This window comes from Bacillus sp. JH7, assembly GCF_001563515.1.
GTDB classification, from domain to species: Bacteria; Bacillota; Bacilli; order Bacillales; family Bacillaceae_G; genus Bacillus_A; species Bacillus_A cereus.
The window spans coordinates 230,685-346,027 of sequence record NZ_LPUS01000001.1 but is presented as its reverse complement, the minus strand read 5'-3'; the positions used below and the strand labels follow the sequence as shown (position 1 = coordinate 346,027).

The following is a 115,343-nucleotide window of genomic DNA, read 5'->3' as shown; positions in this document are numbered from 1 at the left end:
AAAAGCACAATTTGGTGAGAAATTCATTATTTTCCCGAATCCAATGTATGGCGATTGGGAAGGCGCTTTATATGATTATGATTTCAAAAAATCAGATGCAGAAAAAGATAAAATCCGTCGCGACAACTTAAAATCATTTGAAGTAAAATAAAAGAGGATGGCATTCGCCATCCTCTTTTATTTTACTTTCTCTGTTAAAGGCAAGATAAATACTTCCACACGTCTATTCTTTGCCTTTCCTTCTTGTGTATCGTTTGGAGCAATTGAACGGTATTCTCCGTATCCAATCGCACTAAATTTTTCTGGTTGTAATTCTTTATTTTGCAGTAATACTTGCATAAAATTAACTGCCCGCTGCGTACTTAATTCCCAATTCGACGCAAACTGCGCATTGGCAATAGGGACATTATCCGTATGACCCGATACTGTAATTTCACGAGGTGACGCTGAAACAAGTAAGCTAGACATCTCTTTTGCAATCCCTAAAGATTCTAATTTCACATCTGCTTTCCCCGAATCAAACAGTATATTTTCTAATATTGTCACCATTAATCCCTTTTCAGTTAATTTAGTTTGAAAAGAAGAGGATAATTGTTTTTCATTAATATATTGATCAATCTTTTTTTGTAATGCTTTCAATTCATCCATCTCTTTTTTTTCTTTAGCTCTAGCTTCTTCTTGTTTTTTTGTTTGTTCTGCCTCAAGGCTACTTGCTGATAATTCTTTTTCATCATTTGGCTTTTGATCACTTAAAAATTCTTTGTTACCTGTTCCCCCAGCTAATTCACTTCGAAAAGCAACTGCCATCTGTTTAAACTTCGCAGCATCTATACTACTCATTGCGAATAAAACGATAAACAATGCAAATAACAACGTTAACATATCAGAATATGGGATTAACCATGTTTCATCGATATGCTCATCATGTTTTTTCTTTTTGCCTCTTCTATTTTTCTTACTCCGCATTTTTTTCTGCTCCTTTTTCTAGCTTTTTACGCTCAGTTGCAGAAAGTGCACCTAAAATGCGGTTCTTCATAATAAACGGATATGTACCTTCTTGTAACATTAATAAACAATCAATGATTAAACGTTTTTTCTCAATTTCAGCTGAAGATTTTTGCTTTAACTTATTTGCAAATGGATGCCATAATACATAACCTGAAAAAATACCAAAAATCGTTGCAATAAACGCACCCGAAATAGCATGACCTAACTTTTCAATATCAGTTAAGTTACCAAGCGCAGCTACAAGACCGATAACAGCACCTAAAACTCCTAATGTCGGTGCATACGTACCAGCTTGTGAAAAAATAGCAGCTCCCTTTGCATGTCTTTCTTCAATTGCCTCTAATTCAGATTCCAAAATCTGCTCCAAATCTTCTGCGGATACGCCATCAATCACAAATTTCATACCGCGCAAAAGAAATTCATCTTGAATTTTGTCTAATTGTTGCTCTAAAGACAAAATACCGTATTTTCTACTTTCAGATGTCCAATGAACAAATAATTCTAGCAACTGTTCATAACTTAAATCCTTTTTATTTGAACCAAAAAGAACTTTAAATAGTTTTGGAACCCTTTTTAGTTGATTCATCGGAAATGCAATACATACTGCAGCAAATGTACCAATAAAAATAATTAATGCTGCGGCAGGATTTAATAAGGCTGTTATGTCAGCGCCCTTGACGACCATCCCTACTACCACTGCTACAAATCCTAAAATAAGTCCAATAATTGTTGCAAAATCCATTCCCATTCACTCCCAGTCTATACAAGAAGTTCTCTATTCTCGATAATCGCTACATCTTCTTATGTATATATATTACATAAAAAATGCATTTCATGAAAGATAAGAAATGAATTATATAAAAAAATACTACAAATTCACACATTTTCTGACATTTTCTTTGCATTTCTATTACGTTATGACTCTTATATTCCTTTTCCAACAAACTAGATTTATAATAAAAAAAACATTACACATTTTATTAAGAAGGGACTGTGATTACAAGGCATCATGAAAAAGATAATAATTATTTCTGCCACTACTATTGTAATCGGGATCACATCTTTCGCTTACTTTGGTTCTAAAACACCACTACATAATGAAGCAAAAGCTGTCGAAAGTCAAAAGCATAATAACCATAAAAAAGAAGAGATTCCTGCTTTTCCAAAAGCTGATCATAATGCAAAGAAAATAGACAATGACTTTTCAGTGGTAACAAATCCCAAATCTAATCTTGTCTTAATTAATAAACATCGAAAACTACCAGATGGATACATTCCTGAAGACTTAACGAGACCAAATGTACCATTTATTAGTCCAAAAGATAAAGAAAAAACATTGCTGCGAAAAGATGCTGCAGAGGCACTTGAAAACATGTTTAAAGCTGCGAAAAAAGAAGGACTTGATCTTACAGCTGTATCTGGTTATCGTTCATACAAACGCCAAAAATCGTTGCATGATACATACGTTAGACGCCAAGGAAAAGCCGAAGCTAATTCGGTAAGCGCAATTCCTGGTACAAGTGAACACCAAACGGGTTTAGCAATGGATATTAGTTCAAAATCAGCTAAATTTCAATTAGAGCCTATCTTCGGAGAGACAGCAGAAGGAAAATGGGTCGCAGAACACGCTCATGAATTCGGCTTTGTCATTCGTTACTTAGAAGATAAAACAGATACAACAGAATATGCATATGAACCATGGCACTTACGCTACGTTGGTAATCCATACGCTACATACCTATATAAACATCACTTAACATTAGAAGAAGCGATGGAAGACAAAAAATAAGAGAGCAAATTGCTCTCTTATTTTTCTTTCACTCTATTATTGTAGTAATTTCTTCTTCCATTCTTCAGGCCATGGTTCGCCTCTTCCTGTTTTTTTCGACGCTTGAACCATCATTCCACGACCTACTAAACAAACCTCTCCTGCTGCATTCTTCACCATATAATGTAAATCTAAAGAAGAATTCCCGACCGATCCTGCCTTTACATACACCTTCAGCTGTTCATCAAAATATATTTGCTTAATAAAATTACATTGTAAATCCGCAACAACGATCATCGTTTCTGATGATGCATGTGTCCACTCTTGCATAAATCCAAGTTCTTTAAACAACGCAATACGAGCTTCTTCAAAATAAGTAAAAGCAACGACATTATTTACATGTCCAAACATATCTACTTCACCAAAACGAACCTTTACAGGGTTGTAAAACGAAAAACCACTTTCCCATTGCTCAAAGTCTTCAATATAAGAAATCCTCTTCATTGTTATCTCCCCTTTTCACCTTTAAATAAACAGAATAAACAGAAAAATAAAGTTATAAATATTGCCTCTTCGATATGAAGAGGCAATATTTATTAATAGTTATTATCGCTACCAAAGAAATCTTTGAACGATTGAATTGTTGTATCACGGTTTAATGCCGCAATTGAAGTTGTTAAAGGAATACCCTTCGGACATGATTGCACACAGTTTTGAGAGTTACCACAGTTTGCTAGTCCTCCATCTCCCATAATTGCACGTAAGCGATCTGCTTTATGCATTTCACCCGTTGGATGTGAGTTGAATAAGCGAGCTTGTGATAACGGTGCTGGTCCAATAAAATCAGACTTACTGTTTACGTTTGGACATGATTCTAAGCAAACACCACATGTCATGCATTTTGAAAGCTCATAAGCCCATTGACGCTTTTTCTCAGGCATTCTTGGTCCTGGACCTAGGTCATACGTACCATCAATTGGAATCCACGCTTTAACGCGTTTTAGAGCATTAAACATGCGACTACGATCAACTTGCAAGTCACGTACAACCGGGAATGTCTTCATCGGTTTTAAGCGAATTGGTTGCTCTAATTGATCGATAAGTGCCGTACATGATTGACGTGGTTTTCCGTTAATCACCATCGAACATGCACCACATACTTCCTCTAAGCAGTTCATATCCCATGCAATCGGAGTTGTTTGGTTCCCTTTTGAATCAACGGGATTACGACGGATTTCCATAAGTGCTGAGATAATATTCATATTCGGACGATATGGAATTTCAAACTCTTGGTCAAACGCTTGCGCATCTGGCCCGTCTTGTCTCGTAATGATGAGGCGGATTGTTTTCTCAGACATGTTGTTTATCCCCCTTCTCTTCACCCTTAGCAGCTACATCGTGTTTTGAAGAATAATCACGTTTACGCGGTTTAATTAATGAAATATCAACGTCCTCGTAATGGAATGCTGGTGCATTTCCTTCTCCCTCAAATTTTGCCATCGTAGTTTTTAAGAAGTTTGCATCATCACGATTTGGGAATTCAGGTTTGTAATGCGCCCCACGGCTCTCATTACGGTTATATGCGCCAATTGTAATAACACGTGCTAACTCAAACATATTTGCAAGTTGGCGTGTAAATGAAGCACCTTGGTTACTCCATCTTGCTGTATCGTTAATGTTAATACGTTTGTAACGAGCCATTAATTCTTCAATTTTCGCATCTGTTTCTAATAATTTTTTATTTTCACGAACTACTGTAACGTTATCTGTCATCCATTCTCCAAGCTCTTTATGAAGAACATACGCATTTTCGTTACCATCCATCGTTAAAATATTGTTAAATTTCTCTGTTTCGATTAATTCATTTTGCTCATATACAGTAGATGAAACAGCATCAGATGATTTAGAAAGACCTTTCATATATTCAATTGCGTTTGGTCCTGCTACCATACCACCATAAATTGCTGATAATAGTGAGTTCGCACCAAGACGGTTACCACCGTGCATAGAATAATCACACTCACCTGCTGCAAATAAACCTGGAATATTTGTCATCTGTTTATAATCAACCCATAGTCCGCCCATTGAATAGTGAACAGCTGGGAAGATTTTCATCGGTAGTTTACGAGGATCATCCCCTGTAAATTTCTCATAGATTTCAATAATTCCACCTAGTTTAATATCTAGTTCTTTTGGATCTTTATGAGAAAGATCTAAGTACACCATGTTTTCACCGTTAATACCTAGTTTTTGCTCTACGCAAACATCAAAGATTTCACGCGTCGCGATGTCACGAGGTACAAGGTTTCCGTAAGCCGGATATTTTTCTTCTAAGAAGTACCATGGTTTACCATCTTTATATGTCCAAACACGTCCACCTTCACCACGTGCAGATTCACTCATAAGACGTAATTTATCGTCTCCAGGAATTGCCGTTGGGTGAATTTGAATGAACTCACCGTTTGCATAATATGCGCCTTGTTGATATACAGCAGAAGCTGCTGTACCTGTATTGATAATGGAGTTTGTTGATTTTCCGAAAATGATACCAGGGCCCCCTGTTGCCATAATTACGGCATCTGCTCCGAAACTTCTAATCTCCATAGTTTGTAAGTCTTGTGCAACGATTCCTCGGCACACACCTTCATCATCAACAACAGCTCGTAAGAAATCCCAACCTTCATATTTCGTTACAAGTCCTGCTACTTCGTGACGACGTACTTGTTCATCTAATGCGTAAAGTAATTGCTGTCCAGTTGTTGCACCAGCAAATGCTGTACGGTGATGTTGCGTTCCACCAAATCGACGGAAATCAAGAAGTCCTTCTTCCGTACGGTTGAACATAACACCCATACGGTCCATTAAATGAATGATACCAGGTGCTGCTTCACACATTGCTTTAACTGGTGGTTGGTTCGCTAAGAAGTCCCCACCATAAATTGTATCGTCAAAGTGGATCCATGGAGAATCCCCTTCACCTTTCGTATTTACGGCACCGTTAATTCCGCCCTGAGCACATACAGAATGTGAACGTTTTACTGGTACTAAAGAAAACAGTTCAACATTTACTCCTGCTTCTGCCGCTTTAATCGTTGCCATTAAGCCAGCCAAGCCACCGCCGACTACTATAAGTTTCCCTTTCATGCTCTCCCACTCCTTACTGGTTTGCTAGCTGTGGATCGATGAACGCTAATAATGCACTCACACCTACATAAGATAAACCTAAGAAAATAGCTAATGTTACATAAGTAGAGATTCTTTGTGAACGTGGAGATACTGTAATTCCCCAGCTGATGCAGAATGTCCATAGTCCATTTGCAAAGTGGAAAATTGTTGAAACAACACCAACTAAGTAGAATGCAAACATAGCTGGATTGTTTAAAATATCTGCCATCATATCATAGTTTACCTCTTTACCTAACATTGCTTGAATACGAGTTTCCCAGACATGCCAAGAAATGAAGATCAGCGTAACGATACCTGAAATTCTTTGGAAAACGAACATCCAGTTACGGAAATAACCGTAAGAAACCGCATTGTTCTTAGCTGTAAATGCAATATATAAGCCATATATAGCATGGTACAGTATCGGTAAAAAGATGATGAAAATTTCTAGCGCATACCGGAATGGAAGGAGCTCCATAAAGCCTGCAGCTTTGTTAAAAGCCTCTGCTCCTCGTGTTGCAAAGTTGTTTACAATTAAATGTTGCGTCAAAAAGACACCAACCGGGATGACCCCCATTAATGAGTGCCACTTACGAAACGTATACTCGCGGCCTTTCATGTCCCCATTACCCCCCTTGAATGTTTGACTGCTGTTTTCAGATTAGTTTATGACAATAATGTTTTTTCACTATTGGCATAAGAAAAACTGAAAAAATTATTCGAAATATTTCAGCATAATTTGATACCAAGTTCATTTTACTCCTATTTTTGTCGAAGCGTCAAGAAAACGTATACATAATTTGCATATAATTTGCCAATTCTTTTTTTCTTCTTATATATTCAGATTTTCCTAAAGAAAAATCTGTTTTTATAAATGTGAAATGTTATATAATAATCCCTATAGAAAGAGGGGAATATTGTGAGTAAAAATACAATCGATACAACATCTTTAGAAGATGTTTCATTGAACGCCTTCGCTTATGAATTGCTACGTGAAGAATTACTACCTGATTTAATCGGCAACGATTTAGATGGTATTTTATACTGGTCTGGTAGAAACCTTGCAAGAAAATATCCGCTAGAAACAATTGAAGAAGTCATTCAGTTCTTTGAAAAGGCTGGCTGGGGCACTTTAAGCATTGTTGAACATAAGCGTCGTGAAATGCAGTTCCAACTTAAAGGCACACTCATCGCAGAACGTCAAAAACAAAAACGACATTCTTCTTATCAACTAGAAGCCGGATTCATCGCTGAACAAATCCAAAAGCAACGGAACGTCGTTGCAGAGTCATACGAAGAAAAGAAAAAACGTTCTGACTCTATTACATTTCTTGTAAAATGGGATATAAAAGATCTCATTGAAGTGTAAGCATTACCTACAGTCAACTAGACATATCAGTTTAGTTGACTTTTTTGTATTTTCATTCAGATGCGTTTATTTTAAATCTTCAGAAATTATACCAAAAAACAGAAGACGTTGTAAACTACAACGTCTTCTTATCTGTTAAATACGTATAAATCGTCTCCGCGACATTTTTCGGCATACCCGCTTCGACAAATTCCTCTATAGAAGCTTCTTTCATCTTCTTTAATGAACCAAAATGTTTTAACAATACCTTTTTCCGTTTATCACCGATTCCTGGAATATCATCCAATGCTGATTGAATGACAGATTTCCCATGTAATTGACGATGGAATGTAATCGCAAATCGATGCACCTCATCTTGAATACGCTGCAATAAATAAAATTCTTGGCTATTTCTCTCAAGCATCACAGGTTCCGGTGGATCCCCAATAATTAAATGGGAGGTTTTATGTTTATCATCTTTTACAAGACCTGCCATCGGAATATATAATCCGAGCTCATTCTCTAAAATATCACTTGCAGCCGCTAGATGGCCTTTTCCTCCATCAATAATAATCAAATCAGGTAAAGGTGAATTTTCTTTAAGCGCCCTTGTATAACGGCGCCTCACAACTTCTCTCATAGACTCATAATCATCTGGTCCTTGAACCGTTTTAATTTTATATTTTCGATACTCTTTCTTCGCCGGTTTCCCATCGATAAAAGCAATCATTGCAGAAACGGGATTTGTTCCTTGAATATTTGAGTTATCAAACGCTTCAATACGATATGGCGTTTCAATCCCAAGCTGCTTCCCTAAATGATCTACCGCTTTAATCGTTCGTTCTTCATCACGTTCAATTAAGTAAAACTTCTCTTCAAGAGCAATCTTCGCATTTTTATTTGCCAATTCTACAAGGTCTTTTTTCTTACCACGTTTCGGCTGCGTCGCTTCCACTTCTAAAAAGCGCTCTACTAATTCCGAGTCTATACTTCCTGGAACGACAATCTCCTTCGGCTTAAAATGACTACTGTTTTCATAAAATTGGCCGATAAACGTTAAAAAACCCTCTTCTGGTTCATCGTAAATTGGAAACATAGAAACATCACGTTCAATTAGCTTTCCTTTTCGAACGAAGAAAACTTGAACACACATCCATCCTTTATCCACTGCATATCCAAACACATCACGATCCACTAAGTCACTCATAATCATCTTTTGTTTTTCCATAATCGCATCAATATGAGCAATTTGATCACGCAACTCTTTTGCACGTTCAAACTCTAGTTTCTCTGAAGCCTCATACATTTTTATTTCTAGTTCTGAACGAACTTCTTTATGTCCACCATTTAAAAACTTAATAATTTCATCTACAATTTCTTTATTTTGTTCTTCCGTCACTTCTTTCACACAAGGTGCTAAACATTGACCCATATGATAATACAAACAAACTTTATCTGGCATATTCGTGCATTTCCGAAGTGGATACATACGATCTAGCAGTTTTTTCGTTTCATGAGCAGATTGTGCATTTGGATAAGGACCAAAATATTTCCCTTTATCTTTTTTTACGTTTCGAGTAATGAGTAAGCGAGGTTGCTTCTCCGCTGTAATTTTAATAAAAGGATATGTTTTATCATCTTTTAATTGAATATTATATTTCGGATCATATTTTTTAATTAGATTTAACTCTAAAATAAGTGCTTCTAAATTCGAAGAAGTTACAATATATTCAAAATCAACAATTTCTCCTACAAGCCGCAGTGTTTTCCCATCATGTGAACCAGTAAAGTACGAGCGCACACGATTTTTAAGCACTTTTGCCTTTCCGACATATATAACCGTTCCTTGCTTATCTTTCATCAAATAACAACCAGGTTGATCTGGTAAAATAGCCAACTTCTCTTTCAAATGTTCGTGCACTCGTCTCCCTCCATTTCTACATACTTAGCATTTTTATTTTCCCTTGAAAACATACTATGCCCAAACACCCAACATACGTTCTTTTATTGTAACGGAAAGACTGTAAAAAAGAAAATAAAAAAAGCTACCAAATGGTAGCTTTTTTATTTTAGAAGTGTTTAGAAACTAATTCTACTAACGCTTCTTTCGGTTTGTAACCTAACGCTTGATCAACTACTTTACCGTCTTTTAATACGAAAAGAGCTGGAATGCTCATTACTTCGAATTGACGAGCAGTTTCTTGGTTTTCATCAACGTCTACTTTTACTACTTTTACTTTTTCGCCTAGTTCTGCATCGATTTCCTCTAATACAGGAGCGATCATTTTACAAGGTCCACACCAAGGTGCCCAGAAATCTAATAATACAACACCTTCGCTAGTTTCAGCTGCGAAGCTTTGGTCATTTGCGTTTACAATTGCCATTTTATTTCCTCCTTCAAGTATATTCTACCAAGAGTATATCATTAACTTATATACGTGGCGAATAATATGTATCGTTATGTATTGTAACAAAAAAATGTTCCTTTATACTATATAAAAATACGGATTAAATACTAAAAAGATGAGAGACAGGGGATCTCTCACCTTTTTCTATATATAGGGGTACTTCACTTGGAACTCAAGGGTACTAAAATCATGAATGTACTTTTAACTTTTTAAACTCTTCTGTTAAGAGAGGTACAACTTCGAATAAGTCACCGACAATACCGTAGTCAGCTACTTTAAAGATACTTGCTTCTGGATCTTTATTAATCGCAACGATTATTTTTGAGTTAGACATACCTGCTAAATGCTGAATCGCACCAGAAATACCACATGCAATGTATAAGTCTGGGGTAACAACTTTACCAGTTTGACCAATTTGTAATGAGTAATCACAGTATTCAGCGTCACAAGCACCACGAGATGCCCCAACAGCGCCGCCTAGTACGTCAGCTAACTCTTTTAATGGTTTAAAGCCTTCTTCACTCTTCACACCGCGTCCACCAGCGATAATAACTTTCGCTTCAGAAAGATCCACACCTTCTGCTGTTTTACGGACAACATCTTGAATGATTGTACGTAAATCTTTCACATCAACTGTAATAGAAGATACGTCACCGCTGCGAGACTCATCTTTTTCCAGAGTTGCAATGTTATTTGGACGCACTGTCGCAAATAAGATGCCGTCTGTTACAATCTTCTTCTCGAATGCTTTACCAGAGTAAATTGGACGAGTGAAGATAACATTTCCACCTTCAACCTCTAAAGCAGTTACGTCAGAAATTAAACCAGCTTCAAGCTTCGCTGCTAATTTTGGTGATAAATCTTTGCCAAGTGCTGTATGTCCAAAGACAATACCTTCTGGATTTTCTTCAGCATGTACAGCTAAAAACGCTTGTGCATAACCATCAGATGTATATGATTTTAATTTATCATTTTCAACTGTCACAACGCGATCTGCACCGTAATGAATCAATTCATTTGCAAAAGAGGCAACGCTGTCTCCAATTAGAAGACCTACTACTTCACCGCCTTCTGCAATTGTTTTTGCTGCTGCTACCGCTTCAAAAGAAACGTTACGTAGCGATCCATCACGAACTTCACCCATTACTAATACTTTACGAGCCATAGATTTTCCCTCCTGCATATATAATTTCGTATTTTATTAGATTACTTTCGCTTCTGTATGGAGCAACGATACAAGTTCTTTTACTTGATCTTGCAGCTCGCCTTGTAACACTTTTCCTGCATCTTTCTTAGGAGGCAAATAGATTTCAATTGTTTTTGTCTTTGCTTCCACATCATCTTCTTCTAAATCTAAATCATCTAATTCTAATTCTTCTAGCGGCTTTTTCTTCGCTTTCATAATACCTGGAAGCGATGGATAACGCGGTTCATTTAAACCTTGCTGTGCTGTTACTAAAACTGGTAATGAAGTTGCAATCACTTCTGTATCACCTTCAACATCACGCTCAATCTTCACATTTGTACCGTCAATTTCAAGTTTTGTAATTGTCGTTACATATGGAATATTTAACGCTTCAGCTACGCGTGGTCCTACTTGTCCAGATGCACCATCAATTGCAACGTTTCCGCCTAAAATTAAATCTGCATCTTTATCTTTTAAATATTCAGCAAGCACTTTTGCTGTCGTGAACTGGTCACCATTTTCTACATCATCTTCAATATTAATTAATACGGCTTTATCACAGCCCATTGCTAATGCAGTACGAAGTTCTTTCTCACTATCTTCGCCACCGACTGTTACAACTGTAACTTCTCCACCTTGTGCGTCTCTTACTTGAATTGCTTCTTCAATTGCATATTCATCGTAAGGGTTGATGATGAATTCCGCTTCGCCATCGTAAATTGCACCGTTTTTAATTACGATTTTTTCTTCTGTATCAAATGTTCGTTTCATGAGTACGTAGATGTTCATTCCATTTACCCCCTTGTTTTTCAGAAAGATTCTATCAATTTTAATTTTCTGTTAATTTATATTAAAAAAATAATTGAACTACCTGCCACTAAATGAAGGTTTACGCTTTTCTAAAAATGCAGCTACACCTTCTCTTCCATCTTCACTCGTAAATACTTCACCAAAAATCTGTGATTCACGTTGTACACCTTCATAGTAATGAGACGATTTTGTCGTTTGCAATAACTCTAGTACAGCACGAGTTGTTGCTGGACTTTTTCCAGCAATTTGTTTTGCAACTTTAAGCGTATCATCTAAAAGAGATTCTTCAGAGAACAATCCGTTAACAAGTCCCCACTTTAATGCTTCTGCACCAGTAATTGGTGTACTTGTTAACATCATTTCACAAGCTTTCGCTTTCCCAACATAACGTGGTAAGCGCTGTGTACCTGCAAAGCCAGGAATTAATCCAAGTGTTAATTCAGGTAAACCAAGTTTTGCACTTTCAGTTGCAAAGCGCATGTGGCAAGACATAGCAAACTCAAGGCCGCCGCCCAGTGCCGCTCCATGAATTGCCGCAATAACTGGTTTTGAACATTTTTCAACACGCTCAAACGTAGCTTGTCCAAGCTGTGCTAATTCTGTTGCTTGCTTCGCTTCAGTAACAGATGTAAATTCTTTAATATCTGCTCCCGCTGAGAAGAAACGTCCTTCACCATGAATAACAACAACACGAATGTTATCATCCTTTTCCACTTGATCAATTAATTCAGTAACATCATGCATAACTTGTGAAGACATCGCATTCGCTGGTGCGTGATTTAATGTCGCCACCGCGATATGATCTTCAACTCTTACAGATAGGAATTTCAACATGATCCCTCCCATTATTGACGATAACCACAAGCTGCAATAAGTAGCCCGTGTACCGTTTTTGAAAGTGCGACCAGATCATACTTATGATCGCTCATTACCCAATTGGTCACAACTTCATCTACTGTTCCAAAGATCATTTGTCTTGCCACGCGAACATTTAAATCTGCTTGAAATTCACCTTGTTTTATACCAGTCTCTAAAATCTCATCCATAACTTGTAAGTAGCCTTTTAATACTTCATTTATTTTAAGGCGCAAGTCTTGATTGGACTGCCTTAGCTCTAATTGCGTAACGATAGCAAGAGGATCATTTTGCGACAACAGCAAGAAGTGCGTTTCTACCAACATGAATAACTTCGATACAGCGCTTTCAATTCCTGCTGTTTTTTGACGAATTGTTTCGACAAATTCTCCCATCTTCTCTTGGAATAAGGATATTAATATATCTTCTTTATTTTTAAAATATAAATAAATCGTGCCATCAGCTACCCCAGCTTGCTTTGCGATTTTAGAAACTTGCGCTTGGTGGTACCCATTCTCCGCAATCACAATGACTGCCGCATCAATAATTTGATTGTATTTCGGTCTATTTTTCTTCACTTTACTGTCCCCTTCAAGAAGATGACTGAATGAATAGTCATTCATATTCTTATAATACTGACTATTTAGAAAAGTGTCAATCCTATTTTTTCAAAAAGAAAGGGCCTTAGCCCGTTTGCTCATCCTCATTCTTTCTCTTCTCTTCATCTATTAGAACACGGCGTAAAATTTTCCCTACTGTCGTTTTTGGCAATTCATCTCTAAACTCATATACTTTCGGCACTTTATAAGCCGCTAAATATTTACGTGCAAACTGATTTAATTCTTCCTCAGAGCACTCCGTACCTTCTTTTAACACAACAAATGCTTTAACTGTCTCTCCTCGGTACGGATCTGGAACTCCAATTGTCACTACTTCTTGCACTTTTTCATGCTCATATAATACTTCTTCAACTTCACGAGGATACACATTAAATCCACTCGCGACAATCATATCTTTCTTGCGATCTTTTACATAGAAAAATCCATCTTCATCCATGTAGCCAACATCACCTGTATGGAGCCAGCCATCTTGCAATACAGCCGCTGTTTCCTCTGGCTTATTCCAGTATCCTTTCATAATTTGAGGACCTTTCACTACAATTTCCCCTATTTCTCCTGGCGGTAATGCCTCACCAGTCTCAAGTGACATAATGATCGCTTCTGTATCTGGCCACGGAACTCCAATGCTACCTGGCACTCGCTTTTCCCATAAAAAATTACTATGTGTAACTGGAGAGGATTCTGTTAAACCATATCCCTCTACTAGTTTACCACCTGTAACTGTTTCGAACTTTTCCTGTACTTCTACTGGCAGTGGTGCTGATCCACTAATACAAGCACGAATAGAAGAAATATCGTATTCTTTTAAAAGCGGACTATTTAAAAGAGCGATATAAATAGTTGGTGCCCCTGGAAACAATGTCACTTTATGCTTCTTAATCGCTTCAAAAACCATTTTCATATCAAACTTTGGAATAAGGACCATTTTGTATCCTTGCATAATACTTAAATTCATAACAGCTGTCATACCATAAACATGGAAAAATGGAAGAACCCCAAGAACGACTTCTTCTCCTTCTTTGCAATTATATAACCATTGAACTCCCATTAACGTGTTAGAGACGAGGTTTTTATGCGTTAACATAACTCCTTTCGGAAATCCGGTTGTTCCTCCTGTGTACTGTAAAAGGGCTAGATCATTTTCAGGATCACAAGGCACCTCAACATTCGTATTCACTTCTTTTTCTACTGAATTCCAAAGATGAATCGTTTCACTCTCTGATACTTTCACAACTAAATTCGACTGTTTTTTCTGCACAAATGGATACAATAGATTTTTAGGGAATGGTAAAAAGTCTGCAATACGAGTTACGATAATATGCTCAATTTTTGTAGCAGATTGAACATTCGTTACTCTTGGAAACACTAAATCGAGACAAAGAATTACTTTTGCTCCCGAGTCATGAAGCTGATATTCTAATTCTCTTTCTGTATACAGTGGATTTGTTTGTACTACGATACCTCCCGCAAGTAATGTGCCGTAATAACCAATTACAGCTTGCGGACAATTTGGCAACATAATAGCAACTCGATCACCCTTTTCCACACCGAGCTTTTGAAGATAATTTGCAAACCTCTTCACCTTATCATGGAAGTCCGAAAACGTAATATCCTTCCCTAAAAAGTGAAGCGCTTTCTTTTCTGGGTAGCGAGAAGCCATCTGTTCTACATATCTATGAAGCGGCTGAATATCATAAGAAATCGTACTCGGAATTTCCTCTGGATAACTTTTCAACCATGGTTTTTCCACCTTCATTCCCCCTTCAAATACATAAAAATAAATGAATGTTCATTCATGATGGTTATTTTTATTATATTATAGTCACCATAGCGTTACAATCATAATATTCTGACTTTTGTATAACTATGCTTTACTTCATTAACTTCTTATTATATGTAGAAACTCTCTTAATCTTAAAAGAGTAAGAGAGTTATAGTTTAACTTAATCTTATTATCGTTAACACTGCTCCTGGAGTAGTTGTTGATAATGTTGCGACAGCTAACAAACCAAATAATTGTAAGCTAATAGCATCTCCTGCTGCAAGAGTTGTAATGATTGTTGCACTAAATGATGTGGTTGCTACCGCAGGAGCATTAATCGTCCCAGCAAGTGCCCCTCCATTAATTGTAATCCGTGAACTAACTAATAATGAAGCCGTTATATTAATCGAATATGAAATATAGTAATTTCCAGCATTTGCAACCGTAAATACTGTATTTCCCCCGGAAACCGTAATACCTGGACCGATGTTTTGATTATTTGGAAGCGGGACATTCGTTCCACCTAGAAGTACTGATATCGCTGTTCCCGACGTATTATTTGCAAATGCATATGTCGCCGTGATACTTGTACCTGTAGCTCCGGTTGAGCCTGTCGCTCCCGTTGCTCCTGTTATTCCTGTCGCTCCTGTTGGACCCGTTGCTCCTGTTATTCCTGTCGCTCCCGTTGGACCCGTTGTTCCTGTTATTCCCGTCGCTCCTGTTATTCCTGTCGCTCCTGTTGGACCCGTTGCTCCTGTTATTCCTGTCGCTCCCGTTGGACCCGTTGCTCCTGTTATTCCCGTCGCTCCTGTTATTCCTGTCGCTCCTGTTGGACCCGTTGCTCCCGTTGGACCTGTGTCGCCTGTCGCTCCCGTTGGACCTGTTGAACCTGTTGAACCTATCGCTCCCGTTGGACCTGTTGAACCTGTCGCTCCCGTTGGACCTGTTGAACCTATCGCTCCCGTTGGACCTGTTGAACCTGTCGCTCCCGTTGGACCTGTTGAACCTGTCGCTCCCGTTGGACCTGTTGAACCTGTCGCTCCCGTTGGACCTGTTGAACCTGTCGCTCCCGTTGGACCTGTTGAACCTGTCGCTCCCGTTGGGCCTGTTGCTCCTGTTGGGCCTGTTGAACCTGTCGCTCCCGTTGGGCCTGTTGCTCCTGTTGGGCCTGTTGCCCCCGTCGGACCTGTATCGCCTGTTACTCCTGTTGCCCCCGTCGGACCTGTTGGACCAACTTTAGGCACTGTCCCATCGCAACTAAAACAGCATGAATCAACATGTACACCATTTTGATTATTACATCCACAATATCCATTTACGTTATTGCTCCATGAAGACATGTTGATCACTTCCTTTACATGCAATCTTTTAAGTACAATCACCGAGTTAAAAAAATCTATCTAAATAACAAAGAAATACTTTACCTATTAGGGATAAACACAGGTTTATTCCATACATTCTAGTAATTATTACATGCTATTCTCACTCCTTTTGCTTGTACTTTCGCCCCATCTCCACAGATTATTAACCATACACATTACACTTTCGTACACAGCCAAGTTCCCATTTAAACTTTCCACATTCGCCAATCTTTTTAGTAAAGAGGCTTATTCTTCATAAATAGCGACTATAACATATAAAAATCTGTATAATTTGTTGTTTTTAGTCGAAATTTTAAAAAAATATTGACACTTAATTTATCCTCATAGTATGATTTGGTTGTTGTAATTGATAACCATTTTCACTTACGGTACTAGTTACAAAAAACACTTAATTTGGGGGCAGAAGATGAAGAAAATTCTCAGTATTTTCATAGTGATTCTTTTATTCGCTGTTGGATGCGGACAGCAAAAAGAGGAGAAAAAAGAAACAAAAGCGGACAATAAAAATCAAGCTATAACAATTAAACACGCTGAAGGGGAAACGAAGTTAGATAAACCAGCGAAAAAAGTAGTTGTACTTGAGTGGGTATATTCAGAAGACTTATTAGCACTTGGTGTTCAGCCAGTAGGGATGGCAGACATTAAGAATTATAATAAATGGGTAAATACAAAAACAAAACCGAGTAAAGATGTTGTAGATGTAGGGACACGTCAACAACCAAACTTAGAAGAAATTAGCCGTTTAAAACCAGACTTAATTATCACAGCTTCATTCCGTGGTAAAGCAATTAAAAATGAATTAGAGCAAATTGCACCAACAGTTATGTTTGATCCATCAACAAGTAATAACGATCACTTTGCTGAAATGACAGAAACATTTAAACAAATTGCAAAAGCAGTTGGAAAAGAAGAAGAAGGTAAAAAAGTATTAGCTGATATGGATAAAGCATTCGCTGATGCAAAAGCAAAAATTGAGAAAGCAGACTTAAAAGATAAAAACATAGCAATGGCACAAGCATTTACTGCTAAAAACGTACCAACATTCCGTATCTTAACTGACAATTCTTTAGCTTTACAAGTTACAAAAAAATTAGGTTTAACAAATACTTTTGAAGCAGGAAAATCTGAGCCAGATGGTTTCAAACAAACAACTGTAGAATCATTACAAAGTGTACAAGATTCAAACTTCATTTACATTGTAGCGGATGAAGATAACATTTTTGACACGCAACTAAAAGGCAACCCTGCTTGGGAAGAATTAAAGTTCAAAAAAGAAAACAAAATGTATAAATTAAAAGGCGATACTTGGATTTTCGGTGGTCCTGAGTCTGCAACATCTTTAGCAACACAAGTAGCAGATGTAATGACAGCAAAGAAGTGATTACACGATGAATAGCTTACAACACACACTTCGAGCAAGTCTTGTATTCGGAGGAGGAGCAGCTCTCTTGCTCCTCCTTTTCTTTATTCATATCGGACAAGGTCAAGCAAACATTTCCTATAGTATGATTATTGATGCTCTTATCTCACCGAACCAATCACTAGAACATCAAACTTTAATCATGCTTCGATTACCTAGAGCTGTAATTGCCATTTTAGCTGGAGGCGCTCTTGCTGCATCAGGGGTTATTTTACAAACGTTAACGAAAAATCCACTTGCTGAATCCAGTACAATGGGTATTCACTCTGGCGCATATTTCTTTCTAGTAGCGGCTACAATTTTCTTACCGAAAGGTTTACAAATTAATTCTCTTCTGTTCACATTTATCGGCGGTGCTATTACTGCTTTATTTGTATACCGTATTTCTGGTGGAAAAAAGGGAACCCCACTTAGAATGGCATTAGCTGGTATGGTCGTTACATTAATGCTCTCTGCCTTTACCGGAACGATGCAGCTTTTCTATGAAAATGAAACAGCTGGTTTATTTTTATGGGGAGCTGGCTCTCTTATTCAAAATAACTGGGATGGCGTTCAATTTGCTTTTCCATTTATCATTATTTCTTTCCTAGTTTTACTATTTATGTCTCGTAAACTCAACATTCTCTTACTTGGTGATGATGTTGCTGTTTCTCTTGGTGAAAAAACAGCAGTAACACGTCTTATCGCCTTCATTGCTGCAATCTTTTTAACAGCAGTAATTGTTACTGTTGTTGGACCAATTGGATTTGTCGGCTTAGTTGCGCCTCATTTAATGCGCCTTATCGGATACCGTCAACACTTTACTCTTCTTCTCTCTTCTTTCTTATGGGGGGCAGTATTATTACTTGGAGCAGATGTTGTCGGTAGATTAATAGATCCAACCGGTGCAGAACTTCCTGTTGGGGCAGTCACAGCAATGATTGGATCTCCTTGGCTTATTTACTTAGTGTACCGAATGATGAAGTCGAAACAATATATGAATGATAACGGTGCGAATGCAGCTGGAGCTAGTTCCCGCTATTACTCTTATAAAAAGGTAATCATTATATCTATCACACTTTGCATTGTGACGATTGCTCTTGGTGTTACAATCGGTAGTAACGCTTATATCGAAAGTATTACAAATGTTATATCAGGTCAATTAACACTATTTGACAAAAACATGATGATGAATCTTCGTTTACCAAGAATGCTCGTTGCTGCTATTGCTGGCGCATGCCTTGCAATAAGTGGGCTTGTTTTCCAAGGTATATTACGAAATCCACTTGCCGATCCTTCTATTATTGGTATTTCATCGGGAGCTGGTGTTGGTGCTTTAACTATTATGTATGTCTTTCCTGCACTTCCTGGTTTCTTTCTACCAATTGGTGCATTTATCGGCGGACTACTTGCAGTAGGAATTGTCCTCTTCTTTTCATGGAAATCAGGATTTAGCCCAACAGCCCTTGCTTTAATAGGAATTGGTATTTCTGCACTTGGCTCGGCAATTATTCAAATCTTTATCGTTAGAGCCAATTTGAATGTTGCCGCTGCTTTAACATGGTTATCTGGCAGTACGTATGCAAGAGGATGGAATCACTTAGAAAATATCATTCTATATCCATCTCTAATTCTTGTATTCATTATCTTTTTCTTAATAAAACAACTTGACGTTCTCGTACTTGGAGACGATTTAGCAACTGGACTTGGGCAACCAGTAAATAAAACACGTCTTGCTCTGATTGTGCTAGCGACACTACTTGCATCAGTAAATATCGCTGCTGTCGGTACAATTGCCTTTTTAGGCCTTGTCGCACCTCACTTAGCAAGAATTATTGTTGGTATGAATCATCAAAGACTATTCGTTTGTTCAGCACTATTTGGAGCAATCCTTCTTTCTGTTGCTGACTTACTTGGACGTACAATCGCATATCCGAAAGAAATTCCTTCTGGTCTTGTCGTTGCTGTACTTGGAGCACCTTATTTCTTATGGTTGATGAGGAAGAGCGGGAAGAAAGTTAATTAAAAAGGAGGCTTCGTTTTAGAAGCCTCCTTTTTATATACTAAATAAAGTGAAACTTTAATCAGTGGAGTTTTCTTCATCCCCACTGATTATTAACCCACGCCAATCGGGCTTTTATGAGCAGTGGATCTCCCACCTAACTTCTTTGCTCCAGCCGAATCTTGAAGTGGGAATTTTACTGCAGGTGAATAGCGGGATAAATTACTCTGATCTCACTAATTTCACAGATTTAGTCCCTCCCATAAACTCATGATGTACAGTTAATGTGTTCTCCTCAAGTTTCAAATCAACCTTCTGTTTTCTTTCTCCCATTAAAAATACAAGCTCTATGGAAATAATCCCTTGGTGCACACTTAATATTCGAAAGTCTCCTATAGTAGTCCCTTTCCCAAAAATATTATGTTCCATAAATTCTCCGCCTGTTTTCTCACTATTAATAGATTCTATTTCCAACCCAACTGGCCTGTCTGTACTTTCTGATGACATCCAAGACCCCTTTAACTTTCCAATATCAGCCTCTTTTTTCTTTTCATTTTTTAACTCTTCCTCTTTTTTCTTGACTTCTGCTTGTTGAGTTAGTAAGCCATCGATTTGCTTATTCAGCTCTTGTGCCCGTTGATTTTCCGAAATAAATTGTTGATTTTGACCAGTATCGTTAAAAATTTTATTTACTATCCCTTTAGCCTCTTCATACTTTTTATCATTCTTTAACTTCTCTGCCTTTTCCAATTGACCTATATATTGACCTTTTAACTCTTTATGCTCTATAAGCAAATCTTTTTGTTCTTTCGCTTGATTTTGAAGGATTGCGGAACCATCTTTCATCTTTTCTACTTCTTGAAACAAACCTATTGCTTGTTCTATATTTCCACTCGATTTCTCTTTTATCGAACTTATCATCTTAGTAGTTTGGCCTTTTAATACCTTTGCTTCTTTATCATCCTTTTTCTCTTCTAATGCTAGCTCAAATGATGCTACTGCCGTGTCATATTCTTTACTCGCTAACGCCAATTTCCCTTGATCCATTGCTTTTTTATAGGCTTCATTGCTACATCCTACCATTAAAAATAAAATTATGATTCCTAAAATCAATCTTTTCATCATATCCCCCTAAATTAATATAATTCTATATACACTCAATAGTATCATAAAATTTATATATAAAATTTTAAATACCATCATTAAAACATAAAGGGAACTTGTCATTTCTTCTCGAACTTAATCTATGAACATAAGTAGAGGGGGATAACAATAATGTACCAAACTATTGAAGGCTTTTTACAATCATGGACATACGAAGCAGAGTCTACTGAGAAAATGCTTGATTCATTAACCGATGCATCTTTATCACAAGAAATTGCACCTGAACATTGGACTTTAGGAAGAGTCGCTTGGCATATCGTGACGGCAATTCCTGTTATACTATCTGGCACAGGGCTAAAGTTTGAAGGAGAAACGAAAGATTATCCTGTTCCAACTTCTGCAAAAACAATTGCAGATGAGTACCGTAAAGTGAACGCGGCTTTTGTTGAAACACTTCAAAGTAAATGGACTGATAAAGACTTAGCTACTATTAACGACTTCTTTGGTCGCCCTATGCCGAATTCCATATTTTTAATGACACTTATTAATCATCAAAATCACCATCGCGGGCAAATGACGGTTTTAATGCGACAAGCCGGCTTAACAGTTCCTGGTGTGTACGGCCCCGCAAAAGAAGAGTGGGCTGTGGCTGGAATGGAAGCTCCTAAAATGTAACGACAAAAAAGACAAGGTGTTTACACATCTTGTCTTTTTCTGTAACTTGTTTCATGTGAAACTATTTTTTAAAATGGTTGTTTTATGGAATATATAGGTTAAAATGAATACATATAATGAATACATATTACGAAGAGGAGTAACCAAATTGAATACAAAAAATAAAAAAATAGCTATGGGAACTATTTTACTAACTTCCCTTATTGGAGTTATTAGTGTATCTCTTTATTTCACCTATTATGGTACCCCTTGGGGAAAACAAGCAGCAATTACGGACTCAAAAGAATATATTACAAAATATTTTAATCTAGATGCAGAAGTCAAAAATACTTCTTACGATGCTAAAATGAATAGCTATGCCATCTCCTTTGAGACAAGTAGAGACGGAGATTTTACTATCGAATATAAAAGTCCTAATAACTTTAATATCTCTCCAGGAGTTCAAGAGTATTTAAGCAAACACTCCAAATTTACAGAGTAGTAACGAAGCATACATATACAAAAAAGAGTTAGTGTAACCCAACTCTTTTTTCTTATTCTTGTCATACAGTTATATCTTCCTTCTCTATATTTTTAATTCCGTAATATGCAATCACAGCTCCAATTGCTGCGAGTGCTAGTTGAAGGGGAAATAAAGTTGCTGTAGGAAACGCTGGGTTGCTATTCATTGCAATTGCTACAACGATAAGAGATGAAACAATTGTAGTTGGCACTGAACGTTTACGCATTCCAAAATATAATGGGATTAAACTCATTCCCGCAGTTGCAATAGCTAAAGGAACCAGTTTTATTCCTTCTTGCACCAATTGATCTACTGTGAATGAATGAGGAAGAATTGAAAAATAACTATCTATCCCAAAGAAAATTCCTACTACTAAAATGTTAGATACAATAACTGTTATAAATGTTACTATCGCTGTAATAGCCAACTTACTAGCCATCATTTTCTTTCGGTTAATAGGATAAGAAAACATGAGTAGTATTGTTTTATTTTTATATTCGCCAATTATTAATCTTGCGATTAACACACTACCAAAAATAATAAACGTTGCTCTTACTACTGTACTAGCCATTAGCAAAATCATCTGCGGATCTCTTATTTCTGAATCTCCTTCTATTTGTGCAATGAAACTAACAAAGATTAATAATGCCAGTATAATGATATTTGCAATAACTGCTCCCCTCACATACCATCCAAACTTAAACTTCTTCAATTCTAGCTTCATAAGACGTAGCATGATAGTCCTCCTTTCATTTAAACTTTAATCAATATAAATTACCCCTGTTTTACTTAAAATCTTCACTTCGTTTTTTGCATCACCAATAGTTCCTTCTTTTATCTTTTCTGTATTTTTATCTTTCTTAAGTCCTTTTAAATCCACTATTACGTCAGCCGAATTACTTTTAGCCATAAGCTTCAATGATGCAGGGACACCTTTATACCGTACGCCAATATCACCTGATTTTGTTTCTATAAATAATGATTTTCCTTCTGTCATATCTTTCAGTAATACTTCCCCAGATGTTGAAGTGATGTTCATATTTGAGTTACTTACATTTGTTATATAGTTATCACCAGTCGTAGACTTTATATTTAATTCTTGTACTGAACTACCTTTTAAAACTAACTCTCCACTTTGCGATATGAATTCACCTTTCTCGGCTGATAGTCCTACAATCATTTCATCTCCAGACTTGCCTTTTGTCATGATATTTTTTACTACTATATCTCTTATTTTCACATCACCCGATTTATTATTTAATACAATTTTATCTATTTCTTTCTTCGGAATAGCTATAGATATACTATTTTTCTTCCTAAACGTGAAACCATTAAAAAATCTGTTCATCTTTTGTTTTTGTTTAATCACAATTTTATTTTCATCATTTTCTATTTTGACAGGATCTATCTCTTTATCTACTTGTTCACCTTGAGCGGAAATTACTATTTTATTAGCGTCTGTACTTTTAAATTCAAGATTCCAGTTTTCATTATCTACTTCTATTTCTTTTATATTATTTATCTCAAAAGACTTTTCTTTCTTAAAACCTTCCCCCTGAAACACCTTAAAACCAAAAACCGCACTAGCAATTGTAATGAATAATATTGCAATTACTATTATCTTTTTCACCATTCATACCCCAGTTCGTTGTTGTTTTAAGCTTGCTTCACACCACATCAATCTTATCGATTTTACGAAACGATAAATAACTAATGAAGATCCCTAATAAACAGAGCACGATTGGGATAGCTATAAAATCAAACATACTTATTTGATCGTTTCCAGGACCAACGTTACCACTAATCAGCATACCAATTATTACTGCCGAAGTAATCGTTGTCGGTGTCGATTTCTTTCTCATTCCAAAAAATAAAGGAATTAAACTTATACCAGATATCATAAATGCACTTATAAAAGTATCTGGAACGATAGCTATTATTTCACCCATCGTAGCTGGCGTTTCAATCAGTCCCATCATGGGACTCACAAAATATACGAGTAAACTAATAATAAAAGTAGCGATAATGGTACTCACAAAACAAAAACAAAAAACAATTGTTAATTTCGCCCTCATTAGCATTTTCCTTTGCAGCGGGTACATAAACGATAATTGCATCGTTTTGTTCTTATACTCATCAATTACTAAACGTGATAAAATGACCGAACTAAAAATAATGAATGTTATCCTAATAAAAATATTTGCTGCAGCCATGTTCTGTGTGAAGTCAGAGAAGAGCATGTTTTCCTCGGCTTTCATTCCCAATGCCATAAGGCTTACTGCAGCGAAAATTGCTATAATACAAATTGCTACACTTTTAAAGTAACGAGATAATTTATGTTTCTTCCATTCGAGCTTCATTAATTTAAACATATAAATTACGCCTCCATTCTTTATATACCTGTCTCTACGCTGCTAACATTCTAATTCCAGCAGTAACGAAGCTTAACATTCCTATCACTAGTACAATGAACAACCATTTCCGCTCTGGTTTTCTATAATATAAAATTCCACTTATTAGCATTACGATAAATCCACTTATCAGGTTCAGCCATAGTCCATTAAGCATGAATACCTTCTCCATCCATTACATTTAAGAAATATTCTTCTAAGGAACTATGTTTCTTATTAATACTTTCAATTTCCACATCGTTCATAATAAGTGCTTTTGAAATGGCCTGCTGAGACGCTAACGTATCATACACACGAATCATGGTTCCACTCATTATTTTGTAGTTTTTTATACCAAGTTTATCTTCTAAAATATAAGCTGCACGTTTCACATCAGGAACAGTGATTTCAATGTACTCTGTTTGTTTTCCGTTAATACTCTTCATTGAAACTTCTTTTATTAGTTTTCCATTTTGAATCACACCAATTGTATCGGCCATTAGTTCCATTTCACCTAAAATATGACTAGAAACTAATAATGTAATGCCATATTCTTTGCAGAGCATTTTAAATAAGTCTCGTAACTCTTTAATACCAATTGGATCTAAACCGTTAATTGGTTCATCTAAAATGAGCAATTCTGGCTTTGTCACGATTGCTCTTGCAATACCGAGTCGTTGTTTCATTCCTAATGAAAAATCTTTTACTTTTTTATTATCTACCCCTTGTAGTTTCACTAAATGTAAAGCATGGTCAATTGCATTTTTATCGTAGTAGCCCATGTATTCACAATGTAGGTCTAAGTTTTCTTTCGCCGTTAATTTATCATAAAAGATTGGGTATTCAATAATTGTCCCCATTCTTTTTAATACTTCATAAGATGTATCTGTTAATTTCTCACCGAAGATTTCAATATCACCACTCGTCGGTTTTATTAAATTTGTAATCATTTTCATAATCGTTGTTTTACCAGCACCGTTTGGTCCTAAAAAACCGTAAATTTCTCCTTTTTTCACATGCATGTTAACACCGGAAATAACTTCTTTCCCTTTAAACACTTTCGTTAACTGGTTTGTTTTTAATATATATGTCATGTTACTTTCCCCTTTCGCAATACTCTATATTTCTATAATAGACAACGGAAATCTCTTTTTTCTTACCCGTTTCTTACAAATTCCTTACGCTGAAAAAAAGCTTGTAGAATCTACTGCTCTACAAGCTAAAACTGTATCTTTGTTAATGCAATTGTAAAAATTGTTTTTTCATACGGTTTACTAGAAAGATGAATTTTTCCGTCCATCGCTTCCACAAGCCGTTTCGTAATCGTTAATCCTAGACCGCTTCCTTGGTACAATCTATTTCTTGAATCTTCAAGTGTGTACATACGCTCAAACACTTTATCAATATGAGATTCATCAATCCCTTTTCCTTTATCCCATACATCTATATACACGCCCGTGTCATCATCTCTTAACGTCATACCGAGTGCCTTTCCATCGTCTCCATATGTAATTGCATTTGATATTAAATTATTCAATACCCTACCTAATACTTCTACATTTCCAAGTGCATATATATTTCTTTCTGGTATATCAATATGAACCTGAAAACCTTTCGTCGTCACTAAATCATAAAATGATAAAATCTTCTCGCGGCAAACTTCATTCATATTTACTTTTGTCATTTCAATTGCTTTGTCACCAGATTCTAATTTCGCTAAATCAAAAAACTTATGAATTAATTCCATCACTTCTAGTGTTTTCGTATGCACTTTCTCAAGTAATATTTGTTGTTCTTCTTTATTTATCGTTTTATCCTTATTTAACATTTCTGTATATCCAAGAATAACTGTTAGTGGTGTTTTCAAGTCATGCGAAATATTTGAAAGCATTTTTCTCATCGAAATTTCTACTTTTGCATGATCTGCATTCGTTTTCTGTTTTGCATCTAATAATTGATTAATTGCCACTAATAATTTTTGCAATTCTAGATCATCTGTCATAACGAGTAACGTCTCGCCTGTTTTTTTATTTACAATACTTGCTAACTTTTCATATGTGTATCGTAAATTTTTACTACTATTTTTTCTCATTTTATATTGCATATAAATAACACATAACAATATAAAAATAATACCTATTAACAAATTGATCATATTACATCACTTCCAGCTTATAGCCGATGCCCCATAGCGTTTTAATATATTCTGGATTAGATGGATCACTTTCGATTTTCTCACGCAATCTTCTCATATGAACATTAATAACGTTATCGTCACCGTAATACTCTTCATTCCACACTAACGTATATATTTGCGCTTTCGTAAATACACGATTTTGGTTCTTTACAAATAGCTTTAAAATCTCAAATTCTTTTAAAGTAAGTTTGAGAGGCTTCCCGTTTTTTTCTACAGTAAAATTAATTGGATCAATTGTTAAATCACCAATTTGAATCATTTTTTCTATTGTTTCTGTAGCCGAGTATTTCGTAGACCTCCGAATACCTGCTTTTACACGTGCAGCCAATTCAATCATAGAAAATGGCTTACAAATGTAATCATCTGCTCCAAGTCCTAATCCAACAGCTTTATCAACATCTGTATCTTTTGCCGACATCATTAAAATCGGAACTGCACTTTTTTCTCGAATGATTCGTACAACCTCTAAGCCATCTAGCTTTGGCATCATAATGTCAAGGATAATCAAATCAAATGAACCTTTTAAATATGTGTTCACGCCTTCTTCTCCATCAGACGCAATCGTAACTTGAAAGCCTTCCTTTATTAAATACTTTTCCACCATCTCTTGAATTGAGATATCATCTTCAACTAATAAAATATGATGTGACATATGTCTATCCCCTTTTTACAAACGTTAACAATCCAATTGTATCGTAACTACTACAGACTGGAAACAATTATATGAATTTTCAAACCAACTTCCCTTCCTTCCTTAACAATGATATGATGAAATTCACTACGATTGTTCATAATTAACTTTATATAAAGGAGACTTATCATGTCAGAAAACAAAAAAGTAAGCTTAGCTGATTTAATGCGTGAACAACTTGCTAAGAAAAAGCAAGGAAATGGAAATGGTCAAAATGCAAAAAATCAAAGCCAAGAAACAAAAAAATTACAAAACCAACAAACAAAGAAAACAAACAACCAACGTAGACGTACAGGTGTATAAATGAACGGACAAAAACGTTCTAATATCGCCCCCGGTCTTGAAGTTGATATTGTATTAAAACAAGATCAACGAACAGGCAAATTAACACGTGGAATTGTAAAAGATATTTTAACAAACTCCCCTTCCCATCCGCATGGCATTAAAGTGCGATTGCAGGACGGGCAAGTCGGTAGAGTACAAAATATCGTTCAATAAGAAAAGGAGCTCAAGTAAACTCGAGCTCCTTTTCTTTATTAACCTTTAATTTTCTCGATGAAAACTACTTTTAAGTAGTCTCCTTCTTTAAATTGATCAATGGTACGGAAATCTTCTGGTAAAGAATGTTCTTCTAACATTTTATATTTGCCATTCATTTCTTTAAAGGCTGTATCGATAAAGCCTTTAAACTTTTTCATATCGAATGCGCTACAGTTTGTAGAAGCAACGATAATACCGTTATTTTCTGTAATAGCAATTGTTTCTTTTAATAAATTTTTATAATCTTTTGCTGCACTAAATGTATATTTTTTTGAGCGTGCAAAGCTTGGAGGATCAAGTACGACCATATCAAATTTCATTTTTTTCTTCGCTGCATATTTGAAGTAAAGAAATACATCTTCTACAATAATATCTTGCGCTTCATAATCAACTTCATTTACACTAAACTGCTCAATCGTTTTACTTAAACTACGATTTGCAAGGTCAACACTCGTCGTTTTACTCGCTCCGCCAAGAGCTGCAAATACAGAGAAAGCACCTGTATAAGAGAACATATTTAACACTGTTCTTCCTTTTGCATATTTATCACGAATTTGTTTTCGAACGTTACGTTGATCTAAAAATACCCCAACCATTGCCCCATCATTTAAATAAACCGCAAAGTTTACACCGTTCTCTTTTACGATAAGTGGGAACTCGCCGCGCTCTCCTGCTACGAAATCATCCCCCTCAATATATTTCCCTTTCGTATCAAAACGCTTTTTCTCATAAATACCTTTAAAGTTTGCTACTTTTTGAAGAGCGGCTATAATCTCATCTCTGAAAGTATAAATCCCTTCACTATACCAACTTACTACGTAGTAGCCATCATAATAATCGATAATTAGTCCTCCAAGACCATCACCTTCACCATTCACCACACGGAATGCTGTCGTATCACTTGATTTGTAAAATTGCTTTCGTTTATGTAAGGCAGATTTGATTTTACTTTCAAAGAAAGATTGATTAATTTGTTCACTCTCTTTTCTCGTTAAAATCCAGCCGTATCCTTTATTTTGTTTTCCATAATAGCCTTTTCCGATAAATTGGTTCTTCTCATCTACTACTTTAATGATTGTTCCTTCTTCACGAACATCATTTAAATTTTGAATCGCATCTTTTAAAATAAGCGGATATCCACTTTTAATTTCTTTTATAAATTTCGGTTTTATTTTTACAGTTACTTCTGATCGCATATAATAACTTCCTTTCCATTTGCATGCTTTCTCTACAGGAAGCATTTAAAAAACGAGACTGAAAAAACAGCCTCGTTTCACTATACCATATTATTGCTTTGCTAGTACAACTCGCTCATTCTCTCGCTTAACTGCCACATATTTACTACATTTTGAACTGGAAATCTTACTGTCCAATATAATATAAAAAACTTTTATATTTCATATTTAGCATTGACAATGATAATGATTTTCATTATCATTTAATGTATATGAGTTCTCGAAAATAAAGGCTATATTTATAGGAGGAATAAACATGATTATCGTTACAAATACAGCTAAAATTACAAAGGGAAATGGACATAAATTAATTGAGCGTTTTAATAAAGTAGGTAAAGTTGAAACGATGCCAGGCTTTTTAGGTCTAGAAGTTCTTTTAACGCAAAATACAGTTGATTATGATGAAGTAACAATTAGCACTCGCTGGAATGCAAAAGAAGATTTCCAAGGTTGGACAAAGAGTGCTGCATTTAAAGATGCTCACTCACATCAAGGCGGAATGCCAGAATATATTCTTGATAATAAAATTGCTTACTATGATGTAAAAGTTGTACGTATGCCAATGGCTGCAGCACAGTAAAAACAGTCCTTTTTTAAAGTATAGAATATGAGAAGCGTTATCTATCACTTCTCATATTCTATACTTTTTTCTTTAATTTCTTTTTATTAATTTTGCGTGTACAACTAGCCTTCCAGCCTCTGGATCAAGCGCATAGTCACAAGTAGAAAGTGTTACGATTTCATCATTAGCCGTCAATTCCGTATCCGTTTTGTACAGTGATTTTTCTTGAATTTCCTTTAAGAACGATGTATATGCTGCATCATTTTCAAAATCCGTTTCAATGTAATAAAAGTCCGTTGTTGTCGTGTATACTGAAAAAACTTCCACGTCGTATCCTTCAAATAATGTATCGTAATATAATTTACGATGAGACATAAAAAAGTCTTCATCCAACATCTTTTTTAAACTACCAAACATAGAACCGTCTTTCATACGATGGCCATATAAAATCGTATTTCGATTTTGAGATTTCACATCATTACGATGGTCCATAAAAATGCTTCCCGCTCTCATATCTTCACCTTTATAATTACGAAATAAATAGTAATCATTATCTTTTGCTTGAACGATTGGATAATTAATTTGTGTATCATCCATCGTAATCCATCCGACTATCTCTGGATTAATTTTCTGGAGATCCTGAAACTGTTTACGTACCTCTCCATCTTCTGATTTTTCTTCCATTGGACTTCTTTTATAAATATGTTGTGCCTCAGCCATTACTTTACGATTTTCATAATAATCCATGAAAATCCCGCCCAACTCATATATTGAATAGAAAAAGATTCCTAAAAACACAATTGTAAGTATGCGTTGAAAAAAAGAATTCTTTTTCCGTCCTTTCTTACTATTCAAATTATCACCTCAAAACGGATTATGCTCAGCCTTTAGATTCCCATAGGTACCATGTACAATCCGGTATCTTCATCCTGCTTTACAATGACATCTACACCATATATTGCTTTAACCATTTCTTCTGTTATTACATCATTAGGATTACCTTTCGTAATGATTTCTCCATCTTTCATAACGATAATATGGTCGCTATAACGAATGGCTTGATTAATATCATGTAATACCATTACAATCGTTAGTCCATGCACTTCATTTAACTCTTTCACTAACTCTAATATTTCTAGCTGATAGTAAATATCTAAATATGTGGTCGGCTCATCTAAGAAGAGCATTGGTGTATTTTGAGCTAATGTCATTGCGATCCAAACTCGCTGCCTCTCTCCACCAGATAAAGCATAAATTGGCTTATCACGCTTACTTTGTAAATTCGTACATACTAGCGCACGCTCAATCGCTTCTCTATCTTCATCTGTTTGCGGAGAGAATATATTTTTATATGGCATACGCCCGAAGCTTATTAGCTTTTCCACTGTAATATCTGCTGGAGCCTCATTTTGTTGATGGACAACCGCTAGTTTTCTAGCAAACTCTTTCGGTTTATATTCACTAATCGCTTTCCCATCAAGTATTACTTCTCCACTGCTAGGAGCGTGGTTTCTAGACATGACACTAAGTAATGTTGATTTCCCACATCCATTCGGTCCAATGATTGTTGTAATTTTCCCAATTTCTATTTCACTACTAACAGACTTTAATCGATTTGTTACGTTATCGTATGAAAAGGTTACATTTTTAATTTCCATGAACTTTATCACTCTTTCTAAGCAAGAATATTAAGAATGGACCACCAATAACCGCCATAATTGTTGCTGCTGGAATTTCGTTAGGTGGCACAATTAACCTTCCAATCGTATCTGCCGTCAAAATTAATAACGCCCCTGCAAGAGCAGAAAATGGAATTAATACTTTATGGTCTGAACCGACTAATTGTCTTGAAATATGCGGAACTAGTAATCCTACAAAAGCAATAACACCTGCAATCGCTGTTGATACTGCCGCTAAGAGTACTGCAATGGCAGAAATAATAAGACGAACTCTCGTCACGTGCAAGCCTAAGTTTTTCGCAGTCTTATCTTGTAGCGATAATAAGTTACACCAAGCTCCTACGAACAGAGCAAGAATAAGACCAATCGTTCCATAAGTCACCATTATTTCTACATCGCCCCACGTCTTCATTGTTATGTTAGAAGTGGTCGTTTGCTTAATACTCTTAATAAAATATCCACAAATCGTAACGAATGATTCATTTAATCCAGTAAACATTGCATTAATGGCAATACCAATTAAAATAATGCGAAGCGGGCTTAATCCTGATTTCCATGAAAACGAATAAACGAGATAACATGCAAGCGCACCACCTAAAAAGGCGAATACGGGTGTCCAGAAAAAGAATTGCGGGAACAACGTAATAATAACGAGTGTCATAAAACTTGCTCCTGAAGATATACCGATTACCCCAGCATCAGCGAGTGGGTTTTTCATAACAGCTTGAAAAAGCACACCTGAAACAGCGAGAGCCGCTCCAGTGAACAACGCAATAATAATACGCGGAAAACGTAAATCTTTAATGACTTCAACATCTTCATTTCCACCTGTAAATATCCCTTGTACAAGTTCAACAATACCTACTTCTAAACTACCTTTCATCGCTGACAATGATGTCATAACAATAAGCAATGCAGTAACAATGAGGAAACTCCAAGTTTTTTTATTCATTCTACTCTTCCTTTATATTAAAATGCATCACGGATACATCATTTTTTTCAATTCATCTAATGCTTCAATTGCTGCTAAATTACCTGTCGTTCCAAATAAACGCTCTTCTAAATCGTAAACACGGTTATTTTTAACCGCAGCAAAGTGTTTCCAAATATCATTTGTTTTAAATTCTTTATCAAACATTTTTACAACTTCATCAGGCATACCATGAGCTGCTCGTAAAATAATATCTGGATCAGCTTTCTTTAAATACTCTGTATTAGAAGCTAAATATTCTACTTGTTCACCTTGCACAATATTTTTACCACCTAGTTGTTTCACTAAATCTCCAATATAAGAATGCTCTGTTGCTACTAAATAACTTCCTGGCACACCTAATAAAATAAGCACTGTCGGTTCTTTCTTTCCTTTTACTTCTTTTTGAATGCTAGCAACCTTTTTATCTAATTTAGTTACTACTGCTTCGGCCTGTTTTTCACGCCCATATTTCTTACCTAAATCGCTAATAGAACTTTGCATATTTTTCAAACTCGTTAAATCTAAAAAGTTTGCTTTCATACCCACACCATCAAAAACTGGCTTTAATTCATATTCAAGTGTTGTCACAGATAACACTTCTGAAGGCTTTAATGACTTTACCTTTTCCATATCTGGACTCATTGGATTCCCAACTTCAGGTAAACCTTTATATCGCTTCGGTAAAGTTTTAGAACTTGTTGGAACGCCGACTAAATCTACTTCTAACGCATCCATAATTTCAGTAACAGCCACTGTTGTTGCAACGACGCGCTCTTTACTTTCACTCTTTACCTGCTTTGCTGATTCTTTTTTTGGTGATGAGCACCCGACTATACTCATTAACAAAATGATAGCCATTAGTACACTTGCAATTTTCTTCACTCTCAATCACCACTCCTTTCCATACAATATGAAACAAGTCTTGATGCACGCGAACATGCATCAAGACTCCAAAAATTACAATCTACCTGCTCTATATTTACGAACTAGTAAAGCAAGTGAACCTAGCAGTAACACCATGTATAAACCAAGTTGTGCTGTATCTGCAGTTTTTGAGTTTTTCTCTTTTTTCGAATCATTTTTTGTATCTTCTTTTTTCTTGTGACCATCTGCATTTCGATTAAAATTAGGAGTACCTACTGTTTTTACATTATCTACTTTCGGTGTAGTCACTGGATTTTTCGGTTCATTTTTCGGTTCCTCTTTAATAGTTCCTAACGCGCCGATATTATTTGTATCAAATTGAATTTGTACATCGTAGAAATGATGGTAGTTCATCTCATCGATGTCTACCTTTACTTTTGCGTTTAATTTTTTAAATAGATCTTCTACTTCAAACTGTACTACTCGCGTATTTGCATTTTTATCTTCGCTTACTACTTTCGCATCAGCGAATAGTTCATTGTTTTCCGCTTGGAATTTCGTAATCCACGCACTATTTTTCAGCGTCATCTCAATATATTTTTTACCATCTTTTACGATTAATTTCGCTGGATTTACAACATAGTCATGCATCTTTGAAATCTCATCTGTTTTATCTTTTAATACTTTAAATGTAATATCATATTGGCCATCTACTAAATTTTTCGAATCAACTATTACTCTCGGTTTATTATTTTCATCTTGGTTGTTGTTTCCACCTTGGTTGTCGTTTCCACCTTGGTTGTCGTTTCCGCCTTGGTTGTCGTTTCCGCCTTGGTTGTCGTTTCCGCCTTGGTTGTCGTTTCCGCCTTGGTTGTTGTTTCCGCCTTGGCTATCTAACGGCTTAATGCTACCTTTATCAAATGCAAATTGAATATCGTAAAAATGGTGATAATTCATTGAATCGATATCTACTTTTACTTTTGCATTTAACTTTTTTGATAAATCTGGTACTTCTACTTCCACTACGCGTGTATCAGCTTTTTTATCTTCACTTATTACATGTGCATCAACAAACGAACCATTTTTCTCAAATTCAAATTTTGTAATCCAAGAACTGTTCGTTAACGTAAATGATACATACTTCTTACCATCTTTTACTTTTAGCACACCTGGACTTTTTGTATATGTGTTCATCATTGAAATTTCGTCTGTTTGATCTTTTAATGCTTTGAAATTGATGCTGTATTCACCATCTTTAATTGTTTCAGCATCTGGTTTTTCTACTTCTGGTTTTTCTACTTCCGGTTTTTCTACTTCCGGTTTTTCTGCTTCTGGTTTTTCTACTTCCGGTTTTTCTACTTCTGGTTTTTCTGCTTCTGGTTTTTCTACTTCTGGTTTTTCTGCTTCTGGTTTTTCTACTTCTGGTTGTTTCTCTTCATTTTTAATTTGTTCAAGTTTATCTTGTTCAAATAAAAGTTGTACATCATGCGTTTGCTTATAATTTCTTGATGCCATTTCGATAAATACTTTTGTATTTAGTTTTTTAGATAAATCGTTTACTTCAAACTCTACTACTCTTGTATCTTTTTCCGTATCCTCACTTACTACTTTTGCATCAACAAATGTGCCATCTTTTTCCGTTTGAAAATTTTTAATTAATGAGCTACTTTTTAATGTTACAATTGCTTTTTTCTTACCGTTTTCTACTTTTAATACTCCTGGATTTACCATGTAAGTATTCATCTTAGATTCTTCATCTGTTTGATCTTTTAACACTTTAAATGGAATGCTGTACGCACCATCTGTAATTGTGTTAGAATTTGGTTGTTGATCTGGGTCAGGCTTTTGGTCGGGCTTCTGACTTGGATCCGGTTTTTCATTTGGATCTGGCTTATTAGCTGGGTCCTCTTTTTCATTTGGTTGTTCCACATGAATTGGTGTAATACTATTTTGATCAAATGCAATACGAACGTCGTACTCATGATGATAATTTAAAAAATCAATATCTACTTTTACTTTTGCATTTAATACCTTCTCTACATCTTCTACATCAAATTCTACTACTCTTGTATCTTTTTCTTTATCTTCACTAATTACATTTGTCGCAACTAGCTTACCTGCTTTTTCTGTTTCAAACTTCGTAATCCATGAACTATTAGTTAATGTAAAGGATACTTTCTTTTTCCCATCCTTCACTTTTAAAGTTCCCGGACTTACTGAATATTGATTCATCATCGATTCTTCATCTGATGTATCTTTTAAAACTTTGAAGCCAATTGAATATTCACCGTCAGCCAACTTGGTAGCTGCTTGAACTGCAAGTGGTTGTAATGTTGATACGAATGTAAATATCATTAAAAACATAGCAACAATAATTTTTGTATACCTGTTCAATGGAACGACTCTCCCTTTTGAAAATTATTTAATACTGCTCCCATCAAATACAAAGCGAATATCATACGAAGCATTATAATTAATAATTGGAATATTAATTTTCACCTTTCCATTTAGTTTTTTTGACAAGTCAGCAACTTCAAATTCTACTACTCTAGTATTATCTTTTTTGTTTTCACTTAACACGGTTGTTTCTACAAATTGACCATCTTTTTCTACTTGGAAACTTTTAATAGAAGCACTATCTTTCACTTTAAATGAAACGTATTGTTTTCCATTTTTAACTGTTAATGTTGCTGGGCTTTCAAAATAACTATTCATTCTAGACGATTCATCTTTATCGCCTTTCCATACAGTAAAAGCAATATTATATTTTCCATCAGCTAGTTTTGTAGCAGCCTTTGCATCTTGTAAACCTAGTGTTGCGATAAACGTAAATAAAACAGCAAATACGGCAATAATCATTTTAAATTGTTTAAACATATATTCATCACCCTTCAAAAGATTTATTTACTCAACTTCACTTTACGAATTAAGAAAGCACCTGAAATAAGAATTAACGCTGCAAACAATCCAATACGTGCTTCATCGCCTGTTTTTGGGTTATCTGTTTTTTCAGCTTTTCCATTTTCATTTTTTGTTTCTTTGTTCACTTCTTTAGCTGTTTCCTTACTCTCTACTTTTGTTTTCTCTTCTTTTACATGTGTATCTGTTTTCGCTTGATCATTATTTTTTTTTGTAGCAGCTACGCCGTTATCGCCACCTACAGCTTTTACATTTGCATCAAATGCAAAACGAATTGTGTAGTGGTGGTCATAGTTTGCATTTGGTACAACAACATGAATTTTTACAGCTGCTGGTTTAGATAAATCATCTACTTTAAACTCTACTGTTCTTTTATCTGCCGATTCATCTTTACTAACAACTTTCGCATCAACAAAATTCCCGTTCTCTGGTGCTTTAAATTCTGTAATCCAAGCACTATGATTCATCGGAACTTGTACTCTCATCTCACCGTTTTTCACTATTAATTTTGCCGGCTTTTCAAAATAGTCATTTGCCATTGAAGCTGAATCATTTTCCGCTTTTTGAATTACGTAATTAATATCGTAAGTACCATCAGCTAGTTTTGCTGATACATTCCCGTATGGCATTACAAGAAAAGCTAACATACATACGAACGTTATAATAAAAGCAGGTAATACAGAAACCTTTTTCATTTTTCTTGTTTCCTCCTTGGTTATCTTTCATTTCACTTTTTGAAAATGATAATTATTCTCAATTTATAAGAAAAAAAATAATCTCTTCTACCTATTATTTAATTAGCATTCTTTTATGTAACATAAGTATTATTGATTATCATTCTCATTGAGTATTAAAAATAATATCTCACCCTATTCCTTATACGAAGGCATAGAAACTGAGAAAAAATGATAAAACGTATTTATTGATTATCATTCTCAATGCAAATCAAAAAAAATAAACTATCTCTTCTCCTCTTCTTTCACCTCTTCCCATAACAACACTATAGTTATAGAAACCCCTTTTTCCTCACTTCCCTTCCAATATTTCCACAACTAAGTCAATCTTAGCCTACTCATAAATTTTTTGTCAACTATATTACGTATAAAATTTTTAATATCTGAATTTCTCTATATGCGGCTTTTTTTACAAAAAAGAGACTTTCTATTATAGAAAGTCTCTTTTCTCTATTTCTCTACAGCAATTTCCTGCTTTTGAAACTTAGAAACTATATAACCAAAGCCTATACCGATTATGCCTGGAACTAACCAACCAATTCCTACACTATATAATGGAATCTTATCTAAAATAGGTGCTAGCGCTGCAATTTGAAGGTTTGCATTGTGTAATCCATCAAAGAAACTTATTGCAAATGCTCCTACAATCCCGCCCACATACATCGCTAATGGAAGACGAACGTAGTTTTCAACAAGTGATAATACGATAAGTACGATTCCAATTGGATAAATTGCGATTAAGATTGGTAATGCTAATGCATTTAACTGAGTTAACCCAAGGTTTGCTACCATAAATGCTAATACACAGAAAATGAAAACGACTTTTTGATAAGAAAGCTTTGGTAATAAGGAAGAGAAGTAATCACCACAAGCTGCAACAATACCTACAGAAGTTGTTAAACATGCTGCTGTAATTGCGATCCCTAATAATAAAGTTCCGTAGCTACCAAATAAATGATTCACGACATTTGTTAAAATAATTCCTCCGTTTGCACCCATTCCAAGTGACACACTAGAAGCTCCAAGATAAGCAAGTGCTAAATACACAAGTAGTAGACCAAGCGCTGCAATAAATCCTGCAAAGATTGTTACTTTTGCAATACTGTTTTTATTTGTAATGCCTTTTTCTTTTAACGCATGAATTACAACATTTCCGAATACCAGTGCTGCAAGTCCATCTAAAGTTAAATATCCATCAATAAATCCTTTGAAGAGAGGAGCACTATACGCTTCTGTTGGTGCACCAAATTCTCCAATTGGTGTAATAAGTGCTTTACCTACGATAATTGCAATAACAGCTAATAATATTGGAGTTAGCACCTTACCAATACGACCCACTAATTTCGAAGGATTTAAAGCTAAATAGAAAGTGACTGCAAAGAAAATAAGTGTAAAGATAACAAGTGGATATGACTGACCAGCTATCTCACTTGGTAAAAACGGTGCAACACTCATCTCATAAGCTACTGTTCCTGTACGCGGCACACTTACGAATACGCCTAAACATAAATAAATTGCAGTGATAAAAACAAGTGCGAATATAGGATGTACACGTCCTGCTAGCTCATTAATATCTCCCTTTAAAGCTATAACAATTACTCCTAATAAAGGTAGTCCAACGCCTGTTACGATAAAACCAAACAGCGCGATCCATACGTCCGTTCCAGCACCTTGCCCTAACGCTGGTGGAAAAATCATATTACCTGCACCAAAAAACAGTGCAAATAACATTAAACTTATTGCAAACATCTCTGAAAACTTTAAAGATGATTTCATTTCTACTAACCTCCTAAAATAATAAATTAACAAAATATTCTGAATTAAAATCCGTCACATATCCTCTTTCAAGCATACTTCCCCGTAAAAGAACGCAAAAAACACCCGTCCCTAACAAAGGGACGAGTGTTGAAATCGTGGTTCCACCCTTATTCTAATAAAATGAATTTATAACGAAATAAGCTCATTTTATAGCTCGTGTAAATTGATAACGGTTTTATCCGCCAAGAATTACAATGCATCATGTATGCAGTTCACTCTTGAAGTTTAGAGGTGGTAAGCTTGTCTTTTCGTATTAGGAAGCTCACAGCCTAAGGCTTCCCTCTCTGAGAATCGTAAAATACAACTCATGTCCTCATCATTACTTTTATAAAATATCTTGTCGAAACTTGTTGTTTTTTATTATATGGGCTATTTTTTAAAAAATCAATAGTTTTATTTTTTCTGACAAAAAAAATATAGGGAGAAAATTTCCCCTCCCTATAACTGCCCTATTAAAATTTCTAACTCTTCAGCTGTAACGCTCCGCCACTTTCCAACTTCAAGCTCATTTAGCTCTATATTCATAATGCGTACTCGCTTTAGCTTTATTACAGTAAACCCGAAAGCTCGACTCATTCTACGAATTTGCCTGTTCATTCCTTGCGTTAAAACAATACGAAATGTTGATTGATCGACTCTTGTCACTTTGCACGGCTTCGTCATTCCATCTTTAATCTTTACACCGCTGGACATCTCATCAATAAACCAGTCCGTAAAAGGTTTATCGACTGTGACAACATATTCCTTCTCGTGCTCATGATCACCATGTAAAATTCGATTCGCAATGCCGCCGTCATTCGTTAATAAGATAAGTCCTTCCGATGCTTTATCTAATCGTCCAACTGGAAAGATTCGCTCTGGATAATTGATATAATCAATAATATTATCTTCAATATGATCAGCTGCTGTACAAGTAATTCCGACTGGTTTATGAAAGGCTATGTACACCTTTTCTTTCTCTTCTTTTACAATAACTTGCCCATCAATCGTTACAACATCACCATCGCTCACAAGTTCACCGTGCGTACATATTTCACCATTAATAGCCACGCGTCCAGCTTTAATGAGGCGATCTGTTTCACGTCTGGAGCATGATTTTGCTTCGCTTATGTATTGGTTGATTTTCATGTTCTATTCCTTTTCACATATATTAAAAGCGTCAATCTATGGCAATATCATTCTGCCACGATTGACGCTTTTTCACTTCGCAAAAACAACTAAATAAATAACCCCAATCACCAAAAATATTCCGCAACAAGCTAACAATACTTTTGCAAGTTTGTCCATAAACATATAATGGTTTCCCCTTTGTTTCGTTGTTTTCTATTTTAATTCGACAACTGTTACGCCTAGGCCTCCCTCGCCCATGTCGCCGTAACGGAAGGTTTTTACACCGCGATGCTTCTTCAAGTAATCTTGTACACCTTGGCGAAGTGCTCCTGTCCCCTTACCGTGAATAATTGATACGCGAGGATAGCTTGCAAGCTGGGCATCGTCTAAGTATTTCTCAACGCGCGCCATTGCATTTTCAAATCGTTCACCACGAAGGTCAAGTTCTAATGAAACGTGATAGTCTCTACCTTTTACCGTTGCAACTGCTTTTTTCTCTGTTTGCTTCGGTGTGTTAATGTATTCCATGTTAGATTCTTTTACTTTCATCTTCAGAATACCGATTTGTACGCTCCACTCAGTATCACTTACTTTTTCAAGTAATTGACCTTTTTGACCGAACGTTAATACTTTTACTTCATCACCTGCACGTAACTGTTGCTTCGGCGCAGTGTTTTTCACGTTTACTTTTTGTTTCTTAACAAGCTCTGGTGCTGCGCCTTCTAGACGGCTCTTCGCTTCAATTAACTCGTGATCTTTCACGTTTGCAAGCTGTGCTTTACGCAATTGACGAAGTTCTTGAATAATGCCTTCTGCTTCTTTCTTTGCGGCTTCGACTTTTTCTTCCCCTTCTTTTTGCGCTTTTAATAATCGTTCATCGCGATCTTCGTTAAATTCAATGATTTGACGTTGTAATTCACGATGAAGTTTTTCAGATTGTTTGCGAAGTGCTTCTGCTTCGTTCCAGTCACGCTCTGCGTTCTTCTGGCTTTCTTCTAACTTCGCAATCATATTTTCAATTTTATTCGTATCTGTACTAATGTGGTTGCGTGCTTGGTCAATAACGCGATCAGATAATCCAAGACGTTTCGAAATTTCAAAGGCATTACTACGGCCTGGTACACCGATTAATAATTTATAAGTTGGACTTAATGTATTTACATCAAACTCAACACTCGCATTAATAACTTGCTCACGGTTATATCCGTATGCTTTTAATTCTGGATAATGCGTCGTTGCAACAACGCGAGCACCGCGATTACATACTTCATCTAAAATCGAAATTGCTAGTGCAGCACCTTCTTGTGGGTCTGTTCCAGCACCTAATTCATCGAATAAAACTAAGCTTTCAAAATCAGCTTTTTCTAAAATATCAACGATGTTCACCATATGTGAGGAGAACGTACTTAAACTTTGTTCAATCGATTGCTCATCACCGATATCAGCAAATATATTTTTAAACACACAAATCTCTGACTCATCCATTACTGGAATGTGAAGACCAGATTGCGCCATTAAAACACAAATACCAACTGTTTTCAGCGTAACTGTTTTACCACCTGTATTCGGTCCTGTAATAACAATTGTCGTGAAATCTTTACCTAACATAATGTTATTTGGCACAATAATTTCTGGATCGATTAGCGGATGGCGAGCTTGTCTTAAATCCATATAACGCTCGTTATTTACGATTGGTTTCGTTGCTTTAATTCGCTTTGCATAAAAAGCTTTCGCAAAAATGAAATCAAGATTCGCAACTACTTCTACGTTTGATAAAACGATATCGGCTTCTACTGCCACTTCTTCTGTTAACATCAATAAGATGCGTTCGACTTCTTGTTTCTCTTTCACACGAGCTTCTTGCAGTGCGTTATTTAATTCTACAATGACTTGCGGTTCAATAAATAACGTTTGTCCAGAAGCTGATTGATCGTGAACAATACCACCATATACGCCGCGGTATTCTTGTTTTACTGGGATTACGTAACGTTCGTTACGAATCGTTACAATCGAGTCAGACAGCATCTTTTGCGCATTTGAAGAGCGCGTCATATTTTCTAATTTTTCACGAATACGGCTTTCCGCAGTACGAATTTGAGTACGAATACCACGCAGTTTATCACTTGCGCTATCGACTACTTCACCGCCGTCACCGATACAATTTGTAATTTTCTTTTCTAAATCATATAAAGATACAATTTGAGCGACGTGAGTTTCTAAAATCGGAAGCTCGACACCGTTATCAGCCATATCTTCAATGAAACGTTTCATATTACGACTACCATACATCGTATTCGCAATATCAAGTAATTCATTTGGACTTAACATACTCCCAATTTTTGCACGCTTCACATTTGAGCGAATATCCGTAATACCACCTAATGGTGCACTACCTTTTAAACGAATAACTTTCGCTGCTTCATCCGTTGTATCTTGCATTTCTACAATTTCTTCAAAATCAGTGCTCGGCACTAAATGCTTCACTTTGTCACGGCCAAGTGAAGAGGCTGTATGTTCAAGTAATTGTTCTTTTACTTTATTGTATTCTAATACACGCAACGTTCTTTCTAACATGTTGCAGGTCCCCCTTGCGTTACTTATTACGTTTAATATAGTCTAATAAACGTTCAATATCCCATGTGTTAATCACGTTATCTTTTTGAATCCAACCTTTACGTGCTGCTGCTACACCTGTTTCCATATCTTCTAACATTTCAAGTGTATGAGCATCTGTATTAATCGCTACTTTTACACCAGCATCTTGTGCTTGTTTTAATAATTTCGCGCTTAAATCTAGACGGTTCGGATTCGCATTTAATTCTAAAACTGTATTTGTCTCTTTTGCGAGTTCAATTAATAAATCTGTATCTACATCATAACCCTCACGGCGCCCGAGAAGACGTCCTGTCGGATGAGCAATCATTGTGACATGTTTATTCTCAAGTGCAGTACGCAGACGCTTCATGATCGTTTCACGGTCTTGTGAGAAGCTAGAGTGAATCGCTCCAATGACATAGTCTAATTCTTCTAATACTTCATCATCAAAATCAAGCGAGGCATCTGGTAAAATGTCCATTTCAATTCCGCGTAAAATTGTAATGTCTGGATACTTTTCATTCATACGTTCAATTTCTTTCGCTTGCTCACGAAGACGCTCTTTCGTTAAACCATTCGCTACTTTTAAGTATTGCGAGTGATCAGTAATCGCCATAAACTTATATCCACGAGCACGGCACGCTTGTACCATTTCTTCAATAGAAAAAGCACCGTCACTCCAAGTTGTATGCATATGTAAATCACCTTGTATATCGGAAAACTGAATTAAGTTCGGATACTCTTTAATTAATTCAATTTCTTTTCCATCTTCACGCACTTCTGGCGGAATAAATGGTAGACCGAAATGAGCAAAGAAGTCTTCTTCAGTCTCAAATGTTTTCACTTCACCTGTTTCTAAGTTCTCTACACCGTACTCACTAATTTTCTCGCCTTTATCTTTTGCGATTTGACGCATTTTTACGTTATGGTCTTTTGATCCTGTGAAATGGTGAAGTGTTGTAATAAACTCTTCTGGTTTTACTAAGCGGAAATCGATTGAAATATCATATTCATATTGAAGACGAACAGAAACTTTCGTATCCCCACTTGCGATTACCTCAATCATATTATCGAATTGTAGTAAATGCTCACGTACCGCTGCTGGTTCTGTCGTTGCAATGATAAAATCTAAATCTTTCACTGTTTCACGAACACGGCGCAAACTACCAGCGCGAGAGAAACGAATTACTTCAGCAATATTCGACAATTTCTCCTCTATTTCCCCGGCAATAGGCAATACCATCGCAATTGGTAAACGCTCTGGACGAGAGCCTACTTGATCGATTGCTTCTAATATTTTCTCTTCTGTCTTCTTACCGAAACCAGCTAAAGCTTGTACTTTATTTTCCTCACAAGCAGCTTTTAACGTCTCCATATCAATAACGCCTAGCTCTTTATATAACTTAGCCACCTTTTTACCACCAAGACCTGGTAGTTTTAATAACGGCAATAAGCTACTCGGTACTTCTTTTTCAAGTTCTTGTAATACTTCAGATGTTCCCGATTCTATATATTCTTGAATAACGGCTGCTGTTCCTTTTCCGATGCCCGGAATCTTTGTGAAATCTTCAATCTCAGAAAGACTACGATCGTCACTTTCTAATGCTGCTGCCGCTTTACGAAATGCAGATATTTTAAATGGATTCGCACCCTTTAGTTCCATAAAAAGCCCGATTGTCTCTAATAATTTGATAACTTGTTTTTTATTTACTTTCATCATTACCCCGCCTTTCTTTCATAGAAAAAAACTTCTCTTTCCGAAAAAAGAGAAGTTATACTCTGCTACCTGTCTGCCATAGTTCCTTCACCTTTTCAGATAGAATCGGTGTATCGTCTACAATTATTTTGCTAATTGATGATTTTTGTAATGGTGTTTGTACTTGTTCAATCGGAAGAATGTTTCCAATGATAATTAAGACAAACAAAACAATATATACTTCTAAAAATCCGAGGATTGCCCCCGCAAACGCATTTACTTGCTTTAAAACCGGTATTTCTGCAAACATATTTAACAAATTACCAAGTAATGAAAGTGCTATTTTTGTAATAATAAACAATATGATAAACGCAAGCGCTTGATAAAATACTGTCTCAATATTATTTGCATCAATCCATTCTGGAACAGATACGTTTTTATCAAATGGATACGGAATAAATTTCGCAAGTGCTGGCGCTAAATCTTTACAGTACCAGTATGCAACAAGGTATGCGATAATAAAGCTTGTTAACTTTACAAGTTGCAGAATAAACCCTCTGCGTAAGCCGAGGAAAAATCCCATAACAAGCAGTAAAATGATAATAATATCAATCATGTTATTCCATTCCTTTTTTTGTCATACTTTCTTTCAATTTCTCATGTTCTTCTTTTAATTTTATGTAATCGTGTATGACGTTTACCGCCGTCAATACCGCTAGTCTACTCGTGTCAAGCGAAGGATTCTTGGCATTGAGTTCGCGCATTTTATCATCCACAATCGCTGCTACCATGCGGATATGACTTGTACTTTCATCGCCAACAACTGAATATTGCTGACCATAGATTTCTACATTAATTCGACTTTTCTTTCCCTTTTGTTGTGACAACTCACCGGCCTCCAATCACGTACAGAATCCTAAAGTTTATCATACCATGAACCTTCATAATATGGAAACAGAAAGAACAATCCGATATGATAAAAATAACAATATAAAAAAAGGGGCGACCATTATGTCAAATTCTATCGTAATTCAAACAAATTCTACAGTAATTGAAGACATGAAACAACAATATAAACATTCGCTTAGCCCGAAAATTCCACAAGGCGGAATCTTCATGGCAAAGGTGCCATCTTGCACGATTACAGCGTATAAATCTGGAAAAGTAATGTTCCAAGGAGGCCGCGCTGAAGCAGAAGCTTCTCGTTGGCAAACTGTCTCTCACGCGCCAAAAACAGCTGTAAAAAAATCTGTCGATTCACACCGTTATGCGCCGCCTGCTTCCATCAGTACAATGTCTATTGTAGGGTCTGATGAAGTTGGTACTGGTGATTTCTTCGGACCAATGACAGTCGTTGCTGTATATGTGGATGCGAAGCAAATTCCACTACTAAAAGAACTTGGTGTAAAAGACTCTAAAAACTTAAATGACGATCAAATTACTGCCATTGCGAAACAACTTCTACACGTTGTTCCTTATAGCTCTCTTGTCCTTCATAACGAAAAATATAACGAGCTATTTGATAAAGGAAACAACCAAGGTAAGTTAAAAGCCTTGCTACATAATAAAGCTATTACAAACTTATTAGCGAAAATGGCACCTACAAAACCTGAAGGCGTCTTAATCGACCAATTCACACAACCTGATACATACTACAAATATTTAGCAAAACAAAAACAGGTACAGCGTGAAAATGTTTATTTCGCTACGAAAGGTGAAAGCGTCCATTTAGCAGTAGCCGCTGCTTCTATTTTAGCTCGCTACTCATTCGTAAAACAGTTTGACGAACTAAGTAAAAAAGCTGGTATGCCACTTCCGAAAGGTGCTGGTAAACAAGTTGATATCGCTGCTGCTAAATTAATTCAAAAGCTTGGTAAAGAACGATTACCCGAGTTTGTGAAACTGCATTTCGCTAATACAGAGAAGGCGCTTCGCTTATTAAAATAGTATCGACAAAAACAGGAGCCTACAAACTCCTGTTTTTTGTTTCATCCTACTATTGTCCTTATAGTTTTGTTATAATTATAATATACAGATTATTCTAACATAGGAGGAGATCTACATTGCTACTTCTACAAATGATTCTAAATATTTTACTAGGCGATCCACACGAAAGACAGTTCGAAATTAGAGAAAACATTCAGCTACTAAGTGAACAACCAGCGTTCAACGATTTAATAGAGCGTTATGGTCGATCTTTCTTATTAAACTTTCGGATTCGAAGATTTATCGGGAAACACGATGCACGCTTGTTAATACATAATCCAGCAAAACTACAACACTTCTGTGAAGAACTTGAATGTATGATTAGAAAAAGGAGGTTTTTCATATGAACGCTGTAAAAGTTAAAAAGGTACTATATGCTTTCGTACACCTCGTAGGCCCACTTTCTTACCTCACTATTTCTATAATTTGGGGAGCTTTTTTCACTACTAAATCCACATTCGAAAATATATCTGATAATCTTGGCGTGATGGCCATCTATTACGTGTTCATAAGTTTACTGTGGTTTTTCTATTTAGATCGATTAGACAAAGACATAAATAAGATTACAAAAGAAATTAACGATAATAAGATGTAACACATAACAAAGGAGAGCCCTTAAGACTCTCCTTTGTTATGTTAGCTTCGTTTCTGCTTCTTATTTGATGAAGATACTTTATGAGAACCTGTTTCATGTGTCGTCGTTCCTTGTCCTTCAACTTCTGGAGAACCTAGGCCCGATCTTGAATGATCTTTTTTCACTTTTTTACTCATTTATATTCACCCCTTCGCGTTACTTTTTGCTACGAGGGAATAAACTATACAATATGTAAAATAAAAAGCGAGAGGAAATCCTCTCGCCTTTTTTCATATTTTAGAATTCAGAAGAACCTGGAGTTCTTGGGAATGGAATTACGTCACGGATGTTAGCCATACCAGTGATGTACATTAGGAAGCGCTCGAAACCTAGACCGAATCCAGCGTGTTTTGTACCGCCGTATTTTCTAAGTTCTAAGTACCACCAGTAGTCCTCTTCGTTCATACCTAATTCTTTAATTCTGTCTACTAAAACGTCCATTCTTTCTTCACGTTGGCTTCCGCCGATTAATTCGCCGATACCAGGAACTAGAAGGTCCGTAGCAGCTACTGTTTTACCGTCTTCATTTAAACGCATGTAGAATGCTTTAATGTCTTTCGGATAGTCAGTTACGAATACAGGGCGTTTGAAGATTTCTTCTGATAAGTATCTTTCGTGCTCTGTTTGTAAGTCAATTCCCCATTCTACTGGGTATTTGAAGTCAGCACCTGATTCTTGAAGCACTTTAATTGCTTCTGTATATGTGATGCGACCGAAGTCAGAGTTGATTACGTTGTTCATGCGCTCTAGAACTGTTTTATCAACGAAGCTGTTGAAGAATTCCATTTCTTCTGGTGCATGCTCTAATACGTATTTCATTGCATATTTCAGCATATCTTCTGTAAGGTTCATTACGTCACCTAGTTCAGCGAATGCAATCTCAGGCTCAACCATCCAGAACTCAGCAGCGTGACGAGTTGTGTTTGAGTTTTCTGCACGGAATGTAGGTCCGAATGTGTATACATCACGGAATGCTAATGCATAAGCTTCAGCGTTCAGCTGTCCACTTACTGTTAAGTTTGTTTCTTTACCGAAGAAGTCTTTTGACTCATCAACTTTTCCGTCTTCACCTTTTGGTAGGTTATTTAAATCTTGCGTTGTTACGCGGAACATTTCGCCAGCACCTTCTGTATCACTACCAGTGATGATTGGTGTGTGGACATGTACGAATCCACGCTCTTGGAAGAATTGGTGAATCGCAAATGCTGCGATAGAACGTACGCGGAACGTTGCAGAGAATGCATTTGTTCTTGGACGTAAGTGAGCGATTGTACGTAAGTATTCAAACGTATGACGCTTCTTTTGAAGTGGGTAATCAGAATCTGATAAGCCCTCGATATCAATTTTTTCTGCTTTAATTTCAAATGGTTGCTTCGCTCCCGGCGTTGCAATTACTTTACCTTCTACTTTAACTGAAGAGCTAAGTGGAAGTTTTGCAATTTCTTTGAAGTTCTCTAATTCTGTATCGAAAACGATTTGAACGCTTTTGAAGAAGCTACCGTCGTTTAATTCGATGAAACCAAATGCTTTTGAATCACGTAAGTTACGAATCCACCCTGATACTTGTACTGTTTGATCTGCATACTTTTCTGTATCTCTATACAGACTTTTTACTAATGTGTTTTCCATAGTGAAATTCTCCTTTGCTCATATATTTAAATACAAAAAAACCTTTCATCCATAAAGGGACGAAAGGTTAAACTTCGCGGTACCACCCAATTTGTCATAAAGACCAACTTTAACTCGTATGTAATACATACTTCCCGGTTTGTAACAGGCCGGATTCCCGTCTAAGTCTACTCTTGAATACAAAATTCAATTTCGGTTAGCAACTCCAAGGTGTTCTTCACATATACCGCCTCATCAGGCTCTCACCGTCCCTGACTCGCTTTGGATTATAGTATATACTACTTTTCCTTATCATCGTCTTTCATTTTGTTAAACTAAAATTAATGTACTACATTCGAGAGAAAGATGCAAGGTGTCGGAAAATATATGAGCGATTTTTGTAATATATCGACTTACCGACAGTGTCCGACAACCAATCCAATAAAAAAATTGCCGGAATGAATCCGGCAATTTTCTAATTACTTACGTAACTCCGCACCGAATTTCGCTTCTACCGTTGTTAGTACACGGTTATGTGCTTCTGTTACTTCTTCGTCTGTTAATGTACGTTCTGCATCGAAGTAAGTCATAGAGAATGCAAGTGATTTCTTGCCTTCTTCCATTTTTTCACCTTCGTATAAGTCGAATAGTGTTACGTCTTTCAGAAGTTCTCCGCCAGCTTCAGCAATGACTTGCTTCATTTCACCAGCTTTTGTTTCTTTTGTTACTACAACAGCCATGTCACGTGTCATAGATGGGAAACGTGGAATTGCTGAGTAGTAAGTTTCCTCAGCGTCTGCACCGAATACTTTTACAAGAGATAATTCAAATACGAATGTATTTTTCACATCTAATTGTTTTTCTGCTTCTGGGTGCAATTGACCGATGAAACCAATTACTTCGCCATCTAATACGATGTCAGCTGTACGGCCTGGGTGCATACCTTCACGTTTTGCTGGTGCATATGTGATTTGATTTGAAACGCCAAGCACGTCGAATAGTCCTTCTAGTACACCTTTCACAACGAAGAAGTCTACTACTTTCTTCTCACCTTGCCATGCATGGTGAAGAGCAAGACCTGTCATAACACCTGCAAGATGTTGTTCTTCTTTCGGAAGTTCTCCTTCTTCTGTCGGTAAGAAGATAGAACCTACTTCGTATAAAGCAACGCTGTCGTTTTTACGAGCGACATTGTATGAAACTGCTTCTAGTAATTGCGGTACTAAGCTTAAACGAAGTTGGCTACGTTCTTCACTCATTGGAAGTGCAAGACCTACAGGCGCCTTTTCGTTTGGCTCAACCATATATTGTTTCGCTTTGTCAGCGCTTGTTAATGAATACGTAATTGCTTCATATAAACCAGCACCCTCTAAGAAGCGGCGTACTTTACGACGTTTCGTTTGTGCTGATGTTAATTTACCACGAGTCATCGTTCCAGAAGGTAATGTAACTGGAATGTGGTCATAACCGTATAGACGGCCCACTTCTTCTACTAAGTCTTCTGAAATTGTAATATCAGGACGACGTGCTGGTACATTTACATGGAATGTTCCTTCTACTTCTGTAAATGGGAATTTCAAGTTTGTGAACATTGTACCCATTTCACTCGCAGAAATATTTGTACCTAATACACGGTTTACTTTTTCAGCAGTAACAGATACTGTACGCTCTTGTACTTGTAAGTTGTCAGCTTCTACTACACCTTCAAGTGCTTCACCGCCAGCATATTTCGCCATTAAAGCAGCTGCGTGTTGAATTGCTTCAAATGTACGTGTTGGATCGATTCCTTTTTCGAAACGTGCACTTGATTCACTACGAAGACCTAAGTCTTTTGATGTACGACGTACTGTTTGACCTGCAAAGTATGCAGACTCAATTAGAACGTTTACTGTCTCATTTGTAACTTCAGAATCCGCCCCGCCCATTACACCAGCAACAGCTAAAGCTTTCGTGCCGTTTGTAATTACAAGATGGTGGCTTTGTAATGTACGCTCTTGATCATCTAACGTTTCAATTTTTTCGCCTTCTTTTGCAAGACGAACAACGATTTCTTTTGAACCTAATTTATCGTAATCGAATGCATGTAACGGTTGACCGTATTCCATTAAAATGTAGTTTGTAATATCAACTACGTTGCTAATTGGACGAATGCCAGCTGCCATAAGACGAGTTTGCATCCACATTGGTGACGGACCAATCTTTACGTTTTTAACCATTTTTGCAATGTATAATGGGTTTTCTTCTTTCGCTTCTACGCTTACAGAAATATAATCAGAAGTTTTTTCTGCTGTTTCTTGTAAGTCGATAGCTGGAAGTTTTACTTCACGGCCATAAATAGCAGCTACTTCGTAAGCAACACCTAACATGTTTAAGCAATCTGCACGGTTTGGTGTTAAGCCAAGCTCAAGTACTTCATCGTGTAAGTTTAAAATTTCAAGTGCATCTGCACCAACTTCAGCGTCACTTGGGAAGATGAAGATACCATCTGCGTATTCTTTTGAAACTAACTTTCCATCAATACCAAGCTCTTGAAGAGCACAAACCATACCGTGAGAAGCTTCACCGCGTAGTTTTGCTTTTTTGATTTTGAAGTTACCAGGAAGTACAGCTCCAACTTTTGCAACTGGTACTTTTAAACCTTTTGCAATGTTAGCAGCTCCACAAATAATTTGAACTGGCTCTTCTTCACCGATATCGATTAAGCATTTGCTTAATTTATCAGCTTCTGGGTGTTTTTCACATTCTAATACGTGACCAACTACAACACCTTTTACACCTTTATTTAATACTTCAACGCCTTCTACTTCAATACCACTTTTCGTGATTTTGTCTGCTAGTTCTTGTGCTGTTACATCTTTAATATCTACATACTCTTGTAACCAACGATATGATACGAACATATTTATCCTCTCCTTCCCTTACGCTCGTTTGAATTGTTGTAAGAAACGTACATCATTTGTATAGAAATGACGAATGTCATCTACTCCGTATTTCAACATTGCGATACGCTCTGCGCCCATACCGAATGCGAAACCTTGATATTCTTTTGAATCATAACCAGCCATTTCAAGTACGTTCGGGTGAACCATACCTGCGCCTAGAATTTCAATCCAGCCAGTTCCTTTACAAGTGCCGCAACCTTTGCCATGACACATCATACAAGAAATATCCATCTCTACAGATGGCTCTGTGAATGGGAAGAAACTTGGACGAAGACGGATTTCACGATCTTCACCGAACATCTTTTTCACGAATACTTGCAGTGTACCTTTTAAGTCACTCATACGAATGTTTTTATCAATTACAAGACCTTCAATTTGCATGAACTGATGTGAATGCGTCGCATCGTCGTCATCACGGCGATACACTTTACCAGGACAAATAATTTTGATTGGGCCTTTTTCTTTATTATTTTCCATCGTACGTGCTTGCACAGAAGATGTATGTGTACGTAGTAACGTTTCTTCTGTAATGTAGAATGTATCTTGCATATCACGCGCTGGGTGATCTTTCGGTAAGTTTAGTGCTTCGAAGTTGTAGTAGTCTTTTTCTACTTCTGTTCCTTCAGCTACTTCATAACCCATACCGATGAATACATCTTCAATTTGCTCAACAACAGCTGTTAACGGATGGTGACAACCTGTTTCAACAGGACGACCTGGCAGTGTAACATCGATTGTTTCAGTAGCTAATTTCGCTTCGATTACTGCTTTTTCTAAGTTACTAATTTTGTCATCTAAACGCGTTTGAATCGCTTCACGCACTTCATTTACTAATGCTCCCATACGTGGACGCTCTTCTGCTGACAATTTTCCCATGCCGCGTAATACTTCTGTAATTGGGCCTTTTTTTCCTAAATACGCTACGCGTACGTCGTTTAAGCCCTTTAGCTCTTTCGCTTCTTCAATAAGCTCTAACGCTTTTTGCTTTAGCTCTTTTAAACGTGCTTCCATTTTGGAACCCTCCTAATTTTAAAAATAAAAAAACCCCGCTCCCAAAAAGGGACGAGGTAAATTCGCGGTACCACCCTAAATTGACAGAACAAGTCTGCCCACTCATTAGTTATAACGATCAATTCTGACCGGAACGCCTTTACATATACATGGTCCTGGCGTCAACTCCAGAGGTGAATTCACTTCCGTCTACCATAAGAATGCTTTCAGTCTACGGCACTCTCTCCCTATATGGCGATTTTGTAAGTTACTCTTCTCTATCAACGTTTTTCGTTATTTAACTTTTAATATAATGTACTTCAACTTATTATAAGAAGTTTTTTATTTGTTCGCAACCGGGCTTTGCAAATAATACGTTAAAATCCCTGCTGCAACCGCAACATTTAATGATTCTGCCCCGCCGTAAATCGGAATATACAAGTTTTGATCCGTTTTTGCAAGAATTTCTTGGCGTACGCCATTTCCTTCATTTCCTACAATTAATGCAAAACTGCCAGCCGGCGTTACTTCACCATACGGAACTCCATTTTCAAGAGCTGTTCCATATACAGGAACGTTGTTTTCTTTTAACTTGTCTACCCATTCTTCTAAGTTCCCTTTTACAATTGGTAAGTGGAAAATAGAGCCTTGTGTAGAGCGGAGTACTTTACTATTGTAAACATCAACACAACCTTCTCCAAGCACAACGGCGTGAATACCAGCTGCATCAGCTGTACGAATAATTGTTCCTAAATTACCTGGGTCTTGCAGGCCATCTAATAAAAGGAATTTCCCATCAGTAAGAGCTACTTCTTTCTCATGCTTCTCACAAACAGCAAATACACCTTGTGTCGTTTCTGTTTCACGAAGTATTTTGACAATCGCCTCAGGTACGATATACATTTCCACATCATTAACTGTCCAATCTTTCGGAAGGTCTGTCTGATCTGAAACGATAAGTTCTGTTACAATTCCTGCCTTCAAAGCTTCCTCGACTAAGTGGAATCCTTCTACAAAAAATAAACCTTTTTTATCGCGTTCTTTTTTCGTTTGCAGCTTTTTCCACTGCTTTACACGCGGATTTTGTACTGAATCAATGTTTTTCATAATATGTATTTCCCTCTCTTCTTGTCTTATCATTATAGCCTATTTTCCATACATATTTACATAAAAAAGAACAAAAACTAACGTCAGTTTCAATTCTGAAGAAGAGGTGAAAGCAATGAGTTTTAATTTACGCGGTGCCGTATTAGCGAATGTATCTGGAAATTCACAAGATCAATTACAAGAAACAATCGTCGATGCAATTCAAAGCGGTGAAGAAAAAATGCTTCCAGGTCTTGGCGTTTTATTTGAAGTCATTTGGAAAAACGCTGATGAAAATGAAAAGCACGAAATGTTAGAAACACTAGAGCAAGGATTAAAAAAATAAGCAATTTGAAAATCACCTTTGCATAAGCTAAGGTGATTTTTTTGCAGAAAATTTTTTTCTTCTCCTAAACATTTCTACTTTACTAACGAACTATGATGGAGTACAATGTTCAAAATACATTTAAACCGATCGATTTTTCTTCATATACACCATAAGATAAAAGGAGTGAATGTTTTATGCACCGTATTACGCTTGAACAAATTTTTAAACACCACATTACACAAAAATACGTAAACCGTTCTGGAATGGTCCACGCGATCGCTGTCGCTTACCATGCATTTCACCTAGCCAAAAAGCATCACGCCTCAGTCGATGCTGCCACAAAAGCTGGCTTCCTTCATGATATCGGACATCATACGTGGTACACAGGCGGCGAATGGGATTATGACTTATATAAAAAGAATGATATCCATGCAATTAAAGGTGCTGAAAGAGCACATAAATTACTTATTAGATTAGGAGAACATCCAAAACTAGCAAAAGAAATTTCTATTGCAATTCTTCTTCATACAGATTCTTTCTTAGTGGAACAAGAAATTGAAAGAACATCGCTTCAAAATATTATTAAATGGGCAGATGAAGCAGATGAAGAACCGGACGGAGCGCATCATTATCGAACAATTTCTTATGAAAAAGCACTTAAAGCAATTCAGCAATTAGATCGATTGGTAGAGCGTGAATTGCAAATAGAGCAAGCAAAATTGAATAACAAGACAGAACATAGTTATCAATGAGAAAGAGGCATCACTACAGGGTGATACCTCTTTTATTATTTTATGGAAAATACACCTTTATATGTAATATTTAAATATTACGCCTGAAAACAAAATACCTTATAATTAAATATACAAATATAAAGAGGTGATTCTACATATGCAACCCGCTACACAACTTTCTAATGAACAGAAATACTCTATGTCATGGGGACAATTTATTAACTCCGTTGTATTCGCTTTTTTCGGAACCGGACTTATTACTGTGTTCCTCGCAATGCCCTTAACAATTTATACAGCCGGTCTTACAGATAAAAAACAAATTGCCCTGTATGAATCTATCGTAAATACTGCAAGTATTGTATTACAGCTAGCCGTGTTGTTATTCTTCATTTTTAAATTCGAACCCGCAAAAAAATTACTACTACAATCATTTAACTTTAAAGCACTGAGAGAATGGCGTACATACGTATACTTACTTCTTTTCTTCGCTATAAACATTTTACTCAATTACATCTTGTTAAATTATTTGTTCCAAGACGCAACAAAGCAGCAATCTTCCGCACTAAACTTAGATGTCTTTAAGCAGTATCAAATATTATTACTTCTCGGCTTTGCAATACTCACACCAATTTTTGAAGAGCTTATTTTCCGTGGCTTTATACTTCGCTTTTTCTCAGAACGCTTCCCATTTTGGATTGCAGCGATTATAACAAGCTTCTTCTTCGGTATCGCTCATACATACTCACTTGGCGTAATGGTCATTACTTTCTTCATGGGATTATTAATGGCTATTTTATGTAAAAAAACAAAATCAATTATTCCAGCTATGTTATTTCATATTATGAATAATTTGTTGGCATTCTTGAATTAGAAAGAGGTATCCTCACGATACCTCTTTTATTAATTCGTATGATCACTTCTCATCTCTATCAATTTATACATATTTATTAATAATATCCAAAATAAACCTCATGTAGTAAAATATAACTTAATTCATATAAGGGAGTTTACATATGTTCAGTGTTATTTGGATGCTTTTCACGCCACTTCTCTTACTATGCGGGATTGCTGGTGGTATTTTTTTAATAGTAACAGGAATTAAATATCGGAAATTACTAGTTGGTTTAATGGGGCTACTTAGCCTATCCTTTGTCACACTACCTTTTGTTTTTTTAAGTATAGGAATTAATATGGATACAATCTTCCCCATTCCAACTGCTCTTTACTGGACCCTATTTTCTTTAACTGGATTATTAGCTGGATTAAGTGGATTACAAGCAAAGATTAAAAGTATCCGTAATATGGGATTCATTATTTTTATCGCTGATATATTAGGAGTTATCTTCTGGTTACTCATGACTGTGGGTGATTCGTACTATATATAATATTTTTTGAAACTCACAAATCGGAGGTAACACAGAAGTGTTCGGAATATTAACTTGGATGATTTTAGCTCTTACTTTAATGGTATGCGAATTCATCGTTGGCATTTTTTTAATTATTTTTGGTATTAAATGTCGTAAATCACTTACCATTATAGCTGGTTTCATTAGCATATCGCTTATCGTTGTTCCTATCATTTGTATAGGTTATGGAATAGACTTAGAGGGGGTGATTCCAATTTCAGGAACTTTATATTGGGGTCTCTTCTCTTTAGCTGGACTATTAGCTATTATAAGCGGCAGACAAATATCAAGTATTCGTGCTATGGGAACAATTTTGTTTATAACAGGGCTATGCTCCGTAGCTGGTTACCAGCTTTTATATTTAACTGCATAAAGAACACAAAAAAGCAGGGAATTTAATTCCCTGCTTTTCTATTTGGTTTATTGCCTGATGGTAAGAAGAACGATAACACCCAAGCGATACCTGCTAGTATCGTTGCGATTAAGAAGGCATCGTTAATACCGTTAATTGCAGATAGCTTTGAAATTTGTCCATATAATAGTTGTGTGCTCATCGCGTCTCCTGCTTGAGCTGATCCAGCTAAGGCCGCTAAACTTTGCCCCATGCCGTGTATTTTATCAACTAAAATTGGGTTTGATGTTGTTAACATGTTGCCGTAATCTGCTACGTGAGCAGTCGTTTGTTGCGTCATAAGTGTAATTAAAATCGCTGTTCCGATTGAACCCGCTACTTGTCTTGACGTATTTTGCGTTGCTGTACCGTGAGAAATTAATTTCATCGGCAGCGCGTTCATACCAGCCGTCATAATTGGCATCATAATGAATGACATACCAATTGAACGTATAATATAATCCGTCATAATAACGCTATACGGTGTATCCATCGATAATTTTGTAAATTCATATGTCGCATACGTCGTAATTGCCAATCCAATTATCGCTAATGGACGAATGCCATATTTATCGAATAATTTACCCGCTACTGGTCCCATGATCCCCATAATTAATGATCCTGGAAGAAGTAGTAAACCAGATTCAATTGGCGTAAAGCCACGAATGTTTTGCAGATATACTGGAAGCAATAACATACCTCCGAATAATGCCATCGTAACGATTGCGTTAATTACTAAAGTGAAAGTAAATACTGGATATTTAAATACTTGTAAATCAAGCATTTTATTGTCCGTTGTTAACTCTCTCCAAATAAATAACGCTAAACCAATTACACCAATGATAAGTGAAATAACAACTTCTGCACTAGTCCAACTATTATTTCCAGCTTCACTAAATCCGTACAATAAGCTTCCTAGTCCAATACTTGAACTAACCACACCGAATATATCTAATTTCGTTTTAGACACTGGCTGAGCTAGTGTAAAGAATTTTAAAGATAGGAACGTAATAATTAAACCGATAATAAACATCGCATAGAACATTAAGTTCCAGCTATAGTTTTCAATTACCCAACCTGTTACAGTTGGTCCGATAGCTGGAGCTAAAATCATCGCTACACCTAGTAATCCCATCGCCGCTCCGCGTTTATGAGGCGGGAATAACGTCATGAAGATATTCATACCAACCGGCATTAAAATACCCGCACCAACCGCTTGAATTACACGGCCCGTCATCATCATCGTAAAGTTTCCGGAAGTAGCACAAATGATAGATCCTACCGTAAAGAATAACATTGCTGCTACGAATAATTTACGATACGTAAATCGTGAAACTAAAAAGGCACTAATCGGTACTAAAATACCATTTACAAGCATGAAGCCTGTAATTAACCATTGTGCTGTTGAAGTTGATACGTTAAATTCATTCATTAACGGAGGTAATGCAACGTTAATAATTGTTTGGTTTAAAATAGAAACGAACATGCCGAGAATTAATACAGCTACAACTGCTTTTACGTTCACATTCTCTACAGGCGTAGACATTTGTTTTTTCGGCACTTCTTTTTCTTGTTTTACTTCTTCTTGCTTTCCTGTTTCTAACTCAACTACATTAGAAATTTCCGATTCTTGCTTTCGTTCAATTTCTTTCTCTTCTGTTTCAACTTTACTTATTTCTATTTTACTTACGGCTGGGACTTGTTCTTCTCCCATTTTCGTTTTTTTCTTTCGTAAAAGACGATTTACAAGGAAGAAGACGATTATACAAAATAGTGCATATCCTGCAATTACAATTGAGGACATCTCATCTCCCCCTTACTTATGAATACGAACTGTCACATTCATGCCAGGAACAATATTTACTGATTTGCTATGATCTAAAGAAATTTTAACTGGTACTACTTGTGTTACTTTCGTATAGTTCGCTGTTGCGTTGCTTGATGGCAACATAGAGAATGTATTCGCTGTTGTTAAGCCAACTTGTTCTACTTTTCCTGTTAACGTTGTATCTGGGTATGCATCTACATACACATCTACATCTTGACCTTTTTGAACATCATCAACATCTGTTTCTTCAATGTTTGCTGTTACCCATAAATTGTTCATATCGAATGCGTAAGCAATCGGGCTACCAGCTCCAACGAAAGCATTTGTTGTTGCGTTTGATTGTACAACCGTTGCATTTTGTGGAATTGTTACATCTACTGTTTGTTCTCCATTAGCTGCCGCTACAGTAACAGTACCTAGTTTATCGTTCTCATTATAATTTTTTCCTACTTCAGCTTTCCAGTCAGTTAGTTTACCTGCTACTGGTGAAGCAACCGGAATTACCTTCCCATCAATCTTTGCATTGTCTGTTTTTAAGTAATTTTCCGTTTGGTTGTAATAGTAATAACCGCCAATACCGCCGCCAACTAGTACAATTAATGTGATAATGTTGATAATTACCATTCTTCGAAACTGATTCATTGCATTCCTCTCCTTATATCGCATATAATTTTTTTCTAAACTATTTATGTCCTTATTGTTTAGATTGTTTAATTGTTAATTATATTAACCTTTTAACAAAAAAATCACACCATCTGCAGCGTAAATCGAAATTTATCTACCTGCGAGCGGTGCTGATTTCTGAAGGACTATCGTTTATAATTATAAATAATTATTTTGAATCTACAACCGACAATTTACGTATGAAATGTCGCTTAAACAACAATATAATACCAATATGTTGTTTAAGTATAGAAAATTAAACGAGGAGAAGAAAAATGTCTATTAAAAATACAAATGATCCACGTGTAAAGCGAACGAGACAACTCATTCAGGATGCTTTTGTCGCTTTAGTAGGCGAAAAAGGCTTTGAAAATGTAACTGTGCAACATATCGCAGAACGCGCTCCTGTAAATCGCGCTACATTTTATAGCCATTACCATGATAAATATGACCTATTAGACAAAAGTATTGAAGAAATGTTAGAGAAGCTAGCAGAAGTAATTAAACCGAAAAATAGAAATAAAGAAGATTTTCAACTTACATTTGATTCACCTCACCCTACATTTTTGGCTTTATTCGAACATATCGCAGAAAATGTAAACTTTTATAACGTTATGCTTGGGGATAAAGCTGCCGGAAACTACTCTTATAAAATGATGAAAACAATACAAGTGCATTTAACATTAAGCTTGTCTATTTCACAACCAGATGATGAAGATCTTATGGTTCCTCGTGATATTTTGATTAGTTATGTTACAGGGGCTCACATCGGAATGATTATGTCATGGTTAAAAAGAGGAATGATATATACTCCGCATTTTATGGCGATGCAATTAACTCGTTTAATTATTTTAGGCGCTCATACTGCAGCAGGATTAGAACGGCCTTTTTAAAACATAAAAAAGCGAAGGAGAATCTCCTTCGCTTTTTCTATTAATTAAATGTAATGTTATGTACAGCCTCTTTATCAAGACGTTTAATAACTTCTACAATTAACTTCACTGCATTTTCATAATCATCACGGTGTAACATTGCCGCATGAGAATGGATATAGCGCGTTGCAATTGTAATTGCCATAGAAGGAATACCATTTACAGCAATGTGAATCGCACCCGCATCCGTTCCTCCGCCCGCTACTGAATCATATTGATACGGGATTTGTAATTCATCAGCAACATCAACTACGAAATCACGTAAACCTGTATGTCCAATAACAGAAGCATCATATAAAATGATTTGTGGTCCATCGCCCATTTTACTTTGCGCTTCTTTTGACGTTACACCCGGTGTATCTCCAGCGATACCAACATCTACTGCGAACGCGATATCTGGTTTAATATAATTCGCAGATGTTTTTGCCCCACGAAGACCAACTTCTTCTTGTACAGTTCCAACGCCGTATACAACGTTTGGATGCTTTTCACCTTTTAATTGTTTTAATACGTCAATTGCAATTGCACAACCAATTCGGTTATCCCATGCTTTTGCAAGTAACATTTTTTCATTCTTCATCACTTGGAATTCAAAGTAAGGTACAACTTGATCTCCTGGTCGTACGCCCCACTCCATTGCTTCTTCTTGGCTAGAAGCACCGATATCGATGAACATGTCTTTAATTTCAACTGGCTTTTTACGAGCTTCTGGAGGTAAAATGTGCGGTGGTTTTGAACCAATTACACCTGTTACATCTCCTTTACGCGTTACAATCGTCACGCGTTGCGCAAGCATAACTTGTGACCACCAGCCACCAACCGTTTGGAAGCGAAGGAAACCTTTGTCATCGATTTGTGTAATCATAAATCCAACTTCATCCAAATGACCTGCAACCATAATTTTTGGGCCGTTTTCTTCCCCTACTTTTTTTGCAACTAAACTCCCTAAATTATCAGTAGAAAGTTCGTCCGCAAACGGCTCGATATATTTCTTCATTACTTCACGTGGTTCACGTTCGTTACCAGCAATACCACGTGCGTCCGTTAATTCTTTTAGCATTGTCAATGTCGCGTCTAATTTTGTCATTGCCAACACCCTCCTTTTTCTTCAGTCAATTCATTATACAATAATTAAATTGAAATATTCAAAAATTAAATTAGTATCCTTGTGTTTGACGCTGATGATTTACTTCATTTTTATCTAAATATGCTTTTTCAATCTCTTCTTGCTCAAATTCAAGTGCTTGTCCAAGTCGAAGATAGCTCGTAAATAATTCAATATAGTTTGTAATAGATGGTTGATCTGTAAAACGAATTACTTTCGCATATGTGTCTAAGAAAATTTCCACTTGTGTTTTATTCGTTTGTGCACATTTATAGAATAGGAAGTTTTTATCAATACCTAAATCAATTCCGATTGATAAAATAAAATGCAAACCATCTACGTATTCTTCTAATATTACTTCACGTTCCGATGCTGGTTTGTTGCTCCAATATTTAAAACAACGTGTTTCATTTGCAAGTTCTCCAATTTCTACAAGAAGAGCTAACATTTTTTCTTTTAACAATTTTTTCGGTTGTAAGTCATGTTCTTTTGCAATACGGTCATCTAATTCTTTTTGTAATTTAAATAGTTGTAGTAAGTCCATTCTATTGTCCTCCTCCAACATCGCATTTTACGCAACAATGTTGTTTCATCTCAAAGTTCATTATTATGTTTCAGTTCTTATGAATAAGTCAGCTATCTAACTCTTTATAAAATAGCTTGTCCTTAATTTACAAATACGTTTCAGTCATCGCTCTTAAATTGTTCATCTGATGAAAGTTCCATATCATCTTTCCATTATAGCAGTGTCGTTTCGGCTAGGAAAGATACTCTTCTTTCCAAACGAGCAGAATTGAAAAAAGCCAGGAGTATTCTCCTGACTTCATATGTATATTCTTCTATACTGCTATAACTTTTATATTGATTTTGTCATATTGATAACGACATAGTCGTTAATCTTTAGAATTTCTTTCACTTCTAACTTCTATTTGAATACAAATAAAAAAACCTTAGAAGAAAATTCTTCTAAGGTTTCAACTAATTAATTAGTTAATGTTGTTTTTTGCAACTGTTGCTAATTCAGCGAAAGCTTTTTCGTCATGAACAGCTAAGTCAGCAAGCATCTTGCGGTTAACTTCGATGCCAGCATTTTTAAGACCGTGCATTAAGCGGCTGTAAGAAAGACCATTCATACGAGCTGCTGCGTTGATACGTGTAATCCATAATTTACGGAAGTCACGTTTCTTTTGACGGCGGTCACGGAATGCATACATTAGAGATTTCATAACCTGTTGGTTAGCAACCTTGAATAATGTATTTTTTGAACCGTAGTAACCTTTTGCTAATTTAATTACTTTTTTACGACGTTGACGAGTAACTGTACCACCTTTTACTCTTGGCATAATATTACCTCCTAATTGTTCTATATATCAGCCGAACTTATTTTAAGTTGTCAAGCATTTGACGAATGCGTTTGAAGTCACCAGCGCTTACTACACCAGCTTTACGTAGTTTACGTTTAGCTTTTGTAGATTTGTTAGCGAATAAATGGCTTGTGTAAGCGTGAGAACGTTTCAGTTTACCTGATCCAGTCTTTTTGAAACGCTTTGCAGCGCCGCGATGAGTTTTTTGTTTAGGCATAGGTATTTCCTCCTCTATCTATTACTTATCGTTTTTCGGTGCTAAAACTAAGAACATACTGCGTCCTTCCATTTTAGGCTTAGATTCAACTGTACTAACTTCAGCACAAGCTTCTGAGAAGCGATCTAAAACACGTTGACCGATTTCTTTATGAGTAATGGCACGTCCTTTAAAGCGAATTGACGCTTTAACCTTGTCGCCTTTCTCTAAAAACTTGATAGCATTACGAAGTTTTGTGTTAAAGTCGTGTTCATCAATTGTTGGACTTAAACGAACTTCTTTCATGCTAATTACTTTTTGATTTTTGCGCTGCTCTTTTTCTTTCTTCTGTTGCTCAAAGCGGAATTTACCGTAGTCCATAATGCGGCATACTGGCGGTTTCGCATTTGGAGCAACTAATACTAAATCAAGATTAAGATTTGCAGCTAAGTCTAAAGCGTCATTACGAGACTTGATTCCAAGTTGATCGCCATTTGCGCCAACTAAACGTACTTCACGTGCACGAATTTGCTCGTTAATCATCATATCCTTGCTAATAGTAAGCCACCTCCAAGGTTTTCTCAGAACATATTTTGTAGTCATAGAACCCGAACAAAAAAAGTGCGGGCATACGACACCCACACTTGTAAAATCTTAAGTAAGAAATACATTTACCTGTTAACTGCGAATGCGTCCATCAGGTGAGAAGCGGGTGCTTCTACTTGTTCCACAAAACAATATTCTATTATCCTTGATGAGTTTATCATAGGACATGACGTCTGTCAAGAAGACGCGATGTGTTTTACTAACAACAAGAAATATTGTAACAAACAACTAACATACTTGCAATACTTTTTTATGATAAGTGTCACATGGTTATTTTTTCTAATTTCTCTCGAGTATATTACATAAAAAAGCCGCGGTATACCGCGGCTTTTTCTTATCGTTTTCCTTCTACTTTAATCATGTCAACAAAAGCATCTAATGCGATTGTTTCTGATTTTTGTTCACCATATTTACGTACGTTTACGCCGTTTTCAGTTACTTCATTGTCACCTACTACAAGCATGTACGGAATTTTTTGCATTTGTGCTTCACGGATTTTGTAACCTATCTTCTCTTCACGAGTGTCTAATTCAACACGGATACCAGCACGACGCAATTCGTCTTGTACTTTTTTCGCATAGTCTAAATGTACTTGCGGAGAAACTGGAATTACTTGTACTTGAACTGGAGCTAACCATGTTGGGAATGCACCTTTGTATTCTTCAATTAAGAAGGCTACAAAACGTTCCATAGTTGATACAACACCACGGTGAATTACAACTGGACGATGTTGTTTACCGTCTTCACCAACGTATGATAATTCAAAGCGTTCTGGAAGTAAGAAGTCTAATTGTACAGTTGAAAGTGTTTCGTCTTTTCCAAGAGCAGTACGAACTTGAACATCAAGTTTTGGACCGTAGAATGCCGCTTCACCTTCAGCTTCATAGTAATCAAGACCCATTTCATCCATAGCTTCTTTTAACATACCTTGTGCTTTTTCCCACATCTCATCATCCGCATAATACTTTTTAGTATCTGCTGGGTCGCGGTAAGATAGACGGAATGAGTAGTTCTCTAAACCGAAATCTTTGTACACTTCTAGAGTTAAGTTTACAACACGTTTTAACTCTTCTTTAATTTGATCTGGACGAACGAAAATGTGCGCATCGTTTAAAGTCATTCCGCGTACACGTTGTAATCCAGATAACGCACCTGACATTTCATAACGGTGCATTGTTCCAAGTTCTGCAATACGGATTGGTAATTCACGGTAGCTGTGAATATCATTTTTATAAACCATCATATGATGAGGACAGTTCATTGGACGAAGAACTAATTCTTCGTTATCCATTTCCATTGATGGGAACATGCCATCACGGTAGTGGTTCCAGTGACCAGAAGTTTCATAAAGCTCTCTGCTCCCTAGTACTGGAGTATATACGTGATCATAGCCTAAGCTTGCTTCTTTATCAACGATGTAACGCTCGATAATGCGGCGGATTGTTGCACCTTTTGGTAACCAAAGTGGTAAACCTTGTCCTACTTTTTGGCTATTAGTAAATAGTTTTAATTCTTTACCTAATTTACGGTGATCGCGCTCTTTCGCTTCTTCAAGCATACGTAAGTGCTCATCTAATTCTGCTTTCTTAACGAATGCAGTACCGTAAATACGTTGTAGCATTTTATTATTGCTATCGCCGCGCCAGTAAGCACCTGCAACGCTTAATAATTTAAACACTTTAATTTTCCCTGTAGATGGAAGGTGAACACCACGACAAAGGTCGAAAAATTCGCCTTGCTCATAGATTGAAATAACTGCATCTTCTGGAAGATCGTTAATTAAATCTAATTTTAACTCATCGCCGATTTCTTCAAAGCGACGAATTGCTTCTGCACGTGGTACTTCATGACGAACGATTTCTAAGTTCTCGTTCACGATTTTTTGCATTTCTTTTTCGATTTTCTTGAAGTCTTCAACTGTAATTGCTTCTTCCATATCAATATCGTAGTAGAAGCCATTTTCAATTACTGGACCAATGCCAAGCTCAACCTTAACATCTTTATATAAACGTTTTAACGCTTGTGCTAAAAGGTGGGCTGTTGAATGGCGTAAAATATATAGGCCATCTTCAGAATCTAATGTAATGATAGAAACTGCACCATCTTCTTCGATTGGTGTAACAAGATCGATCATCTCATCGTTTAATTTTCCAGCTACAGCTTTTTTCTTTAAGCCTGGGCTAATAGAAGCTGCGATTTCTTCAGTTGTTACGCCTTTTGGAAACTCCTTCACAGCTCCATCAGGGAAAGTAATTTTAACTACATCTGCCATCACTGGTCACTCCTCTTTTTCTCAAAATAAAAAACACTCATCCCGTAAAAAGGGACGAGTGTTGAATTCGTGGTTCCACCCTTGTTCCAATTAACATAATTGTTAATTGCTCAAGTTCAACATAACGGTGTTGTCCGTTAGCAATTACTAGAAAAACCGTTCACTGCTAAAGTTTAGAGGTGGTAAGTAATAATCCCGTACTAGGAAGCTCACACCCTAAGGCTTCCCTCTCTGAAAATCGTAGAAAACTACTCATGTCCTCATCATGACATTTCAATATATTTCATTTATGTAGGTAATTATATGCTCAAAAACTTAGAAAATCAAGGGCGTTACCTTTATTTTTTAAATTTTTCACATTGCGCTCAAAATCATGTAATCCATGTAATTGGACCCGTTCTTGGAACACATTTCGCAAAGTAATAATCATATTATGGTCTTGTTCTTTCGTATATAAATAAATCTTTTTAGGCGAAATAGAAAGAAGCGGCGCAATTACTTTCGTATCAATATATACATCATTTTGCTTTAATAATTCCTCATCTATATATTGGACCAACTTCTCCTGTTTTAAACGTCTACCTTTATCATCATAAAAGATAAAGCTTTCATCAAAAATAAGATGCACGCAAGACAAACGTGATTTACGGCTACTTACTTGTTGCCGAAGCGTCTCAATGAACATTTGGTATTCTTGCTCCATCTTATATTCATCAATTGCCACTTCCGCAAGTTTAGCCACCATTTCCCTATATGTACGAAGACGAAAACGGATATATGATGAAAACGAGAATGAGAGCGGATCACAAAGCCAATTATTTAAAGAAGACTTAATATATGACTCAAATGCGTTACGCGTTAAATCCTGAGCTACACCTTTTCTTCTTCCCTTTAAAATCTCATGTGCCATGTGCAATATTTGATGACACTCTTCTTGTTCTTCATAAAAAAACTTTTCTTTTAAAATCGTATAAATCCACTCATTTTGTTTCACATTCACAATGAAATACACCATTACTGGCAATAAGATTTTTTCAATATAATTCGATTCACGTACTGGTATGTGAATCACCACTTTTTGTTCCTGTAAATACACACTCGTTTCCTTATATAACACTTCCGCTCTTTTCAGCAATTGTCTATATACGTGCATAGCATCATTTTTTTCTTCAAAGCAAATTTCAATCACTTTTGTCCCCCCTTTTATCCCCGCTCTAAAGGACTGTATCTATACGTTACAAATCCTATAAGAGTCCGTCCCGCGTGAATTTCACTCTTAGTAGAATCACATTTCCTATCGTTAGAAAATCCACTCAATATGGCTTGCTAATTTTATATATATTAAGGGAGGGAGAAAAAAATGATACAAGCTACTATGAATTTTTATTGTATACTTTACTTATCAATAAAAGGGGGTATCTGAATGTTTGAATATAAATTTGTAAAAGTCGAATTACATTGGGGGTTCACTCGCTCAAAACCAGCTGAAGACTACCAAGAAATTATTCAAGAACATGCTAGAGATGGCTGGAGGTTCGTACAGATTGTTGCCCCTACGATTGGCAGTTCTGGACAACCTGAATATTTCGACCTCATATTTGAAAAGAAAATATCACTATAATACAAAAGAGCAAGCTTCTCAGCTTGCTCTTTTACTTATGACGACGGTTTTTCCCACCAATTGGAATTGGTTTCGCTAAATATTTAATTCGCTCCATAATACGTGCTGCCTTCATTTCTTCAGCCTCACCACGCTGCGTATACGTTAAATGGTGTTCCAGTTGTTTAAAATCAAAATTAGACGTAAAGAACGTCGGTAAGTTTTCTAACATACGGAATTGCAAGATTGCACCAAGCACATCGTCACGCACAAAGCTTGACATTGCTTCTGCCCCGATATCGTCTAACATTAAAACTTGTACGCGTTTAACCGCATCAATCTTTTCACCAATCGAATTATCTTGAATTGAACTTTTAATTTCACGTAAAAATTCCGGGAAGTATACGAGCATCGAACTTATTTTCTTTCGAGCAAGCTCGTTCGCTATTGCTCCTAAAAGGTACGTTTTTCCTACACCAAATTTACCGTACAAATATAAACCTTGTGCTTTTTTACCTGGTTCATATGTACTTAAAAATTCATTCGCTGCACCAATTGCATCGATACGTGCATTTAAATCAGAAGGGTCTAAGTTTTCCATAGTTGCCTGCAAAATATCCGTTGGCATATATACACTTTGAACGAGTTTTTCATATTTCTTTCTCTCGTCATGCGCTACTTTTCTAACGCAGCGATCGTATTGAATATCAATCATCTTCCCTTGAATAACAAGCTTTGGCTCATAACCTTGTAGCATATTTTTACATGAACCTAAATCCGGACAATCCACGCAACCTACACTTTGTCCAATATATTCATATAACTTCACAAGACTGCGCTCAATCATAGAAGTCGTTACTTCACCCTTATGTTCGTCTATAAATTCTTTCACACGCGGATGCGCCATTACTTCTGCCTTTAGTACTTCATATCTATTTTTAAAGTTTTCATTTTCCATTAATTTTGCAAATGAATTTTGAATATGCTCCATTTTCTCACCTCAAAGAGCGTTCATTCTCTTCTATTAATCACGCTTATATTTTTTTAACACTTCTTCTAGTCGTTTTCTTTCATCTTCTAGCGTACTTGCATCTTTTTCTACATTTATATCTTTCTTCTCTGTTTCTTTCTCTTGTTCTTTCGGCTCTTCTTCCTTAAGCCAATCTGGCACCATTTCTTTCCGCACCGTTTTCTTCGCCGTACGGCCTTTTTTCTTCGTCTCAGCCCACTCTTGATATTGACGGTTCTCTTCTTTCGCTAACGCCATCGCGTCCGCTACTGTACCGACCTTTTTACGTGCCCAATGCCCAGCAATCTTCTCGACATACGTTTTCGCAAGTTTCATATCTGAGCGTAGCATAACGTAATAAATAAGTACATTCACAACTCCTGGTGTCAATTTTTGATTAATCATGACATCTTCAACGATCTGCAAGTCCGCTTTCGTTGCCTCTGCACCACCAGAAATCTCTTTCAATAGTTGTTTTGGCGAGATTTCCTCTAGCTGCTTTATTAACATCTCCTCTTGCGATGAAGGCTCTTTCTCTTTCATCGTACGTGCAGCATGAGGCTGTACTCTTTCACTTAATACCGGTAATGCTTGACCATTTTCAAATTGATACCAATCGCGCGCTCCTTTTCTAAGCCTTTCCGTATCAATTGTTTGCATCTCTGTCACTGCACCAAGAACGATATTTTGCATCGATAACACATCTACACCATACACGTAAGCAAGTGTTATAACGCAGTCTCTCACTTGATCTGTAATCGCCTTTTTAGGAACAAGAGCGGACAATCCATCTACAAATAAAGAGAAATCAAAGAAATCATTCCAAACTTTCGGAGCGTCTCCCTTCTCGTTACTTGGCATAGTTGTCGTTTTTGGAATACGAAGGTCTTCTTGCGCATGCTCCAGCTGTCCTGGATTAAACGAACCAAACACATCATTGAAAGAACGCGTAACATTTTCATAAGAAGCAAAATCAAATTCTTCTTCTAAGAAATATTGCTTTACTTGATTATATTTTGTCCGGCTCAATCGATTGTATAAAAAGATACTTAAAACAATATCATCAAAAAACTGCTTCGGAGATAAAGGTGGTTGCAACTCATATATGAACATTCGAATATCTTTTTCTTTCTTAATATATACCTTCAATAGCCCAATTGCCTCTAACTTTACTCGTTCCTCATATATTTCAGGAAGTTGCATTTGCATAGTCACCATAAGGGAATGATGCGTATTCTCTTTTCCAAATACACGATCTTGCTCTAGCTCTCCCCATAGCGTCATGTATAAGCTAAAAGCTCTACTACCTATTAACGGCTGATACAACATCGTTAACACTTTTCGGTCGTAATTGTGCAGTAGCCCTTTCGCACTTACTTTATAACGATCAATCGGCAATAGCTCCATCCATGACTGTTTTTCCATTCTTGCTTTTCCTTTCTCTCATCCAATCTATCCTCTACTTCATTCGTTCTATCTTTATTATATAAATTCTTAGTGAAAAAGAGCTATTAGCTTGCGCTTCTAGCTCTCTTATCCTATTACTTACGGTATGTAAAGAGAATAAAATACAACTTCTACTCTCTTTCTTTTTGCAGTATATCTTTTAATTCTTCAATAAATACATTTAAATCTTTAAATTGACGATATACAGAAGCAAAACGTACGTAAGCAACATCATCAATATCGCGAAGTTCTTCCATGACAATTTCACCAATCATATCACTTTTCACTTCTGATATACCTAAATTACGCAGTTCACGTTCCACGCTTTGTGTTACTTCTTCTAATTGTCTTAAAGATACTGGTCTTTTTTCACACGCTTTAATTAAACCACGTAGAATCTTTTCTTTATTAAACTCTTCTCGTGTGCCTTCTTTTTTTACAACGATAAGAGGTGACTCTTCTACCCTTTCAAAGGTCGTAAAGCGACTTAAGCAGCTTTCACACTCTCTCCTTCTTCGAATAGAGCGCCCCTCGTCTACCGGACGCGAATCTAACACTCTTGTACCATTATGAGAACAGGATGGACAACGCAATACATTCACTCCTTTACACTATACTCTTTATTTTTCTCTACTCACTTCACCTAAAATATATATACAATATTATATAACTCATTCTAACTCTCTTACCACTTTAAGTTTCAGCGCATCACTTTATCATCTCATCCTTAAAAATAAGATGGTATATAGAGCACTACCTCATTTGCAAGAATCCAATTTATTCAACTAACGAGTACGTTATATTTTTCCTTTTTTATAAACTAAAAAAGAGGTGCATTATACACCTCTTTACATTTTAAATCAATTATGTTCTTTTTTAAAGAGCTTTTGTTTCTCTCTGCTTAATTTCGAAGCTACCAGTGCCTCGAGGAAGCTCGATGCTCTCACGCGTTTTCGCGTTTAAACCTTCTGCAATATATTCTGCAGCAACATTTGGATCAATACGATCCCCACAAGTATAAACATCAATACTTGCGTAACCGTGCTCCGGAAAGCTATGAATTGTTAAATGTGATTCCGAGATAATTACTACTCCACTTACACCTTGTGGTGCAAATTTATGGAAAGCAACCTCACGCACTTCAGCACCAGCTTTTAGTGCTGCATCCACAAATAATTGTTCAATATACGGCATGTCATTCAGTTTGTCGAAATCGCAATCCCAAAGTTCAGCAATCACGTGACGACCCATCGTATCCATAGTATCCATTCTACAGTTCCCCCTTGTAAATTTATTCTAACTGTTCGAATTGAAAACTAATTTGCAATTTGGCTTGCTCCACTACCACGGGGGAAAGTTAGTCCAGAGAGGTCCTAACCCTTTAAGTAGTGACTACGTACCTCAGCTCTTAAGTTTACGAGTGTTAGTATACTTTGTTTATTTTCATTTTGCAACAACAGTTTTTTCGATTTTCTGTCATATTTTCCTCTTTACTTTTCCCTAAAAAAAATAAATGATTCACAAATACAGTAATCACAACGTTTCGTGGTATGTCCACTTTCGAAAATATACTCCTATAATTTTTACCTTTTTAGAAAAAAATAAAAAAAGAGGGCAAATATTCACTTGCCCTCCCCTTATTCACTTAAATATGTTGTACATTTTCTTGTTTCGCTAATTCTTCAACAACTAACGTTACAAGATCTACAACACGACGAGAGTAGCCCCACTCGTTATCATACCAAGCAAGTACTTTCACTTTACGATCACCCATTACCATTGTAGATAAACCATCGATAATAGCTGAGTGTGTATTTGTATTAAAGTCGATAGATACTAAAGGCTCTTCGCTGAATTCTACAATACCTTTAAGCGCACCGTTTGCAACAGTTTTGAATGCATCGTTAATAGCTTCAACTGACACATCACGTTTTACATCTACTACTAAGTCAACAAGAGACACGTTTGGTGTTGGTACACGAAGTGCCATACCATGAAGTTTTCCGTTTAAATGTGGAAGAACTTTTGCTAGCGCTTTCGCAGCACCTGTCGTTGTCGGAATGATTGATTGTCCGCAAGCACGTGCTCTTCTTAAATCTTTATGTGGGTTATCAATATTTTTTTGGTCATTTGTATAAGCGTGAACTGTCGTCATTAAACCGTTTTCAATTCCAAACTGCTCATCTAACACCTTCACAACAGGCGCTAAACAGTTTGTTGTACAAGATGCATTTGAAATAACAGTATGTTTTGTAATATCTAATTGGTCTTCGTTCACACCAACTACAATTGTTACATCTTCATTTTTACCAGGCGCTGTTAAAATAACTTTTTTCGCTCCAGCTTCAACGTGAAGAATTGCTTTTTCTTTTGAATTAAATTTACCAGTTGCTTCAATTACAACTTCAACACCTAAATCTGTCCAAGGCAATTCCTTTGGATCGCGGTTGTTTAAAAGGCGAATCATTTTTCCATCAACTAATAAGTGATCTTCAAATGCTTCTACTGTTCCGTCAAACTTGCCATGAACTGTATCATATTTAATTAAGTGTGCTAACGTTTCAGATGGATAGCTTGCATTGATTGCTACAATTTCGAATGCGCTTTCTTTTATTGCTTGACGAAATACCATTCTCCCAATACGTCCAAATCCATTAATTGCCACACGAGTCATAATATGTTATCCCCCTTGAATGCGTTATACTATTTATCTCCAATCCCAATAATAGTATAACACAAAAAGGAGATATGTCACTAAGCATTTTCATTAATTTCACAATTTTTTAGTCAATAATGTTCCACTTCCTTAAAATTACCTGCAATTGTGTTTTCGTTCCCATAATTGTGCCATCATTATTTATCACTTCATCTGCATTTTTCACTTTTTCTTCTAACGGCATTTGAGATTGAATACGAGCTGTTGCTTCTTCTTCTGAAAAGTTATTTCGTTTCATTAAACGTTCTAATTGCGTATGCGGCTTAACCGCTACAACTAAAATGCGGTCAACGAGACTTGTTAATTTGCTTTCAAATAAGAGAGGAATATCTAACACAACTGCTTGCATACCTTCTTTTATGTACATTTCCTTTTGCCTATTCATTTCCTCACGTACTGCAGGATGAACAATTTTATTTAACTGCAATCGTTTTTCTTCATTATAGAAAACGACACTTCCTAGTTTTGGACGATCTAGTTCTCCATCTTCTTGTAACACTTCCGTTCCAAATACTTCTACTATTTTGTTATATGCTGGTTTTCCTCGCTCTACAACTTCTCGTGCAATAATATCTGCATCAATTACTGGTATACTCAGTTCACGAAACATTTGAGATACTGTACTTTTTCCGCTTGCAATGCCTCCTGTTAATCCAATTACTACTGTCATCATAATCCTCCTCATAATAAAAGGCGCGAAACTAATGTTCCACGCCCATACTTACATTTTCCAAATTCCAATAATAATGAGTAATACTCCAGGCAGGAATGTAAATTTTTGTAACCACTTCATATTCGATAAAACCGTTCCAAGTTTCATTCCAATAAATAAAAACAAAGAACTCATAATTGCAACTAATATCGCCATCATAGCGGGTGCATACCCTAATAAAGATGCACCAATTCCGGCACCAAATGAGTCTACAGAAAGAGCGATACCAAGAAGCAATGCTTCTCCTGCAGAAATGGTGCCTGATTTATCAAAATCTGCTACAGTCGGTTTCCTTAAAATTTGAATCACTAGCCCTAGCGAGGCAATCTCTAATTTCCAGACCTTCTCCTCTTGCTTCGGTTCTTCTTTTTTCTCACTTCGAAAAAATTGATATAATACCCAAATCCCTATTCCAATAAGAACAAGCCCACCGATACGCGTTGCGATAACAGGTGAAAATACTTTCGCGATCATATGTCCAATTCCCATTGAAACAAGCATAACAGCCGCTGAACACATTCCGATAATTATAATTGATCTTAGTGGAATTCTTACGCTTCTTAAACCATATGTTAGCCCTACACTACAGCTATCCAAGCTTAATGTAAAAGCTAATAAAATAAGAGATAAATAAAGGTACATCGGTAAGCTCCTCCCTTATACATAGCTCTGCTGTATGTATATGACAAATGCCTATCCGATGTTATCTCTTTTCTATATTCTAGGCTGACAAATTGGGCAGTAATGCGTTCCTCGTCCGCCAACAACTGTTTTTTCTAATATCGTACCGCAAGTTACACATGGTTCTCCCTTTTTTCCGTATACATTTAGGAGTTCTTGGAACGAACCAATTTGCCCTTGTGAGTTGATATACGTTCGAATTGTACTTCCGCCACGCTTCACCGCTTCGCTTAGCGTTGTAACGGTAGCCTCATAAATTCGCTCAATTTCTTCTACTGTTAAAGACGACGCTTCTCGTTCAGGATGAATTTGAGAACGGAATAAAACTTCATCTACATATATATTTCCAAGCCCTACTAAAAGACGCTGGTCCAATAGCACAACTTTTATTTTACGATTCGTCTTTTGCAATCTTTCTTGTAAATACTGCGTTGTCAATTCCGCATCAAATGGCTCCGGACCTAAGTCAGCAAGAGGCATTTGGTTCATTTCTTCACCTTTCTTAAAGAGATGCATCGTACCAAATTTTCTCACATCTTTATAATGTAATTCCGTTCCATCTGTAAATAAGAAACGGACATGCGTATGTTTATCAATCGGCTCATCCTCTTGATGTAGTAAAAACTTACCTTCCATACGCAAATGTGAAACAATAACATAATTTGTTACATATAGAAGCAAAAACTTACCTCTTCGCTTTATATTTTCAATCTTCTCGCCTTTTAGCATTTCTTTAAAAATTTCTGCATCATCCGGTCGTTTCACTATTTTTGGATAAGTAACAATAACATCTTCAATCGTTTTTCCTGTTACAAGATTTTCAAGTGTCCGTCTGACATTTTCAACCTCTGGTAATTCAGGCATTTCATCACTTCCTTATTTTGCGTCGTACCAAGTTGGACCGTAAGAATAATCAACTTTCAGCGGAACTGCGAGTTCAATTGCATGCTCCATTACTTCAGGTACAAGCTTCTCTAATTTTTCAATTTCTTCTTTTGGTGCTTCAAATATCAATTCATCGTGTACTTGCAGAAGAAGACGTGCTTGTAATCCTTCTTCTTCTAAACGATCCGCCATAATAATCATCGCTTTTTTAATAATATCTGCGGCAGTACCTTGAATTGGTGTATTCATCGCTGTACGCTCAGCGAAGCTACGTAAATTGAAATTACGACTCGTAATTTCTGGAATATAACGGCGACGATTTAATAATGTAGCCACATATCCTTTTTGTTTCGCATCTTTTACGATGTCCTCCATGTATTCTTGTACACCAGGGAAACTTTCTAAATACTTTTCAATAAATTCCGCTGCTGCTTTTCTTGTAATTCCTAAGTTTTGTGAAAGACCATAATCACTAATACCATATACAATTCCGAAGTTAACAGCTTTCGCTTGTCGTCTCATATTTGAAGTTACTTCATCTTTTTCAACGCCAAATACATCCATAGCTGTTTTCGTATGAATATCCATATCATGTTGGAATGCTTCAACTAGCCCTTTATCATTTGCAATATGAGCTAATACACGCAGTTCGATTTGTGAATAATCAGCCGCATACATAATCCATCCTTCTTCTGACGGAACAAATGCCTGACGAATCTTTCTTCCTTCTTCTAATCGAATCGGGATATTTTGCAAGTTCGGATCCGTTGAACTTAATCGACCTGTTTGCGTTAACACTTGATTAAAGCGAGTATGAATTTTAGATGAATCTTCATGTACAACTTTCAGTAAACCTTCAATGTAAGTTGAATTTAGTTTCCCTAATTGACGATAATGTAAAATATTTGGAATAATTTCATGGTGATTCATAAGCTTATCTAGTACATCAGCTGACGTAGAATAACCTGTTTTCGTCTTTTTAATAACCGGCAAGTTTAAGTTCTCAAACAGAATAACACCAAGCTGCTTCGGTGAATTAATATTAAATTCTGTTCCCGCAAGCTTATAAATTTCCTGTTCCATTTCCTTTAATCTACCCGCAAGTTCTTCTCCCATATTACGAAGACGCTCTGTATCAACTTTTACACCCTTTACTTCCATATCAGCTAATACACGTGCAAGCGGCAATTCTAACTCTGTAAACAGTTCATATTGCTCATTCTTCTTTAACTCTTCAACGAATGTTTGCTTTACATCATATAATACATGAACTTTACGAGCCACATGCTCCGCTACTACCTCTAACTTTGGAACAGCACGCTTCGCACCTTTTCCGTAAACTTCTTCATCAGATTTCACAGCATGCGTTTCTTTCATTTTCGCTACAGTACGGAAGTCTTTATCCGTATCAGCTGGATCAAGTAAATAAGCAGCGATTAATAAATCAAAGTCAATCCCTTGCATATCTATCCCATTCCATTTCAGTGCAACGATTGCACGCTTCGCATCAAATGTATGCTTTCTCATTTCTCCATCTGCAAGCCACTCTTTAAAAGCATCTGACTTAAGAGCAATGTCTGTCTGAATAAAGTAACATCCATTTTCATTTTGAATACCGAAACCTTGAATGTCTGCTTTATGATAGTTATCTTCTTGTACTTCAACGATAAGCGCACTATCTTGCTGAAGCATTTCTTCTGTAACTTCTTCCACAATATCAAATGTAATATCATCTAATTCAGCTGGAGCAGTTTCTTCTGGCGTAACGCCTAATTTATTTAAAAGAGATGTAAATCCTAAACTCTCGAACATTGGAATGACATCACTTGCTTCATATCCTTTATACGCCATATCATCCACATGAACTGTAATCGGCGCATCTGTAATAATAGTTGCAAGATCCTTACTCATAAGAGCTTGTTCTTTATTTTCTTCCAGTTTTTCTTTTAATTTCTTCCCACTTACTTGATCTATATTTTCATACACCGCTTCAACCGTTCCAAACTGTGTTAACAATTTAATTGCCGTTTTTTCACCAACTCCTGGTACACCCGGTATATTATCTGACTGGTCTCCCATTAAACCTTTCATATCGATAATTTGCTTTGGTGATAAGCTGTATTTTTCAAATAAAGCTTCTTTCGTATATTCATCCACTTCTGTAATCCCTTTTCGCGGAATACATACAAGCGTGTTATCAGAAACAAGTTGAAGTAAATCTTTATCTCCTGAAATAACTTTTACACTTGCCCCTTGCTCACTCGCTTCTTTCGCTAACGTTCCCATGATGTCATCCGCTTCATAATTTTCTAATTCATAACGCGGTACATTGAACGCATCCAGCATCTCACGAATAAATGGGAATTGCTCTGATAATTCAGGTGGAGTCTTTTGACGCCCTCCTTTATACTCACTATACGTTTTATGACGGAACGTTGTTTTGCCTGCATCAAACGCCACTAACATATGAGTCGGCTTTTCTTCCTCTAATATTCTCATTAACATCATTGTAAAACCGTAAATTGCGTTCGTATGTATACCTTTGTCGTTATTTAAAAGCGGTAGTGCAAAGAAAGCACGATACGCGATATTATTACCATCTACTAATACGACCTTTTTTTCCAAAATTAAAACCTCCCCATACAAATTTGAAATGATTTTTTTCACAGAAAAAAACCGTTCCTTTCCTCTCTCTATATTAACATGACTAATAGAGAGAAGAAAAATAACGGCTATTTTCTTTCATATATAAAGCAGACTTATATTGGCATAAAGGGAAGTGACGAGAACAGCTTAACTATTCTCGTCCAAAATTACTCCTTGGATGAAGGGGTTTTCATGTATTATATTAACAGAGCTTTATTAATATTTAATTAAGCCATTGTTAATATATTGTAAACATCCTTCATCCTATTTTTCAGTTGCTGATTTCGGTAAAACAACTGTAAACGTTGTCCCTTCTCCAACTTCACTATCTACTGTAATCGTACCTTGATGCGCCTCAACTAAATGCTTTACGATCGACAATCCAAGGCCGGTACCACCAGTATTTCTACTTCTTGCTTTATCCACCCGGTAGAAACGTTCAAAAATACGCGGAATTTCCTCTTTACTAATACCAATTCCAGTATCCGATACTTTTATATAAGCATTATATTTATCTTCCGCTAACTCTACTGAAACAACGCCTCCAGCCGGTGTATATACGATTGCGTTATTAATTAAATTAATAAAGATTTGTTTCAAACGACTTGGATCTCCAATAACAGAGGCACGTTTTAATACATTTACTTGTAAAGAGATCTCTTTTTCTCCTGCTTTATTATCAAGCACCATATGAATATCTTCAAGCAGCCCCTTCATGTCAACGGTTCCCATATTTAATTTAAATCCTTGTTGTTCGATCTTCGACAAATCTAATAAATCTTCAATTAATCCTTGCATGCGCTCACTTTCTTTTAAAATAATGTGCAAGAAATGTTCGCAGAATTTTTTATTATCCATCGCTCCGTCTAAGAGTGTTTCTGAAAAACCTTTAATAGAAGTAATCGGTGTCTTTAATTCATGAGAAACATTCGCTAAAAAGTCTTTTCTCATTTGTTCTAATTTCTTTAACTCTGTTATGTCATGGAATACGAGAACAATCCCTTTCCATTCATGGTTTGTCCCGATAATCGGCGCTCCATATACTTCGAAATGCTTCCGTTCAATTCCAAGTGGCAATAACATTTGTTTACGCACTTTCACTTCTGTCATAAAGATTTCTTCTACAAGCTCAATAATTTCTGTATGATGAAACGATTCATAATATAAGCGATCTAAATATTCTTCATCTGTTACGTGGAAAGTTTCCTTATAAGAGCGGTTTACAAGGTTTATATATCCTCGGCTATCAATTAAAATCATTCCACTTCCCATATTTTCAATTAACGTGTGCAGACGATCTTGCTGCATTTCTTGTTCAAGTGTCATCTCTTGTAAATTTCGTGCTAAAATATTAATCGCTTTACTCAGCATTCCTGTTTCATCCGAATGACTTTCGTATGCACGTGCTTTATAATTACCCTTTGCCAATTCAATTGCAACTTTCGTAACCGATTCAATTGGCCTAATATATTGCCCTGTAATTTTCATACCTAAAAATACAACTACGAGACAAGCAATGACAAATCCGATAATTAATAATCCCCACGTTTTTTGATGTACGTCTCTTAAAGGATCAATTATACTTTTCACCAAAATGTATCCTTGTTTTCCTTCTACATCTTGAACGAACACCGCATGATAAAATTCATTCTTTCGATCCGTTTCTTTCGTAATTACTTTACTTCGTTGTTTTGCCACTTCCGAAGAAAGTTCTTTAATCGTCTCTGGACTAAATGCCAATTCTTGTCCTTTTCTATATTGAACTTTCTTTTTTTCATCCAAAAATACGATAGAAACTGGTATTTTTTCTTCTAACTTTTCAAATACGTATGGATTTTTTAAGACATTATTAAAACCTTGCTCTTCTGCTAACGTCGCAACATACTCCGTCTCTTTTACCATTCTCTCTTTAGCATGATCTATATAGTAGTTTTCAAACACAGTTTCTAGTAATAAACCTAGTCCAACTAAAATAAATACAATAAGAGAAACAAATGTAAAAAGAAGCCTGGAACGAAATTTATTCATTCCCTTTTGGCTCCTCTAATTTATATCCTAAACCACGTATCGTTTTAATGTACGTCGGTTTTTTCGTATTTTGTTCAATTTTATCGCGCAAATGGCTAATATGAACATCAACAATTCGTGTATCACCAGCAAAATCATAATTCCATACAGCACTTAATAATTGATCACGTGTCAACACGCGACTTTTATTTTTCGCAAGATACACAAGTAGTTCAAATTCTTTTGGTGTTAATTCAAGCTTTCTTCCTTGGAAATAAGCCTCATAAAACTCCGGTAAAATTTTAAGTTCTGCAATTGTGATGCTATCTTCGTCTGGCGCTTCTGCAACTTGTTCTTCTTGTTGTAATTTCGTGCGGCGCAAAATTGCCTTCACACGAGCAACAACTTCTCTTGGACTAAATGGCTTTGTCATATAATCATCTGCCCCAAGTTCAAGGCCTAGCACCTTATCAAACTCATCATCTTTTGCCGTTAACATTAAAATCGGCGTCATAACGCGCTGCAATCGTAATTCTTTACACACTTCCATACCATCCATTTTCGGAAGCATTAAATCTAATATAATTAAATCTGGGCGTTCTGTTGTCGCTTTTTGAAGCGCCATTTCTCCATCCATCGCTGTTATAACTTCAAACCCAGCTTGTTGTAAATTAAATTCGATTAAAGTTAAGATAAATTCCTCATCATCAACTACTAAAATACGATTGTTCATTCTTTTCCTCCAAGTTATAGACTTGAAACCTTCTTCATCCTAGTATTTTCCCCGTTATTCTCATCATACTAGAAAACAAGGTCCCTCTCAATATAATTGTCTATTCATGGATTCGGATTGTGCTATTGTTATTCCTAAAAACAATTACGTTCGCCTCAATTATGTTTTGTTATCCATACTTTATATACTTCCATATCGTTATTAAATTCTACTTCCGTATGAATATTGAGTTCTCAATTTTGCGCTAAAAGAAAAGATAAAGCATACGCTATTTTATAATCTGGTGTTTCATATCCATCAAATACTCTCTCGTACATTTCATTCACAAACCCGCCTGCCCACACTTCAGCTTCTCTTACCGTTTCAAAGATCACTCTTCTCTTTTCCACCTCACCTAAAAAACCACTCCTTTAATTGACTTCAATTACCGATAATAATATTATTAATCTTAATATATAAATTAATAATATTTGGAGGTCTATTATGCGACTAATACTATCCATTCTATCTTTAGCAGTCACATGTATCCTTGCTTTTAACGCTCCTAGCTGGGATACGATTAAAACGGGTTGCTCAGAATTTGCTGAAGGGTTCAAAGAAGGGTTTTTCAACTAAAAATGGCGCTAGCATCCTTATTAAAGGTATGCTAGCGCTATTTTTAGTTTCATCTTTTAAAAGTTATCTAATGCTTTTTCCATAATGGAAACAGATTTATAAGGTGGCGTTACTGTTAATGAACCCTTTACAACAGTTTCTCCTTTTTCATCATGAGCAGATACAAGCATATCAATTGTATGTTCCTCCTCAGAAACAGCCACAACTTCAAAGTGGATTTGTAACGTTTCATAATGGTGAACATGTTTCACGAATGTAAGGTCCTTTCTCGTAATATGACTTCCTGGACCCGGTAAATATTTCGTAACCGCCGTTGTAATCATTCCCGTTAGCATAATGCTTGGTACAATCGGCTTTTCATACGGAGTTTGGGATGCGTAATCATGCTGAATATATAATGGATTGGCATCATTCGTTAACCCTAAGTACAATAACAAATCTTTATCCTCAATTTTTTCAGTGATAGATAATTTCTCTCCTACTGTAATTTCATCCATTTTACGACCAATTTGAACTTTTTTCTTTAACATGTTACAACCCCCTCCGATTTTTTCACCTTATTATCCTACTAAAAGCGATACCTTATCCGAAATTTACTATGATGAGGGCAATGTATCGTATAAATCTAAAGTTTCATTATAGGATATTACAAATGATAGCGTTTTCATATTATTTCAAAAAAACAATTCGGTAAATAGTAGAAAAAGATTCGGAATCCCGAATCTTTTTCACTACTATTCAATTATTAAACAAGAACTTTCATTACGTTACGTACAGATTCTACAGAGCGATCTAACGCTTCTTTTTCATCTGCAAGAAGTTCTAATTCAATAATTTTTTCAATTCCGTTACCACCTAGAATTACTGGTACCCCTAAGTAAAGGTCACTATAACCATACTCACCTTCAAGGTACGCAATAGCCGGTAATACACGGCGTTGATCTTTTAAGATTGCTTCTGTCATTTCAACTAAAGAAGCTGCTGGTGCGTAATATGCACTACCGTTTCCTAATAAGCCTACAATCTCACCGCCACCTTTACGTGTACGTTCTACGATTGCTTCTAAACGCTCTTTCGGAATTAACGTTTCTAACGGAATACCGCCTGCATAAGAATAACGCACAAGAGGTACCATGTCGTCACCGTGTCCACCAAGAACAAATCCTGTAATATCTTTTACAGAAAGATTTAATTCTTGTGCGATGAATGTACGGAAACGAGCTGTATCTAATACACCCGATTGACCGATAACACGCTCTTTCGGGAATCCTGCTTCTTTAAATACAGAATATGTCATTGCATCAACTGGATTTGTTAACACAACAATAATTGCATTTGGTGAATGTTTTGCAATGTCGCGCGTAATACTTTTCATAATTTTAGAGTTTGTTGCTACTAAGTCATCACGGCTCATACCAGGCTTACGTGCAATACCTGCTGTAATAACGACAACGTCAGAATCAGCAGTATCTGCGTAATCAGATGTTCCAATAATGTTAGCATCAAAACCTTGTACTGGGCTCGCTTCTAACATATCTAACGCTTTCCCTTTTGTTGGATTTTCCAGTTGTGGAATGTCCACTAATACAACATCTGCAAGTTCTTTTTGTGCTAATAAGAATGCCGTTGTTGCTCCTGTAAATCCTGCACCGATGACTGAAACCTTCTTGCGTTTGATTGTCATAATTTACCCCCCGCTTTAATTATGCGTTTTTGATTATCGCTACATCCATGTTTTTAATAAGTTCATTAGCGAACTCAGAACATTTCACTTCTGTTGCACCTTCCATTAAGCGTGCGAAATCATAAGTTACTACTTTTGAAGCAATTGTTTTCTCAACAGAAGCAGTTACTAATTTCGCAGCTTCGTTCCATCCTAAGTGTTCTAATAATAATACACCTGAAAGAAGAACAGAAGATGGGTTTACTTTATCTAAACCTGCATATTTTGGAGCTGTACCGTGTGTAGCTTCAAAGATAGCATGTCCAGTCACATAGTTAATGTTTGCACCAGGTGCAATACCAATTCCACCTACTTGTGCAGCAAGTGCATCAGAGATATAGTCACCATTTAAGTTCATTGTTGCAACAACATCGAACTCACGTGGACGAGTTAAAATTTGTTGTAAGAAGATGTCTGCAATAGAATCTTTTACGATGATTTTTCCAGCCACTTCAGCGTCTGCCATCGCTTTATTCGCTGCATCTTTACCATCTTTTTCAACAATACGATCGTATTCAGCCCAAGTAAATACTTTGTCGCCGAATTCTTGTTCCGCTACTTCATAACCCCAGTTTTTGAAAGCACCTTCTGTAAATTTCATAATGTTTCCTTTATGAACTAATGTAACAGAAGAACGTTTTTCGTTAATTGCATATTGAATTGCAGCACGGACAAGACGCTTTGTCCCTTCTTCTGAAATCGGCTTAATACCAATACCAGATGTTTCTGGGAAGCGGATTTTATTAACACCCATTGCTTCTTTTAAGAAAGCAAGAACTTTTTCTGCTTCTGGAGATCCTTGTGCATATTCAATTCCAGCATAAATGTCTTCTGTATTTTCACGGAAAATAACCATATCAGTATCTTCCGGACGTTTTACAGGTGAAGGAACACCTTCAAAATAACGAACTGGACGTAGACATACATATAAATCTAATTCTTGACGAAGTGCTACGTTTAGAGAACGAATACCACCGCCAACTGGAGTTGTAAGTGGACCTTTAATCGCGATTAAATATTCACGAATTAAGTTTAAAGTTTCTTCTGGTAACCACTCGCCTGTTTGGTTGAATGCTTTTTCCCCTGCAAGCACTTCTTTCCAAACGATTTTCTTCTCACCATCATAAGCTTTTTCAACTGCTGCTTCTAGTACGCGAGATGCAGCTGCCCAAATATCAGGACCAATTCCATCTCCCTCGATAAATGGAATAATCGGATTGTTTGGTACATTCATAACACCATTAGTTACAGTAATTTTTTCACCTGTCGTCAATGTGATAACCCCCATGTTTGAAATTTCATATGTATGAAACTGAGGGAATAACCCCTCAGTTCAAACCGTTAGTCAAATTAAAATATTCTAATCATTACATCTTTCTGAAAAAATCAGACTTTTGAAAGCGTATTTTCACTATCAAAATAGTGTTATTCGCTTATCGTTGTGCAATTGGAACATACACTTGATGCGTTGGTCCATTATAATCAGCACGCGGACGAATTAAACGGTTGTTTTCATATTGTTCTAGAATATGAGCTAACCAGCCTGACATACGGCTAATTGCAAAAATAGGTGTAAATAAGTCATGGTCAATTCCTAAACAATGGTATACAGAAGCTGAATAGAAATCAACATTTGGTGGAAGACCTTTTTCTTTTGTTACAATGTCTTCAATTTTGATAGACATATTATACCATTTCTCTTCTCCTAAAAGCACGCATAATCTCTTAGACATTTCACGTAAGTGTTTTGCACGTGGATCACCCTGCTCATACACACGGTGGCCAAAGCCCATGATTTTCACTTTATTTTGAAGAGCATTATGAATATATGACTCTACATTTTCTTCTTCACCAATCTCAGTTAACATCTTCATTACATTTTCATTTGCCCCACCGTGAAGAGGACCTTTTAATGCACCGATTGCTGCTGTAATACCAGAATATACATCTGAAAGTGTAGCTACGCAAACACGTGCAGTAAATGTAGAAGCGTTTAACTCATGATCTGCATGAAGTACAAGCGCCTTATCAAAAGCTTCAATTTCAACTTCATTTGGCTCGCGATCATTTAACATGTACAAGAAGTTTGCAGCTAATGATAAATCCTTTCTTGGCTCAACAATATCTAAACCTTTACGGATTCTCGCGTAAGCAGCAACTAAAGTTCCGACTTGCGCCTGTAATTTAACCGCTTTCAAATAATTGGACTTTTCATCCATAATTTCAGCGCTCTCATCGTATAATGATAGCATGGAAATTGCAGTTCGTAAAACAGACATCGGATGTGCAATTTTTAAATCTACTTGTTTCAAATATGTTAAAATCTCACCTGGAACTTTATAGTATTCTGATACAATTTCATTAAATTCCGCTAGTTCTTTTTCATTAGGAAGCTTGCGGTGCCATAATAAGTACACTACTTCTTCAAACGTAGCATTCTCAGCTAAATCATCAATATTATACCCAACATAAGTTAATGTATCATCAATAATAGAGCTCACAGATGATGTTGTTGCTACTACCCCTTCTAAACCTCGAATAACAGTCATGACATTCTCTCCTTTTCCTGAAAATTCTCCCAACCTTGCTCCTTATATCTATTTGCTCCCCTTTTGAATTATGAACGCCCGTTCACTCTTTAGGCAAGCAAAATGCACGATCATGCAAATTTGTTGCGATGTTCCCCTCTTATTGTCCATTGTTTACATGGAAAGCATGAGCGTGAATGTCTCCCCGAATCCTCACGCTCAAAACAACAAGTTAGTGAGGAAAATACATTCCGAAGAGTTTTATGATAAAAACAACATAAAACAATATCATTATAAAATTGTTTTATGTTGTTTTTATTTTATCTGGTGTAAAGTCTCTGCTGTTATGTAACTTTTCAAAGTTTCTAATCCTATTATAAACAATTATCTGACTTTTGTGAACAGAAAGAATTCAAAAATTTTATATTACTATAAAATTCCTTATTTAAACATTTGTATAATACTCATAACCGCATAGGCAATTCCAGCCCCAATTAACGGACCAACAGCAACCCCATTAAATAGCGCAACCGCTATAATTGTCCCAAAAACAAGCGCAGTTGTAATGTGAGGATCCGTCGTCAACAATTGTACGCCGCCTTTCGCTAACAAAGCGACCGCTACACCTGAAGCTAAAGCAATCCACGCATAATAAGATTTCGCCGCTTCTCCAAGTTGTTTAAAACCTATTTCCCCTGTCGCAATCGGTACGAGCACCGCTATTGTAATGACCGTTACACCTAGGTTAATTCCTTTCGTTTGTAAATAAGGAAAGACCTTATCTCCTAAAAACGTAAACTTCAATAAAAATAACACACCAATAGCTACAGTAAGCGATTGGTTTTTAGCAATAAGTCCTATAATAAGTAGTATGAATAAAAATAACGTTGACTGACTAATCATGTTTGCACTTCCTTTCTGAAAATAATGAACTCATTTCCAAACAAAAATACCTTTAAACCTATCGTTATACATGCTATATCGATGCCTATTCAACATGAATCACTTCATTTTTCATGTATTTTAAAATGACACACTGAGACTTTCACCATCAAAATTTAAGCATGTATACATTTTAAAAAACGGGCGTCTCTTCTTTCTTTTCTAATTAGAAACAGGTAAAATAAAAAGAAGAGAAAATGAAGTTTTTACCATATAGTAGAAGCATCAACACCAAGCTTTCACAGTCACTCACATACTGAAAAAGCAGGAAAAATCCATCATTCCACTATAACATAAAGTGAAACTTTAATCAGTGGGGCACACTCGTTATAAGTTGAACGAATTAGGATAATCCAAATTGGAATGGGAGGTATACATCTTTGAACCGAAACTTACTATATATGATATTGCGACTCATATTTGTCATTGTAGCAACGGTAGCTGGGTTCTATGTATTACTATACATGTCGGGGCTTATCTATCCTTTTATTATCGCTTTTGCATTTGCTTATTTGATTAATCCTGTCGTCAATTTCCTTAATCAAAAACTACAATTTCCTCGCGCACTAGCAGTACTCGTTAGCTTAATTCTCGTATTTGGAGCTATCGTTGGACTTGTTACATATCTTGTGACTGAAGCAATATCTGCCACAACATACTTACTACAACTTGTTACAGTAAAGTTTCCAGATATCGTTACATTCGCTCAGCAATTTGCACTTAATCATATTATGCCTCTCTACGATGATTTAATCTCTAAATTTAATCATCTTGGAGAACCACAGCGCTATACAATTACACAAAACATTCAAAACTTAGGAACAGAAGCAACAACACAAATGAAAGAACTTTTAACCGCCATTATAAGCGGGTTAACGAATTTCATTAGTGCACTGCCAACAACTTTAACTGTCCTTGTATTCATTTTATTAGCCACTTTCTTCATTAGTTACGATTGGCACCGTCTTGCTCAGAAAGCAAGAAAATTGCTACCGAATCGTGTACATGGCTATGGAAAAACTATTTTTGTCGACTTAAGAAAAGCTTTGTTTGGTTTTGTGAAAGCACAACTTACACTCGTATCTATGACAACCGTCATTGTACTAATCGGACTTTTAATATTACGCGTACCATACGCCATTACTATTGCGATTATTACAGGAGTTGTAGATTTACTACCATACTTAGGAACAGGCGCAGTCTTCGTTCCATGGGTTATATACGTATTTTTCACTGGCGATACCGCATTCGCCATTGGTCTTCTCATTTTATACATCGTCGTGATTGTCCAAAGACAAATTATGGAGCCGAAAGTACTTTCATCTAACATCGGTCTCGATCCATTAGCAACACTCGTCGCTCTATTTGTCGGTTTTAAACTTTTTGGCTTTTTAGGATTAATCATCGGCCCAGTCACCTTAGTACTACTTAATACATTACACAAAGCTAATGTCTTCCATGACTTGTGGAAATATATTAAAGGTTCACCTTCAAAATAATAGTTTCTAATTCATACACAACAAAAAACTTACATGTAATCAGTGGGAAATTCCCACTGATTATTCCTTGTACTTATTTTTCATACTCATTACATAAAACAAGAGAATTGCACTCAAAAAAGATAATTCTCTTGTTTTTTTGCATAAAAAACGCATATTTCGTGGTATTTTTACATATTTATTCTATTTGTTTTATAATTATTATTTACATTTATTGCTTTTTATGTAAATGAATAAATATACAAAATAGCATAAAATAAGACTTCAACTAACAATCTCCGCCTTTTATATGAATTTTTTACACCAATCGTTCCTTTATATAAGAAAGCAAAACTTTAATTTAGCAGCGTTTCCCTCCATCTTATTCATCTAAATTAATAGCACTAAAAAATCACAAGTTTAATCGAAGCACAACAAGAGTTCAAATGAAAATTATATAGCAAATATAATGAGCAGACGTTTTGTTCATCCCCGCTCATCATTCGCCCCACATCAGACACTTACGAGCAGCCCAATTTCGAGATAGAAATTCCCCCCACAAATAGCGTGGTAAAACAAAGCTTCAATCAGAAAGTTCCTCTCCTCTTACAAGACAAAAAATAGCACTTAGATTTCTACAATCTAAGTGCTATTTCTGAATAATAATAGTAGAGTTCTTTCTAAATTTCCATTCCATCCACTTCATAACAAGCGGCTTCAATAAAGCTCTCGTAATAGGGATCACGCAGATAAACCCTAGCACATCTGTCACATACCCAGGAAGCACTAAGAGAATACCTCCTACAAATACAAAAATACCATCTAGTACCGCCTCACCTGGCATTTCCCCTCTATTCAACTTAGATTGAATCTCTCCAAGCACTTTAAACCCTTGTCTTTTCGCCAAATACACACCTACAACACCTGTAAATACAATCATAGCGAACGTAGACCATAAACCTATTACATGACTCGATCCAATTAAGACCGTAATCTCAATCGCTGGTATTAAAATAAACAAGAATAGCAACCACTTCATAGTTCTACACCTCTCTCACATCTCACTTTTAACACCCTCACAACGCCTATATACATCATATGAAATATAGATATCCTTTCATATTAAAACCCATAACAAACAGCTTTTAAAAGCAATTCTAGGCGTTTTAAGCTAATTCTATCTCGTTTTTGTGTAAAAAAAAGAGAAGGACTCCGATCCTTCTCTCCGTATTACTTATAGCACTTCCGCATGTCCATTATAAACAATTCCGCGTGCTGCATCAACTGTTACTTCTTGGCCATTTTTTAAAGTTGCTGTTACGCCGTTTACACCAACGATAACAGGAATACCGATTGATACGCCTACAACAGCTGCATGGCTTGTTAAGCCACCTTCTTCTACAACTAAAGCCGCAGCTTTTTCGATTGCAGGAATCATATCTTTATCAGTGCTTGTTGTAACAAGGATATCACCTTCGTTTACGTTCGCTACAGCTTCAGCAGCTGTTTTTGCTACAACTACTTTACCTTTTGCAGCTTTACGACCGATTCCTTGTCCTTTAGCAATTTCTTCACCAACAACGTGGATTTTCATTAAGTTTGTTGTACCAGTTTCAGCAACTGGAACACCAGCAGTAATCACTACAGTATCTCCAAGTCCGATTAGACCTGCATCCATACCTGTTTGAATTGCTGTATCTAACATTTCGTCAGTTGAAGCTGCGCGCTTCTCAGCCATAAATGCTTGTACACCCCAAACAAGTGCAAGACGACGTCCTACTTGCTCGTCAGATGTTACAGCTACGATTGGAGATTTTGGACGGTATTTAGAGATCATTTTCGCAGTATATCCACTTTCTGTTGGAGCTACGATTGCAGCTACATCAAGAGCAAGTGCTGTATGCGCAACAGATTGGCTAATTGCATCTGTAATTGTTGGAGTGAACTCTTTAATACGTTTTTTGAACATATCTTCATATTGTAATGATTTTTCAACACGTACCGCAATGTTAGCCATCATTGTTACCGCTTCTACTGGGTATTGTCCAGCAGCTGTTTCACCTGAAAGCATGATTGCATCTGTACCATCGAAGATTGCGTTAGCTACGTCACTTGCTTCCGCACGAGTTGGACGTGGGTTACGTTGCATAGAATCTAACATTTGTGTTGCAGTAATAACTGGTTTACCTAACACGTTACATTTTTTAATTAGACGTTTTTGTACTAACGGTACTTCTTCTGGTGGAATTTCTACACCCATGTCACCACGAGCTACCATTAAACCGTCAGAAACTTCTAAGATTGAATCGATGTTGTCGATACCTTCTTGGTTTTCGATTTTTGGTACGATTTGGATGTATTGAGCGTTATGCTCTTCTAATAATTCACGGATTTCTAATACGTCAGACGCTTTACGTACGAATGAAGCTGCAATGAAATCAACTTTTTGCTCGATACCAAAGATGATATCTTTTACGTCTTTTTCAGTGATACCAGGAAGCTTAATGCTTACGTTTGGTACGTTAACACCTTTTTTATTTTTTACAGTTCCGCTGTTAAGAACTTTTGTACGGATGTTTCCGTCAGCTTTTTCGATTACTTCTAGTTCGATAAGACCGTCATCGATTAGAATACGAGAACCTGGGTCTACATCGTCATAAAGACCAGCATAAGATACAGAGAACTTCTCTGCAGTACCTAATACTTGCTCAGTAGAAAGAACTACTTCTGCACCTGTTACAAGCTCAGCTTGTCCGTCTACGAAGTCGTGAGTACGGATTTCTGGACCTTTTGTATCAAGTAAGATACCAACTGTTTTACCAGTTTTCTTTGAAGCTTCACGAATGTTTTTAATACGAGCTCCGTGCTCTTCATGGCTACCATGAGAGAAGTTTAAACGAGCAACGTTCATACCTGCTTCGATTAATTGCTCTAATTTTTCAATACTTTCACTAGCAGGACCTATAGTACATACAATTTTAGTTTTACGCATATTGCACCTCCGAAAATTATGAAACCGTTCCCAAATATCTGACATTACGCCGATTAGATGGATAATTCTTTAGATAATTGATACATATCTTTATCGATTGTATGCTTTTGAGCTAACGCTTCGATAATATCATGATCAACAAGTTTGTTATCTTGAATACCTACACAACGTCCACCTTTACCAGCAATTAACAATTCAACTGCTCTTGCGCCAAGACGACTTGCTAATACACGGTCTTGTGCACTTGGTGATCCACCACGTTGTACGTGACCTAATACAGTTACACGAGTATCAAAGTTTGTTGCTTCTTCAATGTGCTTACCGATGTCAATTGCACTTCCAACACCTTCAGCTACAACGATAATACTGTGTTTTTTACCACGTTCACTACCACGCTTCAGACGAGCGATAACATCATCCATGTCATACTCTTCTTCTGGAATTAAGATTGTTTCCGCACCATCAGCTAAACCAGCCCATAATGCGATATCACCAGCATGACGTCCCATTACTTCGATAACATATGTACGTTCATGAGATGTAGCTGTGTCACGAATTTTATCAATTGCATCAATAACAGTGTTTAAAGCTGTATCGAAACCAATTGTGAAGTCTGTTCCAGGGATATCATTGTCGATTGTACCTGGTACACCAACACATGGGAATCCTTGTTCAGTTAATTTTTTAGCGCCTTGGTAAGAACCATCTCCACCAATAACAACAAGTCCTTCGATACCGTGTTTCTTTAATTGCTCGATACCTTTTAGTCGTACTTCTGGATCTTTAAACTCAGGACATCTTGCTGTATATAATTTCGTACCACCGCGGTGGATAATATCGCCAACAGAACCAAGTTCTAATTTTTCAATGTGACCAGAAATTAATCCAGCGTATCCATGGTAAATACCATATACTTCAATATCATGGAAAATCGCTTTACGAACAACTGCACGAATGGCAGCATTCATACCAGGTGAATCTCCACCACTTGTTAATACACCAATACGTTTCATTTGTACTCACCTCATAAAGATTATTTGCCTTATAATAAAATAACACGAAAAAATATAAAAATACAATGGAGAAGATGTGTCTTTTCATAATAAAAACGTGCATTCGCGAAGTGGAACGCACGCTTTTCTTATTTTATCCAAATGGAAGCGTTTGAAAACGAAACTTGCCCAATTTTCATATATTTTTCATAACGTTTTTCGATTAATTCATCTTTCGAAATTCCGTTTAATTGTTCAAAAGTTTTTCGAATCATTAAGTCTATATTTTCTGACTGTTTTAAAATATTACGGTGAGCTCCGCCTCTTGCTTCTGGAATAATTTCGTCAATTACACCTAATTCTTTCAAATCTGCTGCTGTAATTTTCATTGCCTCTGCAGCTTCCTTTGCTTTTCCTGCATCTTTCCAAAGAATTGCCGCTGCACCCTCTGGTGTAATAACAGAATAAGTGGAATTTTCTAGCATATGAATGTAATCTCCTACTCCAAGACCTAGCGCACCACCACTACCGCCTTCACCGATAACGATACAAATAACTGGTACCGTTAAACCTGCCATCTCAAATAGGTTGCGGGCAATAGCTTCACTTTGTCCACGTTCTTCAGCTGCTTTACCAGGATAAGCTCCCTTCGTATCGATGAAACAAATAATAGGACGATTAAACTTTTCCGCTTGTTTCATGAGACGCAGTGCTTTTCGATATCCTTCTGGATGAGGCATTCCAAAGTTACGGCGAATATTTTCTTTCGTATCTTTTCCGCGCTGATGCCCAATTACAGTTACAGGCATCCCTTTATATTTCGCAATGCCGCCGACAATCGCTGCATCATCGCCAAATAGACGATCTCCATGACATTCAAAAAAATCAGTAAATAAGTGCTCAATATAATCGAGCGTTGTCGGTCGTTCTGCATGACGAGCAATTTGAACACGGTCCCATACTTTTAGATTGCCGTATATATCTTCCTCTAAATTTTCTAGCTTTTCTTCCAAAATACGAATCTCCTCACTGAAGTCCATCTGGCTGTTTTTCGTATAGTCTTTCAGTTCACGAATCTTATTTCTTAGCTCAACAACTGGTTTTTCAAATTCTAGCTCTGCCATACAGCCATTTCCCCTCCTTGATGAACTTCTAAAATCTTGCGAAGCGATTCTCTCATATCATCACGATGCACCACCGCATCTAATTGACCATGATCTAGTAAGAATTCTGCCGTTTGGAAATCTTCCGGTAGTTTCTCACGCACCGTTTGTTCAATTACACGTCTACCAGCAAATCCGATAAGTGCACCTGGTTCTGCAAGATTATAATCACCAAGTGAAGCGAAACTCGCTGAAACCCCGCCCGTCGTTGGGTGAGTCATAACAGAAATAAATAATCCTCCTGCATTACTATGCTTTTTCAAAGCTACGCTTGTTTTTGCCATTTGCATTAAACTTAATATCCCTTCTTGCATACGGGCACCACCCGAAGCAGTAAAGATAATAAATGGAACTTGTAAGTCGTACGCCTTTTCAACCGCACGGGCGATTTTTTCTCCTACTACAGAGCCCATGCTCCCCATTCGAAAACGAGAATCCATTACTGCAACAACAACAAGCATGTCATCAATTGTTCCTTCACCAGTTACAACCGCTTCGTTCAATTCAGTCTTCTTACGATCGCTCTCTAGTTTCTCTTCATAACCTGGAAACTCGAGTGGATTTAATGAAACCATTTCTTTGTCATACTCACGGAATGACCCTTCGTCCAATATACTATTAAGACGTTCCCATGCATTCATAGGATGATGATATCCACAATTCACACATACTTTTAAATTTTTTAGAAGTTCTTTCGTATACATGATTTTTTTACATTCCGGACATTTTGTCATAACGCCATCTGGCACATCTTTTCGTACTTGTTCTGAAGGTATTGCAGCGTACTTTTTCTTTTTCACGAATAAATCTCTTAGCACAATTTGACCCCCTTCGTTGAGAGCTAAGGTTAGCGTAAGAAGAAAATGGGGCTAACACCAAAGTTTGATGTTAGCCTTATCTTCTCAATCTGTCTAATAACCTCACTCTTTACGTTTAACTTTAACCGCTAAGCGGTAGAATGTTTGTCATAACGTGTCATGGTCATTTCGACAAATTTTATACATTACGAGTGAAACTGTATATTCTCTACTAATTCATCGTAAATTTTTAGTGCATCATTTTCTTGTTTTTCTTCCAAAGTAGCGTAAAGCTTTCTATACATATCGATAGAATCTCTTGAAACTTTACAAGAAAGCGTTGATACGTAATCATTTACGATCATCCAAATGCGATATAGTAAATAATTATCGACTTGTTCAATAAGTGTTTTAAAGAACGTTTGATGAAGCATTGGAATTGAGTTTTCGTTTCCTTCAAGCACTTGATGTAATTTACTTAGCACTTTAGAAAACGTTTCTTTCGGTAAATTACATACAATTCGAATCATATCTTTCTCGAGTAATCGTTTCGTTTGTAATAAATCACGAATTGTTTTCTCATCTTGCAATAAGAACGGAGCAATTAATTGTACAAGACCGTTATCATAAAAGTTTCGAATAAACGTCCCTTCACCACGTCTCGTTTCAATCAATCCTACCAGTTCTAAAGCACGCAATGCTTCTCTTACAGAGGAACGTCCTACGTTTAAGCGTGAACTTAACTCACGCTCAGACGGCAAACGATCCCCCGCCACCAATCCATCCTCTTCCATAATGGAACGGATTTTTTTTACAATTTCGAGATATACTTTTGTATTTGATGATGTCAATGGAAATTCCTCGCTTATTCTTTACCAATCAGCGCTAATTGTTTTGTTTTTTCAGCGATCTCATTTGGATCTACTTGACGGCGAGCTACTCCTGTCTCCATTGCTGCTTTTGCAACGTAAGCCGCTACTTGAGGCGCTACACGCGCGTCAAATGGTGCCGGAATGATATAGTCTGCATTTAACTCATCTTCTGCTACAAGCTCAGCAATAGCCTGTACAGCTGCCATCTTCATTTCTTCGTTAATTTGTGTCGCATGTACGTCAAGTGCACCGCGGAAAATACCAGGGAACGCCAATACATTATTTACTTGGTTCGGGAAGTCAGAACGACCTGTTCCAACAACAGCTGCGCCCGCTGCTTTTGCCAATTCTGGCATAATTTCTGGAACTGGATTCGCCATTGCAAAAATAATCGCATCGTCATTCATTGTACGAACCATCTCTTCTGTTAATGCACCTTCTGCAGATACACCAATGAATACGTCCGCACCTTGTACAACATCAGCTAAAGAACCTTCTATACGATTCTTATTTGTATATTTTGCAACTTCATCCTTCACTGGATTCATACCTGTAGGACGACCATCATAGATTGCGCCTTTACGGTCACACATAATAATGTCGCGTACACCATAGCGATATAAAAGTTTAATAATTGCAATACCTGCTGCACCTGCGCCATTTGCGACAACTTTAATGTCAGACATTTTCTTTCCAACTAATTTCAGTGCATTTACAAGACCTGCTACTGTTACGATAGCTGTTCCGTGTTGATCATCATGGAAGATAGGAATATTTGTTTCTTTTTTCAAACGCTCTTCAATAATGAAGCAGTTTGGTGCTGCGATATCTTCTAAGTTAACGCCGCCAAAAGTTGGCTCCATTAATTTTACAGTTTCAACAATTTTATCTACATCGTTTGTATTTAAGGCAATTGGGAATGCATCTACACCAGCAAAGCTCTTAAATAATACAGCTTTACCTTCCATTACTGGAAGAGATGCTTCAGGTCCAATGTTACCAAGACCAAGTACAGCTGTTCCATCTGTCACAACTGCTACCATATTTCCCTTCATCGTATATTCATATACCTTACTTTTATCGTCATAAATTTCTTTACAAGGTTCTGCAACCCCTGGAGAATATGCAAGACTTAAATCTTTTGCATTTTCTACTTTTACTTTTGATACAGTTTCTAATTTTCCTTGATGCACTTTATGCATGTGAAGTGCTTCTTCACGAAGTGTTGACAAACTATCCACTCTCCTCAAATTATTCTTGCTGATATCAATTTCTCCAAGTGGTCTGACCACGAACACTACTACTATAATAATCGAAGTGTAGGGAAATTGTCCATTATATTTTCACAACTACATTTTCTTCCCCGACAATTTCACGAAGTGCTCCTAAACATTCTTCACTTGGATGAATCGATAAACTCCGAGATAATTGTACCATTTTATGTTCCTTTTCATAATAAATTAGTACTTTCGCAAAACCTGAATAGTCGAACAATATTTTCGTAACCCGATTTAAAAGCTTTTTCTCATACTGAGATGGCAATTTCACGTAAACAGATGCGTCTTTCTTTTCTTCATAAACATCCATTTCCTCTAGCGGATATAGTCCATTTACAATCCATTGCAGCTTATGATTTCTTAGCTCAATCGTACCGTCAACTAAAACAATTGCTCCTTCTTGCAACTTATCCGAGAAATGTATATACATTTCCGGGAAGAGGACCGCTTCCATTTCATCATTTTGATCACAGAATGTAATAAATGCCATCTTTTGAAACTTTTTCGTACGAATCACTCTAACACTTGTTATATACACAATAGCTCTTTGTACTTTTTTCTTGTGTCGCATCGCCTGAGCGAGAGATGGAATTTCTAATTCTTTTGCTAACTTCACATATTGCGCTGTCGGATAACTTGATAAATAAAAGCCAAGTACTTCCTTCTCTTTATTTAGTTGTTCAATAAAAGATAGCTCTTCTCCTTGTACATATTTTGATTTTGGAACAGCATCTCCTAAATCACGTGCGAGATTCGCGTACTCTAACGCCCCTTTAATACTTTTCCATAAATTCGTTCTCGAAACACCAAAATCATCAAAACATCCCGACCAGACGAAAGCTTCTAAATTACGCTCCGTTACGAACTTTGACGGCATACGGAGACAAAATTCAAATAAATCTTCGAACATTTTTTTCTCTCGTTCTTCTAATAATGCCGTCACTGTAGCCATTCCAATATTTCGGATCGAAAGTAAACTGTAACGTATCGCATTCCCTTCTATTTGGAAGTTATAACCACTTCTCTGAAGAGACGGCGGCAAAACGTGAAAACCTTTCCGCTTCGTTTCTCGTATATACTGTACAATCTTATCTTCATTTCCAATTGCACTTGATAATAATGCCGTCATAAATTCCAGCGTATAGTTTGCTTTCAAATAGGCAAGCTGATATCCGATCATACTGTAAGCTACAGCGTGACTTCGGTTAAAACCGTAATTCGCAAATCTTACAATTAAATCATAAATTTTTTCAGCAGACGTCTCATCATAACCATTTTGCAAACATCCTTGGACGAAATGCTTACGTTCCTGATCTAAAATATCACGATTTTTTTTACTCACCGCACGGCGCAGTAAATCTGCTTCTCCAAGCGAAAACCCAGCTAACTTCGATGCAATTTGCATAATTTGTTCTTGGTATACAATGACGCCGTATGTTCTTTCTAAAATTGGCTTTAAATCCGGATGTAAATATTCGATTTTTCTTTTTCCATGTTTCGATTCAATAAAAGTCGGTATCTGTTCCATCGGTCCTGGTCTGTATAACGAGTTAACAGCTACGATATCTTCAAACTCATTCGGTTTTAACCCGCGAAGTACATTTCGCATACCACCTGACTCAAGCTGGAATACACCTGTTGTATCCCCTCTCCCTAATAATTGGAACGTCTTTTCATCTTGAAGAGGTAAGTTTCTTATATCGATTTCTTTCCCTGTTTTGTTCGCGATAAATTTTATAATATTTTCAAGTAACGTTAAATTACGTAATCCTAAAAAGTCCATCTTAAGCAACCCAAGTTCTTCTAGCGCATCGGCTGGATATTGCGTAACATAAACATCGTTATGTCCTTCTTGAATTGCTACACTGCCTGTTAGCGGTTCTTGACTCATAATAACACCAGCCGCATGAATAGACGTATGACGTGGTAAACCTTCTACACGTTTTGCGATTTCAAACACACGCTCATGCAGAAGATTCCCTTGTATAAACTCACGAAGTGATTGTGATTCTTCATATGCATCTTTTAACGTTATACCAAGCTTTGATGGGATAAGTTTTGAAAATATATCAATATCTCGCGGCGGAAGCCCCATTACGCGGGCAATGTCTCTAATTGCCGCTTTTGCTGCAAGCGTACCAAACGTTACAATTTGCGCAACACGGAGCTGACCGTATTTATCTTTCACATAGCGAATCATCTCATCACGTCTTACGTCTGGAAAATCAATATCAATATCGGGAAGCGTCACACGTTCAGGATTTAAAAACCTTTCAAATAATAGATCGTATTCAATTGGATCAATATCTGTAATTTCTAATACGTATGAAACGAGTGAACCAGCTGCCGATCCACGACCTGGTCCTGTTAGAATATGATTTTCATGTGCATACTTCATAAAATCCCATACGATGAGGAAATAATCACTAAATCCCATACGAGAAATAACATTTAATTCATGATTCAAACGCTTTATATGCACTTCTTTCGGTTCACCATATCGTTTCCGCAAACCTTCTTCACAAACACGACGCAAGTATATATCACTCGTTTCATTTGACGGAACAGGAAACTTCGGAAGTTGATTTACATGGAACGGTATTTCTACTTGGCAACGCTCTGCAATTTTTATTGTATTTTGGATTGCTTCCGGCGCATGGGAAAATAGTGCTTCCATTTCATCCGATGACTTTAAATAATACTGATCTGTTTTCAGCCTCGGCCTATCTGGATCAGTCATTTTCGTTCCACTTTCAACAGATAGTAAACATTCGTGAACAAGCGCGTCACTTTGATTGATATAGCGCACATCATTTGTTGCAACGACTGGAATATTAACCCTACTAATAAATTCAGGTAGTTTCTCTTGTAAAAGCAACTCAGCTTGAATCGCATGATGCTGCAAACTCATATAAAAATGGCCGAACATATTTTGATACGTGCGAGCTACTTCTTCAGCCTGACTCTCATTGTCTTCTAGTAATAATTGCTCAATTTCGCCATCTTTACCTGGTGAAATAGCAATTAATCCTTTCGCATAATGCGCAAGCCACTTCTTAGGAATACCTTCTTTGGACTTTGTCATAATACTGCTAGAAATCTTTAATAAATTTTGGTAGCCTATTTCATTCTCAGCAAGTAATACAAGCGGATAAGACCTTTCTTCTTCTTCACTAAAAATAGAAGCGGTTAATCCAATAACAGGCTGTATACCATGTTTCTTACATGCTTTATAAAACGGAATAACACCATACATAACATTTTCATCCGTAATAGCCAGCGATGAAAAACCAAGTTCTTTCGCCCTGACTACAAGTTCATCAATTTTACAAGCACTTTTTAATAAACTAAAAACGGTTTGACATTGTAAATGCACAAACTTCACTGTTGTACCCTCTCTTTACCTATTTGACTACTTTTATTATAGGTGATGAGGAAAGCGGAAATCAAAACATACTTCTTATACTTTGTCCATATATATGAAGAAGAAAGGGGAATGACGATGGATGTAAGAGAACATACTTTTTTCTCTCTGCTTATTATTAGTTATTTTATTGCCTTTGGGGTTATACTTGGCGGTTCATTAATTGGTGGATTTGGTGCGTTTCTTATTGGAAAACCAGCTCTAACTTACATTAATCAATTCGCCCAAAATTTAAGAATTTGGGCACTCGTTGCAGCAATCGGCGGAACATTCGATACCTTTTATAGCTTTGAAAGAAGTTTCTTTGGCGGAGATATGAAAGATATCGTAAAACAAATTCTCCTTATTTTTTTCGCAACTGGTGGTATGCAAACAGGTCTCATTATTATTAAATGGCTAACGCAGGAACATGTATGAGAGTACCAAGTGCTAATACAGCAAAAAGATGGTACTTAGTATTAGCTGGGGCTGCTGTTGGAGGCGTTTTGAGCTGGTTTATTTTTTTGTACATATACGGTGTTTTTCAAGAAGAACAAGCTAGTAAAATAGCAGAACAAAGAGAAATTATAGAAAAACAAGAAGCAAAGCTCCACGTCCTTCTCGAAGATCAAGAAAAATTGAACACTGAAAATAAACGGCTCTTAACCATTCAAGAGATTAAAATAAAACTTATCAATCGAGAAAAATACGATTTAGACAATCTCACACTCGAAAATATGACTACATCTATCCATAATGATCTCCAACATCTTTTAACGAAAAACATTCAAAGTATCGCAAAAAATAAAGACCTACTTAAAAAGGTAATCGAAAATAAAACGTACAAACATTACGATCGGCTATACCGTTTTAAAGTCGATACAATATCTTTTGATACAGTGCTTGAAATTAGCATTACTATAGAGAAAGAAAAATAAAGAAGGAGGGCTTTAGCGCCGCTCCTTCTTTTCGTTCTAACATATAGTCTCTTATTTACAAATCTCACGTAAATCAGCAAAAAGACGATCCGCTTCTTCCCAAGAAAATGCCTTCGCACCAGAAGCCATCGGATGCCCCCCGCCGTTATATTGCATTGCTAATTTGTTTATAACTGGTCCTTTTGAACGAAGACGAACACGAATTACGTCGTCTTCCTCTAAAAATAGAACCCACGCCTTTAATCCATCAATATTGCCAAGCGCTCCAACAACACCAGATGCTTCAGAAGGAAGTACATCAAACTCTTCTAATACTTCTTTCGTTAATTTAATGTAAGCTGCTCCTTCTTCTACCATCGTAAAGTTTTGTAAAATATAACCGTTTAAACGAGCAATTTTTTCTTTTGTCTTATACATTTCATTGTATAAATCTGTGAATTTCACACCCATATCAACAAGCTCACTTACGTAACGAAGTGTTTTTGCTGTCGTATTTGGGAATAAGAAACGACCTGTATCTCCAACAATTCCTGCTAAAATAAGGCGAGCTGCTTCTTTTGTTATTTTTAATCCTTTATCTTTTCCATAGTTATAAAACTCATAAATCATTTCACTTGTAGAACTCGCTGTCGTATCTACCCACGTAATATCTCCATATGGATCTTCATTTGGATGATGATCAATTTTAATTAACATCTTCCCTTTTGTATAGCGTTGATCGTCAACACGTTCTTGATTCGCAGTATCACAAACAATAACAAGCGCATTTTCGTATACACTATCTTCAATATCATCCATTACTCGTAAGTATGCTAGTGACGGTTCATTGTACCCAACCGTATAAATATTTTTCTCTGGAAACGATTCTTGTAGAATTGTACCAAGACCACCCTGTGAACCTAACGCATCTGGATCCGGACGCACGTGGCGATGAATAATAATTGTATCAAACTCTTTAATTGCTCCTAAAATTTGCTCATGCATATGTATAATCTCCTTTTTAATCAACTTCTTCACTTTATCCTCCATTATAACGGAAAGTATTTCATACATGCGAACAATTGCTTTATAATAAAAGTTAGAAAGTTTAGATATTTCTTTTTCTTTTCTATTATTTTTCATAAAGCGATAGGAGTGTTCACTATGCCAGTATTAGTCTTCTGTATTATCGTCTCATTTATGTTGTACCTCTTTTACAAAACAAAATACTTTCGTACAAACCGCCCAATGGAGAAAGGTTGGCTCTCAGGAAAATCCGCAATGGCACTCGGTTCATTCGTTTTATTTTTCGGGATAAACCAATTCTTTTTAGAACTTTCAACCGCTCGTATTATCGTTGGTGTTTTATTCGTTCTATTTGGTAGTGCAAGTGTATTTAACGGGTTTCGCCAATACAAACATTTCTTGCCATTAGCAGTTAAAGAAGCCGAAGTCTATGAAGCAACATAAAAAAGCATCAATATTGTGATGCTTTTTTATGTTGCTTAACTTTCAAAATCATATATGCAACAAACGCAGATGGTATATTAAATGGGTTACCTTGTACATGAAAATGTAATTGTTCTTCTTCAAAAGACATTTTTTCATATAGCTCTCGCTGAGATAATCCTGTCTTTTCCTTTTTTTCATGTAAACCTTGTAAATATAAATATTGAATAGGTATCATTACAAGAAAGTAAAATAATGCGATACTACCAAAAAAAAGTACGGCTGACGACATAATGCATACCACCTTTCATAATTCCATTTTCTTACAATATAATCATAACACAATATACAACTGAATTGAATTATTATTCTGTCTTTTCTCACGTCACTTTTCCACTCCATCCCATACATATTTCACTAAAACTCCCATCTAAAATCATGCCTTTCAAATTTAAAACAACAAAAAAGATGGAACAAATCAAAACGATTTGTTCCATCTTTTTATTTATCGATTAACTGAACCATAAGTAATGCTTTTCCAACAACATTACCTTCATGATGCACCTCTACATCGACCTTACCAAATTTACGTCCAATTTCTAATACTTTCGGATGAACAGATACAACATTATCAATTTGAACCGGCTTTACGAAATAAATCGTTAAGTTTTCAACAATTAAATCGCTTTTCTTTTGCGCACGAATGACGCGATTTGTCGCTTCTGTCACAATTGTTGCAAATACACCGTACGATAACGTTCCAATTGAGTTCGTCATTTGCGGCGTCACCGAAAATTGATATAGATGCTCATTCTTCGCTTCTTTTGGCGTCATAAATTGATTCGTTACAATATCATCAATGGTTTCTCCAACTTGCGGCTGACGTTGAATCATTTGCAGTGCCTGAAGTACATCTTGACGGCTAATAATACCTTGCAGTTTATTTCCTTCCTCAACGACAGGAAGTAATTCAATTCCTTCCCACACCATCATACGTGCCGCAGCTGCGACAGACATTTTACCGTTCACTGTAATTGGGTGCTTTGTCATTACTTTATCAATTGGTGTTTCTTTCGCTACTCCGATCATATCTTTTGAAGTTACGATTCCTAGCACTTTGTTACTTTCATCGACAATTGGATATCTTCCGTGCATTGTCTCTTCGTTATATGCATGCCATTGCTGTACTGTATCACTCGGCTTTAAATATAACGTTTCTTCAATTGGCGTTAAAATATCTTCAACGAGTACAATTTCTTTCTTAATAAGCTGATCGTAAATCGCACGATTAATTAACGTTGCGACCGTAAATGTATCGTAGCTACTTGAAATAATCGGCAGCTTTAATTCGTCTGCTAATTTCTTCACATGATCTTCCGTATCAAATCCGCCCGTAATTAATACAGCGGCTCCAGTTTCTAATGCTAATTGATGTGCATTCGTACGGTTACCAATAATGAGTAAATTCCCAGCTTCTGTATAGCGCATCATCGCTTCTAATTTCATAGCTCCGATTACGAATTTATTTAATGTTTTATGTAGTCCTTCTCTGCCCCCAAGTACTTGACCATCGACAATGTTAACGACTTCTGCATATGTCAGTTTTTCGATATTCTCTTTCTTCTTCTGTTCAATTCGAATTGTTCCGACACGTTCAATTGTACTAACATATCCTTTATTTTCTGCATCTTTAATTGCACGGTAAGCTGTCCCTTCACTTACACTCAAATCTTTCGCGATTTGTCTTACAGAAATTTTATGGCCTACTGGCAGGCTATTAATATGTTCTAAAATTTGGTTATGCTTGGTAGCCAAATGGTTTCACCATACTTTCTTTTCCCTAAATTCTTCATGTGTTGTACTTTTAGTATACTATATTTTCAAAACTGTTACACTCTCTCTTTGCATACCTGTACTATTTTTTTTATAACAAAATGTCTCTTGCATTCCACCATTCATTCTATTACAACAATGTAATGCTATTGTCATCTCATTCGATAGTTCGTACACTTGATTACTTATACAATTAAGACAAGAAATAAAACAAAGGAGCGAACACATGATGAAAAAATTTTTAGAGGTTGTAGGTGCTGTATTTTTAGCTTTCGTAGATGGGAAAAAAGTTGCAATGGAATTGAATGAAACACCTGAACAACCACGTACCAAAAGAAAAGAATCACCAAAACAAATACAAGCATTAAAAGCTGTCCTACACACATAAAAAACCCTTCACTTTTCTTTTTCAAATGAAGGGTTTCTTTTCTATAGTGTAATACTTTCTCCAGCTTCTAATACTTTCCCTGTACAATTTTGTAGCTTTTCTACAAATTGATATGGATCTTGTTCAATAACTGGGAACGTATTGTAATGCATCGGTACAACAGTTTTCGCATTAATCCATTTTGCCGCTAGTACAGCATCTTCTGGTCCCATTGTGAAATTATCACCAATTGGTAAAAATGCTAGATCAACTTTATTTAATTCCCCAATTAACTTCATATCAGAGAATAGTGCAGTATCTCCTGCGTGGTATACAGTTTTCTCTTCTGCTGTAAATAAAATACCTGCTGGCATACCTGTATATGTAATCGTCTTATTTGCTTCATCAATATAACTAGAGCCGTGGAATGCTTGTGTAAACTTCACTTTTCCGAAGTCAAATTCATGTGAACCACCAATATGCATCGGGTGTGTATTTACACCTTGCCAACTTAAAAATGTTGCTAGTTCAAATGGCGCTACAACAACTGCATTATTTTTCTTCGCAAGTTCTACTGTATCTCCAACATGATCACCGTGTCCATGCGATAAAAGGATTGCATCCACTTTTACATCTTCAGCTTTTAAATCTGTTTTCGGATTATCTGTTAAAAACGGGTCAATTAAAATAACTTTTCCATTCGCCTCAATTTTCACAACTGAATGTCCATGATAAGATACTTTCATTATTACATTCCTCCCCTATTCACATTCTCACTTTTTATTCTACATGATTTTTCAATCCCCTGTCTTTTCTAACATCTATTTACTTGTCATAACGCTTTCTTCCGAGTTAAAGTTATATTTGTAATTAAATATCTCGGGGGTGCCAATCGATGAATGCTAGATTAGAAAATTTAATGCAATGGCTAAAAGAAAAAAACGTAGAAGCTGCGTTCTTAACTTCTACACCGAACGTCTTCTACATGACAAACTTCCACTGTGAACCACACGAAAGACTTCTTGGTATGTTTGTATTCCAAGAAAAAGAACCTATTTTAATTTGCCCTAAAATGGAAGAAGGCCAAGCACGTAACGCTGGCTGGGCACATGAAATTATCGGATTTACTGATACTGACAGACCATGGGATATGATTGCAAAAGCAATTAAAGACCGCGGCATCAATGCAAATGCAGTTGCAATTGAAAAAGAACATTTAAACGTAGAGCGCTACGAAGAATTAACGAAATTATTCCCAAATGCAGCTTTCAAATCAGCTGAGGAGAAAGTTCGCGAACTTCGTTTAATTAAAGATGAAAAAGAACTTTCTATTTTACGCGAAGCAGCTAAAATGGCGGACTATGCTGTTGAAGTTGGTGTAAATGCAATTAAAGAAAACCGCAGCGAGCTAGAAGTATTAGCAATTATTGAACACGAATTAAAAACAAAAGGCATACATAAAATGTCATTTGATACGATGGTATTAGCAGGTGCGAACTCTGCTCTTCCACACGGTATTCCTGGCGCAAACAAAATGAAACGCGGCGATTTCGTACTATTTGATTTAGGCGTAATCATTGATGGTTATTGCTCTGATATTACACGTACAGTAGCATTCGGTGAGATTTCTGAAGAGCAAACTCGCATTTACAACACTGTACTTGCTGGACAACTACAAGCAGTTGAAGCATGTAAACCGGGTGTTACACTTGGCGCAATCGACAACGCTGCTCGTTCTGTTATCGCAGATGCAGGTTACGGTGACTTCTTCCCCCACCGCCTTGGTCACGGACTTGGAATTAGCGTACACGAATATCCAGATGTAAAAGCTGGCAACGAGTCTCCATTAAAAGAAGGTATGGTCTTCACAATCGAGCCAGGTATTTACGTACCAAACGTAGGTGGCGTTCGTATTGAAGATGATATTTACATCACAAAAGACGGATCAGAAATTTTAACGAAGTTCCCGAAAGAGTTACAATTTGTAAAATAATAAAAAAGGCAGCTTGATTGCTGCCTTTTTTATTTCTCTACTATTTCAAATTTAGCACCATCTTCTCCTCATACTTATCATCCCATTTAATCACAATCTCTATTGGTTCATCTTTAGAGATAGGCGCGCAACTTACACAAGAAGACTTCATTTCAACCTTTGCTCCTCTATGAACTTCTGACGTTTGCGTTATTGTACTAAGCTCTTCATTAATAACAATCTCCAAATTTTTAAATTCTGTATTTCCATCTCCGCCCTTATACTGAAATGTAAACACTCCATCTTCACTGTCATCCTTAATATGGCCTTTATATTGTCCCTTCCAACTTTTGCTCTCGCTAGAAAAAGTAACATACGAAATCGAACAACTTCCTAAAAAGAAAATACTAATAAAAAAGAATAATGCTCTCTTCATCATGCCCCTCCATTCAAAAGCACTTATTTATTGTCTATTTCTTCCTTTAAATATTATTAAAAAAAGAAGGCCACTTAGAAAGTGCCTTCTTCTATTTCACTAATATTTAATTGAAATTTCACGATCCAAACTGAGAAAAGGTGGACAAGAAGCGCAAACGCCATACATGCTCCGCTTAAAAAAGTTAGTATAGGATGCGAATACACGTGCCCCAATCCATAGGATATCGCCACGAAAAACATTGTTATGTAAATATAAATTGCTCCATGTATTTGCCTCATATAAACCTCCTTTTCCCATATTATAACATAAATTTTCTGATTATTCACATTAATTACTTGTAATCAATATTTCTCAACTGTTACACCTCTTACAGCAGCCTTAATATACGGTGTTCCTTGTAAACTTTGTAAATCCTCTGTTTTCCTGTTACGACTACACCGTATATTGGTAAGTCTTTTGGTTTGGTGTTTTTTATTTCTTTATCCCGCATTAACAGGCAGTAAGACCCCACATCAAAATTCAGCGGAAGCAAAGAAGTTAGGTGGGGGGCGGACTGCTCGTAAAAGCCCGATTGGTGAGGGCTGATAATCAGTGAGGGATGCCCTCACCACTGATTAAAGTTTCACTTTATAGTTTATCCTAAAATATTCTCGATATCCCTCTTTATTTTCACTTAAAGATATCCAAATACAGCTTTTATAAATTTTTCTATAATAAAAAGCACATTTATTTTGATGTGCTCTTCACATATAATTTAGTAAAATATGAATCATTTTTTGAAACAAAAACTCCCACTCATCTCTCCCCATACTATCGTTATGACTTAGTTGCCATAATAATTGAACGAGGATAAAATCCCAGCTTTTCATAAAATGATACAGCTTCATTTCCATACACTACTGTTAATTCAATTTCATCTATCTTTTTCACTTTAAACCATTCCACTGCACTATTCATTAATTTCAAACCAAATCCGTTTCTTCGGTATTTTTCATCAACAAATAAAACTTCAATCTTTCCGCTTACGCTTTTACTATACGCTATACAAAATCCTAATATATTATCTGTTTCTGACTCAATCAATAATTCAATTCTATATTCTCCGTACTTTGAGTTCTTTTTATAATTTTCAATACGTTCCTCAAATGTCATTCTTGGGTAATCGCCAGAAAAATATTTTGATTTATTATTATGATATTCATGCAATTTATTTAAGGATTCTCTTATTATCTCTATTTCATCGAGAGTGATATATTTATTACTAATTCTCATCCTATAGCATCTCCAATAATATATATTTCAGCAAAAAAATAAGACTGTTTTTTGTTCACAAAATATTACTCTATTATTTCATCGCTTCCTTCACAACATCTTGAATCATAACAACTTCTGTTTTCATATCAACAGACGGTACTTCCTCATCAATACATTCATACCAAAACGCTAAGTGCTTCTTATCAATTTCATGATGAGAATTTTCGACAAGAGTCCCACCTTCTCCTTGCACAGAATACCAATATAAGTATTCTTCTCCATCTCTTATTTCCCGGAAAATTGTCTCAACGTACATCTTTTCGTCGTTTAATGTCAAAAGCACTTCTTTCATATTGTCATTAAGAAGCTGCATCCATTCATCTACACGATGACTTTTACCTTGTTTCACTTTGAATCTCGTTAATTCCACATTCATTTTTATTCCCCCGTTTTCTTACGTACAAACAATCTATATTCTATCGGATTATGAAAACTTAATTTACTAGCTAGTTTTTGCGAAGGAATATTGTCTACATAACAATCCCAGCACGGTGTAATATCATTTTGCATGCAATGCTCAACGAACCGTGTCGCAACAGCTTGAGCTAATCCTTTCCCTTGATATGCTTTATGCGTAGCAATATCGATTTCAGCAAAACTATTCCCTCTAAATATTGAGACGCATTCAGCTATAATCATCCCACCTTGTTCTATACAAAATCCGAAACCACCGTTCAAAAATAGTTCTTTTGATCCCCAATATTCTTTATAATACTTCTCTGTAAATTCACTGCTTCGTTCTATATCACTTTTATCAATACGCTTCACTTCATATGTATTTTTATTTGCATCTTGTGTTCGCTCTTCAAAGATTTCTCTTTGGAATTTCATTCGTGGCACATTCCGAAGTACATTACTAAAACGCCCTTCAATCATCATTTCCCACTCTTCACTTGAAGCGAATAGTGTAAATCTCTTCTCTGTTTTTTCAATAGCCATTTTTAAATACATCAATAAATCTTCATTATAATTTTGATCATCCGTATGACCAAATAAATAATAGATACCGTTAACTGTACGAATTAATCCTGCTGTTAACTTCTCGTTGGCAAAAATCTCACCATCTATCATTTGGTCACATACCGCATAAGCAAATGTCGTCGTTCTTGTATTACTTTCCAAAATCGGAATGATTTTTCTATACTCAGCTACAGATAATTTTTTCATAACTGCTCCACTTTAATCGTATCAGCTTCTATATTTTCGAAACAAAGATTTACTGTTCTCTTTAATGCTCTCGTTCTATGAATCGTACACGCTGGAATTAAAATAGAATCATTCGGCTTTAAAACTGCTGTTTCTCCATCTTCAAAATCGATAAGCAATTCTCCCTCTAGCACAATGAATAATTCATCCGAATTAGAATGATAATGCCAATCATATTCGCCAGTAAATACAGCGATTCGTAAGCAATGACTATTTACATTTGAAACGACGAAGTTTTTATGTTGATCTTGAATGTCCTTTGTTAATTCTATTAAGTTCACAGTCTCCATATTCCGTCTCACCCTTTCATTAGTCGTTCTTCTGAAAAACTAACTTAGTCTCCACCACCTCCGCAATCTCCTCCACCATCACTTGAGCTGCTACAATCGTTGCTACTGTAGTCACCGAATCCACTTGATGAGCTTGAATTGGATGAAGATTTTTTGCTTCTTTTTCTATCTTTTTTACTTTCATGACTAGGCCATACTTTATCAAATAATATAAAGAATAAGATTCCTTCTACCATAACAAGCATAACGCCAAAAATACCTTCAATAACATTAGGGGTTATCCCCAAACTTTTAACCATCCCACATAAAAACACACAAAAAATCACATACAAGAACATACAAATATATCGAAATACTTTTTCTATCATAAGGACTACTTTTTTTGAAAAAGGTATGTTCTGTTCCTGTTTTCTCTTCATATACTCTTGTCTCTTAACTTGCTTTTTCTTCCTCTTTTTGCTCCCCATTGAATCCCCTCTTTTTGTTATATAATTCTAAATTATCATAATAAAAATCAATTTACACCAATAAATAACAATTATTCACATGTTATTTCTCCATAAAAAAAGACCCTCCTCATAAAGGAAGGTCTCGAATGTATTTCTATTATGATAAAGCAGGAGCTTTTTCAAGAAGCTCTTTCGCATCAGCGTATTGTAAGCCGTGCGCTTCTGCAACTGCTTCGAATGTTACATAGCCATCTAATGTGTTAATACCTTTTAGTAATGCAGTGTTGCCTAAGCAAGCATCTTTGTAACCTTTGTTCGCAATTTGTACTGCATATGGTACTGTTACGTTTGTTAATGCAAGAGTTGACGTACGTGGAACTGCACCTGGCATATTAGCAACTGCATAATGAACAACGCCATGTTTTTCGTAAGTTGGGTTATCATGAGTTGTAATACGATCAGTTGTTTCGAAAATACCACCTTGGTCAATCGCGATATCTACAACGACAGAACCTGGTTCCATTGATTGAATCATTTCTTCAGTTACAAGTTTTGGCGCTTTTGCACCTGGAATTAATACTGCACCAATAACAAGGTCAGATTCTTTAACAGCTTCTGCAATGTTGTATGGATTAGACATTAATGTTTTTACTTGGTTACCGAAAATATCATCTAATTGACGAAGACGTTCTGCACTTAAGTCAATGATTGTTACATCTGCACCTAAACCTACTGCAATCTTAGCTGCGTTTGTACCAGCTTGACCACCGCCGATGATTGTTACTTTGCCGCGTTTTACCCCTGGAACGCCCGCAAGTAAAATACCTTTACCACCTTTGTTTTTCTCAAGGAATTGTGCACCAATTTGTGCAGACATACGACCAGCTACTTCACTCATAGGTGCAAGTAATGGTAAAGAACGATTGTCTAATTGTACTGTTTCGTATGCGATTGATGCAACTTTGTTATCGATTAATGCTTTCGTTAATTCTGGTTCTGGAGCTAAGTGTAAGTATGTGAATAAAATTAAACCTTCACGGAAATAGCCGTATTCACTTGCTACTGGCTCTTTTACCTTCATAACCATATCTTGATTCCATGCTTCTTCAGCAGTTTCTACAAGTTTCGCACCAGCTTGTACGTATTCTTCATCCGTAAAGCCAGATCCTAAACCTGCTCCTTTTTGAACAAAAACTTCATGACCATTTTGTACTAAATGTACTGCTCCCGCTGGCGTCATTGCCACACGGTTTTCATTGTTTTTAATTTCTGTTGGAATACCGATACGCATGATTAGTTCCCCCTTGAGTTATGAAATGACCCCTGAATCATTTTTTAAAGCGCTTTCTACGCTCTTATATTTTAACATAATATCTCAATATTTGACAAAAAAATAACACGAGTTTTCCGATAGATTTAATTTTATATTAAAGGACAGTATTATCCGCACCTCTCAGCACAATGGATAAACTGTCCAATTATTCGAAACTTCATCTTATTTTATTCTATCGATGTCTATGAATAACATCCACTGCACCAGTCACTTCAATAATTGTACCGGTAATCATATCGGAATCGTCCTCACATAAAAACGAAATGGTTCTTGCAATATCTTCACCTGTTCCAGATCTACCAATCGGTGTGTTATGCTCTTTCAGCTGACGTGCTTCTTGAATAGTTGCCTCTTTCATCTCGCCTATAATATCACCAGGACATACCATGTTCGCAGTAATACCATACTCCGCTTCTTCATAAGCAACTGTTTTCGTTAATGAAACAAGTCCTACTTTCGCTGCGGCAAAAGCTGAACGATAAATCCATCCCGGTGCACTATCCGCCCCTTGAAATCCGTAATTAATAATACGGCCAAAGTTCTGTTTTCTCATGACCGGAACGACAAGTTTTAATAAATGAAATACCGCTGTTAAATTTCCCTGAATCATTTCATTCCATTCATCTTCTTCATAATCAACTAACTTTTTTCGTTCAAATACATATGGACCAGCATTATTAATTAAAAAGTCAATTTTGCCAAAACGGCTCATCGCTTTTTCTACTATTTTATGTAAATCTTCCTTTTTCGTGACATCCGCTTGCACGAATTGTAGACGCTCTTCCACATCTTTATATGTTTCTTTCATCGTTTCCATAGCCGTGATATCGCTATGGTACGTTACTGTTACTGAATAGCCTTTAGCCAATAATTTTTCTGTTACTTGCTTTCCTAAACCTTTCGTACCGGCTGTAATGAGCGCATGTCTCACAAAACTGCCCCCTTTTAAATTGCTATACTTCATATGTAACAAGTTCTCGCTCCAATTACAACTAAAATGAATTGAAACAGAGTTTTCAAAATTCTGTAACGTTTCTGGCAAGCACGTTACCAAAATTTGTTTTATAATTAAGTTGTAAACAGTTATAAAACAGATTGGGAGGAATTTACTATGAATAATACATATACAAATATTTTAATCGCGGTGGATGGTTCTAAAGAAGCAGAAAAAGCCTTTAAAAAAGCAATTCAAGTCGCAAAGCGCAACAATGCAACATTAACAATTGCTCATATCGTTGATGTAAAAGCATACTCAGCAGTAGAAGCTTATAGCCGTGCAATTGCGGAACGTGCAAATCTATTTGCAGAAGACTTATTAGAAGACTACAAAAAAACTGCGCTTGAAGCTGGTCTTGAAAAAATTGAAACTGTATTAGAATTCGGTAATCCTAAATCAAAAATTTCAAAAGAAATCGCTCCAAACCATAAAGTAGATTTAATTATGTGTGGTGCGACTGGTTTAAATGCTGTTGAGCGTTTCCTAATTGGTAGCGTCTCTGAACATATTATTCGCTATGCGAAATGCGATGTCCTTGTTGTTCGTGGTGATGAGGAACAAGGTGAGCTTTAATTTATAGATAAAACACCAAGTCCACATAGGCTTGGTGTTTTTCATTTTATAAACTTCACTATAAACACAAGACATGCTACGACAACAACGGTAATTGCCAACACATAAGGCGGAAGAAACTTCAAAGACCATAATGCCATCATAATTGTCGCGATCGTTAAGTACGTTTGCCTTGCACCCTCTGTCATTTTTTTACGAAGTAAGAAAACGTACAAATAGCCAATTGGCGGCGTAATAAAGCAAAGAACATATATGATTTTTGATTTTAAATACCACTTTTGTTCTCCGAGTTTCTTTATATCTTCTTCTATTCTCTTATGCTCTTGCTCTCTCGCTTCTTCTACAAGCGGATTTTCCTCTTCTCCTCGCTTTTCTTTCATATAAGGAAGAAAGTGCATAAAAAAATAGTATGCAAATACGAACGCACCAAATCCAATATTTAATCTTTCTAATGGAATATGTTCACTAAAAAAAGCAGCAGTAAGCACTAAAGACAAACAGTATGTCATCATCCAAAATGAATGTTTTCTCTTTTTCCGTTCCATTTCTTTTTCACCTTGTATATCTTTTCTTTTCGAAATCCATATAGAAATAAAGCAATCTACTACAAATAGAGCAAAAATAAATATCGCAACGTGTACTGTTTCTAAATCCTCAAATGAAAAGATATTTGGGAATGCAACATGTAATACAATTAGCGTGTACAAAATTAACCCTATAAAATAAATACGTCTCATTTTTCATCCCTTTCTTATTTCCTAACATTACGTTAACATACATTTTTTAGAAATAGACGGACAAAATATATATGTGTAAAAAAGGAGGATGCAACATGGATGATTCTGAACGTATTATTTTAGATGTGAATGGGAAAGAACTCGAAATGCTAGATACGATTCGTACTCATTTTAAAGAGAAACATGGCGTTGAACTAAGTAACGGTGCATTACTTAGAGATTTGATGGATATTGAGTATATTCGAATTACGGAAGATCGACATAAGTATGATTAATTTGTGGCTATAAAAAAAGAAGGTAAGCTTCTCTCCATCAAGATTAGCGTACCTTCTTCCCTATAAAATCAATCAACTTCCAACAAACTCTCCAACTAACCCCTTCGCCTTCTCCAAAGCGTTTTTGATTTGTTCAAATCCTGTTCCACCCGCACTATTACGACGCTTTACAGCCGCATATGGTGAAAGAACTTCATACAAATCTTCTTCAAATAAAGAGCTCATTTCTTGATATGTTTCAAGCGGGACATCTAATAAATAAATTCCTTTTTGTGTGCAATGTAGCACTAACTTCCCAACAATTTCATGAGCTTGACGGAATGGTAGTCCTTTGTTTGCTAAATAGTCGGCAATTTCTGTTGCGTTGGAGAAATCTTGCGTCACAGCTTGCCCCATTTTTTCTTTGTTTACAGTCATCGTTTCAAGCATGCCCGCCATAATATGAAGGCATCCTTCTACTGTTTTTACTGTATCAAACATTCCTTCTTTATCTTCTTGCAAGTCTTTATTGTAAGCGAGCGGTAATCCTTTCATTACTGTAAGTAAACTGAATAAATTACCGTATACTCTGCCTGTTTTACCACGGATTAGTTCTGCCATATCCGGGTTTTTCTTTTGCGGCATAATGCTGCTTCCAGTTGCGTATTGATCGCTCATTTCAATAAATTGAAACTCTTGGCTACTCCATAAAATAAGTTCTTCACAAAAGCGCGATAAGTGCATCATAAGCATAGATGAGTTACTTAGGAACTCCAGTATGAAATCACGATCGCTTACTGCATCTAAACTATTTTCATATATTCCATTAAATCCAAGAAGCTCCGCACTATATTCTCGGTCAATCGGGAATGTCGTCCCAGCTAGCGCTCCTGCTCCTAATGGGGAGATATTAATACGCTTTAACGAATCTTCATAACGATTTACATCACGCTCTAACATCCAAAAATAAGCGAGAATATGATGAGCAAATGAAATCGGCTGGGCACGTTGCAAATGCGTATAGCCAGGCATAATCGTTTCAATATTATTTTCTGCTTGATGAACAAGAACAGTTTGCAATTGCTTTGTAGCTTTTATAATATGTTCTACCTTTTCTTTTAAATACAAATGCATATCCGTTGCCACTTGATCGTTACGGCTTCGGCCTGTATGAAGTTTCCCTCCTACTTCGCCAATTTGTTCAATTAACATCTTTTCGATATTTAAATGAATATCTTCTGCTTCTACTGAAAATTGTAGCTTATTCTCTTTTGCTTCTTTCAATAAATATTGAAGACCTACCTTTATTTTCTCTGCTTCTTCTTTCGTCACGATGCTCTGCTTTGCTAGCATCGTGACGTGTGCAATACTCCCGTTTATATCTTGATTTACTAATTGTTGATCGAAGGAGATGGATGCTCCAAACTCTTCAACCCATGCTTCCGCTTCTTCTGTAAAACGTCCGCCCCAAAGTTTGCTCACGCTTCCACCTTCTTTTGATTCACTTGGCTGTATACTTTCGTCGGTAAACCAAATAATGAAATGAATCCAACTGCTGCATCATGATTAAATTCGTCCTGGGCAGTATATGTTGCTAATTTTTCATCGTATAAAGAGTACTCAGATTTACGTCCTTCTACAATCGCATGACCTTTAAATAATTTCACACGCACTGTACCTGTTACATTCTTTTGCGTTTCTTGTAAAAATGCATGAAGCGCTTGTTTTAAAGGTGAGAACCATAAACCGTTATAAATAAGTTCTGTTATTTTCTGTTCAATCACTGGTTTAAAATGTGCTACTTCTTTTACGTGTGTTAAATCTTCCAACTCTTTATGCGCAGTGATTAACGTCATTGCTGCTGGGCATTCGTATACTTCACGAGATTTAATACCGACAAGACGATTTTCTACGTGATCAATACGTCCAACGCCGTGTTTTCCAGCGAGCGCATTTAACGTTTTAATTAATTCTGCAAGTGAATATGCAGTGCCATTTAAAGTAGTCGGTACGCCTGCTTCAAATCCGATTTCTACAAACTCTGGTTTATTCGGTGTATCTTCTAACGCCAATGTCATCTCATATGCATCTTCTGGCGGCGCTGCCCATGGATCTTCTAAAATTCCACATTCGTTGCTGCGTCCCCATAAGTTCTGATCGATTGAAAACGGGCTATCTAAATTAATCGGAATTGGTACATCGTTTTCTTTTGCATATGCAATTTCTTCTTCACGTGACCATTTCCATTCACGTACAGGCGCAATCACTTCTAAGTAAGGATTTAATGCTTGGATAGAAACTTCAAAACGAACTTGGTCATTTCCTTTTCCTGTACATCCGTGTGCAACTGCAGTTGCGCCTTCTTGTTCTGCGATTTCTACTAATTTCTTTGCAATAAGCGGACGAGATAATGCAGAGACAAGAGGGTATTTTCCTTCGTATAATGTGTGTGCTTGCATCGCCATCAATGCATATTCATTCGCGAATTCTTCTTGAACGTCAATCATATATGATTTAATTGCACCTACTGAAAGTGCCTTTTCTTTTACAAATGCTAAGTCTTTACCTTCCCCTAAATCTAAACAAAGCGCGATAATATCATAATTTTTCTCTTGTAACCATTTAATTGCAACAGAAGTATCAAGACCTCCGGAATATGCTAATACAACTTTTTTCTTCTTCATTTTGCATCCCCCTAAAGAATAAATATTCATTTTCTTTTATAATAATTCACACTTTACCACCTTTCACAAAATGTATCAAGAGTCATTTTTAAATTTTTTCAAACAATTTCGTCGAACTTCTTTCTGTTTTTCTGTACAATATAAGCAGGAAAACGGGGGTGAACTTATGGAAAAGTATTTCTTATACGATGAACATCTAGGAATTGAAATTCCGCATTTACAAGAAGACTGGGAAGAAATCCCC

At 36.4% G+C, this 115,343-nt stretch carries 120 protein-coding genes, 2 pseudogenes and 5 other annotated features (2 of these 127 cut by a window edge); of the genes and pseudogenes, 30 read left to right on the top strand and 92 right to left on the bottom strand.

Going from position 1 to position 115,343, the window contains the following annotated elements:
- On the top strand, window positions 1-151 hold the final stretch of the coding sequence (locus tag AU379_RS01900; protein WP_000782768.1) for a 5'-nucleotidase, lipoprotein e(P4) family. The gene continues 677 nt to the left of window position 1, outside the view; only the last 151 of its 828 coding nucleotides appear in the window; its start codon lies beyond the left edge, outside the window; it ends in the stop codon at window positions 149-151.
- 26 nt (window positions 152-177) lie between these two features.
- Here AU379_RS01900 and motB read toward each other — a convergent pair whose 3' ends face one another.
- Both motB and motA read right to left on the bottom strand, forming a co-directional pair.
- Window positions 178-966 (bottom strand): flagellar motor protein MotB, encoded by a 789-nt coding sequence (motB, locus tag AU379_RS01895; RefSeq protein ID WP_001256735.1) that lies wholly within the window; start codon window positions 964-966, stop codon window positions 178-180.
- Window positions 956-1,750, bottom strand: coding sequence for a flagellar motor stator protein MotA (gene motA / locus AU379_RS01890; RefSeq protein WP_000344853.1), 795 nt, complete (start codon window positions 1,748-1,750; stop codon window positions 956-958). Before motA ends, motB begins: the two co-directional genes overlap by 11 nt.
- 267 nt (window positions 1,751-2,017) lie before the next feature.
- Between motA and AU379_RS01885 the strand changes: the two genes are divergently transcribed.
- The gene (locus AU379_RS01885; RefSeq protein WP_000720201.1) at window positions 2,018-2,797 is read left to right on the top strand and encodes a M15 family metallopeptidase; all 780 of its coding nucleotides are present in this window, start codon (window positions 2,018-2,020) and stop codon (window positions 2,795-2,797) included.
- Between the two features lie 36 nt (window positions 2,798-2,833).
- Here the strand turns inward: AU379_RS01885 and AU379_RS01880 are convergent, their stop codons facing one another.
- The 4 genes from AU379_RS01880 to sdhC form a co-directional block, all read right to left on the bottom strand.
- On the bottom strand, window positions 2,834-3,280 hold the full coding sequence (locus AU379_RS01880) for a thioesterase family protein (protein WP_000822734.1): 447 nt from the start codon (window positions 3,278-3,280) through the stop codon (window positions 2,834-2,836).
- A gap of 92 nt (window positions 3,281-3,372) precedes the next feature.
- Window positions 3,373-4,134, bottom strand: coding sequence for a succinate dehydrogenase iron-sulfur subunit (sdhB, locus tag AU379_RS01875; protein ID WP_001291827.1), 762 nt, complete (start codon window positions 4,132-4,134; stop codon window positions 3,373-3,375).
- Window positions 4,127-5,920 (bottom strand): succinate dehydrogenase flavoprotein subunit, encoded by a 1,794-nt coding sequence (gene sdhA, locus AU379_RS01870; RefSeq protein WP_000676750.1) that lies wholly within the window; start codon window positions 5,918-5,920, stop codon window positions 4,127-4,129. The genes sdhB and sdhA overlap by 8 nt, the downstream gene beginning before the upstream one ends.
- Before the next feature lie 13 nt (window positions 5,921-5,933).
- Window positions 5,934-6,560: a succinate dehydrogenase cytochrome B558 gene (sdhC, locus tag AU379_RS01865; protein ID WP_000678354.1), complete on the bottom strand. Its 627-nt coding sequence runs from the start codon at window positions 6,558-6,560 to the stop codon at window positions 5,934-5,936.
- A 300-nt stretch (window positions 6,561-6,860) separates the two neighbouring features.
- Here sdhC and AU379_RS01860 point away from each other — a divergent pair, with 300 nt between their 5' ends.
- Window positions 6,861-7,310 (top strand): YslB family protein, encoded by a 450-nt coding sequence (locus tag AU379_RS01860; protein WP_000042226.1) that lies wholly within the window; start codon window positions 6,861-6,863, stop codon window positions 7,308-7,310.
- A gap of 115 nt (window positions 7,311-7,425) precedes the next feature.
- On the opposite strand, the gene uvrC is transcribed toward AU379_RS01860, so the two are convergent.
- The 8 genes from uvrC to AU379_RS01820 form a co-directional block, all read right to left on the bottom strand.
- Window positions 7,426-9,210, bottom strand: coding sequence for an excinuclease ABC subunit C (gene uvrC, locus AU379_RS01855; RefSeq protein ID WP_000544296.1), 1,785 nt, complete (start codon window positions 9,208-9,210; stop codon window positions 7,426-7,428).
- Window positions 9,211-9,358: 148 nt separating this feature from the next.
- Entirely contained in the window at window positions 9,359-9,673 is a 315-nt protein-coding gene (gene trxA, locus AU379_RS01850) for a thioredoxin (protein ID WP_001018943.1), read from the bottom strand.
- Window positions 9,674-9,884: 211 nt separating this feature from the next.
- Window positions 9,885-10,862: an electron transfer flavoprotein subunit alpha gene (etfA, locus tag AU379_RS01845; RefSeq protein WP_000101943.1), complete on the bottom strand. Its 978-nt coding sequence runs from the start codon at window positions 10,860-10,862 to the stop codon at window positions 9,885-9,887.
- Window positions 10,863-10,898: 36 nt separating this feature from the next.
- Entirely contained in the window at window positions 10,899-11,672 is a 774-nt protein-coding gene (gene etfB, locus AU379_RS01840; protein WP_001029028.1) for an electron transfer flavoprotein subunit beta, read from the bottom strand.
- Between the two features lie 78 nt (window positions 11,673-11,750).
- Window positions 11,751-12,527, bottom strand: a complete 777-nt coding sequence (locus AU379_RS01835) for an enoyl-CoA hydratase (protein WP_061138930.1) — start codon at window positions 12,525-12,527, stop codon at window positions 11,751-11,753.
- An 11-nt stretch (window positions 12,528-12,538) separates the two neighbouring features.
- Window positions 12,539-13,171 carry a TetR/AcrR family transcriptional regulator gene (locus AU379_RS01830; protein ID WP_002001012.1) on the bottom strand — a complete coding sequence of 211 codons (633 nt, stop codon included), beginning with the start codon at window positions 13,169-13,171 and terminating at the stop codon, window positions 12,539-12,541.
- A 61-nt stretch (window positions 13,172-13,232) separates the two neighbouring features.
- A complete protein-coding gene (locus AU379_RS01825; protein WP_003310958.1) occupies window positions 13,233-14,918 on the bottom strand; it encodes a long-chain-fatty-acid--CoA ligase in 1,686 nt (561 codons plus the stop codon).
- Between the two features lie 188 nt (window positions 14,919-15,106).
- Entirely contained in the window at window positions 15,107-16,270 is a 1,164-nt protein-coding gene (locus AU379_RS01820; protein ID WP_061138929.1) for a collagen-like protein, read from the bottom strand.
- 448 nt (window positions 16,271-16,718) lie between these two features.
- Between AU379_RS01820 and AU379_RS01815 the strand changes: the two genes are divergently transcribed.
- Together AU379_RS01815 and fhuB are read left to right on the top strand one after the other, a co-directional pair.
- Window positions 16,719-17,693: an iron-siderophore ABC transporter substrate-binding protein gene (locus AU379_RS01815; protein WP_000722814.1), complete on the top strand. Its 975-nt coding sequence runs from the start codon at window positions 16,719-16,721 to the stop codon at window positions 17,691-17,693.
- 7 nt (window positions 17,694-17,700) lie between these two features.
- Complete coding sequence (gene fhuB, locus AU379_RS01810) at window positions 17,701-19,737, top strand: Fe(3+)-hydroxamate ABC transporter permease FhuB (protein WP_001087098.1); 2,037 nt, start codon at window positions 17,701-17,703, stop codon at window positions 19,735-19,737.
- Between the two features lie 198 nt (window positions 19,738-19,935).
- Here the strand turns inward: fhuB and AU379_RS01805 are convergent, their stop codons facing one another.
- On the bottom strand, window positions 19,936-20,835 hold the full coding sequence (locus AU379_RS01805; RefSeq protein WP_044584887.1) for a hypothetical protein: 900 nt from the start codon (window positions 20,833-20,835) through the stop codon (window positions 19,936-19,938).
- Window positions 20,836-20,988: 153 nt separating this feature from the next.
- Between AU379_RS01805 and AU379_RS01800 the strand changes: the two genes are divergently transcribed.
- Both AU379_RS01800 and AU379_RS01795 read left to right on the top strand, forming a co-directional pair.
- The gene (locus AU379_RS01800) at window positions 20,989-21,492 is read left to right on the top strand and encodes a DinB family protein (protein ID WP_000284966.1); all 504 of its coding nucleotides are present in this window, start codon (window positions 20,989-20,991) and stop codon (window positions 21,490-21,492) included.
- A gap of 148 nt (window positions 21,493-21,640) precedes the next feature.
- Complete coding sequence (locus tag AU379_RS01795) at window positions 21,641-21,973, top strand: hypothetical protein (RefSeq protein WP_001093299.1); 333 nt, start codon at window positions 21,641-21,643, stop codon at window positions 21,971-21,973.
- A gap of 61 nt (window positions 21,974-22,034) precedes the next feature.
- Here the strand turns inward: AU379_RS01795 and AU379_RS01790 are convergent, their stop codons facing one another.
- From AU379_RS01790 to AU379_RS01765, 7 genes are all read right to left on the bottom strand, one after another.
- Window positions 22,035-22,730 carry an ABC transporter permease gene (locus AU379_RS01790; RefSeq protein WP_000945183.1) on the bottom strand — a complete coding sequence of 232 codons (696 nt, stop codon included), beginning with the start codon at window positions 22,728-22,730 and terminating at the stop codon, window positions 22,035-22,037.
- A 24-nt stretch (window positions 22,731-22,754) separates the two neighbouring features.
- Window positions 22,755-23,627, bottom strand: coding sequence for a DUF4097 family beta strand repeat-containing protein (locus tag AU379_RS01785; protein WP_000239287.1), 873 nt, complete (start codon window positions 23,625-23,627; stop codon window positions 22,755-22,757).
- 34 nt (window positions 23,628-23,661) lie between these two features.
- On the bottom strand, window positions 23,662-24,366 hold the full coding sequence (locus AU379_RS01780) for an ABC transporter permease (protein ID WP_061138928.1): 705 nt from the start codon (window positions 24,364-24,366) through the stop codon (window positions 23,662-23,664).
- A gap of 34 nt (window positions 24,367-24,400) precedes the next feature.
- Window positions 24,401-24,562 carry a hypothetical protein gene (locus AU379_RS30450; RefSeq protein ID WP_000931810.1) on the bottom strand — a complete coding sequence of 54 codons (162 nt, stop codon included), beginning with the start codon at window positions 24,560-24,562 and terminating at the stop codon, window positions 24,401-24,403.
- Window positions 24,555-25,478, bottom strand: a complete 924-nt coding sequence (locus tag AU379_RS01775) for an ABC transporter ATP-binding protein (RefSeq protein ID WP_000221066.1) — start codon at window positions 25,476-25,478, stop codon at window positions 24,555-24,557. The genes AU379_RS30450 and AU379_RS01775 overlap by 8 nt, the downstream gene beginning before the upstream one ends.
- A 125-nt stretch (window positions 25,479-25,603) precedes the next feature.
- Window positions 25,604-26,539, bottom strand: coding sequence for a HAMP domain-containing histidine kinase (locus AU379_RS01770; RefSeq protein WP_061138927.1), 936 nt, complete (start codon window positions 26,537-26,539; stop codon window positions 25,604-25,606).
- A gap of 1 nt (window position 26,540) precedes the next feature.
- Complete coding sequence (locus tag AU379_RS01765) at window positions 26,541-27,233, bottom strand: response regulator transcription factor (protein ID WP_000018029.1); 693 nt, start codon at window positions 27,231-27,233, stop codon at window positions 26,541-26,543.
- Window positions 27,234-27,401: 168 nt separating this feature from the next.
- Here AU379_RS01765 and AU379_RS30445 point away from each other — a divergent pair, with 168 nt between their 5' ends.
- Both AU379_RS30445 and AU379_RS01755 read left to right on the top strand, forming a co-directional pair.
- The gene (locus AU379_RS30445; protein WP_001293578.1) at window positions 27,402-27,575 is read left to right on the top strand and encodes a hypothetical protein; all 174 of its coding nucleotides are present in this window, start codon (window positions 27,402-27,404) and stop codon (window positions 27,573-27,575) included.
- On the top strand, window positions 27,576-27,770 hold the full coding sequence (locus AU379_RS01755; protein WP_001014310.1) for a YwbE family protein: 195 nt from the start codon (window positions 27,576-27,578) through the stop codon (window positions 27,768-27,770). It abuts the gene before it with no gap.
- Window positions 27,771-27,808: 38 nt separating this feature from the next.
- Here the strand turns inward: AU379_RS01755 and AU379_RS01750 are convergent, their stop codons facing one another.
- Window positions 27,809-29,008 (bottom strand): class I SAM-dependent rRNA methyltransferase, encoded by a 1,200-nt coding sequence (locus AU379_RS01750; RefSeq protein ID WP_001255973.1) that lies wholly within the window; start codon window positions 29,006-29,008, stop codon window positions 27,809-27,811.
- Window positions 29,009-29,303: 295 nt separating this feature from the next.
- On the opposite strand from AU379_RS01750, the gene isdG reads away from it, so the two are divergent.
- Window positions 29,304-29,627, top strand: coding sequence for a heme oxygenase (gene isdG / locus AU379_RS01745; protein ID WP_000587818.1), 324 nt, complete (start codon window positions 29,304-29,306; stop codon window positions 29,625-29,627).
- A gap of 72 nt (window positions 29,628-29,699) precedes the next feature.
- Here the strand turns inward: isdG and srtB are convergent, their stop codons facing one another.
- The 13 genes from srtB to zapA form a co-directional block, all read right to left on the bottom strand.
- Window positions 29,700-30,464 (bottom strand): class B sortase, encoded by a 765-nt coding sequence (srtB, locus tag AU379_RS01740; protein WP_048533848.1) that lies wholly within the window; start codon window positions 30,462-30,464, stop codon window positions 29,700-29,702.
- A gap of 32 nt (window positions 30,465-30,496) precedes the next feature.
- Window positions 30,497-31,267, bottom strand: coding sequence for an ABC transporter ATP-binding protein (locus tag AU379_RS01735; protein WP_000403761.1), 771 nt, complete (start codon window positions 31,265-31,267; stop codon window positions 30,497-30,499).
- On the bottom strand, window positions 31,257-32,240 hold the full coding sequence (locus AU379_RS01730) for an iron ABC transporter permease (protein WP_001036848.1): 984 nt from the start codon (window positions 32,238-32,240) through the stop codon (window positions 31,257-31,259). The genes AU379_RS01735 and AU379_RS01730 overlap by 11 nt, the downstream gene beginning before the upstream one ends.
- 27 nt (window positions 32,241-32,267) lie before the next feature.
- Window positions 32,268-33,149 carry a heme ABC transporter substrate-binding protein IsdE gene (gene isdE / locus AU379_RS01725; protein ID WP_061138926.1) on the bottom strand — a complete coding sequence of 294 codons (882 nt, stop codon included), beginning with the start codon at window positions 33,147-33,149 and terminating at the stop codon, window positions 32,268-32,270.
- Window positions 33,150-33,218: 69 nt separating this feature from the next.
- Window positions 33,219-35,519: an NEAT domain-containing protein gene (locus tag AU379_RS01720; RefSeq protein WP_061138925.1), complete on the bottom strand. Its 2,301-nt coding sequence runs from the start codon at window positions 35,517-35,519 to the stop codon at window positions 33,219-33,221.
- A 24-nt stretch (window positions 35,520-35,543) separates the two neighbouring features.
- A complete protein-coding gene (locus AU379_RS01715; RefSeq protein WP_000476165.1) occupies window positions 35,544-36,002 on the bottom strand; it encodes an NEAT domain-containing protein in 459 nt (152 codons plus the stop codon).
- A gap of 23 nt (window positions 36,003-36,025) precedes the next feature.
- Window positions 36,026-36,739: a heme uptake protein IsdC gene (isdC, locus tag AU379_RS01710; RefSeq protein WP_000757960.1), complete on the bottom strand. Its 714-nt coding sequence runs from the start codon at window positions 36,737-36,739 to the stop codon at window positions 36,026-36,028.
- A 489-nt stretch (window positions 36,740-37,228) separates the two neighbouring features.
- On the bottom strand, window positions 37,229-38,554 hold the full coding sequence (gene brnQ / locus AU379_RS01705; protein ID WP_000842650.1) for a branched-chain amino acid transport system II carrier protein: 1,326 nt from the start codon (window positions 38,552-38,554) through the stop codon (window positions 37,229-37,231).
- 115 nt (window positions 38,555-38,669) lie between these two features.
- Window positions 38,670-38,925: a binding site (T-box leader), on the bottom strand.
- 109 nt (window positions 38,926-39,034) lie between these two features.
- Window positions 39,035-39,724: a 23S rRNA pseudouridine(2604) synthase RluF gene (locus tag AU379_RS01700; protein WP_000700746.1), complete on the bottom strand. Its 690-nt coding sequence runs from the start codon at window positions 39,722-39,724 to the stop codon at window positions 39,035-39,037.
- A 195-nt stretch (window positions 39,725-39,919) separates the two neighbouring features.
- Window positions 39,920-42,280, bottom strand: coding sequence for an endonuclease MutS2 (locus AU379_RS01695; RefSeq protein ID WP_000893716.1), 2,361 nt, complete (start codon window positions 42,278-42,280; stop codon window positions 39,920-39,922).
- 19 nt (window positions 42,281-42,299) lie between these two features.
- Window positions 42,300-44,018 carry a DNA polymerase/3'-5' exonuclease PolX gene (gene polX / locus AU379_RS01690; protein WP_000867517.1) on the bottom strand — a complete coding sequence of 573 codons (1,719 nt, stop codon included), beginning with the start codon at window positions 44,016-44,018 and terminating at the stop codon, window positions 42,300-42,302.
- Between the two features lie 55 nt (window positions 44,019-44,073).
- Entirely contained in the window at window positions 44,074-44,613 is a 540-nt protein-coding gene (locus AU379_RS01685) for a CvpA family protein (protein WP_000565412.1), read from the bottom strand.
- 1 nt (window position 44,614) lies between these two features.
- A complete protein-coding gene (gene zapA, locus AU379_RS01680; RefSeq protein ID WP_000082701.1) occupies window positions 44,615-44,884 on the bottom strand; it encodes a cell division protein ZapA in 270 nt (89 codons plus the stop codon).
- 124 nt (window positions 44,885-45,008) lie between these two features.
- Here zapA and rnhC point away from each other — a divergent pair, with 124 nt between their 5' ends.
- The 3 genes from rnhC to AU379_RS01665 all read left to right on the top strand — a co-directional run bounded on the left by rnhC (window position 45,009) and on the right by AU379_RS01665 (window position 46,578).
- The gene (gene rnhC / locus AU379_RS01675; protein ID WP_000071566.1) at window positions 45,009-45,944 is read left to right on the top strand and encodes a ribonuclease HIII; all 936 of its coding nucleotides are present in this window, start codon (window positions 45,009-45,011) and stop codon (window positions 45,942-45,944) included.
- Between the two features lie 116 nt (window positions 45,945-46,060).
- Complete coding sequence (locus AU379_RS01670) at window positions 46,061-46,330, top strand: hypothetical protein (protein ID WP_000925537.1); 270 nt, start codon at window positions 46,061-46,063, stop codon at window positions 46,328-46,330.
- On the top strand, window positions 46,327-46,578 hold the full coding sequence (locus tag AU379_RS01665) for a hypothetical protein (RefSeq protein WP_000994758.1): 252 nt from the start codon (window positions 46,327-46,329) through the stop codon (window positions 46,576-46,578). The genes AU379_RS01670 and AU379_RS01665 overlap by 4 nt, the downstream gene beginning before the upstream one ends.
- A 41-nt stretch (window positions 46,579-46,619) precedes the next feature.
- Here the strand turns inward: AU379_RS01665 and AU379_RS01660 are convergent, their stop codons facing one another.
- The 5 genes from AU379_RS01660 to AU379_RS01640 all read right to left on the bottom strand — a co-directional run bounded on the left by AU379_RS01660 (window position 46,620) and on the right by AU379_RS01640 (window position 53,297).
- Window positions 46,620-46,754: a YuzL family protein gene (locus AU379_RS01660; RefSeq protein WP_000039590.1), complete on the bottom strand. Its 135-nt coding sequence runs from the start codon at window positions 46,752-46,754 to the stop codon at window positions 46,620-46,622.
- Between the two features lie 100 nt (window positions 46,755-46,854).
- Window positions 46,855-48,246 carry an asparagine--tRNA ligase gene (gene asnS, locus AU379_RS01655; protein WP_000432177.1) on the bottom strand — a complete coding sequence of 464 codons (1,392 nt, stop codon included), beginning with the start codon at window positions 48,244-48,246 and terminating at the stop codon, window positions 46,855-46,857.
- A 52-nt stretch (window positions 48,247-48,298) separates the two neighbouring features.
- Window positions 48,299-48,550 (bottom strand) — a binding site (T-box leader).
- Between the two features lie 154 nt (window positions 48,551-48,704).
- Window positions 48,705-51,125, bottom strand: coding sequence for a phenylalanine--tRNA ligase subunit beta (pheT, locus tag AU379_RS01650; protein ID WP_000498190.1), 2,421 nt, complete (start codon window positions 51,123-51,125; stop codon window positions 48,705-48,707).
- An 18-nt stretch (window positions 51,126-51,143) separates the two neighbouring features.
- Window positions 51,144-52,178 (bottom strand): phenylalanine--tRNA ligase subunit alpha, encoded by a 1,035-nt coding sequence (pheS, locus tag AU379_RS01645; protein WP_000388219.1) that lies wholly within the window; start codon window positions 52,176-52,178, stop codon window positions 51,144-51,146.
- A gap of 44 nt (window positions 52,179-52,222) precedes the next feature.
- Window positions 52,223-52,451 (bottom strand) — a binding site (T-box leader).
- A 48-nt stretch (window positions 52,452-52,499) separates the two neighbouring features.
- Complete coding sequence (locus AU379_RS01640) at window positions 52,500-53,297, bottom strand: RNA methyltransferase (RefSeq protein ID WP_001986644.1); 798 nt, start codon at window positions 53,295-53,297, stop codon at window positions 52,500-52,502.
- 82 nt (window positions 53,298-53,379) lie between these two features.
- On the opposite strand from AU379_RS01640, the gene sspI reads away from it, so the two are divergent.
- The 5 genes from sspI to AU379_RS01615 all read left to right on the top strand — a co-directional run bounded on the left by sspI (window position 53,380) and on the right by AU379_RS01615 (window position 56,084).
- Window positions 53,380-53,589, top strand: coding sequence for a small acid-soluble spore protein SspI (gene sspI, locus AU379_RS01635; RefSeq protein WP_000009509.1), 210 nt, complete (start codon window positions 53,380-53,382; stop codon window positions 53,587-53,589).
- Window positions 53,590-53,765: 176 nt separating this feature from the next.
- Window positions 53,766-54,323, top strand: a complete 558-nt coding sequence (locus AU379_RS01630; RefSeq protein ID WP_061138924.1) for an HD domain-containing protein — start codon at window positions 53,766-53,768, stop codon at window positions 54,321-54,323.
- A gap of 139 nt (window positions 54,324-54,462) precedes the next feature.
- Window positions 54,463-55,176, top strand: a complete 714-nt coding sequence (locus AU379_RS01625) for a CPBP family intramembrane glutamic endopeptidase (protein ID WP_061138923.1) — start codon at window positions 54,463-54,465, stop codon at window positions 55,174-55,176.
- 142 nt (window positions 55,177-55,318) lie between these two features.
- Entirely contained in the window at window positions 55,319-55,690 is a 372-nt protein-coding gene (locus tag AU379_RS01620; RefSeq protein ID WP_030028468.1) for a hypothetical protein, read from the top strand.
- A 37-nt stretch (window positions 55,691-55,727) separates the two neighbouring features.
- Window positions 55,728-56,084, top strand: a complete 357-nt coding sequence (locus AU379_RS01615; protein WP_030028470.1) for a hypothetical protein — start codon at window positions 55,728-55,730, stop codon at window positions 56,082-56,084.
- A 22-nt stretch (window positions 56,085-56,106) separates the two neighbouring features.
- Here AU379_RS01615 and AU379_RS01610 read toward each other — a convergent pair whose 3' ends face one another.
- Both AU379_RS01610 and AU379_RS01605 read right to left on the bottom strand, forming a co-directional pair.
- On the bottom strand, window positions 56,107-57,906 hold the full coding sequence (locus AU379_RS01610) for a DHA2 family efflux MFS transporter permease subunit (protein WP_000095271.1): 1,800 nt from the start codon (window positions 57,904-57,906) through the stop codon (window positions 56,107-56,109).
- Between the two features lie 12 nt (window positions 57,907-57,918).
- Window positions 57,919-58,572 (bottom strand): HlyD family efflux transporter periplasmic adaptor subunit, encoded by a 654-nt coding sequence (locus AU379_RS01605; RefSeq protein ID WP_001071419.1) that lies wholly within the window; start codon window positions 58,570-58,572, stop codon window positions 57,919-57,921.
- Window positions 58,573-58,868: 296 nt separating this feature from the next.
- Here AU379_RS01605 and AU379_RS01600 point away from each other — a divergent pair, with 296 nt between their 5' ends.
- Entirely contained in the window at window positions 58,869-59,486 is a 618-nt protein-coding gene (locus AU379_RS01600; RefSeq protein WP_000023661.1) for a TetR/AcrR family transcriptional regulator C-terminal domain-containing protein, read from the top strand.
- Between the two features lie 40 nt (window positions 59,487-59,526).
- On the opposite strand, the gene AU379_RS01595 is transcribed toward AU379_RS01600, so the two are convergent.
- From AU379_RS01595 to ytxC, 7 genes are all read right to left on the bottom strand, one after another.
- A complete protein-coding gene (locus AU379_RS01595) occupies window positions 59,527-60,612 on the bottom strand; it encodes a M42 family metallopeptidase (protein ID WP_000163557.1) in 1,086 nt (361 codons plus the stop codon).
- A 70-nt stretch (window positions 60,613-60,682) separates the two neighbouring features.
- Window positions 60,683-61,174 (bottom strand): dUTP diphosphatase, encoded by a 492-nt coding sequence (locus AU379_RS01590; protein ID WP_000365050.1) that lies wholly within the window; start codon window positions 61,172-61,174, stop codon window positions 60,683-60,685.
- A 442-nt stretch (window positions 61,175-61,616) separates the two neighbouring features.
- A complete protein-coding gene (gene rplT, locus AU379_RS01585) occupies window positions 61,617-61,973 on the bottom strand; it encodes a 50S ribosomal protein L20 (RefSeq protein ID WP_001138362.1) in 357 nt (118 codons plus the stop codon).
- A 37-nt stretch (window positions 61,974-62,010) separates the two neighbouring features.
- Window positions 62,011-62,211: a 50S ribosomal protein L35 gene (gene rpmI / locus AU379_RS01580; RefSeq protein ID WP_001125945.1), complete on the bottom strand. Its 201-nt coding sequence runs from the start codon at window positions 62,209-62,211 to the stop codon at window positions 62,011-62,013.
- Between the two features lie 21 nt (window positions 62,212-62,232).
- Window positions 62,233-62,736 (bottom strand): translation initiation factor IF-3, encoded by a 504-nt coding sequence (gene infC, locus AU379_RS01575; RefSeq protein ID WP_000973215.1) that lies wholly within the window; start codon window positions 62,734-62,736, stop codon window positions 62,233-62,235.
- Between the two features lie 63 nt (window positions 62,737-62,799).
- Window positions 62,800-62,920 (bottom strand) — a sequence feature (ribosomal protein L20 leader region).
- A gap of 210 nt (window positions 62,921-63,130) precedes the next feature.
- Entirely contained in the window at window positions 63,131-65,068 is a 1,938-nt protein-coding gene (gene thrS / locus AU379_RS01570; RefSeq protein ID WP_000786083.1) for a threonine--tRNA ligase, read from the bottom strand.
- 47 nt (window positions 65,069-65,115) lie between these two features.
- Window positions 65,116-65,344, bottom strand: a binding site (T-box leader).
- A 31-nt stretch (window positions 65,345-65,375) separates the two neighbouring features.
- The gene (gene ytxC / locus AU379_RS01565; RefSeq protein ID WP_000569629.1) at window positions 65,376-66,257 is read right to left on the bottom strand and encodes a putative sporulation protein YtxC; all 882 of its coding nucleotides are present in this window, start codon (window positions 66,255-66,257) and stop codon (window positions 65,376-65,378) included.
- A gap of 234 nt (window positions 66,258-66,491) precedes the next feature.
- On the opposite strand from ytxC, the gene AU379_RS01560 reads away from it, so the two are divergent.
- Window positions 66,492-66,689, top strand: a complete 198-nt coding sequence (locus AU379_RS01560) for a DUF4177 domain-containing protein (protein ID WP_000464457.1) — start codon at window positions 66,492-66,494, stop codon at window positions 66,687-66,689.
- 31 nt (window positions 66,690-66,720) lie between these two features.
- Here AU379_RS01560 and dnaI read toward each other — a convergent pair whose 3' ends face one another.
- The 12 genes and pseudogenes from dnaI to AU379_RS30830 form a co-directional block, all read right to left on the bottom strand.
- Complete coding sequence (gene dnaI, locus AU379_RS01555; protein WP_000400104.1) at window positions 66,721-67,659, bottom strand: primosomal protein DnaI; 939 nt, start codon at window positions 67,657-67,659, stop codon at window positions 66,721-66,723.
- 33 nt (window positions 67,660-67,692) lie between these two features.
- On the bottom strand, window positions 67,693-69,102 hold the full coding sequence (locus AU379_RS01550) for a DnaD domain protein (protein WP_000415028.1): 1,410 nt from the start codon (window positions 69,100-69,102) through the stop codon (window positions 67,693-67,695).
- A 152-nt stretch (window positions 69,103-69,254) separates the two neighbouring features.
- Window positions 69,255-69,716 carry a transcriptional regulator NrdR gene (nrdR, locus tag AU379_RS01545; protein ID WP_001203687.1) on the bottom strand — a complete coding sequence of 154 codons (462 nt, stop codon included), beginning with the start codon at window positions 69,714-69,716 and terminating at the stop codon, window positions 69,255-69,257.
- Window positions 69,717-69,999: 283 nt separating this feature from the next.
- Window positions 70,000-70,383 carry an adenosylmethionine decarboxylase gene (gene speD, locus AU379_RS01540; protein ID WP_098413228.1) on the bottom strand — a complete coding sequence of 128 codons (384 nt, stop codon included), beginning with the start codon at window positions 70,381-70,383 and terminating at the stop codon, window positions 70,000-70,002.
- Between the two features lie 385 nt (window positions 70,384-70,768).
- On the bottom strand, window positions 70,769-71,797 hold the full coding sequence (locus AU379_RS01535; RefSeq protein WP_000198968.1) for a glyceraldehyde-3-phosphate dehydrogenase: 1,029 nt from the start codon (window positions 71,795-71,797) through the stop codon (window positions 70,769-70,771).
- A gap of 109 nt (window positions 71,798-71,906) precedes the next feature.
- Window positions 71,907-72,509 (bottom strand): dephospho-CoA kinase, encoded by a 603-nt coding sequence (coaE, locus tag AU379_RS01530; protein ID WP_000219316.1) that lies wholly within the window; start codon window positions 72,507-72,509, stop codon window positions 71,907-71,909.
- A gap of 51 nt (window positions 72,510-72,560) precedes the next feature.
- On the bottom strand, window positions 72,561-73,193 hold the full coding sequence (gene ytaF / locus AU379_RS01525; protein WP_000281743.1) for a sporulation membrane protein YtaF: 633 nt from the start codon (window positions 73,191-73,193) through the stop codon (window positions 72,561-72,563).
- 72 nt (window positions 73,194-73,265) lie between these two features.
- Window positions 73,266-74,096 (bottom strand): DNA-formamidopyrimidine glycosylase, encoded by an 831-nt coding sequence (gene mutM, locus AU379_RS01520; RefSeq protein ID WP_001114477.1) that lies wholly within the window; start codon window positions 74,094-74,096, stop codon window positions 73,266-73,268.
- Window positions 74,097-74,108: 12 nt separating this feature from the next.
- A complete protein-coding gene (polA, locus tag AU379_RS01515; protein ID WP_000412803.1) occupies window positions 74,109-76,742 on the bottom strand; it encodes a DNA polymerase I in 2,634 nt (877 codons plus the stop codon).
- A 285-nt stretch (window positions 76,743-77,027) separates the two neighbouring features.
- Window positions 77,028-78,791, bottom strand: coding sequence for a sensory box histidine kinase PhoR (gene phoR, locus AU379_RS01510; protein WP_001032110.1), 1,764 nt, complete (start codon window positions 78,789-78,791; stop codon window positions 77,028-77,030).
- Window positions 78,784-79,503: a two-component system response regulator PhoP gene (phoP, locus tag AU379_RS01505; RefSeq protein ID WP_001065220.1), complete on the bottom strand. Its 720-nt coding sequence runs from the start codon at window positions 79,501-79,503 to the stop codon at window positions 78,784-78,786. The genes phoR and phoP overlap by 8 nt, the downstream gene beginning before the upstream one ends.
- Before the next feature lie 155 nt (window positions 79,504-79,658).
- Window positions 79,659-79,897: pseudogene (locus AU379_RS30830) on the bottom strand (hypothetical protein).
- An 89-nt stretch (window positions 79,898-79,986) separates the two neighbouring features.
- On the opposite strand from AU379_RS30830, the gene AU379_RS31100 reads away from it, so the two are divergent.
- Window positions 79,987-80,118, top strand: coding sequence for a hypothetical protein (locus AU379_RS31100; protein ID WP_001237022.1), 132 nt, complete (start codon window positions 79,987-79,989; stop codon window positions 80,116-80,118).
- A 56-nt stretch (window positions 80,119-80,174) separates the two neighbouring features.
- On the opposite strand, the gene AU379_RS01500 is transcribed toward AU379_RS31100, so the two are convergent.
- The 5 genes from AU379_RS01500 to AU379_RS01480 form a co-directional block, all read right to left on the bottom strand.
- Window positions 80,175-80,648 (bottom strand): MaoC/PaaZ C-terminal domain-containing protein, encoded by a 474-nt coding sequence (locus AU379_RS01500; RefSeq protein WP_000914181.1) that lies wholly within the window; start codon window positions 80,646-80,648, stop codon window positions 80,175-80,177.
- A 215-nt stretch (window positions 80,649-80,863) separates the two neighbouring features.
- Window positions 80,864-81,802: a malate dehydrogenase gene (mdh, locus tag AU379_RS01495; RefSeq protein WP_000153232.1), complete on the bottom strand. Its 939-nt coding sequence runs from the start codon at window positions 81,800-81,802 to the stop codon at window positions 80,864-80,866.
- A gap of 19 nt (window positions 81,803-81,821) precedes the next feature.
- Window positions 81,822-83,114, bottom strand: coding sequence for an NADP-dependent isocitrate dehydrogenase (gene icd, locus AU379_RS01490; protein WP_000206898.1), 1,293 nt, complete (start codon window positions 83,112-83,114; stop codon window positions 81,822-81,824).
- A 160-nt stretch (window positions 83,115-83,274) separates the two neighbouring features.
- The gene (gene citZ, locus AU379_RS01485; RefSeq protein ID WP_000503652.1) at window positions 83,275-84,423 is read right to left on the bottom strand and encodes a citrate synthase; all 1,149 of its coding nucleotides are present in this window, start codon (window positions 84,421-84,423) and stop codon (window positions 83,275-83,277) included.
- A 387-nt stretch (window positions 84,424-84,810) separates the two neighbouring features.
- Entirely contained in the window at window positions 84,811-85,272 is a 462-nt protein-coding gene (locus AU379_RS01480; protein ID WP_000625507.1) for a DUF441 domain-containing protein, read from the bottom strand.
- A 419-nt stretch (window positions 85,273-85,691) separates the two neighbouring features.
- Here AU379_RS01480 and ytvI point away from each other — a divergent pair, with 419 nt between their 5' ends.
- Window positions 85,692-86,810: a sporulation integral membrane protein YtvI gene (ytvI, locus tag AU379_RS01475; RefSeq protein WP_001081388.1), complete on the top strand. Its 1,119-nt coding sequence runs from the start codon at window positions 85,692-85,694 to the stop codon at window positions 86,808-86,810.
- Between the two features lie 628 nt (window positions 86,811-87,438).
- Here the strand turns inward: ytvI and AU379_RS01470 are convergent.
- The 8 genes from AU379_RS01470 to dnaE form a co-directional block, all read right to left on the bottom strand.
- Window positions 87,439-87,828 carry an FxsA family protein gene (locus AU379_RS01470; protein WP_000871631.1) on the bottom strand — a complete coding sequence of 130 codons (390 nt, stop codon included), beginning with the start codon at window positions 87,826-87,828 and terminating at the stop codon, window positions 87,439-87,441.
- Window positions 87,829-88,023: 195 nt separating this feature from the next.
- Window positions 88,024-89,781, bottom strand: a complete 1,758-nt coding sequence (gene pyk / locus AU379_RS01465; RefSeq protein ID WP_001232673.1) for a pyruvate kinase — start codon at window positions 89,779-89,781, stop codon at window positions 88,024-88,026.
- Window positions 89,782-89,834: 53 nt separating this feature from the next.
- A complete protein-coding gene (gene pfkA / locus AU379_RS01460) occupies window positions 89,835-90,794 on the bottom strand; it encodes a 6-phosphofructokinase (protein WP_000821157.1) in 960 nt (319 codons plus the stop codon).
- Window positions 90,795-90,922: 128 nt separating this feature from the next.
- The gene (gene accA, locus AU379_RS01455; protein WP_000818804.1) at window positions 90,923-91,897 is read right to left on the bottom strand and encodes an acetyl-CoA carboxylase carboxyl transferase subunit alpha; all 975 of its coding nucleotides are present in this window, start codon (window positions 91,895-91,897) and stop codon (window positions 90,923-90,925) included.
- Entirely contained in the window at window positions 91,885-92,754 is an 870-nt protein-coding gene (gene accD, locus AU379_RS01450) for an acetyl-CoA carboxylase, carboxyltransferase subunit beta (RefSeq protein WP_000942859.1), read from the bottom strand. Before accD ends, accA begins: the two co-directional genes overlap by 13 nt.
- A gap of 185 nt (window positions 92,755-92,939) precedes the next feature.
- A complete protein-coding gene (locus AU379_RS01445; protein ID WP_000204439.1) occupies window positions 92,940-93,584 on the bottom strand; it encodes a GntR family transcriptional regulator in 645 nt (214 codons plus the stop codon).
- A gap of 14 nt (window positions 93,585-93,598) precedes the next feature.
- Window positions 93,599-94,807, bottom strand: a complete 1,209-nt coding sequence (locus AU379_RS01440; RefSeq protein ID WP_161508111.1) for a malic enzyme-like NAD(P)-binding protein — start codon at window positions 94,805-94,807, stop codon at window positions 93,599-93,601.
- Between the two features lie 133 nt (window positions 94,808-94,940).
- A complete protein-coding gene (gene dnaE, locus AU379_RS01435) occupies window positions 94,941-98,267 on the bottom strand; it encodes a DNA polymerase III subunit alpha (RefSeq protein ID WP_000673717.1) in 3,327 nt (1,108 codons plus the stop codon).
- A gap of 42 nt (window positions 98,268-98,309) precedes the next feature.
- On the opposite strand from dnaE, the gene AU379_RS01430 reads away from it, so the two are divergent.
- On the top strand, window positions 98,310-98,723 hold the full coding sequence (locus tag AU379_RS01430; protein ID WP_002005839.1) for a YtrH family sporulation protein: 414 nt from the start codon (window positions 98,310-98,312) through the stop codon (window positions 98,721-98,723).
- Complete coding sequence (gene ytrI, locus AU379_RS01425; protein ID WP_001265736.1) at window positions 98,720-99,223, top strand: sporulation membrane protein YtrI; 504 nt, start codon at window positions 98,720-98,722, stop codon at window positions 99,221-99,223. Before AU379_RS01430 ends, ytrI begins: the two co-directional genes overlap by 4 nt.
- Before the next feature lie 51 nt (window positions 99,224-99,274).
- Here ytrI and AU379_RS01420 read toward each other — a convergent pair whose 3' ends face one another.
- Window positions 99,275-100,207 carry a bifunctional oligoribonuclease/PAP phosphatase NrnA gene (locus AU379_RS01420; protein WP_030028516.1) on the bottom strand — a complete coding sequence of 311 codons (933 nt, stop codon included), beginning with the start codon at window positions 100,205-100,207 and terminating at the stop codon, window positions 99,275-99,277.
- A gap of 159 nt (window positions 100,208-100,366) precedes the next feature.
- On the opposite strand from AU379_RS01420, the gene AU379_RS01415 reads away from it, so the two are divergent.
- On the top strand, window positions 100,367-100,672 hold the full coding sequence (locus AU379_RS01415) for a YtpI family protein (RefSeq protein WP_001144776.1): 306 nt from the start codon (window positions 100,367-100,369) through the stop codon (window positions 100,670-100,672).
- A 7-nt stretch (window positions 100,673-100,679) separates the two neighbouring features.
- Here the strand turns inward: AU379_RS01415 and AU379_RS01410 are convergent, their stop codons facing one another.
- Both AU379_RS01410 and AU379_RS01405 read right to left on the bottom strand, forming a co-directional pair.
- Window positions 100,680-100,943, bottom strand: coding sequence for a DUF3949 domain-containing protein (locus tag AU379_RS01410; protein ID WP_000093044.1), 264 nt, complete (start codon window positions 100,941-100,943; stop codon window positions 100,680-100,682).
- A 209-nt stretch (window positions 100,944-101,152) separates the two neighbouring features.
- Window positions 101,153-102,466, bottom strand: a complete 1,314-nt coding sequence (locus AU379_RS01405; protein ID WP_000201580.1) for a CBS domain-containing protein — start codon at window positions 102,464-102,466, stop codon at window positions 101,153-101,155.
- A gap of 244 nt (window positions 102,467-102,710) precedes the next feature.
- Here AU379_RS01405 and AU379_RS30435 point away from each other — a divergent pair, with 244 nt between their 5' ends.
- Window positions 102,711-102,872 carry a hypothetical protein gene (locus AU379_RS30435; RefSeq protein ID WP_000976017.1) on the top strand — a complete coding sequence of 54 codons (162 nt, stop codon included), beginning with the start codon at window positions 102,711-102,713 and terminating at the stop codon, window positions 102,870-102,872.
- A 41-nt stretch (window positions 102,873-102,913) separates the two neighbouring features.
- Here AU379_RS30435 and AU379_RS01395 read toward each other — a convergent pair whose 3' ends face one another.
- Window positions 102,914-103,597 carry a metal-dependent hydrolase gene (locus AU379_RS01395; protein WP_000868921.1) on the bottom strand — a complete coding sequence of 228 codons (684 nt, stop codon included), beginning with the start codon at window positions 103,595-103,597 and terminating at the stop codon, window positions 102,914-102,916.
- A gap of 149 nt (window positions 103,598-103,746) precedes the next feature.
- On the opposite strand from AU379_RS01395, the gene pepQ reads away from it, so the two are divergent.
- Window positions 103,747-104,844, top strand: a complete 1,098-nt coding sequence (gene pepQ, locus AU379_RS01390) for a Xaa-Pro dipeptidase (protein ID WP_000994032.1) — start codon at window positions 103,747-103,749, stop codon at window positions 104,842-104,844.
- A gap of 40 nt (window positions 104,845-104,884) precedes the next feature.
- On the opposite strand, the gene AU379_RS01385 is transcribed toward pepQ, so the two are convergent.
- The 10 genes and pseudogenes from AU379_RS01385 to AU379_RS01345 form a co-directional block, all read right to left on the bottom strand.
- On the bottom strand, window positions 104,885-105,259 hold the full coding sequence (locus AU379_RS01385; protein WP_000816701.1) for a hypothetical protein: 375 nt from the start codon (window positions 105,257-105,259) through the stop codon (window positions 104,885-104,887).
- A gap of 74 nt (window positions 105,260-105,333) precedes the next feature.
- Entirely contained in the window at window positions 105,334-105,540 is a 207-nt protein-coding gene (locus AU379_RS01380; protein ID WP_001248905.1) for a hypothetical protein, read from the bottom strand.
- A 63-nt stretch (window positions 105,541-105,603) separates the two neighbouring features.
- Window positions 105,604-105,743, bottom strand: a pseudogene (locus AU379_RS30430) (anti sigma factor C-terminal domain-containing protein); the annotation flags it as partial.
- A gap of 335 nt (window positions 105,744-106,078) precedes the next feature.
- Entirely contained in the window at window positions 106,079-106,534 is a 456-nt protein-coding gene (locus AU379_RS01375) for a GNAT family N-acetyltransferase (protein ID WP_001222923.1), read from the bottom strand.
- A 73-nt stretch (window positions 106,535-106,607) separates the two neighbouring features.
- A complete protein-coding gene (locus AU379_RS01370) occupies window positions 106,608-106,952 on the bottom strand; it encodes a DUF6176 family protein (RefSeq protein ID WP_001100231.1) in 345 nt (114 codons plus the stop codon).
- Between the two features lie 2 nt (window positions 106,953-106,954).
- A complete protein-coding gene (locus tag AU379_RS01365) occupies window positions 106,955-107,743 on the bottom strand; it encodes a GNAT family N-acetyltransferase (protein ID WP_000736727.1) in 789 nt (262 codons plus the stop codon).
- A complete protein-coding gene (locus tag AU379_RS01360) occupies window positions 107,740-108,072 on the bottom strand; it encodes a cupin domain-containing protein (protein WP_000450941.1) in 333 nt (110 codons plus the stop codon). Before AU379_RS01360 ends, AU379_RS01365 begins: the two co-directional genes overlap by 4 nt.
- Window positions 108,073-108,116: 44 nt before the next feature.
- A complete protein-coding gene (locus AU379_RS01355) occupies window positions 108,117-108,539 on the bottom strand; it encodes a hypothetical protein (RefSeq protein WP_000534946.1) in 423 nt (140 codons plus the stop codon).
- 139 nt (window positions 108,540-108,678) lie between these two features.
- Complete coding sequence (gene ald, locus AU379_RS01350) at window positions 108,679-109,812, bottom strand: alanine dehydrogenase (RefSeq protein WP_001219402.1); 1,134 nt, start codon at window positions 109,810-109,812, stop codon at window positions 108,679-108,681.
- Window positions 109,813-110,026: 214 nt separating this feature from the next.
- On the bottom strand, window positions 110,027-110,818 hold the full coding sequence (locus tag AU379_RS01345; protein ID WP_002005829.1) for an SDR family oxidoreductase: 792 nt from the start codon (window positions 110,816-110,818) through the stop codon (window positions 110,027-110,029).
- A gap of 147 nt (window positions 110,819-110,965) precedes the next feature.
- On the opposite strand from AU379_RS01345, the gene AU379_RS01340 reads away from it, so the two are divergent.
- Window positions 110,966-111,424 (top strand): universal stress protein, encoded by a 459-nt coding sequence (locus AU379_RS01340; RefSeq protein WP_001066673.1) that lies wholly within the window; start codon window positions 110,966-110,968, stop codon window positions 111,422-111,424.
- A gap of 41 nt (window positions 111,425-111,465) precedes the next feature.
- Here the strand turns inward: AU379_RS01340 and AU379_RS01335 are convergent, their stop codons facing one another.
- A complete protein-coding gene (locus AU379_RS01335; RefSeq protein WP_061138922.1) occupies window positions 111,466-112,161 on the bottom strand; it encodes a hypothetical protein in 696 nt (231 codons plus the stop codon).
- A 95-nt stretch (window positions 112,162-112,256) separates the two neighbouring features.
- Between AU379_RS01335 and AU379_RS01330 the strand changes: the two genes are divergently transcribed.
- Window positions 112,257-112,436, top strand: coding sequence for a hypothetical protein (locus AU379_RS01330; RefSeq protein ID WP_000342765.1), 180 nt, complete (start codon window positions 112,257-112,259; stop codon window positions 112,434-112,436).
- Between the two features lie 72 nt (window positions 112,437-112,508).
- Here AU379_RS01330 and argH read toward each other — a convergent pair whose 3' ends face one another.
- Both argH and AU379_RS01320 read right to left on the bottom strand, forming a co-directional pair.
- Window positions 112,509-113,897 (bottom strand): argininosuccinate lyase, encoded by a 1,389-nt coding sequence (argH, locus tag AU379_RS01325; protein ID WP_000041289.1) that lies wholly within the window; start codon window positions 113,895-113,897, stop codon window positions 112,509-112,511.
- On the bottom strand, window positions 113,894-115,099 hold the full coding sequence (locus tag AU379_RS01320; protein WP_000727588.1) for an argininosuccinate synthase: 1,206 nt from the start codon (window positions 115,097-115,099) through the stop codon (window positions 113,894-113,896). The genes argH and AU379_RS01320 overlap by 4 nt, the downstream gene beginning before the upstream one ends.
- Before the next feature lie 166 nt (window positions 115,100-115,265).
- Between AU379_RS01320 and AU379_RS01315 the strand changes: the two genes are divergently transcribed.
- Window positions 115,266-115,343 carry the 5' end (the start) of a hypothetical protein gene (locus AU379_RS01315; RefSeq protein ID WP_000417218.1) on the top strand. It continues 240 nt past the right edge of the window, so the window shows 78 of its 318 coding nt (coding positions 1-78); it begins with the start codon at window positions 115,266-115,268; the stop codon falls past the right edge of the window.

Coding starts and splice junctions, on each gene's coding strand:
- AU379_RS01715 (WP_000476165.1), bottom strand. CDS start 36,002: ATGTTTAAACAATTTAAAATGATTATTGCCGTATTTGCTGTTTTATTT.
- sspI (WP_000009509.1), top strand. CDS start 53,380: ATGAGTTTTAATTTACGCGGTGCCGTATTAGCGAATGTATCTGGAAAT.
- etfA (WP_000101943.1), bottom strand. CDS start 10,862: ATGGCTCGTAAAGTATTAGTAATGGGTGAAGTTCGTGATGGATCGCTA.
- phoP (WP_001065220.1), bottom strand. CDS start 79,503: ATGAACAATCGTATTTTAGTAGTTGATGATGAGGAATTTATCTTAACT.
- AU379_RS01880 (WP_000822734.1), bottom strand. CDS start 3,280: ATGAAGAGGATTTCTTATATTGAAGACTTTGAGCAATGGGAAAGTGGT.
- AU379_RS30445 (WP_001293578.1), top strand. CDS start 27,402: ATGTCAGAAAACAAAAAAGTAAGCTTAGCTGATTTAATGCGTGAACAA.
- AU379_RS01550 (WP_000415028.1), bottom strand. CDS start 69,102: ATGGAAAAACAGTCATGGATGGAGCTATTGCCGATTGATCGTTATAAA.
- pfkA (WP_000821157.1), bottom strand. CDS start 90,794: ATGAAACGTATTGGTGTATTAACAAGTGGTGGAGATTCACCTGGTATG.
- infC (WP_000973215.1), bottom strand. CDS start 62,736: ATGATGATTAACGAGCAAATTCGTGCACGTGAAGTACGTTTAGTTGGC.
- isdC (WP_000757960.1), bottom strand. CDS start 36,739: ATGAAAAAGGTTTCTGTATTACCTGCTTTTATTATAACGTTCGTATGT.
- AU379_RS01775 (WP_000221066.1), bottom strand. CDS start 25,478: ATGACATATATATTAAAAACAAACCAGTTAACGAAAGTGTTTAAAGGG.
- AU379_RS01665 (WP_000994758.1), top strand. CDS start 46,327: ATGAACGCTGTAAAAGTTAAAAAGGTACTATATGCTTTCGTACACCTC.
- AU379_RS01470 (WP_000871631.1), bottom strand. CDS start 87,828: ATGAAGTGGTTGCTATTCTTGTTTATTTTAATACCAGCGATTGAGATT.
- etfB (WP_001029028.1), bottom strand. CDS start 11,672: ATGAACATCTACGTACTCATGAAACGAACATTTGATACAGAAGAAAAA.
- AU379_RS01375 (WP_001222923.1), bottom strand. CDS start 106,534: ATGAGAATTAGTAATAAATATATCACTCTCGATGAAATAGAGATAATA.
- AU379_RS01345 (WP_002005829.1), bottom strand. CDS start 110,818: ATGAAGTATAGCAATTTAAAAGGGGGCAGTTTTGTGAGACATGCGCTC.
- rpmI (WP_001125945.1), bottom strand. CDS start 62,211: ATGCCTAAACAAAAAACTCATCGCGGCGCTGCAAAGCGTTTCAAAAAG.
- AU379_RS01395 (WP_000868921.1), bottom strand. CDS start 103,597: ATGAAAGTATCTTATCATGGACATTCAGTTGTGAAAATTGAGGCGAAT.
- asnS (WP_000432177.1), bottom strand. CDS start 48,246: ATGGAAAACACATTAGTAAAAAGTCTGTATAGAGATACAGAAAAGTAT.
- AU379_RS01735 (WP_000403761.1), bottom strand. CDS start 31,267: ATGGAAATTAAAAATGTAACCTTTTCATACGATAACGTAACAAATCGA.
- AU379_RS01660 (WP_000039590.1), bottom strand. CDS start 46,754: ATGAGTAAAAAAGTGAAAAAAGATCATTCAAGATCGGGCCTAGGTTCT.
- trxA (WP_001018943.1), bottom strand. CDS start 9,673: ATGGCAATTGTAAACGCAAATGACCAAAGCTTCGCAGCTGAAACTAGC.
- AU379_RS01355 (WP_000534946.1), bottom strand. CDS start 108,539: ATGGGGAGCAAAAAGAGGAAGAAAAAGCAAGTTAAGAGACAAGAGTAT.
- AU379_RS01410 (WP_000093044.1), bottom strand. CDS start 100,943: ATGTCGTCAGCCGTACTTTTTTTTGGTAGTATCGCATTATTTTACTTT.
- AU379_RS01625 (WP_061138923.1), top strand. CDS start 54,463: ATGCAACCCGCTACACAACTTTCTAATGAACAGAAATACTCTATGTCA.
- AU379_RS01885 (WP_000720201.1), top strand. CDS start 2,018: ATGAAAAAGATAATAATTATTTCTGCCACTACTATTGTAATCGGGATC.
- AU379_RS01785 (WP_000239287.1), bottom strand. CDS start 23,627: ATGGTGAAAAAGATAATAGTAATTGCAATATTATTCATTACAATTGCT.
- AU379_RS01340 (WP_001066673.1), top strand. CDS start 110,966: ATGAATAATACATATACAAATATTTTAATCGCGGTGGATGGTTCTAAA.
- coaE (WP_000219316.1), bottom strand. CDS start 72,509: ATGACAGTAGTAATTGGATTAACAGGAGGCATTGCAAGCGGAAAAAGT.
- AU379_RS01805 (WP_044584887.1), bottom strand. CDS start 20,835: ATGAAAAGATTGATTTTAGGAATCATAATTTTATTTTTAATGGTAGGA.
- sdhC (WP_000678354.1), bottom strand. CDS start 6,560: ATGAAAGGCCGCGAGTATACGTTTCGTAAGTGGCACTCATTAATGGGG.
- AU379_RS01595 (WP_000163557.1), bottom strand. CDS start 60,612: ATGACAAAATTAGACGCGACATTGACAATGCTAAAAGAATTAACGGAC.
- accA (WP_000818804.1), bottom strand. CDS start 91,897: ATGGCAGAGCTAGAATTTGAAAAACCAGTTGTTGAGCTAAGAAATAAG.
- AU379_RS01380 (WP_001248905.1), bottom strand. CDS start 105,540: ATGAGGCAAATACATGGAGCAATTTATATTTACATAACAATGTTTTTC.
- AU379_RS01420 (WP_030028516.1), bottom strand. CDS start 100,207: ATGCATGAGCAAATTTTAGGAGCAATTAAAGAGTTTGATACAATTATT.
- AU379_RS01765 (WP_000018029.1), bottom strand. CDS start 27,233: ATGTCACATCATATTTTATTAGTTGAAGATGATATCTCAATTCAAGAG.
- AU379_RS01605 (WP_001071419.1), bottom strand. CDS start 58,572: ATGAATCAGTTTCGAAGAATGGTAATTATCAACATTATCACATTAATT.
- AU379_RS01830 (WP_002001012.1), bottom strand. CDS start 13,171: ATGAATGACTATTCATTCAGTCATCTTCTTGAAGGGGACAGTAAAGTG.
- AU379_RS01590 (WP_000365050.1), bottom strand. CDS start 61,174: ATGGACTTACTACAACTATTTAAATTACAAAAAGAATTAGATGACCGT.
- AU379_RS01500 (WP_000914181.1), bottom strand. CDS start 80,648: ATGTTAAAGAAAAAAGTTCAAATTGGTCGTAAAATGGATGAAATTACA.
- AU379_RS01835 (WP_061138930.1), bottom strand. CDS start 12,527: ATGTTGAAATTCCTATCTGTAAGAGTTGAAGATCATATCGCGGTGGCG.
- AU379_RS01330 (WP_000342765.1), top strand. CDS start 112,257: ATGGATGATTCTGAACGTATTATTTTAGATGTGAATGGGAAAGAACTC.
- AU379_RS01415 (WP_001144776.1), top strand. CDS start 100,367: ATGCCAGTATTAGTCTTCTGTATTATCGTCTCATTTATGTTGTACCTC.
- dnaI (WP_000400104.1), bottom strand. CDS start 67,659: ATGGAGCATATTCAAAATTCATTTGCAAAATTAATGGAAAATGAAAAC.
- AU379_RS01440 (WP_161508111.1), bottom strand. CDS start 94,807: ATGCATAAAGTGCATCAAGGAAAATTAGAAACTGTATCAAAAGTAAAA.
- AU379_RS01480 (WP_000625507.1), bottom strand. CDS start 85,272: ATGATTAGTCAGTCAACGTTATTTTTATTCATACTACTTATTATAGGA.
- AU379_RS01620 (WP_030028468.1), top strand. CDS start 55,319: ATGTTCAGTGTTATTTGGATGCTTTTCACGCCACTTCTCTTACTATGC.
- motB (WP_001256735.1), bottom strand. CDS start 966: ATGCGGAGTAAGAAAAATAGAAGAGGCAAAAAGAAAAAACATGATGAG.
- brnQ (WP_000842650.1), bottom strand. CDS start 38,554: ATGAAATCATCTTTAAAGTTTTCAGAGATGTTTGCAATAAGTTTAATG.
- AU379_RS01610 (WP_000095271.1), bottom strand. CDS start 57,906: ATGTCCTCAATTGTAATTGCAGGATATGCACTATTTTGTATAATCGTC.
- AU379_RS01700 (WP_000700746.1), bottom strand. CDS start 39,724: ATGAAAATCAACCAATACATAAGCGAAGCAAAATCATGCTCCAGACGT.
- rplT (WP_001138362.1), bottom strand. CDS start 61,973: ATGCCAAGAGTAAAAGGTGGTACAGTTACTCGTCAACGTCGTAAAAAA.
- fhuB (WP_001087098.1), top strand. CDS start 17,701: ATGAATAGCTTACAACACACACTTCGAGCAAGTCTTGTATTCGGAGGA.
- pyk (WP_001232673.1), bottom strand. CDS start 89,781: ATGCGTAAAACTAAAATTGTATGTACTATAGGTCCTGCTAGTGAAAGT.
- isdG (WP_000587818.1), top strand. CDS start 29,304: ATGATTATCGTTACAAATACAGCTAAAATTACAAAGGGAAATGGACAT.
- AU379_RS01335 (WP_061138922.1), bottom strand. CDS start 112,161: ATGAGACGTATTTATTTTATAGGGTTAATTTTGTACACGCTAATTGTA.
- mdh (WP_000153232.1), bottom strand. CDS start 81,802: ATGACAATCAAACGCAAGAAGGTTTCAGTCATCGGTGCAGGATTTACA.
- AU379_RS01560 (WP_000464457.1), top strand. CDS start 66,492: ATGTTTGAATATAAATTTGTAAAAGTCGAATTACATTGGGGGTTCACT.
- AU379_RS01365 (WP_000736727.1), bottom strand. CDS start 107,743: ATGAAAAAATTATCTGTAGCTGAGTATAGAAAAATCATTCCGATTTTG.
- AU379_RS01385 (WP_000816701.1), bottom strand. CDS start 105,259: ATGAAGAGAGCATTATTCTTTTTTATTAGTATTTTCTTTTTAGGAAGT.
- AU379_RS01360 (WP_000450941.1), bottom strand. CDS start 108,072: ATGGAGACTGTGAACTTAATAGAATTAACAAAGGACATTCAAGATCAA.
- AU379_RS01640 (WP_001986644.1), bottom strand. CDS start 53,297: ATGATAAGACAAGAAGAGAGGGAAATACATATTATGAAAAACATTGAT.
- AU379_RS01770 (WP_061138927.1), bottom strand. CDS start 26,539: ATGATCAATTTGTTAATAGGTATTATTTTTATATTGTTATGTGTTATT.
- pepQ (WP_000994032.1), top strand. CDS start 103,747: ATGAATGCTAGATTAGAAAATTTAATGCAATGGCTAAAAGAAAAAAAC.
- AU379_RS01820 (WP_061138929.1), bottom strand. CDS start 16,270: ATGTCTTCATGGAGCAATAACGTAAATGGATATTGTGGATGTAATAAT.
- AU379_RS01755 (WP_001014310.1), top strand. CDS start 27,576: ATGAACGGACAAAAACGTTCTAATATCGCCCCCGGTCTTGAAGTTGAT.
- rnhC (WP_000071566.1), top strand. CDS start 45,009: ATGTCAAATTCTATCGTAATTCAAACAAATTCTACAGTAATTGAAGAC.
- AU379_RS01815 (WP_000722814.1), top strand. CDS start 16,719: ATGAAGAAAATTCTCAGTATTTTCATAGTGATTCTTTTATTCGCTGTT.
- AU379_RS01370 (WP_001100231.1), bottom strand. CDS start 106,952: ATGAATGTGGAATTAACGAGATTCAAAGTGAAACAAGGTAAAAGTCAT.
- AU379_RS01800 (WP_000284966.1), top strand. CDS start 20,989: ATGTACCAAACTATTGAAGGCTTTTTACAATCATGGACATACGAAGCA.
- AU379_RS01750 (WP_001255973.1), bottom strand. CDS start 29,008: ATGCGATCAGAAGTAACTGTAAAAATAAAACCGAAATTTATAAAAGAA.
- AU379_RS01730 (WP_001036848.1), bottom strand. CDS start 32,240: ATGAATAAAAAAACTTGGAGTTTCCTCATTGTTACTGCATTGCTTATT.
- AU379_RS01600 (WP_000023661.1), top strand. CDS start 58,869: ATGTCTATTAAAAATACAAATGATCCACGTGTAAAGCGAACGAGACAA.
- motA (WP_000344853.1), bottom strand. CDS start 1,750: ATGGATTTTGCAACAATTATTGGACTTATTTTAGGATTTGTAGCAGTG.
- AU379_RS30450 (WP_000931810.1), bottom strand. CDS start 24,562: ATGCTTAATGGACTATGGCTGAACCTGATAAGTGGATTTATCGTAATG.
- thrS (WP_000786083.1), bottom strand. CDS start 65,068: ATGGCAGATGTAGTTAAAATTACTTTCCCTGATGGAGCTGTGAAGGAG.
- AU379_RS01320 (WP_000727588.1), bottom strand. CDS start 115,099: ATGAAGAAGAAAAAAGTTGTATTAGCATATTCCGGAGGTCTTGATACT.
- pheS (WP_000388219.1), bottom strand. CDS start 52,178: ATGGAAGCACGTTTAAAAGAGCTAAAGCAAAAAGCGTTAGAGCTTATT.
- AU379_RS01630 (WP_061138924.1), top strand. CDS start 53,766: ATGCACCGTATTACGCTTGAACAAATTTTTAAACACCACATTACACAA.
- polX (WP_000867517.1), bottom strand. CDS start 44,018: ATGAAAGTAAATAAAAAACAAGTTATCAAATTATTAGAGACAATCGGG.
- speD (WP_098413228.1), bottom strand. CDS start 70,383: ATGGATACGATGGGTCGTCACGTGATTGCTGAACTTTGGGATTGCGAT.
- ald (WP_001219402.1), bottom strand. CDS start 109,812: ATGCGTATCGGTATTCCAACAGAAATTAAAAACAATGAAAACCGTGTG.
- AU379_RS01695 (WP_000893716.1), bottom strand. CDS start 42,280: ATGTTAGAAAGAACGTTGCGTGTATTAGAATACAATAAAGTAAAAGAA.
- AU379_RS30435 (WP_000976017.1), top strand. CDS start 102,711: ATGATGAAAAAATTTTTAGAGGTTGTAGGTGCTGTATTTTTAGCTTTC.
- AU379_RS01790 (WP_000945183.1), bottom strand. CDS start 22,730: ATGCTACGTCTTATGAAGCTAGAATTGAAGAAGTTTAAGTTTGGATGG.
- ytrI (WP_001265736.1), top strand. CDS start 98,720: ATGAGAGTACCAAGTGCTAATACAGCAAAAAGATGGTACTTAGTATTA.
- phoR (WP_001032110.1), bottom strand. CDS start 78,791: ATGAATAAATTTCGTTCCAGGCTTCTTTTTACATTTGTTTCTCTTATT.
- AU379_RS01685 (WP_000565412.1), bottom strand. CDS start 44,613: ATGATTGATATTATTATCATTTTACTGCTTGTTATGGGATTTTTCCTC.
- mutM (WP_001114477.1), bottom strand. CDS start 74,096: ATGCCTGAATTACCAGAGGTTGAAAATGTCAGACGGACACTTGAAAAT.
- AU379_RS01535 (WP_000198968.1), bottom strand. CDS start 71,797: ATGACTCGTGTGGCAATTAATGGATTTGGACGTATTGGGAGAATGGTA.
- AU379_RS31100 (WP_001237022.1), top strand. CDS start 79,987: ATGCGACTAATACTATCCATTCTATCTTTAGCAGTCACATGTATCCTT.
- sdhB (WP_001291827.1), bottom strand. CDS start 4,134: ATGTCTGAGAAAACAATCCGCCTCATCATTACGAGACAAGACGGGCCA.
- sdhA (WP_000676750.1), bottom strand. CDS start 5,920: ATGAAAGGGAAACTTATAGTAGTCGGCGGTGGCTTGGCTGGCTTAATG.
- AU379_RS01780 (WP_061138928.1), bottom strand. CDS start 24,366: ATGTTTAAATTAATGAAGCTCGAATGGAAGAAACATAAATTATCTCGT.
- ytaF (WP_000281743.1), bottom strand. CDS start 73,193: ATGTACCTTTATTTATCTCTTATTTTATTAGCTTTTACATTAAGCTTG.
- pheT (WP_000498190.1), bottom strand. CDS start 51,125: ATGTTCGTATCATATCGTTGGTTACAAGAGTATGTAGATATTAAAGAT.